Source organism: Azospirillum isscasi, assembly GCF_030849505.1.
GTDB classification, from domain to species: domain Bacteria; phylum Pseudomonadota; class Alphaproteobacteria; order Azospirillales; family Azospirillaceae; genus Azospirillum; species Azospirillum isscasi.
Window position 1 is genome coordinate 1 of sequence record NZ_JAUJFI010000001.1, and the last position, 112,990, is coordinate 112,990.

Annotated in this window: 102 protein-coding genes and 1 riboswitch (1 of these 103 cut by a window edge); of the genes, 51 read left to right on the forward strand and 51 right to left on the reverse strand. The window is 69.2% G+C overall.

The features are described 5' to 3' along the window. Positions 1-267 (reverse strand): hypothetical protein (locus QSG27_RS00005; protein ID WP_306703046.1); only part of this gene is annotated, 267 nt, incomplete at its 3' end. Between the two features lie 258 nt (positions 268-525). Here QSG27_RS00005 and QSG27_RS00010 point away from each other — a divergent pair. Next, a complete protein-coding gene (locus QSG27_RS00010; protein WP_306703047.1) occupies positions 526-1,611 on the forward strand; it encodes a hypothetical protein in 1,086 nt (361 codons plus the stop codon). A 13-nt stretch (positions 1,612-1,624) separates the two neighbouring features. Here QSG27_RS00010 and QSG27_RS00015 read toward each other — a convergent pair whose 3' ends face one another. Together QSG27_RS00015 and QSG27_RS00020 are read right to left on the reverse strand one after the other, a co-directional pair. Beyond that, entirely contained in the window at positions 1,625-2,026 is a 402-nt protein-coding gene (locus tag QSG27_RS00015) for a DUF1398 domain-containing protein (RefSeq protein ID WP_306703048.1), read from the reverse strand. A gap of 34 nt (positions 2,027-2,060) precedes the next feature. Then, positions 2,061-2,519, reverse strand: coding sequence for a MarR family winged helix-turn-helix transcriptional regulator (locus QSG27_RS00020; RefSeq protein ID WP_306703049.1), 459 nt, complete (start codon positions 2,517-2,519; stop codon positions 2,061-2,063). Positions 2,520-2,906: 387 nt separating this feature from the next. Between QSG27_RS00020 and QSG27_RS00025 the strand changes: the two genes are divergently transcribed. Genes QSG27_RS00025 through QSG27_RS00040 form a run of 4 tightly spaced genes read left to right on the forward strand, consistent with a single transcriptional unit; the run spans position 2,907 to position 7,998 of the window. Continuing rightward, positions 2,907-3,683 (forward strand): substrate-binding periplasmic protein, encoded by a 777-nt coding sequence (locus tag QSG27_RS00025; RefSeq protein WP_306703050.1) that lies wholly within the window; start codon positions 2,907-2,909, stop codon positions 3,681-3,683. Positions 3,684-3,690: 7 nt separating this feature from the next. Continuing rightward, entirely contained in the window at positions 3,691-4,512 is an 822-nt protein-coding gene (locus QSG27_RS00030; RefSeq protein WP_306703051.1) for a substrate-binding periplasmic protein, read from the forward strand. 13 nt (positions 4,513-4,525) lie between these two features. After that, the gene (locus tag QSG27_RS00035) at positions 4,526-7,543 is read left to right on the forward strand and encodes a response regulator (RefSeq protein ID WP_306703052.1); all 3,018 of its coding nucleotides are present in this window, start codon (positions 4,526-4,528) and stop codon (positions 7,541-7,543) included. 41 nt (positions 7,544-7,584) lie between these two features. Continuing rightward, positions 7,585-7,998 (forward strand): response regulator, encoded by a 414-nt coding sequence (locus QSG27_RS00040; protein WP_306703053.1) that lies wholly within the window; start codon positions 7,585-7,587, stop codon positions 7,996-7,998. 22 nt (positions 7,999-8,020) lie between these two features. Here QSG27_RS00040 and QSG27_RS00045 read toward each other — a convergent pair whose 3' ends face one another. Continuing rightward, on the reverse strand, positions 8,021-9,250 hold the full coding sequence (locus QSG27_RS00045) for a sensor histidine kinase (RefSeq protein WP_306703054.1): 1,230 nt from the start codon (positions 9,248-9,250) through the stop codon (positions 8,021-8,023). Positions 9,251-9,657: 407 nt separating this feature from the next. Here QSG27_RS00045 and QSG27_RS00050 point away from each other — a divergent pair, with 407 nt between their 5' ends. After that, positions 9,658-9,909 (forward strand): hypothetical protein, encoded by a 252-nt coding sequence (locus QSG27_RS00050; protein WP_306703055.1) that lies wholly within the window; start codon positions 9,658-9,660, stop codon positions 9,907-9,909. Next, positions 9,906-10,334: a hypothetical protein gene (locus QSG27_RS00055; RefSeq protein ID WP_306703056.1), complete on the forward strand. Its 429-nt coding sequence runs from the start codon at positions 9,906-9,908 to the stop codon at positions 10,332-10,334. Before QSG27_RS00050 ends, QSG27_RS00055 begins: the two co-directional genes overlap by 4 nt. Before the next feature lie 27 nt (positions 10,335-10,361). Here the strand turns inward: QSG27_RS00055 and QSG27_RS00060 are convergent, their stop codons facing one another. From QSG27_RS00060 to QSG27_RS00095, 8 genes are all read right to left on the reverse strand, one after another. Then, complete coding sequence (locus QSG27_RS00060) at positions 10,362-11,138, reverse strand: SDR family NAD(P)-dependent oxidoreductase (RefSeq protein WP_306703057.1); 777 nt, start codon at positions 11,136-11,138, stop codon at positions 10,362-10,364. Positions 11,139-11,176: 38 nt separating this feature from the next. Continuing rightward, positions 11,177-12,091 carry an SMP-30/gluconolactonase/LRE family protein gene (locus tag QSG27_RS00065; RefSeq protein ID WP_306703058.1) on the reverse strand — a complete coding sequence of 305 codons (915 nt, stop codon included), beginning with the start codon at positions 12,089-12,091 and terminating at the stop codon, positions 11,177-11,179. Beyond that, positions 12,088-13,629 (reverse strand): tripartite tricarboxylate transporter permease, encoded by a 1,542-nt coding sequence (locus QSG27_RS00070; protein WP_306703059.1) that lies wholly within the window; start codon positions 13,627-13,629, stop codon positions 12,088-12,090. Before QSG27_RS00070 ends, QSG27_RS00065 begins: the two co-directional genes overlap by 4 nt. 48 nt (positions 13,630-13,677) lie before the next feature. After that, positions 13,678-14,190, reverse strand: coding sequence for a tripartite tricarboxylate transporter TctB family protein (locus QSG27_RS00075; RefSeq protein ID WP_306703060.1), 513 nt, complete (start codon positions 14,188-14,190; stop codon positions 13,678-13,680). A gap of 77 nt (positions 14,191-14,267) precedes the next feature. Beyond that, positions 14,268-15,233 (reverse strand): tripartite tricarboxylate transporter substrate binding protein, encoded by a 966-nt coding sequence (locus tag QSG27_RS00080; protein ID WP_306703061.1) that lies wholly within the window; start codon positions 15,231-15,233, stop codon positions 14,268-14,270. 64 nt (positions 15,234-15,297) lie between these two features. Further along, positions 15,298-15,948, reverse strand: a complete 651-nt coding sequence (locus QSG27_RS00085; protein ID WP_306703062.1) for a 2-dehydro-3-deoxy-6-phosphogalactonate aldolase — start codon at positions 15,946-15,948, stop codon at positions 15,298-15,300. Between the two features lie 5 nt (positions 15,949-15,953). Further along, positions 15,954-16,946: a 2-dehydro-3-deoxygalactonokinase gene (locus tag QSG27_RS00090; protein ID WP_306703063.1), complete on the reverse strand. Its 993-nt coding sequence runs from the start codon at positions 16,944-16,946 to the stop codon at positions 15,954-15,956. Beyond that, the gene (locus QSG27_RS00095; RefSeq protein ID WP_306703064.1) at positions 16,910-17,749 is read right to left on the reverse strand and encodes an IclR family transcriptional regulator; all 840 of its coding nucleotides are present in this window, start codon (positions 17,747-17,749) and stop codon (positions 16,910-16,912) included. Before QSG27_RS00095 ends, QSG27_RS00090 begins: the two co-directional genes overlap by 37 nt. A 249-nt stretch (positions 17,750-17,998) precedes the next feature. Between QSG27_RS00095 and clpB the strand changes: the two genes are divergently transcribed. Beyond that, positions 17,999-20,665, forward strand: coding sequence for an ATP-dependent chaperone ClpB (clpB, locus tag QSG27_RS00100; RefSeq protein WP_306703065.1), 2,667 nt, complete (start codon positions 17,999-18,001; stop codon positions 20,663-20,665). A 79-nt stretch (positions 20,666-20,744) separates the two neighbouring features. Here the strand turns inward: clpB and QSG27_RS00105 are convergent, their stop codons facing one another. Both QSG27_RS00105 and QSG27_RS00110 read right to left on the reverse strand, forming a co-directional pair. Next, positions 20,745-21,539, reverse strand: a complete 795-nt coding sequence (locus QSG27_RS00105; RefSeq protein ID WP_306703066.1) for a cytochrome c oxidase assembly protein — start codon at positions 21,537-21,539, stop codon at positions 20,745-20,747. A 60-nt stretch (positions 21,540-21,599) separates the two neighbouring features. Continuing rightward, the gene (locus tag QSG27_RS00110; RefSeq protein ID WP_306703067.1) at positions 21,600-22,367 is read right to left on the reverse strand and encodes an FCD domain-containing protein; all 768 of its coding nucleotides are present in this window, start codon (positions 22,365-22,367) and stop codon (positions 21,600-21,602) included. 414 nt (positions 22,368-22,781) lie between these two features. Between QSG27_RS00110 and lldP the strand changes: the two genes are divergently transcribed. The 5 genes from lldP (at position 22,782) to QSG27_RS00135 (ending at position 30,647) form a co-directional block, all read left to right on the forward strand. After that, positions 22,782-24,470, forward strand: a complete 1,689-nt coding sequence (lldP, locus tag QSG27_RS00115) for an L-lactate permease (protein ID WP_306703068.1) — start codon at positions 22,782-22,784, stop codon at positions 24,468-24,470. Positions 24,471-24,914: 444 nt separating this feature from the next. After that, the gene (locus QSG27_RS00120) at positions 24,915-27,788 is read left to right on the forward strand and encodes an FAD-binding and (Fe-S)-binding domain-containing protein (protein WP_306703069.1); all 2,874 of its coding nucleotides are present in this window, start codon (positions 24,915-24,917) and stop codon (positions 27,786-27,788) included. Between the two features lie 19 nt (positions 27,789-27,807). Further along, positions 27,808-28,563: a (Fe-S)-binding protein gene (locus QSG27_RS00125; protein WP_306703070.1), complete on the forward strand. Its 756-nt coding sequence runs from the start codon at positions 27,808-27,810 to the stop codon at positions 28,561-28,563. After that, the gene (locus QSG27_RS00130; RefSeq protein ID WP_306703071.1) at positions 28,556-29,995 is read left to right on the forward strand and encodes a LutB/LldF family L-lactate oxidation iron-sulfur protein; all 1,440 of its coding nucleotides are present in this window, start codon (positions 28,556-28,558) and stop codon (positions 29,993-29,995) included. Before QSG27_RS00125 ends, QSG27_RS00130 begins: the two co-directional genes overlap by 8 nt. Next, positions 29,988-30,647: a LutC/YkgG family protein gene (locus QSG27_RS00135; protein ID WP_306703073.1), complete on the forward strand. Its 660-nt coding sequence runs from the start codon at positions 29,988-29,990 to the stop codon at positions 30,645-30,647. Before QSG27_RS00130 ends, QSG27_RS00135 begins: the two co-directional genes overlap by 8 nt. Before the next feature lie 195 nt (positions 30,648-30,842). Here the strand turns inward: QSG27_RS00135 and QSG27_RS00140 are convergent, their stop codons facing one another. The 9 genes from QSG27_RS00140 to cyoA form a co-directional block, all read right to left on the reverse strand. Further along, positions 30,843-31,127, reverse strand: coding sequence for an HU family DNA-binding protein (locus QSG27_RS00140; RefSeq protein ID WP_014241890.1), 285 nt, complete (start codon positions 31,125-31,127; stop codon positions 30,843-30,845). 155 nt (positions 31,128-31,282) lie between these two features. Further along, the gene (locus tag QSG27_RS00145; protein WP_306703078.1) at positions 31,283-31,636 is read right to left on the reverse strand and encodes a hypothetical protein; all 354 of its coding nucleotides are present in this window, start codon (positions 31,634-31,636) and stop codon (positions 31,283-31,285) included. A 125-nt stretch (positions 31,637-31,761) separates the two neighbouring features. After that, positions 31,762-32,295, reverse strand: a complete 534-nt coding sequence (locus tag QSG27_RS00150; RefSeq protein WP_306703079.1) for a response regulator transcription factor — start codon at positions 32,293-32,295, stop codon at positions 31,762-31,764. Further along, positions 32,285-33,559: an ATP-binding protein gene (locus QSG27_RS00155; protein ID WP_306703080.1), complete on the reverse strand. Its 1,275-nt coding sequence runs from the start codon at positions 33,557-33,559 to the stop codon at positions 32,285-32,287. Before QSG27_RS00155 ends, QSG27_RS00150 begins: the two co-directional genes overlap by 11 nt. Positions 33,560-33,718: 159 nt before the next feature. Next, positions 33,719-34,453, reverse strand: coding sequence for an SURF1 family protein (locus tag QSG27_RS00160; RefSeq protein ID WP_306703081.1), 735 nt, complete (start codon positions 34,451-34,453; stop codon positions 33,719-33,721). Beyond that, on the reverse strand, positions 34,450-34,836 hold the full coding sequence (gene cyoD / locus QSG27_RS00165; RefSeq protein WP_306703082.1) for a cytochrome o ubiquinol oxidase subunit IV: 387 nt from the start codon (positions 34,834-34,836) through the stop codon (positions 34,450-34,452). The genes QSG27_RS00160 and cyoD overlap by 4 nt, the downstream gene beginning before the upstream one ends. Beyond that, a complete protein-coding gene (gene cyoC, locus QSG27_RS00170) occupies positions 34,833-35,477 on the reverse strand; it encodes a cytochrome o ubiquinol oxidase subunit III (RefSeq protein ID WP_456062058.1) in 645 nt (214 codons plus the stop codon). The genes cyoD and cyoC overlap by 4 nt, the downstream gene beginning before the upstream one ends. A 3-nt stretch (positions 35,478-35,480) precedes the next feature. Beyond that, the gene (gene cyoB, locus QSG27_RS00175; protein WP_306703083.1) at positions 35,481-37,487 is read right to left on the reverse strand and encodes a cytochrome o ubiquinol oxidase subunit I; all 2,007 of its coding nucleotides are present in this window, start codon (positions 37,485-37,487) and stop codon (positions 35,481-35,483) included. A 25-nt stretch (positions 37,488-37,512) separates the two neighbouring features. Beyond that, entirely contained in the window at positions 37,513-38,685 is a 1,173-nt protein-coding gene (gene cyoA / locus QSG27_RS00180; protein WP_306703084.1) for a ubiquinol oxidase subunit II, read from the reverse strand. A gap of 211 nt (positions 38,686-38,896) precedes the next feature. On the opposite strand from cyoA, the gene QSG27_RS00185 reads away from it, so the two are divergent. The 3 genes from QSG27_RS00185 to QSG27_RS00195 all read left to right on the forward strand — a co-directional run bounded on the left by QSG27_RS00185 (position 38,897) and on the right by QSG27_RS00195 (position 41,332). Continuing rightward, a complete protein-coding gene (locus QSG27_RS00185; RefSeq protein ID WP_306703085.1) occupies positions 38,897-40,216 on the forward strand; it encodes an MFS transporter in 1,320 nt (439 codons plus the stop codon). A 296-nt stretch (positions 40,217-40,512) separates the two neighbouring features. After that, a complete protein-coding gene (locus QSG27_RS00190) occupies positions 40,513-40,674 on the forward strand; it encodes a hypothetical protein (RefSeq protein WP_306703086.1) in 162 nt (53 codons plus the stop codon). Between the two features lie 22 nt (positions 40,675-40,696). After that, on the forward strand, positions 40,697-41,332 hold the full coding sequence (locus QSG27_RS00195; RefSeq protein ID WP_306703088.1) for a flavin reductase family protein: 636 nt from the start codon (positions 40,697-40,699) through the stop codon (positions 41,330-41,332). Between the two features lie 7 nt (positions 41,333-41,339). Here the strand turns inward: QSG27_RS00195 and QSG27_RS00200 are convergent, their stop codons facing one another. From QSG27_RS00200 to QSG27_RS00225, 6 genes are all read right to left on the reverse strand, one after another. Then, positions 41,340-42,248 (reverse strand): NAD(P)H-hydrate dehydratase, encoded by a 909-nt coding sequence (locus QSG27_RS00200; RefSeq protein ID WP_306703089.1) that lies wholly within the window; start codon positions 42,246-42,248, stop codon positions 41,340-41,342. After that, the gene (locus QSG27_RS00205; RefSeq protein WP_306703091.1) at positions 42,245-43,009 is read right to left on the reverse strand and encodes a histidine phosphatase family protein; all 765 of its coding nucleotides are present in this window, start codon (positions 43,007-43,009) and stop codon (positions 42,245-42,247) included. The genes QSG27_RS00200 and QSG27_RS00205 overlap by 4 nt, the downstream gene beginning before the upstream one ends. A gap of 57 nt (positions 43,010-43,066) precedes the next feature. Then, on the reverse strand, positions 43,067-43,639 hold the full coding sequence (locus QSG27_RS00210; RefSeq protein WP_306703092.1) for an ureidoglycolate lyase: 573 nt from the start codon (positions 43,637-43,639) through the stop codon (positions 43,067-43,069). Continuing rightward, entirely contained in the window at positions 43,636-44,010 is a 375-nt protein-coding gene (locus QSG27_RS00215; protein ID WP_306703093.1) for a hypothetical protein, read from the reverse strand. The genes QSG27_RS00210 and QSG27_RS00215 overlap by 4 nt, the downstream gene beginning before the upstream one ends. A gap of 86 nt (positions 44,011-44,096) precedes the next feature. Beyond that, positions 44,097-44,393 (reverse strand): DUF1289 domain-containing protein, encoded by a 297-nt coding sequence (locus tag QSG27_RS00220; RefSeq protein ID WP_306703094.1) that lies wholly within the window; start codon positions 44,391-44,393, stop codon positions 44,097-44,099. A gap of 77 nt (positions 44,394-44,470) precedes the next feature. After that, positions 44,471-44,815, reverse strand: coding sequence for a hypothetical protein (locus QSG27_RS00225; protein WP_306703096.1), 345 nt, complete (start codon positions 44,813-44,815; stop codon positions 44,471-44,473). A gap of 205 nt (positions 44,816-45,020) precedes the next feature. Further along, positions 45,021-45,142, forward strand: a riboswitch (yybP-ykoY riboswitch). An 84-nt stretch (positions 45,143-45,226) separates the two neighbouring features. Between QSG27_RS00225 and QSG27_RS00230 the strand changes: the two genes are divergently transcribed. Beyond that, positions 45,227-45,790 (forward strand): manganese efflux pump MntP, encoded by a 564-nt coding sequence (locus tag QSG27_RS00230; protein ID WP_306703097.1) that lies wholly within the window; start codon positions 45,227-45,229, stop codon positions 45,788-45,790. A 9-nt stretch (positions 45,791-45,799) separates the two neighbouring features. Here QSG27_RS00230 and QSG27_RS00235 read toward each other — a convergent pair whose 3' ends face one another. Together QSG27_RS00235 and QSG27_RS00240 are read right to left on the reverse strand one after the other, a co-directional pair. Then, positions 45,800-46,246 (reverse strand): hypothetical protein, encoded by a 447-nt coding sequence (locus tag QSG27_RS00235; RefSeq protein WP_306703098.1) that lies wholly within the window; start codon positions 46,244-46,246, stop codon positions 45,800-45,802. A 33-nt stretch (positions 46,247-46,279) separates the two neighbouring features. Further along, positions 46,280-46,618, reverse strand: a complete 339-nt coding sequence (locus QSG27_RS00240; RefSeq protein WP_306703099.1) for a hypothetical protein — start codon at positions 46,616-46,618, stop codon at positions 46,280-46,282. Positions 46,619-46,912: 294 nt separating this feature from the next. Between QSG27_RS00240 and QSG27_RS00245 the strand changes: the two genes are divergently transcribed. Further along, complete coding sequence (locus tag QSG27_RS00245; RefSeq protein WP_306703100.1) at positions 46,913-47,602, forward strand: alpha/beta fold hydrolase; 690 nt, start codon at positions 46,913-46,915, stop codon at positions 47,600-47,602. Between the two features lie 50 nt (positions 47,603-47,652). On the opposite strand, the gene QSG27_RS00250 is transcribed toward QSG27_RS00245, so the two are convergent. Continuing rightward, a complete protein-coding gene (locus tag QSG27_RS00250) occupies positions 47,653-47,841 on the reverse strand; it encodes a hypothetical protein (protein WP_306703102.1) in 189 nt (62 codons plus the stop codon). Between the two features lie 241 nt (positions 47,842-48,082). On the opposite strand from QSG27_RS00250, the gene QSG27_RS00255 reads away from it, so the two are divergent. Then, a complete protein-coding gene (locus QSG27_RS00255) occupies positions 48,083-48,907 on the forward strand; it encodes a tellurite resistance TerB family protein (protein ID WP_306703103.1) in 825 nt (274 codons plus the stop codon). Positions 48,908-49,028: 121 nt separating this feature from the next. On the opposite strand, the gene QSG27_RS00260 is transcribed toward QSG27_RS00255, so the two are convergent. Genes QSG27_RS00260 through galE form a run of 3 tightly spaced genes read right to left on the reverse strand, consistent with a single transcriptional unit; the run spans position 49,029 to position 51,824 of the window. Then, positions 49,029-50,207 carry a DUF2336 domain-containing protein gene (locus QSG27_RS00260; RefSeq protein WP_306703104.1) on the reverse strand — a complete coding sequence of 393 codons (1,179 nt, stop codon included), beginning with the start codon at positions 50,205-50,207 and terminating at the stop codon, positions 49,029-49,031. 50 nt (positions 50,208-50,257) lie between these two features. Beyond that, positions 50,258-50,779, reverse strand: coding sequence for a MarR family winged helix-turn-helix transcriptional regulator (locus QSG27_RS00265; protein ID WP_306703105.1), 522 nt, complete (start codon positions 50,777-50,779; stop codon positions 50,258-50,260). Positions 50,780-50,804: 25 nt separating this feature from the next. Continuing rightward, entirely contained in the window at positions 50,805-51,824 is a 1,020-nt protein-coding gene (galE, locus tag QSG27_RS00270; protein ID WP_306703106.1) for a UDP-glucose 4-epimerase GalE, read from the reverse strand. Positions 51,825-52,299: 475 nt separating this feature from the next. On the opposite strand from galE, the gene QSG27_RS00275 reads away from it, so the two are divergent. The 18 genes from QSG27_RS00275 (at position 52,300) to QSG27_RS00360 (ending at position 78,161) form a co-directional block, all read left to right on the forward strand. Continuing rightward, on the forward strand, positions 52,300-54,021 hold the full coding sequence (locus tag QSG27_RS00275) for a type I secretion system permease/ATPase (RefSeq protein WP_306703107.1): 1,722 nt from the start codon (positions 52,300-52,302) through the stop codon (positions 54,019-54,021). Next, positions 54,018-55,406 carry an HlyD family type I secretion periplasmic adaptor subunit gene (locus QSG27_RS00280; RefSeq protein ID WP_306703108.1) on the forward strand — a complete coding sequence of 463 codons (1,389 nt, stop codon included), beginning with the start codon at positions 54,018-54,020 and terminating at the stop codon, positions 55,404-55,406. Before QSG27_RS00275 ends, QSG27_RS00280 begins: the two co-directional genes overlap by 4 nt. A 97-nt stretch (positions 55,407-55,503) precedes the next feature. Continuing rightward, the gene (locus QSG27_RS00285; protein ID WP_306703109.1) at positions 55,504-55,719 is read left to right on the forward strand and encodes a hypothetical protein; all 216 of its coding nucleotides are present in this window, start codon (positions 55,504-55,506) and stop codon (positions 55,717-55,719) included. Positions 55,720-56,428: 709 nt separating this feature from the next. Beyond that, positions 56,429-57,250 carry a calcium-binding protein gene (locus QSG27_RS00290; RefSeq protein ID WP_306703110.1) on the forward strand — a complete coding sequence of 274 codons (822 nt, stop codon included), beginning with the start codon at positions 56,429-56,431 and terminating at the stop codon, positions 57,248-57,250. A gap of 73 nt (positions 57,251-57,323) precedes the next feature. Next, entirely contained in the window at positions 57,324-59,675 is a 2,352-nt protein-coding gene (locus QSG27_RS00295) for a glycosyltransferase (RefSeq protein ID WP_306703111.1), read from the forward strand. Positions 59,676-59,679: 4 nt separating this feature from the next. Beyond that, the gene (locus tag QSG27_RS00300; RefSeq protein ID WP_306703112.1) at positions 59,680-60,507 is read left to right on the forward strand and encodes a class I SAM-dependent methyltransferase; all 828 of its coding nucleotides are present in this window, start codon (positions 59,680-59,682) and stop codon (positions 60,505-60,507) included. Continuing rightward, positions 60,504-61,805 (forward strand): glycosyltransferase family 4 protein, encoded by a 1,302-nt coding sequence (locus QSG27_RS00305; RefSeq protein WP_306703113.1) that lies wholly within the window; start codon positions 60,504-60,506, stop codon positions 61,803-61,805. Before QSG27_RS00300 ends, QSG27_RS00305 begins: the two co-directional genes overlap by 4 nt. After that, entirely contained in the window at positions 61,802-63,976 is a 2,175-nt protein-coding gene (locus tag QSG27_RS00310) for a glycosyltransferase family 2 protein (protein ID WP_306703114.1), read from the forward strand. The genes QSG27_RS00305 and QSG27_RS00310 overlap by 4 nt, the downstream gene beginning before the upstream one ends. A gap of 43 nt (positions 63,977-64,019) precedes the next feature. Then, complete coding sequence (locus tag QSG27_RS00315) at positions 64,020-65,333, forward strand: glycosyltransferase family 4 protein (protein WP_306703115.1); 1,314 nt, start codon at positions 64,020-64,022, stop codon at positions 65,331-65,333. An 89-nt stretch (positions 65,334-65,422) separates the two neighbouring features. Then, positions 65,423-66,568: a hypothetical protein gene (locus QSG27_RS00320; protein WP_306703116.1), complete on the forward strand. Its 1,146-nt coding sequence runs from the start codon at positions 65,423-65,425 to the stop codon at positions 66,566-66,568. A gap of 63 nt (positions 66,569-66,631) precedes the next feature. Next, entirely contained in the window at positions 66,632-67,819 is a 1,188-nt protein-coding gene (locus QSG27_RS00325; RefSeq protein WP_306703117.1) for a polysaccharide pyruvyl transferase family protein, read from the forward strand. A gap of 67 nt (positions 67,820-67,886) precedes the next feature. Continuing rightward, entirely contained in the window at positions 67,887-68,642 is a 756-nt protein-coding gene (locus QSG27_RS00330; protein ID WP_306703118.1) for a hypothetical protein, read from the forward strand. A gap of 161 nt (positions 68,643-68,803) precedes the next feature. After that, positions 68,804-71,275, forward strand: coding sequence for a DUF3141 domain-containing protein (locus QSG27_RS00335; RefSeq protein ID WP_306703119.1), 2,472 nt, complete (start codon positions 68,804-68,806; stop codon positions 71,273-71,275). 30 nt (positions 71,276-71,305) lie between these two features. Next, positions 71,306-71,788: a hypothetical protein gene (locus QSG27_RS00340; RefSeq protein ID WP_306703120.1), complete on the forward strand. Its 483-nt coding sequence runs from the start codon at positions 71,306-71,308 to the stop codon at positions 71,786-71,788. 7 nt (positions 71,789-71,795) lie between these two features. After that, positions 71,796-72,767, forward strand: a complete 972-nt coding sequence (locus QSG27_RS00345) for a bifunctional enoyl-CoA hydratase/phosphate acetyltransferase (protein ID WP_407653162.1) — start codon at positions 71,796-71,798, stop codon at positions 72,765-72,767. Between the two features lie 5 nt (positions 72,768-72,772). Then, complete coding sequence (locus QSG27_RS00350) at positions 72,773-73,861, forward strand: efflux RND transporter periplasmic adaptor subunit (protein WP_306703121.1); 1,089 nt, start codon at positions 72,773-72,775, stop codon at positions 73,859-73,861. Next, entirely contained in the window at positions 73,858-75,015 is a 1,158-nt protein-coding gene (locus tag QSG27_RS00355; RefSeq protein WP_306703122.1) for an efflux RND transporter periplasmic adaptor subunit, read from the forward strand. The genes QSG27_RS00350 and QSG27_RS00355 overlap by 4 nt, the downstream gene beginning before the upstream one ends. Next, the gene (locus tag QSG27_RS00360; protein ID WP_306703123.1) at positions 75,012-78,161 is read left to right on the forward strand and encodes an efflux RND transporter permease subunit; all 3,150 of its coding nucleotides are present in this window, start codon (positions 75,012-75,014) and stop codon (positions 78,159-78,161) included. The genes QSG27_RS00355 and QSG27_RS00360 overlap by 4 nt, the downstream gene beginning before the upstream one ends. A gap of 176 nt (positions 78,162-78,337) precedes the next feature. On the opposite strand, the gene QSG27_RS00365 is transcribed toward QSG27_RS00360, so the two are convergent. Then, positions 78,338-80,041, reverse strand: a complete 1,704-nt coding sequence (locus QSG27_RS00365; RefSeq protein WP_407653163.1) for a right-handed parallel beta-helix repeat-containing protein — start codon at positions 80,039-80,041, stop codon at positions 78,338-78,340. 623 nt (positions 80,042-80,664) lie between these two features. Here QSG27_RS00365 and QSG27_RS00370 point away from each other — a divergent pair. From QSG27_RS00370 to QSG27_RS00385, 4 genes are all read left to right on the forward strand, one after another. After that, entirely contained in the window at positions 80,665-81,636 is a 972-nt protein-coding gene (locus QSG27_RS00370; protein WP_306703125.1) for a Bug family tripartite tricarboxylate transporter substrate binding protein, read from the forward strand. Between the two features lie 99 nt (positions 81,637-81,735). After that, positions 81,736-82,242, forward strand: a complete 507-nt coding sequence (locus QSG27_RS00375) for a tripartite tricarboxylate transporter TctB family protein (RefSeq protein ID WP_306703126.1) — start codon at positions 81,736-81,738, stop codon at positions 82,240-82,242. Between the two features lie 188 nt (positions 82,243-82,430). Continuing rightward, positions 82,431-83,921, forward strand: coding sequence for a tripartite tricarboxylate transporter permease (locus tag QSG27_RS00380; protein ID WP_306703127.1), 1,491 nt, complete (start codon positions 82,431-82,433; stop codon positions 83,919-83,921). 85 nt (positions 83,922-84,006) lie between these two features. Further along, positions 84,007-84,711: a TerC family protein gene (locus tag QSG27_RS00385; RefSeq protein WP_306703128.1), complete on the forward strand. Its 705-nt coding sequence runs from the start codon at positions 84,007-84,009 to the stop codon at positions 84,709-84,711. A 7-nt stretch (positions 84,712-84,718) separates the two neighbouring features. Here the strand turns inward: QSG27_RS00385 and QSG27_RS00390 are convergent, their stop codons facing one another. Continuing rightward, the gene (locus QSG27_RS00390) at positions 84,719-84,907 is read right to left on the reverse strand and encodes a hypothetical protein (RefSeq protein ID WP_306703130.1); all 189 of its coding nucleotides are present in this window, start codon (positions 84,905-84,907) and stop codon (positions 84,719-84,721) included. Positions 84,908-85,068: 161 nt separating this feature from the next. On the opposite strand from QSG27_RS00390, the gene QSG27_RS00395 reads away from it, so the two are divergent. Both QSG27_RS00395 and QSG27_RS00400 read left to right on the forward strand, forming a co-directional pair. Next, on the forward strand, positions 85,069-85,755 hold the full coding sequence (locus QSG27_RS00395) for a CBS domain-containing protein (RefSeq protein WP_306703131.1): 687 nt from the start codon (positions 85,069-85,071) through the stop codon (positions 85,753-85,755). Positions 85,756-85,791: 36 nt separating this feature from the next. Next, positions 85,792-86,550 carry a GntR family transcriptional regulator gene (locus QSG27_RS00400; RefSeq protein ID WP_306703133.1) on the forward strand — a complete coding sequence of 253 codons (759 nt, stop codon included), beginning with the start codon at positions 85,792-85,794 and terminating at the stop codon, positions 86,548-86,550. Between the two features lie 105 nt (positions 86,551-86,655). Here the strand turns inward: QSG27_RS00400 and QSG27_RS00405 are convergent, their stop codons facing one another. Together QSG27_RS00405 and QSG27_RS00410 are read right to left on the reverse strand one after the other, a co-directional pair. Continuing rightward, a complete protein-coding gene (locus QSG27_RS00405) occupies positions 86,656-88,155 on the reverse strand; it encodes a CoA-acylating methylmalonate-semialdehyde dehydrogenase (RefSeq protein ID WP_306703135.1) in 1,500 nt (499 codons plus the stop codon). Positions 88,156-88,184: 29 nt separating this feature from the next. Further along, positions 88,185-89,546 (reverse strand): aspartate aminotransferase family protein, encoded by a 1,362-nt coding sequence (locus tag QSG27_RS00410; RefSeq protein ID WP_306703136.1) that lies wholly within the window; start codon positions 89,544-89,546, stop codon positions 88,185-88,187. Between the two features lie 111 nt (positions 89,547-89,657). On the opposite strand from QSG27_RS00410, the gene QSG27_RS00415 reads away from it, so the two are divergent. Further along, positions 89,658-90,581 (forward strand): LysR family transcriptional regulator, encoded by a 924-nt coding sequence (locus QSG27_RS00415; RefSeq protein WP_306703137.1) that lies wholly within the window; start codon positions 89,658-89,660, stop codon positions 90,579-90,581. Positions 90,582-90,605: 24 nt separating this feature from the next. On the opposite strand, the gene QSG27_RS00420 is transcribed toward QSG27_RS00415, so the two are convergent. The 9 genes from QSG27_RS00420 to QSG27_RS00460 form a co-directional block, all read right to left on the reverse strand. Further along, positions 90,606-91,856: a Zn-dependent hydrolase gene (locus tag QSG27_RS00420; RefSeq protein ID WP_306703139.1), complete on the reverse strand. Its 1,251-nt coding sequence runs from the start codon at positions 91,854-91,856 to the stop codon at positions 90,606-90,608. A gap of 104 nt (positions 91,857-91,960) precedes the next feature. Further along, the gene (locus tag QSG27_RS00425) at positions 91,961-92,956 is read right to left on the reverse strand and encodes an ABC transporter ATP-binding protein (RefSeq protein ID WP_306703140.1); all 996 of its coding nucleotides are present in this window, start codon (positions 92,954-92,956) and stop codon (positions 91,961-91,963) included. Next, entirely contained in the window at positions 92,949-93,995 is a 1,047-nt protein-coding gene (locus QSG27_RS00430; protein ID WP_306703141.1) for an ABC transporter ATP-binding protein, read from the reverse strand. The genes QSG27_RS00425 and QSG27_RS00430 overlap by 8 nt, the downstream gene beginning before the upstream one ends. After that, complete coding sequence (locus QSG27_RS00435) at positions 93,992-94,885, reverse strand: ABC transporter permease (protein ID WP_306703142.1); 894 nt, start codon at positions 94,883-94,885, stop codon at positions 93,992-93,994. Before QSG27_RS00435 ends, QSG27_RS00430 begins: the two co-directional genes overlap by 4 nt. Positions 94,886-94,912: 27 nt before the next feature. Then, complete coding sequence (locus QSG27_RS00440; RefSeq protein WP_306703143.1) at positions 94,913-95,866, reverse strand: ABC transporter permease; 954 nt, start codon at positions 95,864-95,866, stop codon at positions 94,913-94,915. A gap of 100 nt (positions 95,867-95,966) precedes the next feature. Continuing rightward, positions 95,967-97,586 carry an ABC transporter substrate-binding protein gene (locus QSG27_RS00445; protein WP_306703144.1) on the reverse strand — a complete coding sequence of 540 codons (1,620 nt, stop codon included), beginning with the start codon at positions 97,584-97,586 and terminating at the stop codon, positions 95,967-95,969. A gap of 36 nt (positions 97,587-97,622) precedes the next feature. Then, positions 97,623-98,837, reverse strand: a complete 1,215-nt coding sequence (locus QSG27_RS00450) for an amidase (protein ID WP_306703145.1) — start codon at positions 98,835-98,837, stop codon at positions 97,623-97,625. A gap of 143 nt (positions 98,838-98,980) precedes the next feature. Then, positions 98,981-100,627, reverse strand: coding sequence for an N-acyl-D-amino-acid deacylase family protein (locus tag QSG27_RS00455; RefSeq protein ID WP_306703147.1), 1,647 nt, complete (start codon positions 100,625-100,627; stop codon positions 98,981-98,983). Next, positions 100,615-101,853: a diaminopropionate ammonia-lyase gene (locus QSG27_RS00460; protein WP_306703148.1), complete on the reverse strand. Its 1,239-nt coding sequence runs from the start codon at positions 101,851-101,853 to the stop codon at positions 100,615-100,617. Before QSG27_RS00460 ends, QSG27_RS00455 begins: the two co-directional genes overlap by 13 nt. A 150-nt stretch (positions 101,854-102,003) precedes the next feature. Here QSG27_RS00460 and QSG27_RS00465 point away from each other — a divergent pair, with 150 nt between their 5' ends. Together QSG27_RS00465 and QSG27_RS00470 are read left to right on the forward strand one after the other, a co-directional pair. Further along, the gene (locus tag QSG27_RS00465) at positions 102,004-102,876 is read left to right on the forward strand and encodes a MurR/RpiR family transcriptional regulator (RefSeq protein WP_306703149.1); all 873 of its coding nucleotides are present in this window, start codon (positions 102,004-102,006) and stop codon (positions 102,874-102,876) included. Positions 102,877-102,989: 113 nt separating this feature from the next. Next, a complete protein-coding gene (locus QSG27_RS00470; protein WP_306703150.1) occupies positions 102,990-103,550 on the forward strand; it encodes a hypothetical protein in 561 nt (186 codons plus the stop codon). Positions 103,551-105,448: 1,898 nt separating this feature from the next. Here QSG27_RS00470 and QSG27_RS00475 read toward each other — a convergent pair. Together QSG27_RS00475 and QSG27_RS00480 are read right to left on the reverse strand one after the other, a co-directional pair. Further along, on the reverse strand, positions 105,449-105,742 hold the full coding sequence (locus tag QSG27_RS00475; RefSeq protein ID WP_306703151.1) for a glycine zipper family protein: 294 nt from the start codon (positions 105,740-105,742) through the stop codon (positions 105,449-105,451). Between the two features lie 50 nt (positions 105,743-105,792). After that, positions 105,793-106,218, reverse strand: a complete 426-nt coding sequence (locus QSG27_RS00480) for a Rap1a/Tai family immunity protein (RefSeq protein ID WP_306703152.1) — start codon at positions 106,216-106,218, stop codon at positions 105,793-105,795. A gap of 244 nt (positions 106,219-106,462) precedes the next feature. Here QSG27_RS00480 and QSG27_RS00485 point away from each other — a divergent pair, with 244 nt between their 5' ends. Further along, positions 106,463-107,590 (forward strand): AI-2E family transporter, encoded by a 1,128-nt coding sequence (locus tag QSG27_RS00485; RefSeq protein WP_306703153.1) that lies wholly within the window; start codon positions 106,463-106,465, stop codon positions 107,588-107,590. 187 nt (positions 107,591-107,777) lie between these two features. Beyond that, a complete protein-coding gene (locus tag QSG27_RS00490) occupies positions 107,778-108,257 on the forward strand; it encodes a DUF4112 domain-containing protein (protein ID WP_306703154.1) in 480 nt (159 codons plus the stop codon). Positions 108,258-108,266: 9 nt separating this feature from the next. Here the strand turns inward: QSG27_RS00490 and QSG27_RS00495 are convergent, their stop codons facing one another. Next, the gene (locus tag QSG27_RS00495; protein WP_306703155.1) at positions 108,267-108,992 is read right to left on the reverse strand and encodes a pyridoxamine 5'-phosphate oxidase family protein; all 726 of its coding nucleotides are present in this window, start codon (positions 108,990-108,992) and stop codon (positions 108,267-108,269) included. Positions 108,993-109,093: 101 nt separating this feature from the next. On the opposite strand from QSG27_RS00495, the gene pdxR reads away from it, so the two are divergent. The 3 genes from pdxR to ngg all read left to right on the forward strand — a co-directional run. Beyond that, positions 109,094-110,536: a MocR-like pyridoxine biosynthesis transcription factor PdxR gene (pdxR, locus tag QSG27_RS00500; RefSeq protein WP_306703156.1), complete on the forward strand. Its 1,443-nt coding sequence runs from the start codon at positions 109,094-109,096 to the stop codon at positions 110,534-110,536. A gap of 336 nt (positions 110,537-110,872) precedes the next feature. Next, the gene (locus QSG27_RS00505; RefSeq protein WP_306703157.1) at positions 110,873-112,648 is read left to right on the forward strand and encodes an N-acetylglutaminylglutamine amidotransferase; all 1,776 of its coding nucleotides are present in this window, start codon (positions 110,873-110,875) and stop codon (positions 112,646-112,648) included. A 10-nt stretch (positions 112,649-112,658) separates the two neighbouring features. Continuing rightward, positions 112,659-112,990, forward strand: partial view of an N-acetylglutaminylglutamine synthetase gene (gene ngg, locus QSG27_RS00510; protein ID WP_306703158.1) — the 5' end (the start) only. The gene runs 1,459 nt beyond the window's last position; only the first 332 of its 1,791 coding nucleotides appear in the window; its start codon is at positions 112,659-112,661; its stop codon lies beyond the right edge, outside the window.

The window sequence follows — 112,990 nt, forward strand, 5'->3', positions numbered from 1 at the left end:
GTCGCGGCGCTGTTGCAGCCGGGCGCGCCGCTCCGCGGGGAGCGGGTCCGGACCGTTCAGCGCGCCGTTGCTGGTGCCCCGCTCCAGGGCAAGCTCGCCGGCGGCCACGACCATCCGGCCGGCCGCCTCGTTGACGCGCCGGTACGCCGAAGCGGCCTCGGCGCCGCGCAGGGAGTCGATGGCGGTGTCGCCCGCGGTGAACAGACCAAGGAGAGCGAGGCCCCCGACAATCACCGGCAGAACGGCCTTGATGGATACGGTTCGCATGGGGTTCGCCTCGAAAAAGGACAGCACTCGCCGAGTCAACGGCAGGCCCGGACGCCTTTCCTTGACCTTTGTCAAAGAGCATTCAAATGGCGGGAGGAGCCCGGCATCCGGTCGGACATCCTGTTTCCGTTCCGGATATTGCCGGCCTGCTTTTGAGAAATTACTTCGGATTGTCGAGACCGGAAACCGGGCAAGCGGCTGCAAAGTTGCCAAGGCTCCGCCCCGCGCTGTGCTACAGTGCCGCCGGAAGGAGCCATCATGCCGTCTGAACGCCCGTCGCCCGAAGCCTCTCAGCCCAGCCAGGACACCCCCGAGCCCCTTTTGAAGCTGGGAGACGGGCCGCGCCCCGCCGCCATGCCCGACAGCCTCGCCGCGGAGGTTGCGGGCTGGCGCTTCGTCCTGTGGAACCCGGCGGCGGCCAGCTTCTATTCCAGGCCCGGAACACCGTGGCAGGCGCCGCCGGAGGGGTGCCTGCGGGCCAGCGACCGCTGGAACCTGGACGGCGCCTTCGCCACCGACCGGCCCGTCGAAAACGGCGCCCAATGGGCCGTCGCGCGGTTCGAGGGCGGCGTGTGGCGCGTCGAATCCTGTGTTCCGGCGGCGCCCCGCCCGGCGGTGCGCGACCTGCTGCGCCTGCGGGTGGAGCGGCTGACCGCCGCCCGCCGCTGGACCCACGGCGACCTGGAGCTTTTGCAGAGCCTGCTGGACGGCGGGACGCTGGCGGAATCCGCCCTGCTGGCCGGCGACGAGGGGCGGGCCCGCTCGCTGCGGTCGCTGAAGGCGCTGCATCTGGCCAGCGCCGCCTCCGGCGCCGATCCCGAGCTTCCCGACGAGGCGAAGGCGGCGCTGGCCGATGGGGCGGAGGCCGTCGTCTGGCTCGGCGCCGACGCGCGGGAGATCGCCGACGGCATCCTGTCCTGGCACACCAAGAAACAGGCGCGCACCGCCGCGCGGCTGAGCCGGGGGGCCGAAGCGAAACGGCGCGGCGACGACATGAAGGACGCGCTGACCAAGGCGGTGCAGCGGGCCTTCCCGCGCATTCCCAGGGAAGCCGCCGCCGCCGCCGCCGCCCGGCTGGCGCCCGGCGTGCAGAAGCTGGGCCGCATGCCCGCGCTCCAGCCCATCGTGGACGCGGTGGCGGAGGTGCGGCTGGAGCGTTGGCGGCAGGCCGTGGCGTCGGAGCCGGAGGTGGCCAAGCGGCTGCAGGCCATGGAGATGCGCGGCGATCCGAACCGCGCGCTCAAGCGCTACCGCGACCAGCGCGCGGTGGAACGGGCGGAGGCCGAGTTGAAGGAATGGCGCGGCGACCTCGGCCCGGTCCTGTCCCGCCGCCTGGGATGGTGACGGCGGGGCGGCGTCAGGCCGCGCCGGGGAACCACTCGGTGTGGCTGTCGCCGCTGCGGCCGTAATAGACGGCCCGCCGCCCGGTGATGCTGACCGTCCAGCCGACGCAGCCGGCGCGCAGCACCTGTTCGCAGAAGCCACGGTAGCGGATCGCTCCGGCCTGGATGGCGCGGACGGCGGATTCGACACCCTTGGCTGTGAAGTCCATGGCCGGCGGAAGGGCGGCGGGGTTGGTTTCCACCCGCTCCGTCGCGCCGTCCGGGAGGTAGTAGGTCGTCTCCCCCCGCACGAGATCGGTGTGGTAGCGCTCCACCCCTGCCGCGGCCAGCGCCGCGACAACCTCGGGGAAGCTGATGCGCTCCTCCCCGGAGGCCCGGCTGCATTCGTGGAGGACGGCTGTGATCCTGGCGTCCATGGTTCTCTCCCTGCGGTGCGTGAGAAAGAGGCGGCTATTCGACGGGGACGGAGCGCAGGCCCATCCGGCGCACGATCTCCTTCAGCGCCTCCTCGATCCGTGCCCGGTCGGCGGTGTCCAGGTGGCCGAAGAACTCGGCGTCGTTGCGGTCCGCCAGGGCCGACAACTCTGGTACCAGCGCCCGTCCCTCCGGGGTGAGCGCCAGCGTCTGGCAACGGCGGTCGTCGGGGGCGGCGGTCTGGATGAGCAACCCCTTGCCGGCCAACCGGTCGGCCAGTTTCGAAATGGCCCCCCGCGTCATGCCGAGCCGGTCGGCCAGCAGGCTGGGCGCCACGCCGTCCCGGTCATAGAGGCCGCGCAGCATGACCCATTCGGCGACGGTCACCCCCCGCCCCGTCAGCTTCACGGCGAAGGCGTGGGACACATGATTCGACACGAAGCGCAGCCAATAGCCGAGATGCGCGTCGAGCGGGCTGACGTCCGGTGGAACCAACGTTTCCTCCCCTGTGTTTCCTAGGAAACTATCATCATTTGGTTTCCTAGTCAACTTCTCATCGGCACGACGGAATCCCCGGCGCCCAAGGCCACCGGCGCGCCGTCCGTCGTGGTGGCGCTTGAACGTCGTAAAAAATCGAACGCGGTTCGGATAAAGGGAAATGACCGCTCTGTTTGTTTCGTGAAATGGTTTATGTCCGCTGCGAAACAACCTATAGGGTAACGATTCCTTGACCTGACGGAACATGGTGGTATTGTTCCGTTGTATCGGGGGATGTCTTCCCAAACGATCCGCCGGAGCACAACCAGGAAGCTGCCCATTCCCCGGTACCGCAATGCAGGGATGGCCGCCGCTCTCCGCCCTTCCGCTCTGCCGAGGCAGCCCATGAACCGTCCGACGCCGTTCCGCCCCTTCGCGATCTTATGGCTTGCCCTCCTGCTCGGCGTCACGGCGGCGGCCCCCGCCCGCGCGGATGAGGTCTACCGGGTGGTGACCTGGAAGATGGCGCCCTACACGATGGTGGACGATCAGGGCAAATTGACCGGCTTCGAGGTGGAGATCGCCCGCGCCCTGTGCGACACGATGGGCATCCGCTGCGAGATCACCGCCCTGCAATTTCCGGAAGTCCTGGACCTGCTGGACCGCAACGCCGCCGATTTCGCGGTCGCCAGCATCCTGAAGACGCCGGAGCGGATGAAGAAATACCTCTTCACCGACCGTCACAAGCGGTCCAGTTCCAGCTACATCGGGCGGGCCGGCGAATGGACGCTGGGCGTGGCCCCGGATCTGGCCGGGAAGCGCGTTTCCGTCACCCGCGGATCGAAACAGTACGACTATCTGACCGCAAAGAAATTCGGCTGCACGGTCGTGATCTACGACGATCAGGCGGAGGCGTTGCGCGCCGTTCTGGACCGGCGGGTCGATCTGGCGCTGGCGCCGACCGCCGTCACCGTCCACCTGCTGACGAGCGCCGAGGGCGAGGCGTTGGAGGTGGTCGGCGACCCGCTCACCGAAAGCGGGCTGGGCGGCGAGTCCGCCATCGCCCTGCCCCTGGGGCGGGAGGAACTGCGCGACCGGGTCAACATGGCCCTGCGCGCCATCCTGGCCGACGGGCGCTACGACGCCATCAGCTCCCGCTTCCTGCCCTTCCGGATGTACTGAGGCGCCGATGGGTTTCCGCACGCGCTTTTCCACCGCACGCGCCATTCTGCTTTCGGCGATCCTGCTGGCCGGTCCCGCGGCGGTCGGACCGGCCCGGGCGGAGGCGCCGCCGCCGGCCGCTAGGCCGCACCTGCGCATCGTGGTCATCGACCATTCCCCCCCCTTCAGCGACCGTAACGCCGAAGGAGCTCTGGTCGGCTTCAACGTCGATTTCGGGCGGGAGCTGTGCCGGTCGCTGCAGGCGGTGTGCAGCTTCGACGCGGCGCCGTTCAAGCAGATCATCGACGACGTCGCCGCGGGCCGCTTCGACATCGGCTTCGGCAACGTGCTGCGCACGCCGGACCGGGAGCAGCGGCTTCTGTTCTCCGTTCCCTACTGGCGGTCCAGCACGAGCCTGGTGGGGCGGCGGGGCACGCCCGAAATGACCCTGGAGGAAGCGGTCCGCGACCGGTCGATCGCGACCATCCGCGGTTCGCGGCAGCACGAGGCGCTGATCCGTCTGGCGAAGGCCGATCCGAAGCTGGAGGCCAATCTGGTGCCCGTCACCACGCTGGAGGATTTGTGGGGCGCCATGCGCAGCGGGCAGAGCGACATGGCCATCGGCCCGACGCTGAACGTCGTTCATTTCCTGCTGTCCGACGCGGGGGACGGCTTCGAGACCATCGGCACGCCGATGTCCGAGAACGGGCTGGGCGGGACCGTGCACATCGTCTTCCCGCCCGGCCAGCACGAGTTGAAGGCATCGGTGGACCGGGCCCTGGCGGCCCTGCGCAGCGACGGCACCTATCAGCGGATCAACCGCGGCTACTTCCCCTTCGACATCTACTGAACCGGAACCGGCCATGGCGTCCGCCCGCGACCGCAGGCATTCCCGCGTACGGCTGCAGCCGGCGATCCTCATCAGCGGCGCGATCCTGCTCGCGCTGATCGGCCTGCTGTTCCTCGGCATCGTCGCGGAACAGGGCAAGATGGAGCGGCTGGCCGCCGACAGCCAGGACCGGATGGTGCCGCTGATCCTGGAACGCCAGCGCGCCGTGGTGAATCTGGAGCGGCTGAAGCAATCGGGCACCGTGGTGATCGTCACCGACGACGCCCGCCGCCGCCGCGAGGCGCTTCTGGCCGCCCAGGCGCTGGCCTTCCACCCGACCTTCCAGTTCGACCCCACCCTGAAGCGGCAGGTGACGGACGCCTACGCCGTCATCCGCCAGGTTTCCGCGGCGAAGGCCGCCGCCCAGAATGCCGAGGAGGAGCGCCTCGCCGAGAAATGGGCGCAGACGCTGGTCGAACTGAACGCGGTCGGCGACCGGCTGCTGGTCGACGTGACCGAGCTGACCGCCGGACGGCTGGGCCAGATCCAGGAGCGCACCCGTCTGGTGTCGCAGGTGATCCAGTTCGCCTTCATCGCGGTGCTGGCGATCTTCATCGCCGCGGGCCTGCTGATCCGCCGCCATGTGGTGCGGCCCCTGCTGTCCGCCGCCGACGGCCTGCGCCGCATCGGCGAGGGCGAACGCGACATCCGGCTCCCCGGTGCCCGCACGCAGGAGCTGGACAGCATCCTGGACGCCGTCGTCCAACTGGGGACACAGACGGAGGAGCTGCGCCTGACCCGCGACCGGGCGGAGGCGGCGTCCCTGGCCAAGGCCAGCTTCCTCGCCAACATGAGCCACGAGATCCGCACCCCGATGAACGCGGTGATCGGCCTGTCGCATCTGGCGCTGAAGACCGACCTGACGCCACGCCAGCGCGACTACGTTCTCAAGATCAGCCAGTCCGGCCAGCATCTGCTCGGAATCATCAACGACATCCTTGATTTCTCCAAGATCGAGGCCGGCAAGCTGAGCGTGGAGCGCACCGGCTTCCATCTCGACAAGGTGCTGGGCACGCTGGCCGACCTGATCGCGGAAAAGGCCGCGGCCAAGGGGCTGGAGCTGATCTTCGACGTCGCCCAGAACGTGCCCAGCGACCTGATCGGCGATCCGCTGCGCATCGGGCAGATCCTGGTCAACTACGCCAACAACGCGGTCAAGTTCACCGAACGCGGCGAAATCGCCATCATCGTCCGGCTGGAAGAGGAGTCCGGGGACAATCTGCTGGTCCGCTTCGAGGTGCGCGACACCGGCATCGGCCTGAACGCGGAACAGAAAAGCCAGCTTTTCCAGAGCTTCCAGCAGGCCGACGCCTCCACCACCCGCAAGTACGGGGGCACCGGCCTGGGGCTGGCCATCTCCAAGCGGCTGGCCGAGCTGATGGGCGGCGCGGTCGGGGTGGAGAGCGCGCCGGGCCGGGGGTCCTGCTTCTGGTTCACCGTGCGGCTGGGCCGCGACAAGCCGCGCCGCGTGCTGCTGCCGCGGCCCGACCTGCGCGGCCTGCGCTGCCTGGTGGTGGACGACAACGAGAACGCCCGCGTCGTGCTGACCGACATGCTGGCGGCCATGTCCTTCACCCCCGAGGCGGTGGCCTCCGGCCCCGCCGCCATCGAGGCGGCGCGGATCGCGGCGCGCGAGGGCCGGCCCTTCCGCGTCGTTCTGCTGGACTGGCAGATGCCGGGCATGGATGGGCTGGAGACCTCCGCCGGCATCGCCGCGCTGGAGCTGGCCCAGACCCCGCACCACATCATGGTCACCTCCTATGGCCGGGAGGAGGTGCTGAGAGGCGCCGAGGGAACGGCCATCGAGGAGGTTCTGTTCAAGCCGGTCAACCCCTCCGCCCTGTTCGACGGCATCATGCGGGTTCTGGGCGCCGACGACGAGCTGCCGGACACCACCCCGGTACAGTCAGCCCCCACCGCGGATCTGTCGCACCTGCGCGGCGCCCGCATCCTGCTGGCCGAGGACAACGACCTGAACCAGCAGGTGGCCTGCGAGTTGCTGGGCGACGCCGGGCTGGTGGTGGAGGTCGCGGAGAACGGCGCCATCGCGGTGGAGATGGTGCAGGCCGCCCATTACGACCTCGTGCTGATGGACATGCAGATGCCGGTGATGGACGGCATCGCCGCGACCCTGGAAATCCGCCGGCTGGGCCTCGCCGGCCTGCCCATCGTCGCGATGACCGCCAACGCCATGCAGACCGACCGGGACCGCTGCCTGGAAGCGGGCATGAACGACTATCTGGCCAAGCCCATCGACCCCGACGCGCTGTGGGCCACGCTGCTGGCCTGGGTGAAGCCCCGTGCCGGGCTCGGTGCCGAGGCGCCTGCCTTCCTCCCCACGGCGGCCGCGGCTACGGCGGAGGATGCGGGCGACCTGCCTTCCGGCGTTCCGGGACTGGACATCGCGGCGGGGCTGTCGCGGGTGCTCGGCAAGAAGCGCCTCTACCTCGACCTGCTGCGCAAGTTCACCGCCGGGCAGCGGGGTGTGGCCGCCGTCATCCGCGCGGCGCTGGACGAGGGCGATCTCGCCGCGGCGGAGCGCCACGCCCACACGCTGAAGGGCACCGCCGGCAACATCGGCGCCCACCCCGTCCAGGACGCCGCCGAACATCTGGAGGCGGCCATCCGCGAAGCCCGCCCACGCCCGGACATCGACGCGCTGCTGGCCGGGCTGGAACCGCCGCTGGGCGCCCTGCTCGCCCATCTGGAGGCGGCACTGGCCCCCGCAAGCGACACCCCGACCGCCGGCGCCGCGCCCGTCGCGGTGGATGCCGACGCCCTGCTCGCCGTCTGCGGCCAGCTCCGCCGGCTTCTGCTGGACAGCGACCCCGACGCGGAGGAGGTGATGACCGCCAACACAGGCCTTCTGCAAGCCGCCTTCCCCGACCAATTCGAGGCCATCGCCGGCCAGATCCGCAATTTCGACTTCGACGAGGCGGCGGCCGCGCTGGACGCCGCGCTGGACGCACGCGGCGCGACCGCCGCAGCCTGAGAAGACGCCCCCCGCCGGTTCTCCCTGATCGGAAAGCTTCCATGGACAACGCATCCCCCGCATCGAAGGCCACCCCACCGAAGGGCACGGTCCTGATCGTGGACGACACGCCGGACAATCTGAAGCTGCTCAGCGGCCTGCTGAAGGAAAGCTACAAGGTGAAGGTCGCCAACAACGGGCGGAAAGCGCTGGAGATCGCCGCCGCCGCACCGGTGCCGGATCTGATCCTGCTGGACGTGGTGATGCCGGAGATGGACGGCTACGAAGTCTGCGCCGCCCTGAAAGGTGCGCCGGAAACCCGGGACATCCCGGTCATCTTCCTGACGGGCCGGGCCGAGGAGTCCGACCGGGAGCGCGGTTTCGCCATGGGGGCGGTGGATTACATCGCCAAGCCGGTCGATCCGCCGGCGGTTCTGCAACGGGTCGCCGCCCGGATGCCCGCCCTTCCCGCCTGACGCCGGGCGGTGGAGGCCACCGTCAGGCCGGCACCTCGGCCACGCTGGACACGCGCCGCGGCATGCGGACGATGAAGGTGGCGCCGCCACCGGGCGGGCTTTCCACCTCGATGGTGCCCAGGAGCACCTGGCTGACGAGGTTGAAGGCGACGTAGAGTCCCAGCCCCGGGAACTCGATGCCCCGGCGGGTGGTGAAGAAGGGATCGAACAGCTTGGGCAGATGGTCCGGGTCGATTCCCTTGCCGTCGTCGGACAGGCGCAGTTCCACCCATTCCTCCTCCCGCAGAGAGACGGACAGGGTGACGCGCCCGTTCTGGCCGGGCCGGAAGGCGTGGGCCGCGGCGTTGCGGATCAGGATGGACAGCACCTCCGACAGCGGGCCGGGATGGCTGTCGATGGTCAGGCCGGCGGGGCAGGAGACGGTGAAGCTGTGCCCGGCCTCCCGCAGATGCGGGTCCAGCCCGAACAGCGCGTCGGACAGGTAGTCCTTCAGGTCGAACACCCGCCGTTCCGATCCGGCGCGGTCCACCACCACCTGCTTGAAGCTCTGGATCAGGTTGGCGGTGCGCACGATGTTGGTGGTGACCAGCAGCGCCCCTTCCCGTGCGTTCTCCAGGAAGCGGGCGAGATCGGACTTGCGGATCGCCCCGTTCTGGAACTGCGAGGCCAGCGACTCGATCAACCCCGAGAGGTGGGAGACGGCGGTCAGGGCCACGCCGATGGGGGTGTTGATCTCGTGCGCGACGCCGGAGACGAGCAGGCCCAGCGCGGCCATCTTCTCCGTCTGGATCAGGTGCTGCTGCGTCTCCTCCAGCCGGTTGTGGGCGGCGCGCACCTCCTCCACGGTCGCCCGCAGCGAATCGGCGGTGGCCTTCAGCGACAGGTGGTTCTTCACCCGTGCCAGCACGATGGGGGGGCTGATCGGCTTGCTGATGTAATCGACGGCCCCCAGGTCCAGGCCGAACTTCTCGTCCTCCACTGAGGTGCGCGCGGTCAGGAAGATCACCGGGACGTCGCAGGTCCGCGGATCGGCCTTCAGACGGCGGCACACCTCATAGCCGTCCATGTTCGGCATCATGACGTCGAGCAGGATCAGGTCCGGCGGATGGTCGGAAAAGGCGATGCGAAGCGCGGCGTCGCCGTTGTTCACGGTCTTGACCGCATAAATGGACTTCAGGTGGCTGCTCAGCAGCGACAGGTTGTCGGCGGTGTCATCCACGATGAGAATCGTCGCCTTCGTCGGTGCTCCCATATCCGCCCCTTCCTCTTGCGGCGAAAAGGGACGATCCGGCACTCCCCCGCTCGGGGCCGCCGGCCAGCACCGGCATCCCATCGGTCTCCAGAAACACCCACATCCGCCAGTTGGGACCTTAGCGCGCGATCTTTGCCCATAAAAGACAATTTATCGGTGCTGTCCGGTTGTTTTTTTCTCCTGTATGCGCATCTGACGCTGGACAGAACAACCCGACCCTGACGCCCGTCCCAAAAGCTGCCGGACGCGGTGCCCCAGCGGCGGAACCGGCGGCGGTCCGGGGGCGTTTCCGTGTCCGCAGACGGCGGGCGGCGCGCGAAAAAGTGGTAGCCCGCCCCCACCCGTCAAACTGTCACAGACCGCCCGTATAGTGCGTCCAACTTTGGAAATGCCCCGTGAATCCAACCATGCCGACGCCGACACACGCCCGTATGACCCAGCCCCGCCCGACCCTGCCCACGCCCAGGCTCCATTGCGCCTGCTGCGGGCGTCCCTTCGTCCGCTCCTCCTCCCGCGGACCGGTCCCGCTCTACTGCTCGGCGGATTGCCGGACGCAAATGCGCATCCGCCAGCGGGTGTGGTCGAACCGGCCCGGCTACGCCGCCGGCAACACGGCCATCCGCCCGGAACCGCGGTTCGGGACGGCGCACGCATCATGATGAAGCTGGTGATTCACGACCGGCATTCCGCCGCCGGGCTGGTGCTGCCCGGTCTCGGCCATATGCGCGACGTCGTGCGCGCCCTGCGCGGGCTGGAGACGGTGGACAGCGCGTCGGTGCTTCTGGAAGCCTTCGCGCAGCGCTGCCTGGCGGCCGGCGTGGCCTTCGATTCGACGGACCCGCTGACCGCCTGCTCCTTCTGCACCCGTCTGGTGGAGGTGGAGGTCCATGCGGAGGACGGGGCCGCCCCGGTCCAGTTCGTCCGGCTTTACGACCGCGACGCCGACGGCATCCTCTGCCGCCGCCATCACGGCACCCTGCACGCCGTGGCCCGGCAGTTGCGGTGCGAGGACGGCCTGCCCTTCCCCGCCCTGCCGGCCATCGCCGCGGCCACGGTCACGGCGCACCCGCTGCGCCCGCTCTGACAAAGCGGACGCAGCCGGAAAGGCTTGTTACGGCATGAACTGGCCGCCGTTCACGTCCAGCACCTGACCGGTGATGTAGCCGCTGCAGGCGTGCGAGGCGAAGAACAGGAAGGTCGGGGCGCATTCCTCCGGACGGCCGAAGCGGCCCATCGGGAAGCCAGCGCCGATGCGGGTCTTGGTGTCCTCGTCCTTGTCGGCGTGGAAGGCGGTGTCGAAGGTGCCCGGCGACACCGTGTTGAAGCGGATGCCGTCCTTGGTGTGGAAGGCCACCCAGTTCTTCTGGATGTTGTGCAGCCACGCCTTCGCCGCACCGTACAGGCCCGCCCCCGGGCCGCCGCCGGTGTAGCCGGCGACCGAGCCGACCAGGATCACCGAGGAGGTGGTGCCGTTCTGCGCCGCCGCGGCCTTCAGGTGCGGCAGGGCGTGCTTGGTGACCATCAGGGCGGAGCGGGCGTTCAGGTCGGTCACCGCGTCGAAGAAGTCGTCGTCGATCTCCGGCAGCGGCTTGCGCCCGACCAGACCGCCCGCGTTGTTGATGAGCACGTCGATGCCGCCGAAACGCTCCACGAAAGCCTCGACGAGCGTGCCGCACTCGGCGCTGTTCGACACATCCGCGGGCAGGAAGACGACCTCGCCGCCCAGCCCGTTCAGGCGGGCCAGCGTGGCCTCCAGGTCCGCCGGGGTGCGGCGCCCGTTCATGGCGACCTTGGCGCCGGCCCGCGCGAACGCCTCCACCGCCGCAAGGCCGATGCCCTGCGTGGAGCCGGTGATGAGAACGCGCTTGCCCTTCAGATCGTCAAACATTCCTTGCCTCTCGTGTCTTTGCATCGTGTTGGCCCGACTCAGGCGGTCAGGCGGGGTTCGGGGAGGCCCTGGGCGCCGGGGTCGAACATCAGGACGCGCCCGCCATGCGGGTCTTCGGCCAGATCCGCCGGCCCGCGGCAGAGCGAGGTGACCAGCATCGTCCGCAGGTCCGGCCCGCCGAAGGCGCACATGGTCGGCTTGCGCATCGGCACTTCGATCCGGCGGTCCAGATCGCCGCGCGGGGTGAAGCGCTTGATGCAGCCCTCGTCCAGGCAGCAGATCCAGTAGCAGCCGTCCGCGTCCACCGCCGCGCCGTCGGGACGCCCGATCATCGCGCGCATGTCGATGAAGGGGCGGCGGTCGCGTGCGGTGCCGGTGTCCGGGTCATAATCCCAGGCCCAGACCATCCGAACGTCGCGGTGGCTGTCGGAGGCGTAGAAGACGCGCCCGTCCGGGCTGAAGGCGGAGCCGTTGGGGATGACGTAGCCGCCGGTCCCGGTCTCCGTCAGTCCCTCCGCGCGGGTGAAGCGGTGCCACAGGCCGGAGGCGTCGCCCTTGCCGATGTCCATGACCATGCTGGACAGCCAGAACCGCCCCTGCCGGTCGCAGCGCCCGTCGTTGAAGCGCATGCCCTCCTTGGGGAAGCGGTGGGTGGCGAGCGCGGTGACCACCGCCTTTCCGCCCTCACCCGGAAGGTCCACGTCGAAGACGCCGGTTTCGCAGGCGCAAACCACGCCGCCGTCCGGACGGAGGACGAGGCAGCCGATCATCTCCGGCAGGGTCCAGCGGCGGTGAACGCCGCTGGCGGGGTCGAGCCGGTGGACGGTCCGCGCCGGGATGTCGATCCAGGTCCACAGGCCCAGTTCGGCATCCCACACCGGATTCTCGCCGGTGCCGTTGCGCAGCTCCGGGTCGATGACGGCCTCCAGACCGATCCGGGTCACCGCGGTCATTTCGAGCCCTCCGCCGCGGACGAGGCGACGGTCGGTCCATTCACCGTCGGCCCGCCGCTCCGGCTGCTCCACAGGCGGCGCAGCAGCGGAAGCATCAGCGTCAGGATCGCCACGGTCAGCAGCGCCGCGGTGATCGGACGGGTGTAGAGGAAATCATAGCTGCCGTTGGACAGCGACAGCGCGCGGCGGAAGTTCGCCTCGGCCATCGGCCCCATGATGAGGGCGAGCACGACGGGCGAGGCCGGGAAGTCCCACTTCTGCATGAAATAGCCGGCGACGCCGGCGGCCAGCATGATCCAGATGTCGAACATGCTGTTGTTGATGGCGTAGGTGCCGACGATGCACAGCGCCAGGATCGTCGGGGTCAGCACCGACTTGGGCATCTGCAGGATGCGGCCCATGAAGCGCAGCGAGCCGAGGCCCACCACCAGCATCATGACGTAGCAGACCAGCATGCCGGCAAACAGCGTGAAGACCAGATCGGCGTGGTCCTTGAACAGCAGCGGACCGGGCTGGAGACCCTGGAGGGTCAGGGCGCCCAGCATCACCGCGGTCACCGCGTCGCCGGGGATGCCCAGCGTCAGCATGGTCAGCAGCGCGCCGCCGGTGCAGCCGTTGGCGCCGGATTCGCAGGCGGCGACCGCGCCCAGTTCGCCCTTGCCGTAATTCTCCGGCGTCTTGCTGAAGCGCTTGGCCTCGTTGTAGGCGACGAAGGCGGCGATGTCGGCACCGGCGCCGGGAATGATGCCGATGACGATGCCCAGGCCCGACGAACGCGCGATGTTGCCCAACTGGCGGCGGAAGACGTGCCAGGGCGGGATGATGCGGTCCAGCGCCGCGGCCATGCCCGCGCGGACCTGCGGGTCCTCCAGCGACTTGAAGGCTTCGGCGGCGGCGAACAGGCCGATCATCACCGGGATGAAGGGCACGTTGAACAGTTCGGTGTAGCCGCCCGTGTAGCGCGGGAAGCCGGCCATCGGATCGAGCCCGACGGTCGCCAGCAGCAGGCCGAGGAAGCCGGCGATCAGGCCCTTGATGACCGACACGCCGGAAATGCTGGCGATGATCGACAGGCCGAAGACGGCCAGCGCGAAGGACTCCGACGCGCTGAACTCCAGCGCGAAGCGGGCCAGCACCGGGGCCAGGAAGATCAGCACGAACACGCTGGCCGTGCCGCCCAGGAAGGACGAGAAGGTGGCGGTGCCCAGGGCGATGCCGGCCTGCCCCTTCTTGGTCAGCTCGAACCCGTCGATGGCGGTGGCCGCGGCGGCGGGGGTGCCGGGGATCTTCAGCAGGATGGCGGTGACCGAACCGCCGTAGATGCCGCCGAAGAAGACGCCGGAGATCATCAGCAGGCCGGACAGCGGGTCCATGCCGAAGGTGAAGGGCAGCAGGATGGCCACGCCCATCGTCGCCGTCAGGCCGGGCAGCGCGCCGATGATGATGCCCAGCGTCACGCCGAACAGGGCCAGCAGCAGCGCCATGGGCTGGTTGAACAGCGCCTGCGCGCCGTGAAGAAGCATGTCGAGTTCGTACATCTCACCCCTCCGTCAGCGGAGTGTTGCAACCGGTCGGATCGGTCCGTGTCATTCGAACAGGCTCCCGACCGGCAGCGGGACGCTGAGCGCGTAGGCGAAGGCGGCGTAGATGAGAGCGGTCAACACGGCGGCGATGACGGCGTTCGCGATCACGTTGCGCCGCCCCATCAGCCACATCAGGCCGAACAGATACACGGGCGTCGCGACAGCGTAGCCGACGAATTCCATGGCGTAGAGACAGGCCGCGGTCGCAACGATGCCGATGGCGACGGTGCCGTAGCTGGCCCGCGGCCCGGCTTGCGCCGGATCGTCCGGCGGAGCGGCGGGCGCCCGCAGCGTGTTGACGATCAGGATCGCGCACAGCACCAGCAGGGCCACGGCGAAGATGATGGGGAAGCGGGCGGGACCGACGTCGGTTTCCAGCATGGTCGGCGGGAAGTCCCCCGCGGCGACGATGGCGGCCACCGCGACCGCCATGACCAGAACGGCGATGATCAGCGTGGCGAGGCGGTCCTGCGGGCGCAGGCCGGACTTGCCGCCCGGGGCGGGAGCGTGACTCATGATTGGATCTCCTTCGGACGCCCGGCGACCCGAAGGCCGCCGGGGACACGCCGAGGATGCGGCTCAGGTGAAATGGTTTACTTGGCGAGGCCGATCTGCTTCATCAGCGCCTTGAACATCTCGGCGTCCTTCTCCATCGCGACCTTGTAGTCCGGGCCGTCGAGATAGGCGTAGCTGAGGTTCATCTTGTTGAGCTGGTCGCGGAAGCCCTGCTCCTCGACCGCCTTCTTGGACGCGGCGCGCAGCGTGTTGACGACGTTCTCCGGGGTCTTCTTCGGAACGACGATGCCGCGCCAGGTGGCGACCGTCACGTCGATGCCCTTCTCCTTCAGCGTCGGAGCGTCCGGGAACGCCTTCGAGCGCTGGTCGTCCATCACCGCGAGGATGCGCAGGGTGCCGGCGGCGACGTGGCTGGACACCTCCGCCGGGCTGACGCTGACGGCCTCGATGTGGTTGCCGAGCAGGGCGGTGACCGCCGGGTTGGCGCCGTCATAGGGAACGTGGTTGAACTTCAGCCCGGTCTTGGAGGCCAGGGCTTCGGCGGCGAGGTGCCAGATGGCGCCGGTGCCGGAGTTGCCGATGCGGGCCTTGCCCGGATTCTCCTTGGCGTAGGCCAGGAACTCCTCGATGGTCTTCCAGGGCGCGCTGGCGTTGACCGTGATGGCGCTCGGCTCCGCGTTCAGGCGGGCGATCGGGGTGAAGTCCGCAACCGTGAAGCGGGCGACGCCCAGGTTCGGCAGGGTCGTGATCTCCACGGTGCCCATGCCGATCTTGTAGCCGTCCGGACGGGCGGCCATGATCTCCGACAGGCCGACGGCACCGCCGCCGCCGGTCTTGTTCACCACGCCCACCGACTGCGGCAGGTGGCGGTTCACGGCGTCCGCATAGGCGCGGGCCACCAGATCGGTGCCGCCGCCGGCGGCATACGGGACGATCAGCTCGATCGACTTGGCCGGGTACTCGGCGGCCTGCGCGGCCATCATCATGGTGGCGGAGGTCAGCACGCCGACGACGGCGCCGGTGACGAAACGATAGCTCTTCATGAGCGTTCTCCCTGGGTCTTTGCTTGTGGTGGACAGGAGGTGGGGGGAAAGACGAGGACCGCGGTCAGCGCGGGTTGAGGCGCCGCCATGCGGCGACGAAGGCGTCCGCCCGCTCGCCGACCTCGGCGGCGGACAGGCCCGGCGCATAGAGCGCCGAACCCAGCCCGAAGCCGGCGACGCCGGCCTCCAGGAACGGCGCCATGGTGTCCGGGGCGATGCCGCCCACGGGCAACAGGCGGCTGCCGGGGGGCAGCACGGCGCGCATCGCCTTGACGACGCGCGGGCCGATCAGCTCCGCCGGGAAGATCTTCAGGGCGTCGGCCCCGGCTGACAGCGCTGCGAACGCTTCCGTCGGAGTGGCGATTCCGGGCAGGCTGACCATCCCCGCGGCCTTGGCGGCGCGGATCACCGCGGTGTCGGCGTGCGGCATGACGACCAGATCGGCGCCGATCTCCTTCAGCCGCGCCACCTGCTCCACCGCCAGGACCGTGCCGGCGCCGACCAGCGCGTCCCGCGGCAGCAGGCGGCGGATGGCGGCGATGCTGTCGAACGGATCGGGCGAGTTCAGCGGCACCTCGATCAGGCGGAAGCCCCGGTCGTAGAGGGTCTGCGCGACGTCCTCCGCCTCCGCGGGCTTCAGGCCGCGCAGGATGGCGACCAGCGGCAGGGCGGAAAAGGCGGCGTCGAAGCGGGCGTTCAGGGTATCGTCGGACATGCTCGTTACTCCCCCGCCGGCGCGATCAGGCCGGCGGCGACGGCGAACTGGAAAAGCCCACGCGGGGCGGTGTTCTCAAGCCGGTCCGTGGGCTCCACGCCCAGCAGCTCCAGGCCGCGGACGTAGCGGCGGCACAGCGCGCCCTCGCCGATCAGCAGCAGCGGGCGGCCCTCGTGCAGATCGTTCCGCAGGTGGGCGAGACCGGAGGTCAGCTCATGCCCGATCAGCAGGCCGGACAGGTAATCCTTCAAAAGCTCCGCCGTCATGCGGCGGGTGATGCCCAGCGTGCGCGCGGCGAAGAGCTGGTGCGTCAGGTCGCCCGGCCCGCTGGCCTGCGCCGCCCGCACGCCCTCGGCAAAGGCGGCGTCGGACTCGGCGGCGTCCGGGGCGGCGTCCGCCGGCATCAGCCGGCCCAGGATGGAGTGCTTGCACAGCACGGCGAAAACCTCGCCGGTCATGTAGGTGGAGAAGCGGGTCATCCGCCCGCCCACGATCTCCACCCATTTCGAATGGGTGCCGGGCAGCACCATGCAGGCGTCGCGGCCCCAGTCGGGACGGTCGGCCAGCACGCCGGCGATCTGGATCTCCTCGCCGCGCAGGATGTCCGGCGGGCCGCTCGGCGGGTCGTAGAGAACGCCCGGAGCGATCAGGATGCGCGCCCCCGACGCGCTGTCCACCGCGATGGCCTGGGACGCCAGCGTGGCCGTGTCGGCGGGACAGCGGACATAGGGCGCCTCGCGCCAGCCCTGGGCGCTGCCGACCATGCCGCCGGCCACCACCGGCAGGCCCGGGTGGGCGGACAGCCAGCCGCCGCACAGGTCGGTGAAGGCCTGCTCGAAGCCGGAAATGCCCGGCATCGGCAGGTTCTGGATGCCGTGCGCGTTGGCGCGCTGGTCCAGCACGCGCCCGGCGCGGTCCATCAGGAAGCCGCGCAGGCTGGAGGTTCCCCAGTCGAGGGCGATCAGCGATGCCCCGACGCCCGTTCGTCCCGTTTCCATCCCAAATCCTTTGAAATCGCGTCGGCGACCGCCCGGACGACCGGTCCAAGCTCCTCCATCCGTTCGTCCGGCATGTAGGGCACGGCGCTCGCCACGCTGATGGCGGCGACCACCTGATTGCGGACGTCACGGATCGGCGCGCCGACGCAGCGGATGCCGATTTCGTTTTCTTCGAGGTCGAAGGACCAGCCGCGCTCCACATAGGCGGCCAGCCGGAATTCAAACTCCGGCCAGGGCGCCAGCGGGGGCCGCTCCGGCGCCGCCGCGGTCAGCCGCAGCGCGTGGTCGTAGAGCTCCCGCCAGCGCTCGCGCGGCAGGCCGAGGAGAAGCGCCTTGCCCAGCCCCGTGGAGGCCAGCGGCATGCGCAGGCCGATGCGCGACCGCATCTCCAGCCCGCGCGTGTTCGGAATCTTGTCGAGGTAAAAGACCTCCACCCCCTCGACCACGCCGAGATGGACGGTGTCGCCGGTGCGGCGGGCCAACTCCTCGATGTGCGGGCGGGCGATGGCAACCAGCGGGCGCTGTTCCAGCGCGCGCATGCCGAGCGCGATCAGCTTCGGCCCCAGCAGATAGCCCTTGTAGGGAACGTGATGCAGGTAGCCGTCCTGCGTCAGGCTGTTGAGCATCCGGTGGGTGGTGCTGCGCGGGGTGCCCAGCCGGGCGGCGATGCCCTTCACGTCGCCGACGCCCGCCGCCACGCATTCCAGGAGGGCGAGGCCGCGCATCAGCGTTTGGGTTCCGGACGCCTGCGGCTTCTCCGGAGACTCCTGTGCATCGAGCGGATTTGCTCCGATGCCGGCCATATTCTCCCCCCTGCGTTTTTGCCCGGTATCTGGCATATCAGTTTCCACCACTTTATGAATACGCCCGTAGTGTGTCAAATAAATTTCTTGTTGTCCATATAGTGAGACAGTTGCCCGTCATCTTGATCGGCGTGGTGCCATTACCCATCTGATCCTGTGAGGCGACCGGGGCCGCGCATGGTGCGGGCCACGCAGGCCGTCTTCCCGCGCCTTCGGAAAGGGCGGGAACCATTACGAACGGAGTGCCTGATGGACTTCGGTCTGTTCACCGACCGTGCGCGCGGCGTCATCCAGGCTGCGCAACTGGCGGCTCTCGCCGGACGCCACCAACAGCTCGTCCCCGAACATCTCGTGAAGGCCCTGGTCGAAGACGCCGACAGCGTGCCCGCCAAGCTGATCCGCGATGCCGGCGGCGACCCCGAGCTGTTGAAGACCGCCGCCGAGGAAACCCTGAATCGCCAGCCCCGCGTGGACGGCGAAGGGCCGCACCCGATCTTCATGTCCCCGGCGCTCGCCGGCGTGCTCCAGGGCGCCGTCGAATCGGCGCGCGGGGCCGGCGACAGGTTCGTCACGCCGGAACGGCTTCTGGAATCGCTGGCCGCCCAGGACGGTTCCATGCGCGCGCTGTTCCACCGCGCCGGAATCGATCCCGCGGTGCTGGCCGAGGGCGTCGAGTCGCTGCACCGCAAGCGCCCCGCCGACCGGCAGGAGGATTCCCAGATGGGCGAGGCGCTCGCCAAATACGCCCGCGACCTGACGGAGGAAGCGCGGCAGGGCCGTCTCGATCCGGTGATCGGGCGCGACGACGAGATCCGGCGGACCATCCAGGTCCTCGCCCGGCGCACCAAGAACAACCCCGTCCTGATCGGCGAGCCCGGCGTCGGCAAGACCGCCGTGGTCGAGGGGCTGGCCCAGCGGCTGGCGTCCGGCGACGTTCCGGAGGGGCTGAAGGACCGCCGCGTCCTGGCGCTCGACCTCACCGCGCTGCTGGCCGGCGCCAAGTTCCGCGGCGACTTCGAGGAGCGGCTGAAGGCCGTCCTGGCGGAGGTGCAGCAGGCCGCGGGCCGCATCATCCTGTTCATCGACGAGTTGCACTCGCTGATCGGCGCCGGCCGCACGGACGGCGCGATGGACGCCGCCAACATGCTGAAACCCGCGCTGGCGCGCGGCGAGCTGCGCTGCGTCGGCGCCACCACGCCGGACGAGTACCGCAAATACATCGAAAAGGACGCGGCGCTCGCCCGCCGCTTCCAGCCGGTGAACGTGGACGAGCCGTCGGACGAGGACGCCGTGTCGATCCTGCGCGGCATCAAGGGCAAGTACGAGGTGCACCACGGCGTGCGCATCGCCGACGCGGCGGTGGTCGCGGCGGTGCAGCTCTCCGCCCGCTACATCGCCGACCGCCGCCTGCCCGACAAGGCCATCGACCTCGTGGACGAGGCGGCCAGCCGCCTGCGCATGGCCATCGACAGCAAGCCGGAGGCGCTCGACGCCGTCGGGCGCCGCGTCGCCCAGCTCAAGATCGAGCGTGAGGCCCTGAAGGCGGAACCCGATACCGCGTCCCAGGAGCGGCTGCACAAGCTGGAGGCCGAACTTGCGGTGGACGAGGCGAAACTGACCGCCATGGAGGAGGACTGGCGCGTCGGCCAGTCCCGCCGCACCGAGGGCCGCCGTCTGAAGGAGGAACTGGACCAGGCCCGCACGAAGCTGGAGCACGCGCAGCGCGACGGCGACTGGGCCAAGGCCGGCGAGTTGGCCTACGGCGTCATCCCCGACCTGGAGAAGCGCCTGGCCGAGGCCGAATCCCGCGCCAACGCGGAGCGGGAGGAGGTGACGGCGAAGGACATCGCCGCCGTCGTCACCCGCTGGACCGGCATCCCGGTGGACCGCATGCTGGACAGCGAGCGGCAGCGGCTGAAGGGCATGGAGGACCGGCTGGCCGAGCGCGTCGTCGGTCAGGCGGAGGCGGTGCGCGCCGTGTCGAAGGCGGTGCGCCGGGCGCGGGCCGGGCTGAAGGACCCGAACCGTCCCACCGGCTCCTTCCTGTTCCTCGGGCCGACCGGCGTCGGCAAGACGGAGCTGGCGAAGGCGCTCGCCGCCTTCCTGTTCGACGATGAGAACGCGGTCACCCGCGTCGACATGTCGGAGTATATGGAGAAGCACTCCGTCGCCCGCATGATCGGCTCGCCTCCGGGTTATGTCGGCTATGACGACGGCGGCACGCTGGCCGAGAAGATCCGGCGCCGGCCCTATCAGGTCGTCCTGCTGGACGAGGTGGAGAAGGCCCACCCGGACGTGCTGAACGTGCTGCTCCAGGCGCTCGACGACGGGCGGCTGACCGATGGGCAGGGCCGCACGGCGGACTTCCGCCACGCGATCCTGATCATGACGTCGAACCTGGGGGCGGACGCCCTGACGGCGCTCGGCGAGGACGACAGCCTGGAGGGGGCGCGGATCGAGGTGATGGACGCGGTGCGCCGCGCCTTCCGGCCCGAGTTCCTGAACCGGCTGGACGACGTGCTGATCTTCCGCCGGCTGGGGCGCGAGCAGATGGCCCACATCGTGGACATCCAGCTTGCCCGCGTCGCGGACCGTCTGGCGGAGCGCGGCCTGTCCCTGACCGCCGACGACGCGGCCCGCGCCCGGCTGGCCGACCTCGGCTGGGACCCGGCCTTCGGCGCCCGTCCATTGAAGCGGGCGGTGCAGAGTCTGGTGGAGGACCCCATCGCCGAGCGTCTGCTCGACGGCGAGGTGGACGAACGCTCGACCCTGCACCTGTCGGCGCGGGATGGCCGGCTGACGCTGGACGGCGTTTCGGTCGAGGAGGACCGCGCCACCGGCTTCAAGGCCCCCGAACGCCCGCCGCTGGGCTTCGCCCTGACGGGCGGCGGCGGGCGCAGCGCCGCGGTTCACTGAGCGGCCAGCCTTTGCCCCCTCCCTAACCCTCTCCTGCGCAGCGGGGGAGGGCGGGAGTGGGGACGAAGGCAGCGTCGCGTCAGGTGCGCTGACGCTCCGGCACCATCAGCCAGCGCGCCAGGGCGTAGAGGTTCAGCACCACATAGACCGCGGCCCCGACCACCCCCATGATCAGCCCGCCAAGCTGCTGGTCGGCCAGGGCGGACAGGCCCCAGGGCGCGGTCGTCACCAGATGGTGGACGAACAGCGGTTGCGGCGCGAAGATCAGCAGCGCCGCCAGAATGGCAAGATGCACCGAGGTGCCGAAGGCCGACAGCAGCCCCCGCGCCCGCATCGCCGCCCCCTCCGGCACCAAAACCGCCCGCCACGCGGCGACGGCGCCGATCAGCAGGCTGCCGTGCATGACCCACAGCACCGCGTCGGAGCGGAGAGCCGCCATGTAGGGTCCCGGCAGGTGCCACACCCACAGGAACAGGCCGAACAGCCCCCAGGCGATCTCCGGAATCCCCAGGGATTTCCGCAACCATGCCGGCCAGCGCACCGCCCCCGCCGGCCAGGACAGGACCAGCAGAGGCGCGGCCACCTGGATCGTCAGGAGATGCTGGACGACCCGCGCCGAGAACAGGGCGGAGGTCAGGTTGCACAGCGGCGACACGAAGGCGGCGAACAGCACCAGCCACCCCGCGGCGAAGCACCAGGGCTGGTGACGCTCCATCCCTGCCCTACGCCGATGCACCACCGTGGCGTATCCGGCAGCGGCCAGGGCGAAGACGGCGAGCAAAACCGGATCGCCGTTCCAGGCGCTCCAGAATTCCTCCGGCACCGGCGGAGGACCGCAATAGGGGATGACGGATGGCGGCGTTTCGAAGGGCACGGCTGGACCTCCCTCGGTCGATGCCGTGTAAAACCGGAAAAGCCGCTGGTGTTCCCGGCCTCAGGCCCGCTCGGCGCTTTCGATCAGGTCGGTGCGCCCGATGCGGCGCAGCGAGGCTTCCAGCCGCGTGTCGTCCTCGCGGATTTCCCGCAGGGTGCGCAGCGTGAAGACGACATGCGCCTCCGCCGCCGCCCGCGCGCCTTCGGCGTCGCCCGCCACCACCGCGTCGGCGATGGCCAGATGCTGGTTCAGCAGCAGGTCGCGCACGCCGGGCCGCGTGTAGAGCCGGTCGCGGTTGTAGAACACGTCGTTGCGCAGCATTTCCGACAGGGCGCCCATGATGTGCAGCATCACCGTGTTGTGCGCCGCCTCGTAGATGGCGAGGTGCAGTTGCGCATCGACGTCCGCCTCCTCCGTGGGATCGTCCTGCCCGTGGGTCGCCTTCATCCGGTCGGCCAGCCCGCGGATGGCCGTGCGGTCGAGGTCGGTCGCCCGTTGCGCGGCCAGCCCGGCGGCGGTCGCCTCGATGGAACTGCGGAACTCCAGATAATGAAAGGCCGTCTCGGGATCGGCCTGCAGCAGCGCCGCCAGCGGGGCGGCGATGGGAGCCAGGAATTGGGCGATGTGGGTGCCGTTGCGTCCGGAGACAAGCAGTCCGCGCTCCTCCAGCTTTTCCAGGGCGTCGCGCAGCGACGGGCGCGAGACGTCCAGCTTCAGCGCCAGATCCCGTTCCGGCAGCAGCTTTTCCCCCGGACGCAGAACGCCCTCGCGGATGAGCGTTTCCAGATGATCCGCGATGGCGTCCGCCAGTTTGGCCGGCTTTATCATTCCCTTGCCCTGCATCCGCAGCAATCCCGCCTGATTCCGCCCGCCTGATCCTGAAAGCTAGATATCGTCACGGCTTTCGCACGTCCAGCCCCACCAGACCCCGCGACACTGTTTCCAAGCCGCTCCGCCGCCGAACTGGTCAGGTGGTAATACCACGAGCAACAAAAAGTCCCTGGCCCCGCTGACGGTAAATTGAATTTTCCCTATTGCCAACCATGGCGACCCAATGTATCCGTGCTGAGCCTTTGGTCACTTTTTTTGACCGGAGCCCAACCCAACAAAAAACTGATCTCCACAGTCCACGGGCTGCGGAACGAAAATCGGCGCGCGTCCGGATAAGACGCGCGGGTCCGGGTTCCATTCACGGTCGCTGGCCAAAAAGCAGTACCGAGAATCGCGGCATAGGAAGGAAACATGCAGCCCTGGACACAAGTCTACGATCCCGCGGGTAACCTTTGGCTTTCGGCACTTGTGGCCGCGTTGCCGATCATTTTCTTCTTCATCGCGCTGACGGCCCTGCGCATGAAGGGCCACGTCGCGGGCACCATCACCGTCGCCATTTCGCTGGCCGTCGCCATCCTGTTCTACCAGATGCCGGTCGGCATGGCCCTGGCATCCGCCGGCTACGGCTTCCTGTATGGTCTGTGGCCCATCGCCTGGATCATCGTGGCCGCCGTGTTCCTCTACAAGATCACGGTCAAGACCGGCCAGTTCGAGATCATCCGCTCGTCGGTGGTGTCGATCACCGAGGACCAGCGTCTTCAGATGCTGATGGTCGGCTTCTCCTTCGGCGCCTTTCTGGAAGGGGCCGCGGGCTTCGGCGCGCCGGTCGCCATCACGGCGGCGCTGCTGGTCGGGCTGGGCTTCAACCCGCTCTACGCCGCGGGTCTCTGCCTGATCGCCAACACCGCCCCGGTGGCCTTCGGCGCCATGGGCATTCCGATCATCGTCGCCGGTCAGGTCACCTCGCTCGACCCGTTCAAGATCGGCGCGATGGCCGGCCGCCAGCTTCCGCTGCTGTCCGTCTTCGTGCCCTTCTGGATCATCATGATCATGGACGGCTGGAAGGGCGTGCGCGAGACCTGGCCCGCCATCCTGGTCGCCGGCGGCACCTTTGCCGTCACCCAGTACTTCACCGCCAACTTCATCGGGCCCGAGCTGCCGGACATCACCTCCGCTCTGGTCAGCCTCGTCAGCATCACCGTCTTCCTGAAGTTCTGGAAGCCGAAGGCCATCTTCCGCTTCGCCAACTCCCCGCTGGCCGGCGCTCCGGTGCCGCAGTCGGTCGGCGCCATGGCGACCAGCGAGTTCAACGCCTCGCGCAGCTACAGCGCCGGCGAGATCGCCAAGGCGTGGTCGCCCTTCCTGATCCTGACCGTGATCGTCACGATCTGGAGCCTGAAGCCCTTCAAGGCCCTGTTCGCCAAGGGCGGCGCGCTGGCCGACACCGTGCTGTACTTCCCGATCGCCGGGCTGGACAAGCTGGTGCTGAAGGCCGCCCCGATCGTCGCCTCGCCGAAGCCCATCGACGCCGTGTACAAGCTGGACCTGCTGTCGGCCACCGGCACGGCCATCCTGATCTCCGCGATCGTCACGATGGTCATGCTGAAGATGCGCCCCGCCGACGGCGTGAAGACCTTCGTCGAGACGGTCAGCGAGCTGAAGCGCCCGATCTACTCGATCGGCATGGTTCTGGCCTTCGCCTTCATCGCCAACTACTCGGGCCTGTCCTCCACGCTGGCGCTTCTGCTGGCCGGCACGGGCTTCCTGTTCCCGTTCTTCTCGCCGATCCTGGGCTGGCTGGGCGTGTTCCTGACCGGGTCCGACACGTCGAGCAACGCGCTGTTCTGCGGCCTCCAGGCCACCACGGCGCAGCAGGTGGGCGTGTCCGACGTGCTGATGGTCGCGGCCAACACGACCGGCGGCGTCACCGGCAAGATGATCTCCCCGCAGTCGATCGCCGTGGCCTGCGCCGCGGTGGGTCTGGTGGGCCGCGAGTCCGAGCTGTTCCGCTTCACCGTGAAGCACAGCCTGTTCTTCGTCGCGATCATCGGCGTCATCACCATGATCCAGGCCTACATCCTGCCCTGGATGATCCCGTAAGCGGTCACATGAATCCCCTCTCCCGTCCCGGGAGAGGGTGCCCGCGAAGCGGGCGGGTGAGGGTACAGCCAAGGATCAGGCGCTTGATTCTTGGACGCACCCTCACCCTCCCCGCGCGTCGCGCGGGTCCCTTCCCTCTCCCGGGACGGGAGAGGGACGTTTACTCCTGCCGAGCTTTATTCCCTACGGCGCCGCTCGGCCTTCCATCCGGCCGGGTGGCGCCGTTTTCTTTTGCATTGCCCCACCGCACTGCGGGGGCGTTTGGTCAATTGATTTTACCATTGCGGTCCTCAAGCAAATCGATTATCCGACCTGTAGGCTGCGGCAGATAAGAAGCGGTCCACCAGACCGGCGGAAACAAAATTTCCCCAGCCACGCGCAACCCGGACCGGCGATCACGGAGGAGTCGTCGCGCGGTCCCAGATCCGGAGGCCCCGAGAACCGATGCTGCCCGCGCCCTATGACCGCCTGCACGCGGCCCTCCGGGAGTTCATGCCGGACGAACGCCTCGTCACCGACCCGCTGCGCACGCTGGCCTACGGCACGGACGGCAGCTTCTACCGCCTGATCCCGAAGATCGTCGCCATCGTCGAGGCGGAGGGCGAGGTGGTGCGGCTGCTGAACCTCTGCCGGGAGCTGAAGACCCCGGTGACCTTCCGCGCCGCCGGCACCAGCCTGTCCGGTCAGGCGGTGACGGACTCCGTCCTGGTCCTGCTGGGCGACGGCTGGCGCGGCTGCACCATCCCGCCGGGGGCGGCGACGGTCACGCTCCAGCCCGGCGTCATCGGGGCGGAGGCGAACCGCAAGCTGGCCCCCTTCGGGCGCAAGATCGGGCCGGACCCGGCCTCCATCGCCACCGCCAAGATCGGCGGCATCGCGGCGAACAACGCCAGCGGCATGTGCTGCGGCACCGCGCAGAACAGCTACCGCACGCTGGCCTCCATGCGGCTGGTGCTGGCCGACGGCACGCTGCTGGACACCGGCGACGCGGCCAGCCGCGCGGCCTTCGCGGCCAGCCACGGCGCCCTGCTGTCCGGCCTGTCGGATCTGGCCGCCCGCACCCGCGCGGATGAAAAGCTGGCCGAGCGCATCCGCAACAAGTTCCGCATCAAGAACACCACCGGCTACAGCCTGAACGCCCTGGTGGACTTCGAGGAACCCGTCGAGATCCTCCAGCACCTGATGATCGGGTCGGAGGGCACGCTCGGCTTCCTGTCCGAGATCACCTACAACACGGTGCCGGAGCACGCCCACAAGGCGAACGCCCTGCTGATGTACCCGGACATCGGGGAAGCCTGCCGCGCCGTCGCGCTGATGAAGCCGACGCCGGTCTCGGCGGTGGAGCTGATGGACCGCGCGTCGCTCCGCTCCGTCGAGGGCAAGCCGGGCATGCCGGACTTCATCGGCGGTCTGGGGCCGGACGCCTCCGCCCTGCTGGTGGAGATCCGCGGCGAGGACGCGGCGGCGCTCGACGCCAACATCGCCGCGGTCAGCGCGGTGATCGCCCAGACCCGCACCCTGTTCGAGCCGGCCTTCACCACCGACGCCAAGCTGGGCGAGAGCTACTGGAAGATCCGCAAGGGCCTGTTCCCGGCGGTCGGCGCCATGCGCAAGGTCGGCACCACGGTCATCATCGAGGACGTGGCCTACCCGCTCGACCGGCTGGCCGAGGCGACGGTGGAACTCCAGGAGATGTTCCTGACGTTCGGCTACACCGAGGCGATCATCTTCGGCCACGCGCTGGAAGGGAACCTGCATTTCGTCTTCACCCAGGCTTTCGACACCGACGAGGAGGTGGACCGCTACCGCCGCTTCATGGACGCGGTGTGCGATCAGGTGGTGCGCAAGTACGACGGCTCGCTGAAGGCGGAGCACGGCACGGGCCGCAACATGGCCCCCTTCGTGGAGATGGAGTGGGGTCCGCAAGCCTACGGCCTGATGAAGGAGATCAAGGCGCTGCTCGACCCGCAGGGCCTGCTGAACCCCGGCGTCATCCTGAACGACGACCCCGAGGCGCATCTCAAGAACCTGAAGGCGATGCCCGCCGCCCACCCGCTGGTAGACACCTGCATCGAGTGCGGCTTCTGCGAGCCGACCTGCCCGTCGCACAAGCTGACGCTTTCCCCCCGCCAGCGCATCGTCGGCTGGCGCGAGATCTCCCGGCTGGAGGCCACGGGAGCCGACGCGGCACGGCTCAATGCGCTGCACGACGCCTACGATTACCAGGGCATCGACACCTGCGCGGCCTGCGGGCTCTGTTCCACCGCCTGCCCGGTGGGGATCGAGACGGGGCTGCTCATCAAGGCGCTGCGCGGCGACCGCCGCGGCGCGGTGGCCCAGGGCTTCGGCAATTACGTCGCCGGCCACACCGCCGGGGCGCTGTCGGTTGCCCGCGCCGGCCTGAAGCTGGCCGATCTGGCCAAGCGGACGCTGGGCAACGACACGGCGAATTCCCTGTTCGAGGGGCTGCGCAACGTGACCGGGCAACGCCTGCCGCACCTGCCCCGCGCCCTGCCCACCCCGACCAATTTCACCCCGCTGCCTCAGCCCAAGGCGTCCGCCGACGCCCCGACCGTGGTCTATGTGCCGAGCTGCACCAGCCGCAGCATGGGCCCCGCCGCCGACGATCCGGAAAAGACCCCGCTGCCGGTGAAGGTGGAGGCCCTGTTCCAGAAGGCCGGCTACCGCGTCGTCTATCCGGAGCAGCTGTCCTCGCTGTGCTGCGGCATGCCGCTGGAGAGCAAGGGCCTCGCCGCACAGGCCGACGCCAAGGCGGAGGAGATGGTGCGCGCCATCTGGGCGGCCAGCGCCAACGGCACCGCCCCGGTGGTCCTGGACACCAGCCCCTGCTCCTTCCGGCTGAAGAAGCATCTGAAGGACGCCGGGCTCCAGGTCCTGGATCTGGTGGAGTTCATCCACGACCACCTGCTCGACCGGCTGACCTTCACCAGGCAGACGGAACCGGTGGTCCTGCACCTGACCTGCTCGACCCGCCGCATGGGGCTGGACGGCAAGATGAAGGCGGTGGCCGCGGCCTGCGCCACCCAGGTGGTGGTGCCGGAGGACGTCGGCTGCTGCGGTTTCGCGGGCGACAAGGGCTTCACCACGCCGGAACTCAACGCCCACGCCCTGCGCCACCTGTCCAAGGACATCCCCGCGGGGGCCAAGGCCGGCTATTCGAACAGCCGGACCTGCGAGATCGGGCTGTCCGATCACTCCGGCTTGCCGTACCGTTCCATCGTCTATCTGGTCGATGCCTGCACGACGCCGAAGGCTCCCGCCCCGGCATCCTCGCGCGCGTCGGAACCCGCGTTCTGACGCGGGAGGGAGGAAAAACATGACCCACGACGGCACCATAAGCCGCCCCGAAAGCGTGTACTTCTTCGGCACCTGTCTGGTGGACCTGTTCTATCCGGAGGCCGGCATGGCCGGCATGGAGCTGCTGAAGGCGCAAGGCATCCGCGTCGTCTTCCCGCAGGGGCAGAGCTGCTGCGGCCAGCCCGCCTACAATTCCGGCTACCGGGAGGAGGCGCTGAAGGTCGCCCGCGCGCAGCTCGACTATTTCCCCGGCGACTGGCCCATCGTCGTGCCGTCGGGCTCCTGCGCCGGCATGATGAAGAAGCACTGGCCCGACCTGTTCAAGGGCGAGCCGGACGAGGCCCGCGCCTGTCAGGTGGCGTCCCGCGTGTGGGAGCTGACCCAGTTCCTCGTCCAGGTCCTGAACGTGACGTTCGAGGACCAGGGACCGCCGGTGAAGATCACTTGGCACGCCTCCTGCCACGCCCAGCGCGAAATGGGCGTGACCGACGAGCCCAAGGCCCTGCTGCGCCAGCTCGCCAACGTTGAGTTGGTCGAGTTGCAGCGGGAGAAGGAATGCTGCGGCTTCGGCGGCACCTTCGCCGTCCGCCATCCGGAGATCTCCGCCGCCATGGTCGGCGACAAGGTGGCGGACATCGAGAACACCGGGGCCAAGGCCGTGGTGTCCGGCGACTGCGGCTGCCTGATGAACATCTCCGGCGCGCTGGAAGGCGGCAAGAAGCCCGTCCGCGGCGTCCACATCGCCCAGTTCCTGAAGGAGCGCACCCATGGGTGAGACCGCCTTGAAAACCAATGGCGTGAACTTCGCCAAGGCATCCAGCGCGGCGCTTCAGGACCAGCAGCTCCGCGGCAACTTCCGCCGCGCCATGGACGGGCTGATGTCCAAGCGCGCGGTGCAGTTCGCCGACACCGCCGAGTGGAACGGGGTCCGCGCGCTCGGCACCTCGGTCCGCCTGCGCGCCCTGTCCAAGCTGCCGGAATTGCTGGAGAAGCTGGAAGCCAACTGCACCCGCAACGGCATCCAGGTCCATTGGGCCTCCACCACCGACGAGGCCAACGCCATCGTCCTGTCCATCATGCAGCGCGTGAACGCCAAGCTGGTGGTCAAGGGCAAGTCGATGGTGTCGGAGGAGATGCACCTCAACGCCTTCCTGGAAAAGCACGGCATCGAAAGCCTGGAAAGCGACCTCGGCGAATACATCGTTCAGCTTGATGAGGCGATGCCCTCGCACATCATCATGCCGGCGATCCACATGAACACCAAGCAGATCGCCCATCTGTTCAAGCAGAAGATCAAGGAGGCGGAATACACGGAGGACGTGGCCCAGCTCACCGACCTCGCCCGCCGCGTCCTGCGCAAGAAGTTCGCGACCGCCGATGTCGGCATCTCCGGCGTCAACATGGCGGTGGCGGAAACGGGCACGCTCTGCCTGGTGGAGAACGAGGGCAACGGGCGCATGAGCACCACCGTGCCGCCCGTTCACATCGCCGTCATGGGCCTGGAAAAGGTCGTGGAGAAGCTGGAGGACGTGCCGCCGGTCATCAGCCTGCTGACCCGCTCCGCCACCGCCCAGCCGATCACCACCTACGTCAACATGATCTCCAGCCCCCGCAAGGAGGGCGAGAAGGACGGCCCGAACGAGATCCATCTGGTGATCCTCGACAACGGGCGGTCCGGCATCTACGCCGACGAGGAGCTGCGCAACACGCTGCGCTGCATCCGCTGCGGCGCCTGCATGAATCACTGCCCGGTCTACACCAAGGTCGGCGGCCACGCCTATCAGGCGCCCTACCCCGGCCCCATCGGCTCGATCCTGATGCCGCAGGTGGAAGGGCTGGAGAAGCGGGGCGAGTTGCCGCACGCCTGCACCATGTGCAACGCCTGCGTCGAGATCTGCCCGGTCAAGATCCCCATCGTGGAGATCATGGGCCGCCTGCGCTCGGAAGCCGTCCACCCCGGCGATGCCGTTAAGGGTGCCGGGTCGCACGCCAGCAAGGCGGAAGCCATGGTATGGAAGGGCTGGTCGATGACCTACGCCTCCCCGCTGGCCTACCAGTTCGCCACGGCGCTCCTGGCGAAGCTGGGCAACGCCGCTCCGACCAGCCTGCCGCTGCTGAAGGAGTGGACGAACGTGCGGTCCAAGCCGCGCTTCGCCACCCGCACGCTCCACGCCCTCGCCCGCGAGAAGGGAATTCCCGATGTCTGAGTCGAGAAACGCGATCCTGGGCAAGCTGCGCGCCGGGCGCGACGCCCATCCTCTGACCCCGCCGGAGTCCGACTTCGCCGTCCTGCGCAACAAGCGCTGGGAAGGTGCGGAACGGCTGGAGCGCATCAAGCGCATGATGGAGGCCGTGCACACGGAATTCCTGGAGACGACGGAGGCCGACTGGCCCGCCGACGTCCAGGCGTTCCTGACGGCGCAGGGCACCCGCAACCTGCTGTTCGGACCGGCGACCGGGGCCGGTGCGCGCCTGTCGTCCGAATGGACGGCGGGCGGGCCGGAACTGGTCCCCTACGCCGACCGGGTGGAGACCTTCAAGGAACGGCTGTTCGACGGCATCGACGCCGGCATCACCACGACGTTGGGGGCCATCGCCGACACCGGCAGCCTGATCGTCTGGCCGACGCCGGAGGAACCGCGGCTGATGTCGCTGGTGCCGCACATGCATCTGGCGCTGCTGCGCGCCGACGCGCTGTACGACACCTTCTGGCAGGCGATGACCGAGAACCGCTGGGCGGACGGCATGCCGACCAACGCCCTGCTGATTTCCGGCCCGTCGAAGACGGCGGACATCGAGCAGACGCTGGCCTATGGCGTTCACGGGCCGAAGCGGCTGGTGGTCGTCATCGTCCGGTAGGTTTTAAAGGCCGACCATCGGCTTAGCCCTCACCTAACCTCCCCCGCCGGGCGGGGGAGGGACTGCCGTCGCCTTTGCGAACAAGCACCTGCTCCCTCCCCCGCCCGGCTCTCGCGCAAACCGGAGGTTTGCGCTGACGCGGCAGGCGGACCTTCGGTCCGCCGAGAGCGGGAAAGGGTTGGGGCGGAAGCCCTCTTACTCGGCCTTGCCGTTGACGGCGTCCTTGAGGGCCTTGCCGGCGGAGAACTTCGGCGCCTTGGAGGCGGCGATCTTGATCTCCGCACCGGTCTGCGGGTTGCGGCCCGTGCGCTCGCCGCGCTCGGCGATCTCGAACTGGCCGAAGCCCGGCAGCTTGACCGTCTCCCCCTTGACCAGCGCGTCCTGCAGGCTTTCCAGAACCGCGTCCAGCGCCTTGCCGGCGTCGGCCTTGGTGCCGCCCAGCTTGCCGGCGATCGCGTCGATGAGATCGGCCTTCGTCATTCCCAGTTCCCCTTGTTCGTGGCGGAACCCCAGCATCTTCCAGGGCTCCAGGCGCCTCTGACCTACCCTGACGGGCGTCCGCGCGCAAGATGCTCCCGCCCGGAATCGACCGGGCGCGACGCTGTGACCCGCAAATTTCCCGATGGACGCCGGTATCAGGCGACCAGAGCGGCCTTGACCAGCACGGCGGCGCTTTCCGTGGTGTCGCGCTTGTCCAGCTTCTTGGCGACTTCCTCGATCTCGGCCACCGGCATGACGCGGCGGGCCTGCTTGGCCGCGGTGACGAGACGGCGCTGCGCCAGACGGACCTGATCGCCCAGCTCGGTCAGCGTCTGGTAGGCCTTGCGGCGAGCCTGGGTGTCGATGCTGCCGCTCGTCTCGGTCGCGCGTTCGGTCGCAGCAGCCAGATCCTTGCACGACTGGAGGTACGTGGAGATGGCGTCCGTCAGAAGACGGCGGGCCTCGGTCCGGGGATCGGCGGGGCTGCTGCTCGACGTGGAAAGAGACACTTCACTCTGCTCCTTGATGCTGCGTGTGACACACGACTGTAACAGGCCGTGAAAAATGGGCGGAGTGGCCGCCATTGTCCAGCGGACTTGCGCATCCCCTGACCGCCTGGACAGGATAATCCGGTTCAGGGCACCTGCTTCTTCTCCAGCTTGCGCGCCAGCGTCCGCCGGTGCATGCCCAGGCGGCGGGCCGTTTCGGAGATGTTGAAGCCGGTTTCCGCCAGGGTTTCGTGGATGCGCTCCCATTCCAGCGTCTTCAGCGAGGTCGCCCGCGCGGCCAGCGCGATGGACGGATCGCCCTCCGTCCGTTCGAAGGCGGCCTCGATGTCGTCGGTGTTGGACGGCTTGGCGAGGTAATGGCAGGCGCCCAGCTTGATCGCCTCGACCGCCGTGGCGATGCTGGCGAAGCCGGTCAGCACGACGATCCGCGTCTCCGGGTCGTGGGCGTGCAGCTCCCTCACGCATTCCAGGCCGGAGCCGCTGCCCAGCTTCAGATCCACCACCGCGTAGGCCGGCGGCACCGCCTCCAGCAGCGCCCGCAGCCCGTCCAGGCTGTCGCACCAGTGCACGCGGTAGCCCCGGCGCTCGAAGGAGCGGCGCAGGACCTTGGCGAAGGCGGCGTCGTCCTCCACCAGGACGAGGGAACGGTCAGTCTCCATGGATCTCTCCCGCGGACAGGGCGGCCAGCGGCAGGGTCATGGTGACGGAGGCGCCGCCCCCGGCGCGGTTGCGCGCGGCGACCGTGCCGCCCAGCTTGCGCACCACGTTGACCACCAGGAACAGCCCCAGCCCGCCGCCGGGCCGCCCCTTGCTCGACCGGTAGGGTTTGCCGAATTCCGCCAGCATGCTGTCCTCGAAACCGGGGCCGGCGTCGTTGACCGTCAGGACGAGGCTGTCCCCCTGCCGCCCGGCGGCGACGCCGACCCAGCCGGGGGAAACCTCCAGCGCGTTGTCCAGCACGTTGAAGATCACCTGCTTCAGGGCGAGGTCGGAGACGATCCCCTCCCGCGAGCGGACGCTGTTGTCGTAATCGACGCAGGCGGGGGAGCGGCTGGCCTTCCACTCCTCCACCAGATCGTCGAGGAAGGCGGTCACGGTGGTGCGCAGCGTCCCCTCCCCCCGCGCCTCGCCGGAGGACAGCAGGATGCCGGAGACGATGGCCTTGCAACGGTCGATCTGGTTCTGCATCTCCGCGATGTCCTCGGCCATGTCGGGATCGGCCTTGATGGCGGGCATCCGCCGCCAGTCGTTCACGATCACCGACAGGGTGGCGAGCGGCGTCCCCAGCTCGTGCGCGGCGCCGGAGGCCAGAAGACCCAGCCGCACGACGTGGTCCTCCTCCATGGAGCGCTGGCGCAGGTCGGCCAGATGGGCGTCGCGGGCGCGCAGGTTGCGGGTGATCCGGGTGATGAAGGGGACGATCAGGCTGGCCGTCAGCACGAAGCAGAGGAACATGCCCTGGATGTGCAGGCCCAGCAGAAGCCCCTCCTGCCCCGGCGGCAGTTCCAGCGGGCGGTAGGCGCCGATCAGCCAGGTGAAGCAGGCGGTGGCGACCAGGACCAGCGCCCAGGCCGACCACGCCTCCAGCAGCACCGCCCCCAGCGTGATCTGAAGAAGGTAAAGCGAGATGAAGGGGTTCGACGCGCCGCCGCTGAGGTAGAGCTGCACCGTCAGGGCCGACACGTCGATCAGCAGCTCCAGGAAAAGCTGCGTGTTGGACACCGAGGTCTGCCGGCGCAGGTGGAGCATGCTGACGATGTTCAGCCCGACCAGGAACAGGATCACCGCGCCCATCTGATCGAGCGGCAGGGCGATGCCCATCTGGTAATGCACGATCAGGATCGTCACCACCTGCCCGGCGACGGCGAGCCAGCGCAACTGCACCAGCAGGAACAGGTTCTTCTTGTCGGTGGTGTCGCGCACGGGAAACGTCTGGCCCTTCGCCGGCTTCGTTCGGTCCCACCCTATATGGGCACAAGGCCGCCGCTTGGCAGCCTTAGCACAAAAGAAGCCGGATGGAAGCACCGGCAAACAGCGGCCTCCACCCGACGAAAAACCATGAAGAAAAAACGAGTATCCGGTTCAGCGCCGGCGCCGCCATTCACTGCGCGCGACATAGAGCGCGGCGGCGATCAGCATCAGATCCAGCGCGAACCACGTCAGCGCATACACGAGGTGGTTGTTCGGGAACTTCAGGACGGTCAGCCCGCCGACCGGGTAGCCGCCCTCCGGGCTGGCCTCCGCGTCGATGAAGTAGGGGGCCGCCTCCGTCACGCCGCGGGCGGCGGCGATGGCCGCGACGTCCCGCGAATACCAGCGGTCCTGCGCGGGGTCGTTGGAGCGCAGGAAGCCGCCTCCCGGCTCCGTCACCCGCAGCAGGCCGATGACGGTGGTGTCTTCGGCGATCAGCCCGGCGGCGCGGCTGTCGGTGCTGCGCCGTTCGGGCGGCACGAAGCCGCGGTTGACCAGGACAGTGAATCCCTGGTCGGTGCGGAAGGGGGTCAGCACCCAGAATCCGCCGCCCCGCCCGGTCACCGCCTGGACCAGCGTTTCCCCGTCGTTCAGGAAACGCCCGGTCACGCTGACCCGCCGGTATTCCTGGCTGGCCGCGGTGACGGCGGGCCAGGCGTCCGGGCCGGGGGCCGGAACGGGGGCGGCCTGCGCCCGTTCCTCCACCCGCCGGATGAGGTCCTGCTTCCAGGCCAGCCGCTCGACCTGCCAGACGCCGAGCGACGTGAGGACGGCGACGCCCGCCAGCGCCAGGACGCCGAGCAGGACGAGCCCCCGGCGCGGACGGAGCGTCGCCGGGCCGGTCACGGCAACTGGCTCGGGTCGTGCATCGGCATCATGTTGGTGTTCAGGTGGTACATCACCCACAGCGAACCGGCCAGCATGATGACCACGACGATGATCGTGAAGATCAGCGACAGCATGGTCCAGCCGCCTTCCGCCCGCCCGTTCATATGCAGGAAGAAGATCATGTGCACGACGACCTGGACCGCGGCCAGCGCCATGATCGCGATCGCGGTCATGTTCTTGTCCAGGATCGTCCCGTCCATGACCAGCCAGAAGGGAATGACCGTCAGGATCACCGACAGGACGAATCCGATCATGTAGCTGCCGAGCGTGCCGTGGGCGTGCCCGTCATCGGCGTGCCCATGATGCGCGTCGTGACCGTGATGTTCGGCGTGAGGGGTCATCGCAGCATTCCCATCAGATAGACGAAGGTGAAGACGCCGATCCAGATGACGTCCAGGAAGTGCCAGAACAGGCTGAGGCACATCAGGCGCCGCCGGTTGGCCGGGATCAGGCCGCGCTTGTTGACCTGCACCATCAGCGTCACCAGCCAGACGAGGCCGAAGGTGACGTGCAGCCCGTGGGTGCCGACCAGCGTGAAGAAGGACGACAGGAAGGCGCTGCGCTGCGGGGTCGCCCCGAGGTGGATGAAGTGGGCGAATTCGTACAGCTCGATCGCCAGGAAGGCGGCGCCGAACAGGCCGGTCACCGCCAGCCAGAGCTGCGTCTGCGACACCCGCCCCTTCTCCATCGCCAGCATGGCGAAGCCGTAGGTGATGGAGGAGAACAGCAGCATGGCGGTGTTCAGCGCCACCAGCGGCAGGTCGAACAGATCCTTGGGCGCCGGCCCGGCGGCGTAGTTGCCGCCGAGCACGCCGTAGGTCGCGAACAGCACCGCGAAGATGAGGCAGTCGCTCATCAGGTAGATCCAGAAGCCCAGCATGGTGCTGGAGCCTTCGGGATGCGCGTGCTCGTCCGCCACATGGAAGACCGGAGCCTGTTGGGCGCGGCTCCGTTCGGCTGTCAGGGTCGTGGTCATGGTCATGCCTTACACCTGCCCGGAGAGGAGCCGGGTCCGCTCGTTCTCGGTCCGCACGACCACATCCGCCGGGATGTGGAAGTCGCGGTGATAGTTGAAGGTGTGGTGGATGGCCGCCGCCAGCAGGGCGACGAAGCTCACCGCGGCCAGCCACCAGATGTACCAGACCAGCGCAAAGCCCAGGACCACGCTGATCCCGGCCAGGATCACGCCCGTGCCGCTGTTGCTCGGCATGTGGATCGCCCTGAAGCCGCCCAGCGGACGCTTGTAGCCGCGCTTCTTCATGTCCCACCAGGCGTCGTTGTCGTGGATCATCGGCGTGAAGGCGAAGTTGTAGTCCGGCGGCGGCGAGGAGGTCGCCCATTCCAGCGTGCGCCCGTCCCACGGGTCGCCGGTGCGGTCCACCAGTTCCCGGCGCTTCCAGACGCTGACGGCGATCTGGACCAGGAAGGCGCCGATGCCCGCCGCGATCAGGACAGCGCCGAAGGCCGCGATCTGGAACCAGATCTGGAGCGACGGGTCCTCGAACACGCGCAGGCGGCGGGTGACGCCCATCAGACCCAGGACGTAGAGCGGCATGAAGGCGAAGTAGAAGCCGATCACCCAGCACCAGAAGGACACCTTGCCCCAGAAGGGCTCCAGCCGGAAGCCGAAGGCCTTGGGCCACCAGTAGTAGATGCCGGCGAACAGGCCGAACAGCACGCCGCCGATGATGACGTTGTGGAAGTGGGCGATCAGGAACAGGCTGTTGTGCAGCACGAAGTCCGCCGGCGGAACGGCCAGCAGAACGCCCGTCATGCCGCCGATCACGAAGGTCAGCATGAAGGCGACGGTCCACATCATCGGCAGCTCGTACCGGATGCGCCCGCGGTACATGGTGAACAGCCAGTTGAAGATCTTCGCACCCGTCGGGATCGAGATGATCATCGTCGTGATGCCGAAGAACGAGTTCACGCTGGCGCCCGACCCCATGGTGAAGAAGTGGTGCAGCCACACCAGGTAGGACAGGATCGTGATGACCACCGTCGCATAGACCATGGAGGTGTAGCCGAACAGCTTCTTGCCCGAGAAGGTCGAGGTGACTTCCGAGAAGATGCCGAAGACCGGCAGGATCAGGATGTAGACCTCCGGATGGCCCCAGATCCAGATCAGGTTCACGTACATCATCGGGCTGCCGCCGAGATCGTTCGTGAAGAAGTTCGTGCCGACATAGCGGTCCAGCGACAGCAGGACCAGCGTGGCGGTCAGGATCGGGAAGGAGGCAACGATCAGCACGTTGGTGCAGAGCGACGTCCAGGTGAAGACCGGCATCTTCATCATGGTCATGCCGGGGGCGCGCATCTTGACGATGGTGCAGATCAGGTTGATGCCGGACAATGTCGTTCCGACACCGGCGATCTGCAACGCCCAGATGTAATAGTCCACACCCGTCTCGGGGCTGTAGGCGATGTTGGACAGCGGCGGATAGGCCAGCCAGCCGGTGCGCGCGAACTCGCCGACGAACAACGAGACCATGATCAGCACCGCACCGCCCACCGTCATCCAGAAACTGAAATTGTTCAGGAACGGGAAGGACACGTCGCGGGCGCCGATCTGCAGCGGCACCACGTAGTTCATCAGGCCCGTGACGAAGGGCATCGCCACGAAGAAGATCATGATGACGCCGTGGGCGGTGAAGATCTGGTCGTAATGGTGCGCGTTGAGGTAGCCCTCGCTGCCGCCGAAGGCGATGGCCTGCTGGAGGCGCATCATGATCGCGTCGGCGAAGCCGCGCAGCAGCATGATCAGGCCCAGCACCATGTACATGATGCCGATGCGCTTGTGATCGACGGTGGTGAACCACTCCTTCCAGAGATAGCCCCACAGCCGGAAATAGCTCAGCGCCGCGACCAGCGCGATGCCGCCCAGCACGACCGCGACGAAGGTCGCGACCACGATGGGCTCGTGATAGGGGAAGGACTCCAGGGTCAGGCGCCCGAAGAGCGGATGGGTAGCGACGGTCGATGTGTCGATCATGGCAGTTGGCATGGCGGTTGGCCGCTCACGGATTGGCCGTCGTCCGCGGCCCGAACACGGGGGCGGGCGCGGAGATCGGCGTGAAGGAGGAGCGCGGCAGACCCGCGCCGGAAATCGGGGACGACTCGATGGGAGCGTTCGGGCCGCCCACGGACTCGACGACGCGGCCGGTCAGCTCTTCGGTCGAGCAGATGCCCGCCACATAGACCGGCGCCGGGCCGAGCACGGCGGTGCCGCGGCGGACCCGCTTGTCGTGCATCAGCGGCATCACGTTGTCGATGCCCGCCAGACCGAGACCGCCCTTGGCGTCGATGGCCGCCATGTCGTGCATGCACATCTTGCCCGGCTCCACGCACATGCCGACGATGGCCTTGAACAGGCCCGGATCGACGGAACCGTAACGGCGCACCGGCTCGTTCTCGCTGGGGCGTTCAAGCTGGAGGTAGCCGTTGCGGTCCAGCGTGCCGCCGCCCGCCCTGATGTCCGCCACCCACTTGTCGAAGCCGTCGCCGGCCAGACCGTGGAAGGTGAAGCGCATGTGCGAGAAGCCGGCGCCGCTGTAGTTGGCGGAGAAGCCCTTGAAGCTGCCCGGCTCGTTGATGACGGCGTGCAGCTTCGTCTCCATGCCGGCCATGGCGTAGATCTGCCCGGCCAGAGCGGGGATGTAGAAGGAGTTCATCACCGTGGAGGAGGTGATGCTGAAGCGGATCGGGCGGTCCACCGGGGCGGCCACCTCGTTCACCGTGGCGATGCCGTATTCCGGGTAGATGAACAGCCACTTCCAGTCCAGCGCCACCACGTTGACGTCCAGCGTCTTCGCGTCGGCGGGAACCGGACGCCCGGCGGCGATGCGGTCCAGCGGGCGGTAGGGGTCGAGCAGGTGGGTCGCCATCCAGGTGAGGGCGCCCAGGCAGATGATGATGAGCAGCGGGGCCGCCCAGATGACCAGTTCGAGCTGCGTCGAATGGTCCCAGTCCGGATCGTACTTGGCCGTGCTATTCGACTGGCGGTAGCGCCACGCGAACAGCACCGTCAGCACCATCACCGGCACGATGATGAGAAGCATCAGCAGGGTGGAAATGGTGATGAGGTTGGCCTGTTGGCTCGCCACGTCGCCGGACGGGCTCATCACCACGAGGTTGCAGCCACTCAGCGCCGCCATCAGCGGCAGCAGGGCCAGGGTGCGGAAACGGGTCAAGGCAGGACCTGTCGGCAGGGGTTCGCTTCGGATTTGGGGGAAGAGCTAACCCCCACGGCGCAGGTCGGACATTGGACAATTTGTCCAATGCGCCGTGATTCCGCGCGCCCGGTTGACGCACATCAAGGCAGGTCGTCCGCGGATGTGGCAGGATGCCGTTGCGGTGCCTATTTAATTCCTCCTGTCGCAATTGCCAGACGGTGGGGGGATCATGGGATCATCGACCACGGCGACGTCCTCGGCGGCCGAACGGGACGCAAGGCTGGTCAATGCCCGCGAACACCGGGTGAACCCGGGTGAGATCGCGATCGGCGTCATCATCGGACGGACGTCCGAATTCTTCGATTTTTTCGTTTATGCCATCGCTTCGGTGATCGTCTTCCCGAAGCTCGTCTTCCCTTATCTTGACCCGCTGACCGGAACGCTCTGGTCCTTCGCCATCTTCGCGCTGGCCTTCGTCGCGCGCCCGCTGGGCAGCGTGCTGTTCATGGCCATCGACCGCGCCCACGGACGCGGCGCGAAGCTGACCCTGTCGCTGTTCCTGCTGGGCACCTCCACGGTCGCCATCGCCTTCCTGCCGGGGTACGAGCAGATCGGCGCCGCGTCCATCTGGCTGCTGGCGCTGGCCCGGATCGGCCAGGGTCTGGCGCTGGGCGGCGCCTGGGACGGGCTGGCCTCCCTGCTGGCGCTGAACGCGCCGGAGAACCGGCGCGGCTGGTACGCGATGATCCCGCAGCTCGGCGCCCCCATCGGGCTGATCGTGGCGAGCGGCCTCTTCGCCTATTTCGCCGGCAACCTGTCAGCGGAGGATTTCTTCAGCTGGGGCTGGCGTTATCCCTTCTTCGTCGCCTTCGCGATCAACGTGGTGGCGCTGTTCGCGCGGCTGCGCATCGTGGTGACGCCGGAATACACCCACCTGTTCGAAAGCCGGGAGCTTCAGCCGGTCCCGGTGACCGAGATGCTGCGCAACGAGGGCATGCGCGTGGTTCTGGGCGCCTTCGCGCCGCTGGCCAGCTTCGCGCTGTTCCACATGGTCACCGTCTTCCCGCTGTCCTGGATCTTCCTCTACACGCAGGACACCCCGGCGGACTTCCTGGTGATCGAGGCGGTCGCCGCCGTCTTCGGCCTCGGCGCCATTGTCGCCTCGGGCTGGATCGCCGACCGGATCGGGCGCCGCACCCTGCTGGGAAGCTGCGCCGCCGCCATCGCCGTGTTCAGCGGCGTGGCGCCCCTGCTGCTGAACGGCGGGCCGCTGGGCGAGCTGGTCTTCATGATCGTCGGCTTCGTGATCCTGGGCCTGTCCTTCGGCCAGTCGTCGGGCGTGGTGACGTCGGGCTTCACACAGCGCTACCGCTACACCGGGGCGGCGATCACCTCCGACCTCGCCTGGCTGTTCGGGGCGGGCTTCGCGCCGCTGGTGGCGCTGGTGCTGTCCAGCAACTTCGGCCTGTTCTCGGCGGGGGCCTATCTGCTGTCGGGCGCGGTGTGCACGCTGCTCGCCCTGAAGATCAACAAGACGCTGGCGGGCTGAACACAGTGAATTGAACCGGCGGGAGGCCGCCTTGCCTCCCTATGGTCTGCTCCCTTCCTTTTTGAACCACAGAGACACGGAGACACGGAGGGCGCCCGACAGCGCGTCGGTCTCCCGTGCTTCCGTGTCCCTATGGTAAAAATCCGCTTGCACAGAGACGCCCTTGGTTTTCATCCGAACGCGCCGGCACCCCCGCGGCGGTACGCCGGAATCCCGCGCGGCGGCTACCCCCGACTTTAATCGTCGTTAAGGGATCGGCGCGCATCCTGCCCTCACACACAGATCGGCAGGTCATCATGTCCCCGTACAATCCCGCTGTCGTCTCCACCGAAACCGTTGTTTTCCCCACCCCGGCCCCGGCCCGGAAGCTGCGCGGCCTTCCTCTGGTCGCCCTGTGGAGCGGGCTGATCGCCGCCCCCTGGATCGTCCTTTACCAAGCCGCCAAACTGGTGTTCTGAGCACCGGAACCGGAGAGGCGGGATGGACATCAATTTTTCGACGCTGACCGAGCACGAGCGCTACAAGCTGATGGCGAGCCTGATCGTGCCGCGGCCCATCGCGCTCGTCACCACGGTCAACGACGACGGGGTGGTCAACGCCGCCCCCTTCAGCATGTTCAATATGCTGGGGGAGGAGCCGCCGATCCTGATGCTCAGCATCAACCGCGGCAAGGACGGCAGTCTGAAGGACACCGCCGCCAACATCGTCCGCTCCCGCGAGTTCGTCGTGCAGATCGCCGACGAAGCCATCGCGGAGAAGATGCACCGCTGCGGCGAGCGCCTGCCGCCGCACGTCAGCGAACTGGAGGTCTTTGGCCTGACCGCCGCCCCCTCCATGTCGGTGAAACCGCCGCGCATCGCGGAGGCGCCCGTGGCCTTCGAATGCGTGCTGTGGGAGCTGCTGGAGACCGAAAGCCGCCAGATCTTCATCGGCAAGATCCAGTGGATGCACGCCCGCGACGAGCTGATCGACACGGAGCGCTGGCGGGTGCGGCTTCAGAACTATTTCCCGGTGGGCCGCTTCGGCGCCAGCTTCTACGTCGATTCGCGCGGGCGCTTCACGCTGGACGGCACCGCCGACGCGCCGCAGCGCTCCACCGCCATCGACGAGATGTGACCCGAAATCACGCCGACAGCTCGGCCATGATCTCCGGCACCTGGGCCAGCAGTTCGCGGGCCAGGAAGCCCAGCGGGCCGCGGCGGGCCAGACGGTTGCCGGCCTCGCCGTGCAGATGGACCCCCCATATGGCGGCCTGCGCCGGGTCGGCGCCCCGCGCGGCCAGCCCGGCGATGACGCCCGCCAGCGTGTCGCCGGACCCCGAGGTGGCAAGCCCGACATTGCCGCCGTCGTAGGCCCACATCCGCCCGTCCGGCGTGACGATGTGGGTGCAGGCGCCCTTCAGCACGACGATCACCCGGTGAAGCTCCGCGACGTGGCGGGCCGCGGCGGGCGGGTCGGCCTCGACCTCCTCCCGGCTGATTCCGGACAGACCGGCCATTTCCCCGGCGTGCGGGGTGATGATTGTCCGCCCGCCGCGCCGGCACAGCGCCTCGTTGGCGCCGTTCAACCCCATCAGCGCCTCCGCGTCGATGACCAGCGCCGGGCCGCCCTCCCCGTCCAGCCCGGCGACCAGGGCGGCGGTCAGGTCGGCGACGGCCTGCTTGTCCATCATGCCGGGGCCGATCAGCACCGCGTCGCAGCGGGACGCCCGCCCGCACAGCATGTCCACGCAGTCGGCAGCGATGCCCCCTTCCGCCGTCTCGCGCAGGCCGAGCACCAGCGCTTCCGGCACGGCCAGCCCGAGATGCGGCGCCACGCTGCGGCAGGTCGCCATCTGGAGCTTGCCCGCCCCGGCGCGCAGCGCCGCGGTGCCCGCCAGCAGCAGGGCGCCCGGCACCTCCACACTGCCGCCGATGACCAGCACCCGGCCCCGCCCGTCCTTGTCGGCCTCCTCGCCCGGATGGGGAAGCGGCATGCCGCGCAGCAGGTCGCGCGTGACGGGGACCGCGTCGTTCTTGCGAATGTCCGTCATCGGGCGGCCACATTGGCGTCGGGTTCGGAGGTCAGCGGCGCCCCGGCCACCTCCAGCGGAGCGACGAAGTTGTAACGGCGGAGTTGCATCCGCCCGCTGTGGCCCTGTGCGGGATCGAAGGCGTATTCGGTGAGGCCGCAGTTGGCCACGTCGCCCTCCCGGTCGATGGCGAGGATCTGCTCCTCCGTCATGCCTTCCAGCAGATAGCGCAGGCAGAGCACGACGACCTGATGGCTGACCACCAGCACGCGCTGCCCGCCATGGTGCAGGCTGATGGTGTCGAGCGCGCTGCGCAGCCGCAGGATCACGTCGCACCAGCTCTCCCCGGCGGGCGGGCGGAAGTAGAATTTGCCGAGGACGCGGCGGAATTCCGCCTGATCGGGATGCTCCTGCGCGATGCCGACGGCGGTCAGCCGGTCGAGGATGCCGAACTCCTTCTCCCGCAGCCGCTCGTCCACCACGAACTCCGCGGGACCGACCGGCAGGCCGCCCCCGGCGTGGATGATCTCCGCCGTGCGCCGGGCGCGCAGATAGGGGGAGGTCAGCACCACGTCGGGCCGCTCCCCCGGCGGCAGGGAGGCGAACCAGCGCGCCAGCGCTTCGGACTGCTGTTCCCCCTGCCGGCTGAGCGGCACGTCCACATCGCGCTCGGCGATCTCGATCCGCCCCAGCCCCGCGGCGTAGGCGGCGTCGCGCGCGACGTTCCCGGCGCTTTCCCCGTGACGGACGACCCAAAGCCTCTGCGGCCAGCGCTGCTGCATGGTGAACGACCCCTTCCCGGCTCAACCAAGCCTTTCAACGGCGGAGGGGCCGTTCCGTCACGCGGCGGGATCGGTGACCAGCAGCGGAACGGACAGGCGGGCGATCCGGCAGTCGTCCCCGGGGTCCGGGGCCTGCCACATCATCATGGCGAAGTCGGCGGCCTCGCCCAGCGCCGCCAGCGGGCAATGCCAGACCCCGGCGGCGTAGGTGATGGCCTGTCCCGGCCCGGCGGCGTAGGCCCGCGCGCCGGCCGGATCGGGCGCGCCGGACGCATCGGCCGGCGCGGCGACGACCAGATAGCGCCCGCCGGTCATCGGGACGAAGGTCTGGCTGCTGAAGGGGTGCCGCTCCATCGCCTCCACCGCGAAGGGCAGGCGCGACGGCGCGATCCGGTAGATGGACAGCACCGGCGGCAGCGGCCCGCCCGTGCCGCCGCCCATGCCGCCGCCCGTACAGCCCAGGCCATGGCCGGCGTCGTAACGGACGCCGCGCCCGTCGTTGACGCTGGTCGCCCGCCCGGTCCCGGCGGCGGCCACCGACCCGAAGGGCGCGAATCCGGCTTCCGTCAAGGGTACGGCAGGCAGGATGAGCGGTGCGGCGTTCAGCGTCATCGGGGGCCGACCGCTCACGCCGTGCGGCGTTCGAAGATGCGTTCGGCGGTGGATTTGCCGGGGCGCCAGGGCACGATGCTGATGGGCGCCGCGGGGTCGAGGCTGCCGTTGGCCCGCAGAAGGTCGATGGCGGCCAGCGGCTCGTCGCCCTGGGGCAGGCCGGGCTGTTCGAGCAGATACTGGCGGCGGTTGTCCGTCACCGCCCAGCCCGGCGGACGGCCCAGCGGGCTGGTGGCGACCACCCCGATGGGTTCGGAAACAAGCCACGCCTCGTCCGTCACGCTCCAGCCGACGAGGCGGCGCTCGCCTAGCCCCTCTGCGGAACCGATGTCGAGCCAAGCCCACTGGCGCAGGCGGGTGGTGCGCTCCCCATCGACGCATACGAACATGGTCCCATCCTCTCCCGTCGTTTCGCGGCAGATGGGCATTGTTCTCTCTTTGTTCGTTTGCCGCAAGCGGATTCGGCGCCGGACGGTCAATCGGCGGCCTTCAGGCCCGGCCCCTCCAATTCGGCCCGGCGCAGCCGCAGGGTGGCGAGCTTCGCCTCCAGCTTGCGGATCTTCTTGTCGAGCTTCCGTGCGCGTTTGCCGTCCTTCCTGGAGACGGTGCCGCCGCCAGCGGCGATGCGCGCGTTGATCGCCGCCTTCGTCTCGTCCGGCAGGCGCTTCCAGTGCTTCACCTCCGCGCGGGTGCGGAAGCAGCCGATGCAGCGGTCCGCCGCGTCGTAGCGGCAGAGCTTCGTGCAGGGATTGCGGGTGTCGTGCGTGCCCATAGCGTCCATAGGATGGGTGCGGCGGCGGCGAAGGAAAAGCCCCTTGCCGCCGCTTCCAGCGGACCCCCGGCAGATAATCAGTGCGGGACCCGCCCGGACAGGCAGGCCGCCCGCGCCCGCGCATCCACCGCCGCCGCCGCGGAACCGGCGGCCCCTTCCCCGCCATACAGCGAGGCCGGCAAGGGCTGGCCGGCGGTCCCGCCTTCCTTCCGGTGCCAGGACAGGATGCAGGAACAGACCCGCACCGCCGCCTCGGTGGAGCCGGTGCTGCCCGCCGCGAAGGGGCTGGCTTCGCAGGCCGCCAGGAAGTCCCGGTTCGCGTCGGTCCGCCCGCCGTCCGGCGGATCGCCGCTGAACACCAGAAGCGCCGCCAGGGATGCGAAGAAGAACACGAACAGCAGCGAGCGCGGATTGCGGAACACGGACGGGGACCTCCGGAACGGTGACTGCAAGCCCCTCTGCCCAGCCTGGGAGAAGGGGATGGAGTTTCGTTTACGCCGAACGCAGGCGCCGAAGGAAGCGGTGGCCTGTTCCCGCACCCCACGGAGCGCGCTCTTTAGAGTCGTTCAAAAATATATGAACAGCTGTTCATATAGATTGACGCCCAGGCCCCGCGGCGTTAGGGTCCGCCTTGTCATTGGGGAGTAGCCACCCTCCTGAGAGAGGGGCGCGCGCCAACAGACTCGGAGCGATCCTGGAACAGGGCGTCCCGTGGCGCGTGCGGCAGCCGGACGAGGTCCGGCCGGTTCGGCAAGACCGATGGTGCGGACGCTCCCGAAGGCCAACCGGGTGCAGCCGTGCTGTCGCGTCCGTTTGGCCGGAGCCTGTTTGCCATGTTCGGTGCAACCTCCCTCGCCCTTGCCGTCAGCCTGTCCATGGACAGCTTCGCCGCCGCGCTGGGCCGCGGCGCGGTTCAGAAGCGCCCCGGCGTGTCCGAGGCGCTGCGCGTGGGCTTCGCCTTCGGCGCCTGCCAGTTGTCGATGGCCTCCATCGGCTGGGCGGTGGGTTCGGCCTTCTCCGGCTTCGTCCAGGCGGTGGATCACTGGATCGCCTTCGGCCTGCTTCTGCTCATCGGCGGCTCGATGATCCGCAACGCGCTGGCCGGGGAAGGCGACGACGACGCGGCGGCCACGCGGTCGGGCTGGCTGGCCCTGCTGACCGTGGCGGTGGCGACCAGCATCGACGCCAGCGCGGTGGGGGTGGGCCTCGCCATGGCGGACGTGGACATCGCGGTGACCGCCAGCCTGATCGGCGCCGTCACCTTCCTGATGGGCTTCGGCGGCGTCCTTCTGGGCCGGGCCGCCGGCCCCCTGCTGGGCCGCCGGGCGGAGCTGATCGGCGGCCTGGGCCTGCTCGCCATCGGCACCAAGATCCTGGTCGAGCACACGCTTCTTTAGCCGGGCCGCTCAGGCGGCGGCCTGGACCGCGGCCCGGGCGCCTTGGCCGGCGGCGACGGCGGCCACCGTCTGGGCGAGCAGGCCCGGACGGTCCTGAACCAGATCGCAGACCGCGCTGAAGTCGATGGACAGCGCCCGCTGCCCGTGGGTGCGCAGCTCTCCGCAGCGCCGCCCGGCATGCTCCAGGGTCGCCGCGGCGGCCCGGATGACGCCGGCCCCGATCTTCAGCCGGCTGGCCCGCGAGGCGGCGGCGAGATCGCGGTCGTTCTGGGCCAGCCAATGGGACAGCCCCTGGCTCGCCAGCGAGAATTCCCGCTCCAGCACCGCCGGATCGCACAGCACGGCGCCGTTGGGCAGGCGCAGCCGGCCATCGGCGGACGGGCGCGACAGCGCCGTCGCGATGATCGCAGAGGCCAGCTCCAGCCCGGAAAAAGGCGTCGTCACGGATTCGCTCATCGGTTCGCTCTCCAGCCAGGGCGTTGCGCCGGATCAGGGGACGGACAGTTGCGCGCGGGCCATTCCGCCATGCAGCGTGTCGAAACAGACCACGCAATCCGGCGAATCGGCGATGTAGGCCAGAACGTCCGCATAGGGGCCGTCGATGTGGATGATGTCCGCCCCGCGGCCCTCCGGCTCTCCCCGGCTGTGGGTGATCGTCAGCATGTCCATGCGCGGCCCGCGTCCGCCGGTGGTCGCCGCCAGCACCGCGGCCCGCTGCCGGTGATCCGGACGCAGCGGGATCACCACACCGGCGGAAGCGGCCTCGCCGGCGCCGCGGACGGCGTTCGGGCGGGTTCCCGGACGGACGGCGGAAAGGGTCTTGACCATGGCTCACCTCAACGGTTCGGGCTGAAACGGTTCGGGTTGACGTTACGGACGGTCCGGCGTCGGCGGGATTGGCGGACAATCGCCCCGCCGCACTGTTGGTATACCGTATCCCAGAATAATCTTAGCCTCAATAGCGATTTCGCGAAATTTTCATCCCGCTCCGCAGCAAGCCGGACTTCGCCCCCGGCGGGCGCCGCCTTTTCCGCAGGGAGGAAAAGCGGAGGCTCCACGCTGGACAGGCGGAGCCCGCCGTGCTCAGACGGCAGGGTCGGTCACTGTCACGGGAATCGGTCCATGGCCCCGGTCGCCACCTCCGTCATCCTCGTCCACGGCGCCTTTGCGGACGGCTCCGCCTGGAGCCGCGTGATTCCTCTTCTCCAGGCCCAGGGGCTGGAAGCGATCGCCGTCCAGAATCCGCTGACTTCGCTGGAGGAGGATGTGGCCCATGTCCAGCGCGCCATCGACCGCGCGAAGGGGCCGGTGGTGCTGGTCGGGCATTCCTGGGGCGGGGCGGTCATCACCCAGGCCGGCAACCAGGAGAAGGTGAAGGCGCTGGTCTATGTGGCGGCCTTCGCGCCGGGCGTCGGGCAGTCGCCGAACGACACGCTGAAGCCCTTCCCGCCCTCGCCCGGCCTGTCGAGCGTGTCCATGGACCGCTCGGGCTATCTTCATTTGCCGGTGGAAAGCCTGTCGGCGAACTTCGCCCAGGATCTGCCGGCGGCGGAGGCCGCGCTGCTGGCCGCGACGCAGGGGCCGGTCCATGCCGGCTGCTTCCGCACGCGGGTGACCGCGGCGGCGTGGGAGCACAAGCCGTCCTGGTACATCGTCGCCGGCGAGGACCGGATGCTTCCCCCGGCCTTCCTGAAGGCGACCGCCGAGCGCATCGGCGCGCGGACGGTCGAGGTCGGGACCAGCCACATCCCGCACGCCTCCCGGCCCGACGCGGTGGCAGCGGTCATCATCGAGGCCGCGGGCGCCCGCTGACGGGTGCCCACCCGCGGCCCCGGGCCATTCCCCGTCACGGAGTCACGGCATCAGCCGACGGCGCAGCAGCAGGCCGGCTCCGGGTCGGAATCGTCGTCGTTCGCGGGAGCGCCGCCGGCCACGCAGCCGTGAGCGGCGCCGAGGAGCCGGTTGAGATAGTCGTTCCACAGCGATCCGCCGGCCGGAGCCGGCAGGGGTGGCGACAGCGGCGGCGGCTCCGCGCTCCAGTCGATGGTCATGGGCGTCTCCTCCAAGATGCCGCCCGCCGCACGGCGGACGCTGGCGCTTGATGCGCTCTATGCCCGCGACGATAGCGGAAGGCGGCGCCCAATACAGCCTGTACCAATGCCACACCACCTCCGGCATAGATGCGTGGTCGGCTGGTCAGGCCCATCATCGGCACCCTCAGCTGTGCCGTGACGCCCGTCCGCCTCGCCTGTTGATGGAGCGCAAGGCTGCATCGACAGAGAAAGGCGCGTCATGGCAAACCTGCAGAACATCCTCGGCACCCTTCTGGCGACCGGCATGGGGGGCCACAGCGGCAAGAGCGCCCAGAATCTGGGCTCGATCCTGAACCGGTCCGGCCTGGCCCAATCCGGGATGGGAAGCGGACCGGCGATGCACGCCCGCGGCGGCATGGGCGTCGGTCCCATGGCCGGGCTGGGCGCGCTGGCCTACCTCGCCTATCGGGCCTATCAGGAGCGGCAACAGAACCTTCCGCAATCCGGGCAGGCCCCGGACCGGACCGGCCAGCCGGGATCCAGCCCGTGGGGCACCCCGCCGGGCGGCTCGGGCAACACGCCGGGCGGCATTCTGGGCGGCATCCTCGGCGGGGTGGGGGCTGGCGGCGGCGGAACGCTGGGAGAGCGGCTGTCCCAGGTCTTCCAGACGCGCACCGCTTCCCCATCCGGCGGCGCCCCATCCGACAACGACGACGACAGCGCCTATCCCCCGCTCGCCATGGAGGACCAGCATGCCCTGTTGCTGATCCGGGCCATGATCGCCGCCGCCAACGCCGATGGCGAGATCTCCGCGGCGGAGCGCCAGCGCGTCCTGTCCGCCCTGGACGAGGCCGGCGGCGGGCCGGAGGAGCGGCGGATCGTGGAGCGGGAGCTGTCCCAGCCCCAATCGCTCGACGCGCTGGTCCGCTCCGTCACCGATCCGGACATGGCCGAACAGGTCTATCTGGCGTCGCTGATGGCGGTGGACCGCGACCATGAGGCGGAACGGGCCTATCTCGCCTATCTCGCCACCCGGCTGCGGATCGCCCCCCAGCGGGCCGAGCAGTTGAACCAAGCCGCATGAGAATCCCTCTCCCGTCTCGGGAGAGGGTGCCCGCGCAGCGGGCGGGTGAGGGTAGGATCAAGGATCGAAGCGCTGATTCGCGGCGGTACCCTCACCCTCCCACCGCTTCGCGGCGGGCCCCTCAGGTTCCCGTGCCGCGGACCGGCGCGAAGGGCAGTCCCGCCTGATCCAGCGCCCGGTCGATCACCTCGTCCGACGCGCCGTCGAACAGTTGCAGCAGCAACTCGTCCACCGCCCAGTCGTTGGTCGGGGTCAGGGCGGCGAACAGGTCGGCCATCACCTCCGCCTGGAAATCGTCGCGGCGGTTGTCGCTCCCTTCATAGCCCATGCGCTTGGCGGTGCCGATCGCCACCTGGAAGGGCGGCACCAGGACCGGCGCGACGGATGCCTTCTTCAGCACCGCCCGCAGCCCCAGCGCCCCGTCGTCCCAGGCCAGCCTGCGGGCGTTCTCCGCCGGGATGCCGGCCTTCGCCCCCAGCCCCGCCGCGAACAGCGCCATGTCCCCCGCGCACAGCACGCGGAACAGCAGTGCCGCCGTGAAGCGCCCGTTGGCGTGCAGCCAGCGGGCCGCCGCCTCCGCGTCCTCCGCGTTGCGCAGCGCCGGACGCAGCAGGCGCAGGGTTGCCGACTCGCGCCCGCGGTTGGCCAGCCGGTCCACCAGATCCTTGGACAGGCCATGGGTGTGGGCCAGCGTGGCGCGCACCGCGTCGGACACGAAGGCGACCAGCCGTTCCACCACGGCCAGCGGCAGGCCGGGGCGGGTCGCCGCGGCCTCGCTGACCATGCGCACCCGCCCGAAACGGTCCAGCGCCCGGTGCAGCGCCGGCTCGGCCAGTTCCGCGCCGGGGTTGCGCAGCAGGGCGGTCACCACCGCGACGTTCCCGGTCTCCACGATGGCCCCGGCCACCCGCGCCGACACGGTGTGGCGGCTGGCGACGGCCATGTGCTTGCCGGCGTCCGGGTCCGCCAGCACGCCGAGCAGAAAGTCGTCGCCGAGGCTCCCGGCGTCGCGCAGGATCGGGAAGGCCACGCGGGCCACGTCCTTCACCAGCCGCTCCGCCAGTTCCGCCGTCAGCATCGCGTTGTTGCGGATCTGCCAAGCCACCGCCTCGCGCACCGCCACCTGGGCGTCGGCGGCGAAGCAATGCATGACCTCCAGGGCCAGCGACCGTTCGGCGTCGGTCAGCCCGCCCTTCTCCAGATCGCCGGCCAGCTTCCGCATCGTGTCGATGCGGGCCTCCGCCGAGGAGGATTCGAGCAGACGCTCGACATCGCGGATGGACAGGGAGGTGTCGGTCATGTGCGGTTGCCTGCGGATGGAAGATGCGTAAGGCGGTTCAATCGAGCCACTCAATCGAGGCCCTGGCCGGCGTAGCGGACCATGTCGCCCCAGATGCGGTCGAGCCGGCGCAGGGTGCGGTAGGCGGCCTTCAGGTCCGCCGCCTCCGCCTCGTTGCGGACCAGCGCGCCGGCCTGGACCTGCTCCAGCCGGAACAGCTCGTCGCGCAGCGTCCGTCCCTTGTCGGTCAGGCGCAGGCGGGCCGTGCGGCGGTCGCGCTGGCTGGCGCCGCGGTCGATGTAGCCGGCCTCCACCAGAATCTTCAGGCTGTAGGAGGCGTTGGACCCCAGGTAATAGCCGCGCTCCATCAGGTCGCGGACCGACGGTTCGTCGTCGCCGATCAGCATGACCATCAGTGCCTGCACCGGCCCGATGTCGTCGATCCCCTGCCTCAGCAGGCCGGCCCGCACGACGTCCAGGAACCGGCGGTGCATCCGCTCGATCAGCCGGGCGAGCCCGTGATACTCGGCCAGTTCCGCCGCATCCACGGCGTCCGGCTTGGCTTCGGCGCCCGCCCGGCGCTGCGTGTTCATCCTCGTCTCTCCGTCACTCGGCCCGTCATTCGGCGGCCTGCGCCAGGGCCGGACCGCGGTAACCGCCGGGATGGCGGCGGCGCCAGTCCCACGCGCCGCCGATGATGCTGTCCAGGTCGGGGAAGCGCGGGGTCCAGCCCAGCTCGCTCCGGATGCGCTCCGACGAGGCGATCAGCACCGCCGGGTCACCGGCGCGGCGCGGCCCGACCTTCACCGGCACCGTCAGGCCGGTGACGCGCTCCGTCGCCTCGATCACCTCGCGGACGCTGTAGCCCTTGCCGTTGCCCAGGTTGAAGCGGACGCTCCGCGTCTCCAGCGCCGGCAGCACCCGCAGATGCGCGTCGGCGAGGTCGCACACATGGATATAGTCGCGCACGCAGGTGCCGTCGGGCGTCGGGTAGTCGTCGCCGAAGATTTCGATGTGCGGCCGCCGGCCGCTCGCCGCGTCCAGCACCAGCGGGATCAGGTGGGTTTCCGGATGATGGTCCTCGCCCAGACGACCGTTCGGGTGCGCGCCCGCCGCGTTGAAGTAGCGCAGGCAGGCGGAGCGCAGCCCGTGGCAGCGGCCCGCCCAGTGCAGGGCGCGCTCGATGAAGAACTTGGATTCGCCATAGGGGCTGCCGGGGTCGATGGCCGTCTCCTCGTCGATCGGCAGGCGCTCCGGCGTGCCGAACAGGTTGGCGGTGGAGGAGAAGACCATCTTGCGCACGCCGGCCACGGTCGCCGCGCGGATCAGGTTCAGCGAGTTGACCGTGTTGCCGTGCAGGTAGAGGTGCGGGTCGCGCATCGACTCGCCGACCAGCGACAGGGCGGCGAAGTGGAACACCGCGTCGAAACGCCATTCCGCGAAGACGCGGGCCAGCGCGTCGGCGTCGGCAAGGTCGGCCTCCACGAAGGCCGCATCGGACGGCACGGCGGCGCGGTGCCCCTGGCGCAGGTTGTCGAGCACGACGACCCGGAAGCCGCGGTCGAGCAGTTCGGCCACGCAGTGACTGCCGACATAGCCGGCACCGCCGGTCACGAGAACGGTCTGGGGCGTGTTCATCGTAAATATTCCTTGGATTTGAGAAATATTCGTCAGTCCAGGCACCCGCCGGCATCAAAGGATCGTACATCCCCTGGTGGCAAGTGCAAGAGTTCCGCGGCGCAGCATGCCGTCAATTCAGACGGAAGGCCAGTTGACGAAAAAGAGACATGGCGGTCCGGAACAGCTCCCGGCGTCTTCGGAAAAATGTTTTGAAACAATATTTTACAGCGCTGCAAATACCCCTTTCGACGTTCCTCGGACGGGGTACGGGCTCAAACTTGTCACACGCCGCGCTGCGGCGGCGGACGTAAGCGGAAATGGCGCGGGCCGAGCTTTCCCGCAACGGGCGGTCTTTATCCGGACTTCGTCTCAAAAGGGATTCAGGCGGCCCGGCCGCGCCGCAACATTTCGTTAACCATGGAGCCCTTTGCATGACCGGCTTCATGGCCCGGCCCCAAACGTGAAAACGCGGGACGCAAGAAAAGGAACTGGCATGAGCGGTATGGATCGGACCCTGCTGACCCAAGCCTACCGGAAGATCGGACGCGGCCTGCTGCTGGCCGGCACCCTCACCTTCTTCGTCAACATCCTGATGCTGGTGGTGCCGCTCTACACCATGCAGGTCTACGACCGGGTGATGAGCAGCCGCAGCCTGGAGACGCTGACGATGCTCGCGGTGATCTCCGTGGGCGGGCTGGTCCTGTATGGCGTGCTGGACTTCATCCGGGCGCGCGCCTTCCTGGTCTGCGGGGCGGTGATCGCGCACCGCTTCAACGTGCCGGCGCTCCAGGCGGCCATCGTGGACGCGCTGGGCGGCGGCACGCGCAACGCCGGCCAGACCATGCGCGACCTGAACGACCTGCGCAACTTCATGACCAGCAACGCCGTGGTGGTGCCGCTGGACCTGCTGTGGACGCCGATCTTCCTGGTCATCCTGTTCCTTCTGCACCCGATCTACGGCTGGATCGCCGTGGGGTCGGCGCTGCTTCTGCTGACCATGAACGCGCTGACCGACGCGCTGACCCGCCGCCCCGTCGCCGAGGCGAACGAAGCATCCGCCAAGGTCTTCGCCGACGTGGCCAGCACCGTCCGCCACGCCGAGGCCATCGAGGCCATGGGCATGCTGCCGCCGCTGGCCCGCCGCTGGCAGTTGGCGCAGATCGGCTCCGCCTCGCTCATCGACCGCGGCGTGGTGGTGTCGCGCGGCATGGCCTCGGCCTCGCGCTCGCTGCGGCTGATCCTCCAGATCGCCACCATTTCCGCGGGTGCGGCCCTGGTCATCCGGAACGAGGCGTCGCCGGGCAGCATGATCGCCACCGGCATCATCATGGCCCGCCTGCTCCAGCCCTTCGAGCATCTGGTGGAGAACTGGCGCCAGTGGATCGTCGCCCAGACCGCCCACAAGCGCATCCGCGAGCTTCTGAACGGCGAGGGCGCGCGGCGCAGCACCATGCCGCTGCCGCGGCCCGACGGGCGCCTGAGCGTGGACCGCGTCAGCCATGTGCCCAAGGGCCTGCAACGCCCGGTGCTGCGCGGCGTCTCCTTCGCGCTGGAACCGGGGGAGGTGCTGGGCATCATCGGCCCGTCCGGGGCCGGCAAATCGACGCTGGCCCGCCTGCTGGTCGGCATCTGGGAGCCCACCGCCGGGGGCATCTACCTGGACGGCACCAGCACCTTCCTGTGGGAGCGCGAGAGCTTCGGCCAGTATGTCGGCTACGTGCCGCAGTCGGTCGCCCTGCTCGACGGCACCATCGGCGAGAACATCGCCCGCATGGCCCAGGCCGACCCGGCGGAGATTGTGCGCGCCGCCCGGCTGGCCGGCGTCCACGACATGATCGGGCGCCTGCCCTTCGGCTACGACACGCCGGTCGGCGAGAACGCCTTCGCCCTGTCCGGCGGCCAGCGGCAGCGCATCGCGCTGGCCCGCGCGCTGTTCGGCAAGCCCCGCCTGATCGTGCTGGACGAACCGAACTCCAACCTCGACCACGAGGGCGAACAGGCGCTGCTGCACGCAATCAACCACGCGCGCCGCGACGGCGCCACCGTCGTGATGGTCGCCCACCGCCCCTCCATCGTGTCGGTCGCCGACAAGCTGCTGGTCCTGAAGGACGGCATGGTCGAGCATTTCGGCGAGCGCACCGACGTGCTGAAGATGGTCCAGCCCGGCGGCGCCGTGAAGGTGGCCCGGCTGGTCCGGACGGGAGAATCCGCATGACCGACACGACGATCCCCCAGCCGACGATCCCGAATCCCGCGAACGCGCATTCCCCGCTCACCGCCGGCTGGTCGCCGGTCATCGACGTGACGCCGCACGAACCCACGCTGCGCGGGACCGCGCTGGCCGGTGCCCTGGCCGTCGCCATCGGCTTCGGCGGCTTCTTCGGCTGGGCCTTCACCGCCAGCCTGGACAGCGCGGCCATCGCGCCCGGCACCATCGCGGTGGAAAGCCACCGCAAGACCGTCTCCCACCTGGAGGGCGGCATCCTCAGCGAACTGCTGGTCAAGGACGGCGATCTGGTGGTGGCCGGGCAGGTCCTGCTGCGGCTGGACACCACGCAGAGCGGTGCGGTGGTCGCCCAGCTTCACGGCCAGTACTGGACCTCGCTGGCGCGGCTGGCCCGGCTGCGCGCCGAACAGACCGACGCGAAGGCCCCCGTCTACGCCGAGGAGCTGGTGACCGCCGCCAAGACCAGCTCCGTCGCCGCGGAGGCCCTGGCCGCCGAACAGCGCCTGTTCGAATCGCGGCGCGACGCCTACGAAGGGCAGATCTCCATCCAGCGCAAGCGCATCGGGCAGCTCCGCGACGAGCTGGTGGCGCTGGACGCGCAGCGCGTCGCCGCCAACGACCGGCTGCGCTACACCCAGGACGAGCTGCGGATCGTCGAGACCCTTCTCGCCAAGGGCTACGAGCGCAAGCCGCGCATGCTGGAGCTTCAGCGCAACGTCGCCGACACCAAGGGCCGGCTGGGCGAGATCCAGGCCGACAAGTCGAAGGCCGAACAGGGCATCGCCGCGGCGGAGCTGGAGATCATCAACCTCGGCAACAACCGCCGGTCGGAGGTCGGGAACGAGCTTCAGACCATTCAGGCAACCGTGTCCGACCTGTCGGAACGGCTGCGCAGCGCGGGCGACGTGCTGAAGCGCCAGGAGCTCGTCGCGCCCCAGGCGGGCCGGGTCACCAACCTGCGCTTCTACACGCCGGGCGGCGTCATCCCGGCGGGCCAGGGCATCCTCGACATCGTTCCGCAGGACGACGGGCTGATCGTGGAAGCCCGCGTGTCGCCCGCCGACGTGCAGAACATCGACGTGGGCGGCAGCGCCATGGTGCGGCTGGTCGGCTACCGCCAGCGGCTGGTCCCGCCGGTCCAGGGAAAGGTCCTGACCCTCTCCGCCGACCAGTTGGAGGACGAGCGCACCGGCCAGGGCTATTTCATCGCGCGGATCAGCCTGGACGCCGCGGCGCTGAAGGCCCTGCCGAACGTGGACCTGCATCCCGGCATGCCGACCGAGGTGATGATCCACGGCCACACCCGCAAGGCCATCGAGTATTTCCTGACCCCGCTGACCGACGGCATGAACCGCGCCTTCCGCGAGAACTGATCGCGGCAACCGATCACGGCAACCGATCACGGCGGCCCGCAGGATCATTTCGCGCGCTCCCCCGTTGCCCAGCAGGCAGGAATGGGAGCGCGCGGACATGACCGCATCGTGGGACCGGAACACCCTGAAGCGCGTCGCCGACGCCATCGGCGACGTGCATCTCTACGACAAGCACCACACCGGCGAATTCGTCGCCATGCGCCTGCGCGATTCGCTGGCCGACAGTCCCGGCTATGACCGGGCGGCGGTCGAGGACAAGCTGATGGAGCTGGCGCGGGCCGCGCTGGAGGCCGCGGAGGCCGGAAGGACCTGATCCGGACACGCCTTCGACAAAAAACATCGCCTTGCGTTCCATCGGTCACCGCCGTCCGGCGGCCTCCGGAACGCCGCCGGGGCGGGGCGGTTTCGGGGTGTTTTCCGCCCCGGCAGGCCGGCAGGACGCCTTGCGGATGCGGCGCGTCCTGCCCGGCGCACGCGGCCCCGCTTGGGCTTTCAAAATCCGGATTTTAAAAACCCTGCCCTCTTCGCCGGCCTTCTTTCAAAGATCCGGTCCGCCAAACGCGCCGCAGCCTTGCGGATATCCTCCGAACGGCAGTGATCGACGGCATAATCCTATGCCGAATGCATAGTCCTTACGGATCTTTTCAAAGCATTTCGTGGAGAATCGACGAAACGTCTTCCGGACATCTTTAAAAGTATTATGCGCAAACAATCTCGCTTCTTGCTTTGAACGCAAGTCACCATCCGGAAAGTTGGCATCCAAAACGCCAACTCACCGTTTTTAACAAGACAAGATGTTTAGATTTTCGAAGGGCTTTGAAGCCAAGGTGGCGGTAATGACGTAACGAACGTTGATGATTATTGTGTTTGGACTCTGCGAACTCAAGTTTTCCCTGGGTTTGACCTTATGTTTGTCACAGCCATGCGCCGCGGTATTTGGGTAAAGGCTTAGGGGTACCTCGCCATTTCGGGGTAGACAAAATCCCTGCCCCACCGAATCCAATCGTTAAGGAGTATGATTCATGGCCACCCTTCCTGGCGGCAACTACGACGACGTCATCACCGGCACCAACGGCGGCGACTTCATCGACGGCGGCAACGGTGACGACATCGTGATGGGCGGCAATGGCGCCGACACGGTCCTCGGCGGCGAAGGACGTGACGCCCTGTTCGGCGGCAACGGCAGCGATCTTCTGTCCGGCGGCAACGGGGCCGACATCCTGGACGGCGGCAACGGCAACGACACCCTGGACGGTGGCGACGGCGACGATTACCTGTCCGGCGGCAACGGCGACGACGTGCTGATCGGCGGCCGCGGCAAGGACGTTCTCGACGGCGGCAAGGGCGACGACGTCCTGTCCGGGGGCGACGGGGACGACATCCTGAAGGGCGGCGACGGCAACGACGTGCTGCAGGGCGGCGGCCACAACGATTACCTCGACGGCGGCAAGGGTGACGACATCCTGCAGGGCGGCACCGGCGACGACATCCTGAAGGGTGGCGAGGGCGACGACTTCCTGTCCGGTGGCGACGGCAACGACATCCTGGACGGCGGCGCCGGCAACGACCTGCTGGTGGGCGGCGCCGGCAACGACGTCTTCGTCTTCTCCGGCGGCGGCGGCCAGGACGTGGTGCTCGACTTCCGCGCGGGCGAGGACGTCCTCCAGATCGAGCGCAACATCAATGGCCTGGAGATCAACGACGCCTCCGATCTGGCGGCCCGCGTCACCGACATGGGCGGCAACGCCGTCATCGACCTCGGCAACGGCGACAGCATCATGCTGAAGGGCGTTTCGGCCGACGAAGTTCACAACAACCCGAACGACTTCTTCGTCATTCACTAAGCCGTAACCCACCCAGGGACCGGACCGGCGGCGTGCCCCCCGCACGCCGCCGCTGAGTCCGGCTAAGGAGCGCATGACCGTACTCGCCGTCCTGCCGGCCTCGGCCTCCATCGCGTCCGCCCAGCTCCACGCGCTCGGCGACGATTTCGTGCTCGCCTCGTGGGAGAGCGACGGACCGGAGCCCTCCGGCCGGGTCGTTCCCACCCTCGACGGCGAGGAGGTCCGCCCCCCCTACACCACCTTGTCCGTCCGGACGAGCTGGGGTGGGCAGCGGGTGCTGTCGATCCTGCGGGCGCCCCGGACCTCCGGTGCGCCCGTCCGTTTCGTCGCCCAGAGCCGCGTCGTCGCGGAGGTTCTGGCCGAACCGCAGGTCCCCGATCCCGATCCCGCCTTCCTGCTGGGCAGCCTCGACGCGCCCTCGCGGCTGCGCGTGGTCCGCTTCCTGTTCGATTTCGCGCGCTCCACCCCGGCGCTGCGCAGCGACGCCGGCTTCGCGACGGTCTGCCGCCGCATGGTGCTGGAGCTGTCGCCCACCCCGTCCCCGATCACCGCCCGCGCCCTGGCGACCGGCGACCTTCTGCTCTGCGCCGGGTCGCTGTCGTCGGGCTTCGGCGAGGTGACCGGGGCGGTCATCATCACCACGGGCGCCGTCGGCCCCTCCCCCTTCGACGTCTGCGTCGGCTCCGCGCTGGACCGGCGCGGGCGCGCGGCGATGTCGCTGCTGGTGGACAAGGCGCTGTGCGCGCCGGGCAACCTGCTGGTGGTCCTGGGCCGCAACGGGCTGGCCTGCCGCGCCTTCTCCGCCGTCGCCGCCACCCTGCCGAGCCTGACCGAGCATCTGTCCACCCGCCGCGACACGCCGCTGGCGCTGCGCCAGTACATCCTGAGCGCCCTCGCCCAGCGCGGACGCTCGGACGCCACGGCGGCGGCGGCGGTGCGCGAACTCCAGGTGCTCGCCCCGCTGCCCAAGCGGCAGGTGGCCGACGCCAAGCGCTCCATCGGCGCCGCGCTCGACCTCGCCGTTCCCACGGGCGACGGCGGGCTGTTCCTGGCCGGCTGGGTGCACGACCCGCACGGCCTGTCCGGCGGCCTCACCGTGCAGACGCCCTTCGGCGGCGAGCGGCGGCTGGAGGTGCTGGAGCACCGCTTCCCGCGCGAGGACGTGGCGAAGCTGTTCGGCACCGCCCCGTCCACCGACCGCAGCGGCTTCGTCGCCTATCTGCCCGGCGCGCCCGAGCCCGCCGCGGCGCTTCAGGTCCATGCGGAGCTTCGGCTCGGTTCCGGCGGGTCGATCCGGCTGGTGCCGCCGCTGCGCCCGCTGTCGCCCGCCGACGCGCGCTCCGCCGTGCTGGGCAGCCTGCCGCCGCAGCACGCGACGCCGCTGGTGCTGGAAACGGTGATCGCCCCGGCGGTGGCGCCGCTCCACGCCGCCCACACGGCGACCCGCAAGGACCCGGAAATCCTCACCTTCGGGCGCGTGCCGGACAAGCCCTTCGTCTCGGTCATCATCCCGCTTTACCGGGCGCTGGAGTTCCTGCGCTTCCAGCTCTCCAGCTTCGCCACCGATCCCGGCATGGCCGGGGCCGAACTGGTCTTCGTGCTCGACAGCCCGGAGCAGCGCGACGAGCTGGTGCACATGCTGCACGGCTTCCACGCGCTCTACGGCCTGCCGATGCGGCTGCTGGTGCAGTCCGCCAACCACGGCTATTCGGCGGCCAACAACGCCGGGGTCGCCGCCTCCACCGGGCGGACGCTGCTGTTCCTGAATTCCGACGTGATCCCCGACCAGCCCGGCTGGCTGCCCGCCCTGCTCGACGCGCTGGAGCGCACGCCCGGCACCGGAGCGGTGGGGCCGAAGCTGCTGTTCGACGACGACAGCCTCCAGCACGCCGGCCTCTATTTCGACCGCGACGTCCGCGGGCGCTGGTACAACCACCACTTCTTCAAGGGCCTGCCGCGCGATTTCCTGCCCGCCCGGCGGGAGCGCAGCGTGCCCGGCGTCACCGGCGCCTGCCTGATGATGACCCGCGGGACCTTCGATGCCGTGGGCGGCTTCTGCGAGGATTACGTCATCGGCGACTATGAGGACTCCGACCTCTGCCTGCGCGTCCGCAAGGCGGGGCTGGACATCCGCTACGTCCCCTCGGTGGAGCTGTATCATCTGGAGCGCCGCTCGATCAGCCGGCACCAGGGCTACACCCGCGGCGTCGCCTCCGAATACAACGGCTGGCTCCACGCCCGCCGCTGGGACGCGATGATGGAGGAGCTGTCCGCCCGCGACTGGGACCGGCTGCCCCCGCCCCCCGCCCTGGAGGAGAGCCTGATGCGGCCCCTGACGGCGGGCGTTCCCGCGGACGCCGCCATCCCCGTTGCCGCCCCGGCCAAATCCCGCCTGTTCGGGCGCGCGAACCGGAACCGGAGCTGACCCCATGAACGAGATCCTGACCGGGCGCCGCCTCGCCATCCTGCGCCGCAACACCGACCCGCGGCTGGAGTGGCTGTGCGCGCAGGTAACGCGCAACCGCTTCCTGCCGGTGCCGCCGCCGGACCGCGTGTTCATCGGCGACGGCGATTTCCGGGCCATCGGGGCGGAGTTCCTGCGCCATTTCGTCCGCGTCGGCGGGCTGAAGCCGAAGCACCGCGTGCTGGAGATCGGCTGCGGCATCGGGCGCATGGCGGTGCCTCTGACCCAGTATCTCGACTCCAGCTACGACGGCGTGGACATCGTCGAGGACGGCATCCGCTGGTGCGCGGAGACGATCACCCCGGCCTATCCGGAATTCCGCTTCCAGCGGCTGGACGTGGCGAACGCCCTCTACAACCCCGGTGGGGCGGAGGACGCGGCGCAAACCCGCCTGCCTTTCCCGGACGGCGGGCATGACTTCGTGATCCTGACCTCGGTCATCACCCATCTGCGGACGGCGGAGACGGTGCGCTACGCCGCGGAGATCGCCCGCGTGCTGAAGCCGGGCGGACGCTGCTTCCTCAGCCTGTTCCTGGTGGACGCCCGCGCGCGGGACGGCATCGCGAAGAAGACCGCCCGCCCGGCCTTCCTCGACGCCCCCGGACCGGAGTTCATCGCCGACGAGGCCAACCCGAACGCCGCCGTCGCCTATGGCGAATCCTTCCTGCTCGGCACCTTCGCGGAACAAGGACTGCGCCCGGCGCGCCCGGTGCTGCGCGGCCACTGGAGCGGGCAGCGCAACGCCGAGAATTTCCAGGATCTCCTGGTGCTGGAAAAGGAGAGCGCGCGATGAGCCTGCCCCGCGTCCTGATCGTCGCCCACAACCACCCCAGCCTGCACCCCGGCGGCACGGAAATCTTCGCGCACGAGCTGTTCGGCAGCCTGAAGGCCAAGGGGGCGGAGGCCCTGTTCCTCGCCTGCACCAACGGCGTCCACCGCGACCGCAAGCCCGGCACCAACCTCCAGACGTTGGGCCGCAGCGCCGACGAGGTGGTGCTGTGGGCCGGCCATTTCGACCACTTCTTCCAGAGCCAGATCGACCTGCACGGCATCGTGCCGGACCTGTCGAACCTGCTGCGCGCCTTCCAGCCGGACATCGTGCACATCCACCACACCCTGCTGCTGGGCGTGGAGATGCTGTTCCTGATCCGCCGCGTCTGCCCGCGGGCGAAGATCGTCTACACGCTGCACGACTATTACCCGATCTGCGCCAACGACGGGCAGATGGTCACCACGACCGGGCACGCCCTTTGCCGCATGGCCTCGCCCGACGCCTGCCACCGCTGCTTCCCGGAGCGGCCCGCCGACCAGTTCGTCCTGCGCGAGAAGCACATCAAGGCGATGTTCGGGCTGGTGGACCACTTCCTGGCGCCCAGCGCCTTCCTGCGCGACCGCTACATCGCCTGGGGCATCGCCCCGGACAGCATCTCCGTCATGGAGAACGGGCGCCCCGCGGTCCGGCCGGCGCCGCACCGTCCGCTGACCGCGGGCGCGTCGCGCAACGCCTTCGCGTATTTCGGCAACCTGAACCCCTTCAAGGGGATCACGGTCGCGCTGGACGCCGCCGCCCGGCTGGAGAAGCAGGGGCGGGACCTGACGCTGGCCGTCCATGGCGGCGCGCCCTTCCAGACCGACGCCTTCAAGGAGAAGGTCGAGCAGGGTTTCAAAGGTGCCCGCGGCACCGCCGTCCGCCACGGCCCCTACCGGCGCGAGGAAATGCCCGAGCTGATGGCCGCCGCCGACTGGGTGGTGATGCCGTCGATCTGGTGGGAGAACGCGCCGCTGGTCATCCGCGAAGCCTTCCAGCACCGCCGTCCGGTGATCTGCAGCGGCATCGGCGGCATGGCGGAATCGGTGACGGACGGCGTGGACGGGCTGCATTTCCGGGCGGGGGACGCCGCGGATCTGGCCCGCGTGATGACACGCGCGATGACCGAGCCGGGCCTGTGGGACCGGCTCGTCTCCAACATACCGGCGGTCCCGACGACCGAGGAGGCCGCCGAAAATCACGTCATTCTCTATGACGACATAATCAACGGTCCGGGAGGAAGGCATGCGCAGGGCTCGATTGCGGGGAGCATCGCGGGATGAAGGAACCGATCACCAAGGCCGACATCACGGCGGCCATTCTTCTTGACGACGACACGCTGGTTCTGTTCGGCGCCATCGACCGGTCCTTGCCGGTGCAGGGCGCCGTGCATCTCGACGGGTCGGTGGAGGGCCGCTACGCCGGGCGCTCCTGGGCCGATGCGGAGGGCGAGCGCTGGTTCCTGGGCGGCATCCGCGTGCCGGGGCTGGCCCAGATGCGCCCCTCGCGCGTCGAACTGGCGGACGAGAACGGGGAACGCCTCGTCCTGCCGCGCCTGTCCAACGTCCGCACCAACCCGTCGCACCTCGTCTCGGCGCTGAAGGGCTTCCAGCCCGGCGCCCTGGCGCTGGCGCTGGATTTCACGATCCAGCTCGCCGCCGCATCGAAGGATGGGGCCGAGGGCGGGTCGGACCGCATTGGGCGCCTGCTGTCGGGCCTCGCCCAGGAGGTGTCGCAGCCGGACGGCTTCGCCGAGGTGTTCGGGCGCTTCCGCGACGGCAGCCTGATGCTCCAGGGCTGGGCACGCAGCTTCCGCAGCGGCGCCCAGAAGATCCTGATCGAGGCGGAGGAGACCGCCGCCTACCGCACCACCGCCGGCTCCTTCGCGCGCCCGGACCTGCCGCCGGACGCGGCGGGCGTGATGGCGGTGCTGACCGACCAGACCCCGCTCCCCACCTCCATCCGCCGCATCCACTACCGCGCCGCCGAGGGCTGGCGGCATCTGGAGATCTTCGAGCACCGCACCATCCTGCCCGACGGCGTGGCCTCCGCCCATGTGCGCGACATGCTGGGCAACATCCGGGACACCGAGACGCGCCAGACCATGGCCCGCATCGCCGCGTCGCGCTACGACGGGGCGGAAACGGTGTCGCGGCTCGACATCCCGGTGCGGACCGGGCTGGACATGGCGCTGCGCGTGCCGGGGGCCGGGCTGTTCGTCGCCGGCTGGCTGCTCGACCCGACGCGGCAGGTCCGCGCCGTCACGCTGAAGGGTCCGGGGGTCGCCGTCCGGCTGGACGAGGGCTGGTCGCGGCTGGCCCGCCGCGACGTGACGGAAGCCTTCCAGAACGACGGGCTGTTCGCCGGGCGCCTGATCCCCGGCCAGGACCAGCACGGTTTCACCGCCTTCGCCGCGGAGCCGTCCGGCCTGCCCCAGGGAGCCGAGTTCCACCTCGAACTGGAGCTGGCCGGCGACCGCTTCGCCTTCCTGCCGCTGAGCTGCCTGCCGCCCGCGCCGGAAGCGCTGCGCCGGATGCTGTCGCTGGTCAATCTGGACAGCCCGTCCATCGACACGCTGATCGCCCGCCATGTCGGCCCGATGCTGCGCACCGCCCGTTCCCGCTCCGCCACGCCGCCGGCGGCGGGCGTGCACCCGATGGGGCGCCCGGTGAAGGCGCCGCGCGTCTCGGTGATCCTGCCGGTGACCGATGGGCGGGAGGATGTTGACCTCAACATCGCGCGCCTCGCCATCGACCCGGACTTCGCGGAGACCGAACTGCTGGTGGTCGCCGCCGCCGGCACGCACGAGCGGCTGGGCGGTGCGGTCCGTCAGGCCGCCGCCTTCTACCGCATGGCCGTCTCCTTCGTGGCCGCGCCCGACGCCACCGACCCGTTCGAGGCGGTGGCCGCCGCCCTGCCCCACGCCCGCGGCGAGCGGGTGCTGCTGCTCTCCCCCTCGGTCCTGCCGACCGAGAAGGGTTGGCTGTCGGCGCTGGAGCGGGTGTCGCGCAAGTCCGGCGGGCCGGTGATGGTCAGCCCGACGCTTCTGTATGAGGACCACTCCATCCGCTTCGCCGGCATCATGGCGGTGGAGGGTCCGGACGGCGCCAAGACCTTCGAGCGCCGCTTCGCCGGCTACCCGCGCGACTGGCTGAAGGAGCAGGACGCGGCGACGGTGGACGCCGCCGCCCCGGAATGCGCGTTGCTGCCCAAGGACGCTCTGATCCGCGCGCTCGCCACCATGGGCTCCTACATGGGGGCCGACCACAAGGGTCTGGATCTCTGCCTGCGCCTACGCGCGCTGGGGGGGGCCTGCGTCTGGTTGCCCCGCGTCACTCTGGTGGCGCTGGACGAGCAGCCGCGCGACGCGCACGCCGACCGCTGGCGCCGGGCGGGCGCCATGGTGGACCGCTGGAGCTTCGAGGACATCTGGTCCGCCCGCGCCGCCGCCTGAGCCCTCTGAAAGCTCCCCAGCCCTATTCGAGATCGGCCCGACCATGAGCAACAAGCGCGTCCTGATCATCAGCCACGGCCATCCCGCCTTTTCGCTGGGCGGCGCGGAGGTGGCCTCCTACAACCTGCACCAGGGGCTGCACGACCTGCCGGGCTGGGAGAGCCATTACCTGGCCCGCACCTCCCCGCCGGTGACTCCGCACGGCAGCTCCGCCCTGATGGCGCTTCGCCAGAAGGAGCGGGAGGTCCTCTATTACGCCAACGACTACGACCATTTCCGGCTGTCGAACCGCAACCTGCCGGGGCTGGAGAAGGATTTCGTCCGCTACGTCCGCGACCTCCAGCCGGACGTGGTGAACTTCCACCATTTCCTGGGGCTGGGGATCGAGACCATCCAGGCGATCCGGCAGGCGCTGCCCCGCGTGCCGATCGTGGTGACCTTCCACGAGTATCTGTCCATCTGCCACCACCACGGCCAGATGGTGAAGACCAGCCGCAACACGCTGTGCTACCGCGCCAGCCCGGCGGACTGCGCCGGCTGCTTCCCGCACATCGGCGAGGCGCAGTTCTTCAAGCGCGAGTTGTTCCTGAAGACCTTCCTGGAGCAGGCCGATTTCTACGTCAGCCCGTCGAACTTCCTGATCGACCGCTATGTGGACTGGGGCCTGCCCCGCGAGAAGTTCCGCATGATCGAGAACGGCCTGACCATCGAGGGCATCGCCCCGCCCCGTCCGCTGGCCCGCGGCGGCAAGCGCAACCGCTTCGCCTTCTTCGGCCAATTGACGGAGTTCAAGGGCGCCCATGTGCTGGTCGAGGCGATCGGGCGCGTCTCCGAAAAGGCGTGGGGCGAGGACGGCGCGCTGATGATCTTCGGCGGCAACCTGGAGCGCCAGCCCGAAGCCTACCAGAAGACGTTCAACGCGGCGGTGGAGCGGGCCGGCGACCGTGTGCGCTTCTACGGCAGCTACCGTTCCGCCGAACTGCCGGGCCTGATGAAGGATGTGGATTGGGTGGTTATGCCCTCCATCTGGTGGGAGAACTCGCCGGTGGTGATCCAGGAGGCGTTCCTGCACGGGCGTCCGATCATCTCCAGCAACATCGGCGGCATGGGCGAGAAGGTCACCCACGGCGTGGACGGCCTGCATTTCCGCAACGCCAGCGTCGAGGATCTGGTGGACCGGCTGACCGATGCGTTGACCACGCCGGACCTGTGGGACCGTCTGCGCATGCGCATCCGCCGCCCCATCGACCGCGCGGAATGCGCCCGCCGCCACGCCGACGTGTTCGACGCGCTGATCGCCAACGCGGGCGGCGGGGCGGTGTCGATGCCCGAGCGGGCGGTGGCGCAGAAGCCGTGATGGGGATGTCCGGGAAACGGGCCCCCACCCTGCGCAGCGGGGGAGGGAGGGAACCCACGAAGTGGGGAGGGTGGGGGCAATACGCCCTCATGGCCTGCACGCTCCTCACCACCCCCGTCCACGCCGCGGACCTCCGCGTCACCGTCCCGGCGGGCGCCGCGCTGGAAACCGTCTACGACCACCGCACGCAAGCCTGCGAGGACTGGGACGTGCCCGACGCCCCGGCACGCGCCTGGAAGGCCGCGGACGGCAGCGTCCGGCTGCTCGCCGCGCACACCCGCGCCCGCACGCTGAGCGGCCCGTCGCTGAACGACCTGCACCACGCCTGCCGCATCGTCTTCCAGTCGGCCAAGCGCGACGACCCGGCGCGGTTCGACGACATGGGCTGGCTGACCTCGCCCTACACGCTGGACGGGACGACCGTCTACGGCCTGGTCCACAACGAATATCACGGCCACAAGCGCCGCGACCTCTGCCCCACCGGCGACTACATGGCCTGCTGGTGGAACGCGCTGACCCTCACCGTCTCGCACGACGGCGGGCAGAGCTTCGGGCCGGCGCGCTACGTCGCCGGGGTGCCCTACCGCTTCCGCGGCGATCTCGGCCGCCGCGCCGGGCTGTTCGCACCGAGCAACATCGTCGAGCGCGGCGGCTGGTACTACGCCATGGCCTTCGCCGAGGGCATCGGCGCGCAGAAGCGCGGCGTCTGCCTGATGCGCACCCGCGATCTCGCCGACCCCGCCTCCTGGCGGGCGTGGGACGGGCGGGACTTCACCGTCCGCTTCCGCGATCCCTACGCGCAGGGCGAGGCCGACCCCGAGGCGTCGGTCTGCACACCGCTGCCGCCCGACCGGCTGCCCTTCACCGTCACCAGCCTCGTCCGCCACGCGCCGAGCGGCCTCTACGCCGCGGTGATGGCCGGGCGGCGGGCCGAGCGCAAAGGGGCCGAGCCGGTGTCCGGCGTGTGGGTGTCCACCTCCGCCGACCTGATCGGCTGGTCCGCCCCCCGCCTCGCCTGGGCGGCCCCGCTGCTCACCGACAAGAATTGCGGCGTGGCCGAGACCTTCTATTACCCCGCCATTCTCGATCCGGACGCCAGAAGCCGGAATTTCGAGGACACGGATGGAAACGCCCAGCTCTACCTGACCCGGCTTGCCCAGAAAGACTGCAAGCCGACCCGGGAACGCGATCTGGTCCGAATAATGATCCGGGTTGAGCCGTCCGAAGGCGACTAAAATTAACCAATATAAAACCCGGCTTCCGCAACCTTCCACCACCCCGACCCCAGGAGAATTAAATTGGCTAACATCCTAGTCATGATTCCCTCCGGCGAAGTCTACGATCATGACTGCGTGCGGTGGTACAGCTACCAGAACATTCAACGCAGCATTAACCATTACCACAACATCGGCGACGCCTTCGTCTACGATTCCTCGCTGAAGCTGCTGACCTTCGACCGCCTGGATGTCGTGGAGATCCGCGAATTCAAGCAGGAGGTGGTGGACAAGGCCAACGCCGAATACGATTACGTGTTCCTGCGCGGGTCGAACTACATCCACGACCACATGACCTGGCCGGAAGGCACCGAGCAGGTGCTGTCCAAGCTGCGCATCCCGGTCATCGCCTTCGGCGTCGGCGCCCAGGCCCCGGCCACCGGCAAGCTGACGCTGTCGGACGAGAGCAAGCGCATCTGGCAGATGTTTGCCGACAAATCGACGACGCTGGGCGTGCGCGGCACCTACACCGCCGAAGTGCTGTGGGACCTCGGCATCAAGAACGTGCGCATCGTCGGCTGCCCGACCGCCTTCCGCAACCGCGATCCGGAGCTGCGCATCGACCTGCCGTCGCTGGACAGCGTGCGCAACGTCGGCATCACCATGCGCCGCGAGGTGTCCAGCCACTATTCGCCGGACGTGAAGACCTATCTCGCCCGCCATCGCGACTTCGTGAAGGACATGAGCCGCCGCTTCGACACCGTCCTGATGATGCAGGGCGAGGTCGAGGAGAAGAAGCTGCTCTGGGGCACCGACGAGCAGAAGGCCGAGGCCTGGGAGGAGCTGCACAAGAACCCCTGGCTGAAGACCGGCTACTTCGACGAGGAGCTGGACGAGCTGTACCGCACCCGCCTGTGGTATTCGGACGTCGTTGCCGACTACGAGAACCTCGTGCGGTCGAAGGATCTCGTGCTGGGCTACCGCCTGCACGGCAACCTGATGGCCCTGTCGAACGGCACGCCGTCCGTCTATTTCAGCTACGACAGCCGCACGGCGGAGTTCGCGGAAACCTTCGCGATCCCCTGCTACGACGTCTATTCGGAGAAGCCCTTCGTCCTGGAGGAATACTGGGACCAGAGCCTGTTCGAGAAGTTCAACCGCACCTTCTACCAGCGCTACCGCGACATGCGGGAGTTCCTGGACGAGAACTACATCCCGCACCGCATGCCCAGCCCGACCGCGCGCAAGTCTCCGCAGCGCAAGGCGGCCTGACGCTGCGGCGTCTTAACCCTCTCCCCCCTGGGGAGAGGGGACTTCAACCATTCCGTGAGTACCCGCCATGCCCGACACCGTTGCAGCAACCCCGGTCGCTGCGGAACCCGCGGCGTCCGTCATCGAAGGCCGCGTGGACGCCGTCCAGGCCGGACGGATCTACGGCTGGGCCTGGGACCGCTCCTACCCCACCGACCGCCTGCCGGTCGAATTCCGCGCCGAGACGCCGGACGGGCGCAGTGTGGTTCTGGGGCGCACGCTGGCCGACCGTCCGCGTGAGGATCTGGTGGGCGGCAACTTCGGCGACGGGCACCACGCCTTCGAGGCCGAGCTTGAGCTTCCGGCGGGGCTCGATCCGGCGCGCGTCGTCGCGGTGGTCGCCGCCCCGAGCACCGGCACCATCGCGACCTTCGCCCAGCCGAGTGCGGAGGAAAAGCTGCTGGAGCGCACGCTCGCGCCGCATCTGGTGCGCATCGGCGCCGGGCTGGATGCCGCCCGCCGCGACCACCAGCAGATCGCCGCCGCCCAGCAGGGCATCGCCCGAATCCTGCGCGAGATGCAGGACCGCGCCGCCGCCGGTCAGGCCGCCGCCGGCACGGCCACGGCGCAGCAGGCCGCCCTGTCGGACACGCTGCACGGCCTTCAGGAGCGGGTGGCCGGGCTGGAGGTCTTCCTGGTCCGCATGGACACGACCCTGCGCGGTTTCGACGACGCGCTGAAGGTGAAGACCGCCAAATCGCACGCCCCCACCATCATCGCCGCCTTGGCCTCGGGCGTGGGCGCCTTTGCCGCGACGGTGATCGGGCTGGCGATTTTCGGGTAGCCCTCTCGTCCCGCCCGGCCGGTGCGCTACGGTAACAGGCCGCCGTACGCCTGAACATTCCGGGGGTACGAAACCGTTCCGTACCTCTGCGCCGCCCGCCATTCGCCGACACTCGTGAGCAAGCGCCCCCGAAGGCGCAAAGACACACGAGAGGACCGGCGATGACGACCCTGCGGCACCATTCCCAGGCGCCCCAGCCGCTGCCAAACCCGGCGGCGGCGTGGCTGGCCGCCTGGAATCCGTCCGCCTGGACGGCAAATCTGCCCACACTGTTTCCCTTGGCCCTGTTTCCCGCGGCTCTGTTTCCCACCCTGCCCCCCGCCGCCGGCCCGGCGAAAGGCCCGGCAAAGGAAACATTCCCGAACCCGGTGCTGGACGCCTTCGAGTACGGCATCGACGCGATGCAGCGCTGGGTGCTGTATCTGGACGTGATGCGGCGGCGGGGCGACCAGTTCCTCGAACACGCCCAGCACGGCAAGCCTCCCGTCCTGGATTTCGCGCACGAGGTGGTGATGGACGGGCGCCGGCTGCCGCGCCCCAGCAATTACCTGCTGCTGCGCATCCGTCCCGACCCGGAGGCCGGGACCGACCCGGCGAAGCGCCCCTTCGTCATCGTCGATCCGCGCGCCGGCCACGGGCCGGGCATCGGCGGCTTCAAGCCGGACAGCCAGATCGGCGCGGCGCTGCGGGCGGGCCATCCCTGCTATTTCATCGGCTTCACCCCCGACCCGGTGCCCGGCCAGACCCTGGCCGACGTGGGCGCCGCGGAGGCCGCCTTCATCGAGCATGTCGGCAAGCTGCACGCCCAGGCGGACGGCAAGCCCTGCGTCATCGGCAACTGCCAGGCCGGCTGGGCGATCATGGCGCTGAGCGCCGTCCGCCCCGACCTGATGGGGCCGCTGATCATCGCCGGTTCGCCGCTGTCCTACTGGGCCGGGGTGAAGGGGCGCAACCCGATGCGCTATCTGGGCGGGCTGTACGGCGGCGCGTGGCTGTCCGCGCTCGCCGCCGACCTCGGCAACGGGCATTTCGACGGCGCCCATCTGGTCGGCAACTTCGAGAAGCTCGACCCGGCCAACACCTACTGGAAGAAGGCGTACAATCTGTACGCCTCCATCGACACGGAAGCGCCGCGCTATCTCGACTTCGAAAAATGGTGGAGCGGTTTCTTCCTGCTGAACGGGGAGGAGATCGAGACCATCACCGAGGAGCTGTTCGTCGGCAACAAGCTGACCAGCGGCGGCCTCGTGGGCAAGGACGGTCGGCGGCTCGACCTGCGGAACATCCGCTCGCCCATCCTGGTCTTCGCCTCCTGGGGCGACAACATCACGCCGCCGCAGCAGGCGCTGGGCTGGATTCTCGACCTGTACGGCAGCGTGGACGACATCCGCTCCCGCGAGCAGACCATCGTCTACAACCTGCACCAGAACATCGGCCACCTCGGCATCTTCGTGTCGGGGCGCGTGGCGCGGCGGGAGACCGCGGAGTTCGTCGAGAACATCGACCTGATCGACCTGCTTCCCCCCGGCCTCTATGAAATGGTGATCGAGCCGAAGGACCCCGACGCCCCCGGCGCCGATCTGGTGGCCGGCGATTATGTGACCCGGTTCGAGCCGCGGACGCTGGACGACATCCGCGCCTTCGGCGTCAACACGCCGGAGGACGACCGCCGCTTCGCCACCGTCGCCCGCATCTCCGACATCAACACCGGCCTCTACACCGCCTTCGCCCGGCCCGTCGTCCGCGCCGCCGTCACCGAAGGGACCGCGGAATGGCTGCGCCAGACCAACCCGGCGCGGGTGCAGTACACCCTCTTCTCGCACCTCAACCCCTTCATGGCGCCGGTGGAGGCGCTGGCCGAACAGGTGCGGGAGAACCGCCACCCCGTCCGGCCCGGCAACCCGTACCTGAAGGCGCAGGCGATGCTGTCCGACGCCATGGTCCAGGCGCTCGACCATTGGCGGGACGCGCGGGACGGGGCGGTGGAGCGGCTGTTCATGACGCTCTACAACGCGCCGCTGCTCCAGGCGCTGGTCGGGCTGGCCGCCCCCGGCGCCGAGGCCCGCCCGCCGCGCGTCCGCGACGAGGCGTTCGAGGCGCTGGTCGCCAGGAAGACGGACGAGATCCTGGCCCGCATCGACCAGGGCGGCCTGCGCGAGGCGCTGTTCCGCGTCCTGATCTACGCCGGGCGGGGCGAAGGCGCCTTCGACGAGCGCGCCTTCCAGACGCTGCGCCGGGTGCGCGACGAGCATGCCTCCCTGGAGCGCCTGCCCCTGCAACGGGTGCGCGCGATCTTCCGCGAGCAGGTCTTCCTGATGCTGCTGGACGAGGTGGCGGCCATGGCGGCGCTGCCCACGCTCGTCCCGGACGCGCAGGACCGCAAGGAGATCGTCGCCGCGGCGGAACGGGTTCTGTCCGCCGCCGGCCCGCTCGACGCCGCCCAGCGGCGCCGGCTGCGCCATGCCGAGGCGATCATGGCCGGAAAGGCCGAACCCGGCGAGGAACCGGCGCTGAGCGCCGCTCCGCTGGGCGACGGCTCCTCCATCGCGCAGGCCGGCGCCGAGATCGGCCGGGTGGCGGCACCGCGGCGGCCCGCCGCCTCTGAAAGTCCGAAGGCCGAAAAAGCGAAGTGACCGGCACCCTCCATCCGGGAGACACGTGACATGGCGACCAACACCCCCACCGGCGCCCCCGCCGGCCCCTCCACCCAGCCGCTCGGCGGCGACCTGATCACGCCGAACGACCTCCGCAAGATCGCCGAGGACCGCGAGATGGCGCTCCTCAAGGAGGCGCAGGAACTCGAAAAGAAGAAGCATGAGGAGCAGAGCGCGATCCACGAAGCCTTCATGCAGCAGCATGTCCGCCCCGACGCCAAGGAACGCTTCACCCGCGCCGTGCGCGCCGCGGCGGAGCGCGGGGTCAAGGAGCTCCAGATCGTCCGCTTCCCCAGCAGCTATTGCAACGACGGCGGACGGGCGATCAACAATTTCGAGCCGGACTGGCCGGACAGCCTCACCGGCTTCGCGCGGGAGGTCTACGACAATTACGACAAGTATCTGAGACCCGCGGGCTACAAGCTGCGCGCCCAGGTTCTGGACTATCCCGGCGGCATGCCGGGCGACATCGGCCTCTTCCTGCACTGGTGACGGACCGATGAACGAGGCACCCACCCCGGGAGGCGGCCCGCCCGCCCGCCGGCACGAGAAGTACGAACGGCTCGTCGCGGCCTGCCGGTCGATCGCGCCGGTGCCGACGGCGGTCGTCCATCCCTGCGACGCCACCTCGCTCGGCGGGGCGGTGGACGCGGCGAAGGAGGGCTTCATCACCCCGATCCTGGTCGGCCCCGCGGCGCGCATCCGCGCCGTGGCGCAGGCCGAGGGGATCGACATCGCCCCATACGAGATCGTGGACGCGCCGCACAGCCACGCCGCCGCCGCCCAGGCGGTCGGTCTGGTGCGGGAGGGGCGCGCCGGGCTGCTGATGAAGGGCAGCCTGCACACCGACGAACTGCTGCACGCCGTGGCGCGGCGGGAAAGCGGGCTGCGGACGGAGCGGCGCATCAGCCACGTCTTCATCATGGACGTGCCGACCTACCCGAAGCCCCTCTTCATCACCGACGCCGCGGTGAACATCGCGCCGACGCTGGAGGACAAGCGGGACATCATCCAGAACGCCATCGACCTCGCCCGCGCGCTGGGGATCGCGCTGCCCAAGGTGGCGATCCTGTCGGCGGTGGAGACGATCACCCCCAGGATCCCCTCGACGGTGGAGGCCGGGGCGCTCTGCAAGATGGCCGACCGCGGGCAGATCACCGGCGGGCTGCTGGACGGCCCGCTGGCGCTCGACAACGCGATCAGCCCGGAGGCGGTGAAGATCAAGGGCATCCAGTCCCCCGTGGCCGGGCAGGCGGACATCCTCGTCGTGCCGGATCTGGAGGCGGGAAACATGCTCGCCAAGAACCTGACCTTCCTCGCCAACGCCGACGCGGCGGGCGTCGTGCTGGGCGCGCGGGTGCCCATCGTGCTGACCAGCCGGGCCGACAGCGTGATGACCCGCATGGCTTCCAGCGCGGTGGCGGCGCTCTACGCCCACCGCACACGCATCGCCGAACCGGTGAAGGGGTGACCGCCATGCCCACGCCGACGACACGAGTTTCCGGGGTCCTTCTCGCCGCCCTGGCTCTGGCGGGATGCGAGCAGCCGGTGCCGCCGCCGGCGTCGGCCACCCCGGTCCGCGCCATAGCCGTGCAGGTCAGCACGCTGGACCACACCGCCGCCCTGACCGGCGCCGTCCAGGCGCGGCACGAGAGCAACCTGGGTTTCCGCGTCGGCGGCAAGGTGACCGAACGGCTGGTCGAGGTCGGGCAGGCGGTGTCCGCCGGGGACCTTCTGGCCCGGCTGGACAGCCAGGACCAGCAGAACGCCGTCCAGTCGGCGCAATCCGACGTGGCGGCAGCGCAAGCCTTCGTCGAACAGAGCCGCACGCAGGAGGAGCGCCAGCGCACCCTCCTCGCCCAGGGCTTCACCACCCGCGTGCAGTACGACAACGCCCAGAAACGCTACGCCCAGGCCCAGGCGGAGCTGAACTCCGCCCAGGCGAACCTCGCCTCCGCCAAGGACACGCTGTCCTACACGGAGTTGCGGGCCGACCGCGACGGCGTCATCACCGCCAAGGCGGCGGAGCCCGGCCAGGTCGTCGCCGCCGGCCAGATGGTCCTGCGGCTGGCCGATCCGGGCGAGCGGGAGGCCGTCTTCCAGGTTCCCGGAACCGCCATCCAGTTGGAAGGCCGGTCGGAATTGCCCAAGGTGGACGTGCGGCTGGTCAGCGACCCGTCGATCCAGACCGAGGGCACGATCCGGGAGGTTTCTCCCGGCGTCGATCCGGTCACCCGGACCTACACCGTCAAGGTTTCCCTGCCCGACGCCCCCAAGGCGTTCCTGCTGGGGGCGGCGGTGAGCGGACGGGCCAAGCTGCCGGCGCGCCCGGTGATCGACCTGCCCTCCTCCGCCCTGTTCCAGACCGACAAGGGCCAGCCGGCGGTCTGGGTGGTCGCCCGCCCGGCGGACACGGTCAGCCTGCGCCCGGTCTCCGTCCTGCAATACGACACCGGCACCGTCACGCTGGAAAGCGGCCTGAAGGACGGGGAGATGGTGGTGATCGGCGGCATCCAGAAACTGCGGCCCGGCCAGACCGTGGCCGTGAAAGGGGGCGGCGCATGACGCATGGGTCCTTAAGACCGGTCCATGGTGCCCTTCTTCTTGCCCTCCTCGCCACGACGCTTGCCGGCTGCAAGGAGACCGGGCATCAGGCCACCTCCGAAACCGCCCCCCCGGCGGTCCGCCCGGTGCGGGCGATGACCGTCGAGCCGATGAGCTTCCGGATGGGCAACAGCGTCACCGGCACCATCGAGGCACGGGCCGACGCCGATCTGGGCTTCCGCATCGCCGGCAAGCTGATCGAACGCAAGGTCGATGTGGGCGACCGCGTGAAGGCCGGCGACCGGCTGGCCCGGCTGGACGACCAGGACCAGCGCAACGCGCTGCGCTCCGCCGAAGCCACGCTGGCCTCCGCCCGCGCCGATCTGGTGCAGGCCCGCAACGAGGAGGCCCGCAAGAAGGAGCTTCTCGCCAACGGCAACACCTCCCAGGCGCTGTACGACGCGGCGCTGCTGGAGCTGCGCACCGCCGACGCCAAGCGCGTGGCGGCGGAGGCGGCGCTCCAGTCGGCGCGCGACCGCGTGGGCTACACGGAACTGCTCGCCGACCGCGACGGGGTGGTCACCGCCACCGGCGCGGAGCCGGGGCAGGTGGTGGAGGCCGGCAGCATGGTCGTGCGCGTCGCCCAGCCGCAGGAGCGCGAGGCCGTTTTCAACATTCCCGAAACCGGCATCCGCGCCGCGCCGCGCGACCCGGTGATCGAGGTCGCGCTGGCCGGCGCGCCCGACGTCGTGGCGACCGGCCATGTGCGGGAGGTGTCGCCCCAGGCCGATCCGGTCACCCGCACCCACACGGTGCGCATCGCCCTGAACGACCCGCCCGACGCGCTGCGGCTCGGCGCCACCGTGACCGGGCGCCTGAAGCAGCCGCCCGCCCCGGTGGTCGAGGTGCCGGAAACGGCGCTGCTGACCATGACGGGACAGGACGGGGTGAAACGGACGGCGGTCTGGACCGTCGATCCCAAGGACCGCACCGTCCGGCGCCGGCCCGTGACGGTCCGCGGCACCGTTCCGGATGGTCCCGTCCCGGATGGCTCCGTCATCGTGACCGAAGGACTGTCCCAGGGCGACATCGTGGTGACGGCGGGCGTGCACAGCCTGTCGGACGGCCAGCGCGTCCGGCTTCCCCAGACCATCGAAACGGCGGCGGCACAATGACCGGCTTCAATCTCTCCGAATGGGCGCTGCGGCACCGGTCCTTCGTCTGGTACCTGATGATCTCGCTGACGCTGGCGGGCGCCCTGTCCTACGTCCGCCTGGGGCGGGAGGAGGACCCCGCCTTCACCATCAAGACCATGGTGGTCCAGACCAACTGGCCCGGCGCGACCATCGACGACACCATGAATCTGGTGACCGACCCCATCGAGAAGAAGCTGGAGGAGCTTCCCTACCTCGACTACGTGAAGAGCTACACCAAGCCCGGAATCTCGGTCGTCTACGTCAACCTGAAGGACTACACGCCCGCCAAGGACGTGCCCGACCTGTGGTACCAGACCCGCAAAAAGATCGCCGACATGAAGCAGACCCTGCCGGCGGGCACACAGGGTCCCTTCTTCAACGACGAGTTCGGCGACACCTTCGGCACCATCTTCGCCTTCACGGCGGACGGCTTCAGCTACCGCGAACTGAAGGACTATGCGGAAACCGCGCGGGCGGAGCTGATGCGCGTTCCCAACGTCGGCAAGGTGCAGTTCGTCGGCGTCCAGAACGAGAAGATCTATCTGGATTTCTCCACGCGCCAGCTCGCCGCCATGGGGATCGACCGCGATCAGGTCATCGCCGACCTCCAGGCGCAGAACGCGGTGGCCCCCGCGGGCGTGGTCCAGGCCGGCGACGAGAAGGTGACGGTGCGCGTCAGCGGCGCCTTCGCGTCGGAGGACAGCCTGCGCGCCATCAGCCTGCGCGCCAACGACCGTTTCTACCGGCTGGCCGACGTGGCGCAGGTGCGGCGCGGCTACGCCGACCCGCCGACGCCGATGTTCCGCTACAACGGCGAACCGGCCATCGGCATCACCATCTCCATGGCCGCCGGCGGCAACATCCTGGCCTTCGGCGAGGGCATCCGCGAGAAGATGCGGCAGGTCGAGGCCAACCTTCCCATCGGGATCAACACCCACCTCGTCGCCAACCAGTCCGTGGTGGTCGAGGATTCCATCGCCGGCTTCACCAAGGCGCTGAAGGAGGCGGTCGTCATCGTCCTGGCCGTCAGCTTCGTCAGCCTGGGGCTGCGCGCGGGCATGGTGGTGGCGACCTCCATCCCGCTGGTGCTGGCGATGACCTTCATGGGGATGGAGTTCTTCGGCATCGAGCTTCAGCGCATCTCGCTGGGCGCCCTCATCATCGCGCTGGGCCTGCTGGTGGACGACGCGATGATCACCGTGGAGATGATGATCACCAAGCTGGAGGAGGGCTTCACGCTGGATAAGGCGGCGACCTTCGCCTACACCTCCACCGCCTTTCCCATGCTGACCGGCACGCTGGTGACGGTGGCGGGCTTCATCCCCATCGGCTTCGCCCAGGGCGGCGCGGCGGAATACTGCTTCTCGCTGTTCGCCGTGGTGGCGATGGCGCTGCTGTTCTCCTGGATCGTGGCGGTGCTGTTCGCCCCGCTGATCGGCGTCAACGTGCTGCGCCAGAACAAGGCCAAACAAGAAGGGCATGGCGGGCACGGGCACGAACCGGGGCGGCTGATGCGGATGTTCCGCGGCACGCTGCGCTGGGCCATGCGGGCGCGCTGGCTGGTGATCGCGGCGACGGTGGCGCTGTTCGCCCTGTCGGTCTTCGGCATGAAGTTTGTGCAGCAGCAGTTCTTCCCCGCCTCCGACCGTCCGGAGCTTCTCGTCAACCTCACGCTGCCGCAGACCGCCTCCATCCGCGCGACGGAGGGGGTGGTGGACCGGCTGGAAAAGGTGCTGGCCGCCGACCCGGAGGTCGAGCGCTGGAGCTTCTACGTCGGCCAGGGGGCGATCCGCTTCTACCTGCCGCTCGACGTGCAGCTCGCCAACGACTACTTCGCGCAGGCGGTGGTGGTGACCAAGGGCTACGACGTGCGCGAGGCCGTGCGGGCGCGGCTGGAGAAGGTGCTGAACGAGAATTTCTCGGACCTGAACAGCCGCGTCAGCCCGCTGGAGATGGGGCCGCCGGTCGGCTGGCCGATCCAGTACCGGGTGTCCGGCCCCGACGTGGGCGAGGTGCGCGCCATCGCCGCCCGCATGGCCGAGACCATCGGCACCAACCCCTACACGCTGCTGACCAACTACGACTGGAACGAGCCGTCGAAGGTGGTGCGGGTGAATGTCGATCAGGACAAGGCCCGCCTGCTCGGCGTCAGCTCCAAATCGCTGGAGGAGGCGCTGAACGCCACCGTGTCGGGGGCGGCCATCACCCAGGTGCGCGACAGCATCTATCTGATCGACGTGGTGGCCCAGGCGACGAACGCGGAGCGCAGCTCCATCGAGACGCTGCGCAACCTCCAGGTCGCCATCCCGGACGGGCGCACCGTGCCGCTCCGGGAACTGGCGACCCTGCGCTACGATCTGGAACAGCCGCTGGTCTGGCGGCGCTCCCGCCTGCCGACGATCACCGTGCAGGCCGATCTGGTGCCGCCGCTCCAGGCCGCGACGGTGGTGCAGCAGCTTGCCCCCGCGGTGGACGAGTTGCGGCGCAGCCTGCCGCCGGGGTACCTGATCGAGGTCGGCGGCACCGTGGAGAACAGCGCCAAGGGCATGGCGTCGATCACCGCGGTCTTCCCGGTCATGGTCTTCGTCATGCTGACCGTGCTGATGATCCAGCTTCAAAGCTTCCAGAAGCTGCTTCTGGTCATGTCCGTCGCCCCGCTCGGCCTGATCGGGGTGGTGGCGGCGCTGGTGCCGACCGGCACGCCGCTGGGCTTCGTCGCCATCCTGGGCGTGGTCGCGCTGATCGGGATGATCGTGCGCAACTCGGTCATCCTGATCGCCCAGATCGACGAACATCTGGCGGCGGGCGAGCATCCCTGGGACGCCGTGATCAACGCCACCATGCACCGGGTGCGCCCGATCCTGCTGACGGCCGCCGCGGCCAGTCTGGGCATGATCCCGATCGCTCCCGAGGTGTTCTGGGGACCCATGGCCTACGCGATCATCGGTGGCCTGATCGTGGCGACGTTGCTGACGCTGCTGTTCCTGCCGGCGCTTTACGTCGCGTGGTTCCGCATCCGGGAACCGGTGGCCGCCGAGACCGGGGAAGCACCGCGGCGGCGCCCGGACGGGACCCGCCCCCCACGCGATCCGGCCCCCACGGAGGGAGCGGCCCACGGGGCATAAACGGCGAAACGGCCAAAAAAGCCCTCTCCCGCCCCGGGAGAGGGTGCCCGCGAAAGCGGGCGGGTGAGGGGCGCGCGGGGATCAAGGCGGTTGATTCCCGGCAGTACCCTCACCCTTCCCACGCTTCGCGCGGGCCCCTTCCCTCTCCCGGGACGGGAGAGGGAACGTCAACGTCGTTACGCGGTCGGGTTGGCCTTGTTGGCCGAGGAGATGGTGTTGTTGACGACGTTCTGGGTGACGCTGTCGGCGATGGAGATCGCCGAACGGCCGTTGTTGTTGTTGAAAACGTTGTCGTGCACGTCCAGCGTGATCGACCCGGCGCCCTTCAGGTGCTCCATGATGCCGCCGTTGTTGTTGAAGATCTCGTTGCCGTAGATCTTGTAGGTCACGCTGGTACCCTGGTTCTGGCCGACCGAGATGCCGACGTTGGCGTTGCCGTAGATCGTGTTGTCGTAGATCTCGGTGCTCGACTTGGCCAGGATGCCGGCGCCGCGCGGGTTGTCGTAGATCGTGTTGCCGTGGATCTTCAGGGTGCTGTTGGCCTGGCTGTGGTCGTGGTACAGCCCGTGCGACCGGCCGTCGCCGCCGCCGCTGCCGTTGTTGAAGATCGTGTTGCCGGCGATCTCGCCGCTCAGGATACGCCCGTTCCAACCCGAATAGACGGCGTCGGTCTTCCAGCCGTTGTCGCTGATGACGCTGTTGGTGATGTACTGGTCGGCGTTGTCGGCGGAGTAGTGGACGATGCCGTAGCCGCCGTTGCCGTCGATCGTGGAATGGTCGATCCGCAGCCCGTGCGAGGTGCCGCTGATCACGATGCCGGAACCCTGGCTGTCCAGGATCTGGGAGTTGGTGACCTTCACGTTGTCGGCCCCGCCGTTCAGCAGCAGGCCGGTGTCGCCGGACCCCTTCATGGTCAGGCTGTCGAAGGTGATGTTGTCCTTGTTGTTCAGGCTGACCGTGTAGCTGGAGCCGCTGGCGGCCTCGATCACCGGGTTGGCGCCGGTGCCGTAGGCGCCGTAGATGACCGGCTTGTCGGAGGTGCCGGAGGTGGAGGCCAGCAGGCTGTCGTGCCAGGTCTCGCCACGCTCGAACAGGATCTGCGAGCCGGCGGCGAAGGTCGTGGAGTTGACCTTGTCCAGCGACTTCCAAGCCTGGCTCGGGTCATGGCCGGAGTTGCCGTCGTTGCCGTTCGTCGCGTCCACATAGTAGATCTGCGAGGCCGGGGCGGACGGATAGTCCGAGGTGCCGGAGGCCGGCGCCGAGGGGGCCGCCGGAGCCGCGGCGGACGTGGCCGTGAAGAATTCCTTCGGGGCGCTGACCGCCAGCGTGCCGTTCCACCACAGGTTCGCCTGCCCCGGAACGACGTCCTTGCCGTCAAGCGCGCCCTTGTCGTAGGCGGCGGCGGCGTCGGTCGGGGCGACCTTGTGGCCGTTGATGGTGACGGCGTTGACGGTCAGGTTGCGGTCCTGCCCATCGACGGCGCCGTCGTTGTCATACTGGATCTGAATCTTGTGCGCCTGATCGGCGGTCACGCTGGCGTCGAAGGAGAAGTCCTTGGCATCGCCGCCCGCGGTGCCTTCGCCGACCACGGCGCCGTCCACCAGCACCTTGAAATGGGGCGACACGCCGCCCGCGGCGCTGCCGGCGGCGTTCACGACGATCTTGGCCGCGGTGGCCGCGGTGGCGGTGGCGTCGGCCAGCGCCAAAGGCTGCGCGGTGGTCTGGAGTGCCTGGAGCTGGAGAATTGAGGCAGGCGTCGCGGCGCTGTCGGCGGTCACCGGGGTGATGCTGTCGACAACAGCCTGAAACGGATCGGCACCAGAATCGCTGACAAAACCGGTCGTGTCGGCGTGGTTCTGATGATCAAGCTCAATAGCCATATGTTCCATGGTCTTTCACTCTTTCCTTTTTTACAGCGCCACGTTTGTGGCGGTGGGCGGGAATGTGCGCGGATCGCGCCGTCCCGCTTGCAGTGCGTTCAATCGTTTTCGACAGGACCGGAGCCTAGCCAGCCCCGTGTGGCCTTAAATGGTTCGATTTTAGGATAATTAGTTTTTGAAGTGCGCCAAATCCGTCACAGAAATTCCTATGACGAACGGGGCCGCCCACAACATTTCAGGGCTAACGCAAAAGAGGTAACCCGATCGGCAATTTCTTGAAATTGCTGCGAATCACAAGAATTTAGCCGCGAATTCCGATGGAATGACGCGCCGCAGCCAATGAACAGGCCCGGTCGTCTTGTGACATTCCTGTTGAAGAAAGCTGGGATGCCACATACCATACGCCACACGGACAGTTTGCTGAACAAACAATCCGTCTCGCCAGAAAATCCAAAAATGATGAGCCGCGCCGACGGAAGCCCGGCCACCCAAAAGGGAAGGAATGAGGCATGAAGGACGTACAGCGCCCGCGCTGCGCGCGGAAGACCCCTTTTGACTCCTTCACTTTTAAAAAGACCCACGGAAGAAGGCCCCACAGAGGAAGCATCGCCGGCGGAACGGCGTTGGCCGGCGCGCTCGGCCTCCTGCTGCTCCCCAACGCGGCGAACGCCTGGGAACCGACCAAGTCGGTCGAATTCGTCGTCCCGGCGGGAACCGGCGGCGGCGCCGACCAGATGGCGCGGATGATCCAGGGCATCATTCAGAAGAACAATCTGATGGCCCAGCCCATCGTCGTCATCAACAAGTCGGGCGGCGCGGGGGCGGAAGGCTTTCTCGACGTCAAGTCGTCGAACCGCAACCCGCACAAGATCATCATCACCCTGTCCAACCTGTTCACCACGCCTCTGGCGACCGGCGTTCCCTTCTCCTGGAAGGACATGACTCCGGTGGCGATGCTGGCGCTGGACAACTTCGTCCTGTGGGTCAACACCGAAGCCCCGCAGAAGTCCGCCAAGGAGTTCGTCGAAGCCGCCAAGGAAGGCGGCGCCAACCGCTTCAAGATGGGCGGCACCGGTTCCAAGCAGGAGGACCAGATCATCACCGCCGCCATCGAGCAGTCGGCGGGCGTCACCTTCACCTATGTCCCCTACAAGGGCGGCGGCGACGTGGCGGCCCAGCTCGTCGGCAACCACATCAATTCCAGCGTCAACAACCCCATCGAGGCGGTGTCGCAATGGCGGGCCGGCGCGCTTCGCCCGCTCTGCGTCTTCGACAAGGAGCGCATCCCCCTGAAGGAGCCGGTGGCCGACGGCAAATCGTGGAACAGCATCCCGACCTGCAAGGAATCCGGGCTGGACGTGGAATACACCATGCTGCGCGGCATCTTCATGGGGCCGGGCGTCACGCCGGACCAGATCGCCTATTACGTGGACCTCTTCAAGAAGGTCCGCGAGACGGACGAGTGGAAGGACTTCATGGCGAAGGGAGCCTTCAACGTCAGCTTCAAGACCGGCGACGAGTTCAAGACCTGGCTCGCCGCAGCGGAAACCCAGCACAAGACCCTGATGGACAAGGCGGGCTTCACCAAACAATAGCCCCTCTCGTCTGAAGCGCGGCCCCCGGGGCATCGCGCCCCGGGCGCCCTCCCCCACCCTCGGGTTCTTCTGTGGGCGGTTTTCCTGTGGGAGTGAGCCATGGAGCATGGAACGCAGAACAACGATCCGGTCGTGTCGAACCGGACCATGGAAATCGTCGTCGCCGGATTGTTCGCCCTGGTGGCGCTGGTCGTGATGGCGGACAGCATCCGCGTCGGCAACGGCTGGGGGGCCGACGGGCCGAAGGCCGGCTATTTCCCCTTCTATGTCGGCCTGATCATGCTGGTCAGCAGTCTGGCCACGCTGGCCGTCAACATCCTGCGCCACAGCGGCGAACGCACTGCCTTCGTCGAGAAGCAGCAGCTCGGGCTGGTTCTCCAGGTGCTGGTCCCCAGCGTGGTCTTCGTGATCCTGACCGGCTTTCTGGGCATCTACCTGTCGGCGGTGCTGTTCATCGCCTTCTTCATGCACTGGGTCGGCAAATACCCCGTCCGGACGATCCTGCCGGTCGCCATCCTGGTGCCCGCGGTCCTCTTCGTGATGTTTGAAATCTGGTTCCTGGTTCCGCTTCCCAAGGGACCGGTGGAAGCGATGTTCGGGTTCTGAGGATTTTCAAAGTCTGAAGCCGGGGCGGCCACGGGAACGGCCGCACACACCGAAGCAGCGGCAGGCATCCGCGACGAACCAGCCCATGCGGCGGGGACGAACCCCGCCTTGCAAACCCAAAACGGGCGCGGATGCCGGAAAGGGAGGGAAACTTGGAAGCGCTCGGGTCACTCATACACGGATTCGGCGTGCTCGCCGATCCCATGAACATCGCCTACATGTTCATCGGCATCACGCTGGGCGTCCTGATCGGCGTGCTGCCGGGGCTGGGCGGGGCGAACGGGGTGGCGATCCTGCTGCCCCTGACCTTCAGCATGTCGCCGACATCCGCCATCATCATGCTCTCCTGCATCTATTGGGGGGCGCTGTTCGGCGGGGCCATCACCTCGGTCCTGTTCAACATACCCGGCGAGCCATGGTCGGTAGCGACCACCTTCGACGGGCATCCCATGGCACAGAAGGGCCACGCGGGCGAGGCGCTGACGGCGGCCTTCACCTCGTCCTTCTTCGGGGCGTTCGTGGCGGTCCTGCTCATCACCTTCCTGGCCCCGGTGATCGCCGGCTTCGCGCTGCGCTTCGGCCCGGCGGAGTTCTTCGCGGTCCAGCTTCTGACCTTCTGCAGTTTCGTCGGCATGGGCAGCGAATCCCCCTTCAAGGTGCTGAGCGCCATGATGCTGGGCTTCGCGCTGGCGGCGGTCGGTCTGGACAGCGTGACCGGCGAGCTGCGCATGACCTTCGGCTCGGTCGAGCTGCTGCGCGGCTTCGACTTCCTGATCGCCGTCATCGGCCTGTTCGGCATCGGCGAGATCCTGCTGACCATGGAGGAGGGGCTCGCCTTCAAGGGCAAGAGCGCCAAGATCAACGCCAAGGTCGTATGGGAAACCTGGAAGAGCCTGCCCCGCTACTGGGTGACCGCCATCCGCGGTTCCATCGTCGGCTGCTGGATGGGCATCACGCCCGGCGGCGCCACCCCGGCCTCCTTCATGAGCTACGGCCTCGCCAAGCGCTTCTCCCGCAACCGCCAGAATTTCGGCAACGGCGAGGTGGAGGGCGTGGTCGCTCCGGAAACCGCAGCCCACGCCGCCGGCACCAGCGCGCTGCTGCCCATGCTGACTCTGGGCATCCCCGGCTCGCCCACCGCGGCGGTGCTGCTGGGCGGCCTGCTGATCTGGGGGCTCCAGCCCGGCCCGCTGCTGTTCGTGGAGCAGAAGGAGTTCGTCTGGGGCCTGATCGCCAGCATGTATCTGGGCAACATCGCCGGGCTGATCGTGGTGCTGACCACGGTTCCGGTCTTCGCCTCGATCCTGCGCATCCCCTTCAGCATCATCGCGCCGGTCATCGTGGTGATCTGCGCCGTCGGCGCCTACACGGTGCACAACGCCTTCCTCGACATCGTGATGATGCTGGTGTTCGGCGTCGTCGGCTACGTCTTCAAGAAGCTGTCCTACCCGCTGGCCCCGCTGGTTCTGGCGCTGGTGCTGGGCGACATGGCGGAAAGCTCCTTCCGGCAGGCCATGCTGGTGTCGCAGGGCGATCTGGCGATCTTCTGGTCCAACCCGCTGGTCGGCGGCATCGTCACGCTGGCGCTGGCCATGCTGTTCTGGCCGCTGATCTCCACCCTGCTGCGCAAGCGCCAATCCCGGCAGGACGGCGGCACCCACGCCATCCCCGTGAAGTAGCTCCACCCACTCCCTCCGCCGCGGTCCGGGACGGGACCGGACGGCGGAGGGGCCTTCTTCTCCTCACACCGGGGGGTTCGGGACGATGGACACGTCCGATTTCATGATCGCTCTGCTCCAGATCATCTGGATCGACATCCTGCTGAGCGGCGACAACGCGCTGGTCATCGCGCTCGCCTGCCGCTCGCTGCCGCCGAAGCAGCAGAAGATCGGCATCTTCCTCGGCACGGGTGCCGCCATCGGGCTGCGCGTGCTGTTCGCCGTCGTCATCGCCTCTCTGCTGGCCATCCCCTACCTGAAGATCGTCGGCGGGGTGCTGCTGTTCTGGATCGCCATCAAGCTGATGCTCCCCACCGAGGAGGAGGAGCAGGCGGCCCACGCCGGCACCGCCGCCGGGCTGTGGGGGGTGGTCCGCACCATCGTGATCGCCGACGCGGTGATGAGCCTGGACAACGTCATCGCCATCGCCGCCGCGTCGCACGGCAACACGGTCCTGCTGGTCCTGGGGCTGGCCATCAGCATCCCGCTGATCGTGTTCGGCAGCACCCTGATCCTGAAGGCCATCGAACGGCTTCCGGCCCTGGTCTATGCGGGCGCCGGGCTGCTCGGCTACATCGCGGCGGAGGTGATCCTCACCGACCCGAGCATCCATTCCCACGTCGTCGAGAGCCTGCCGGTGCTGACCGGAACGGCGCCCTTCGTCGCGGCGCTGGGGGTGATGACGGCCGGCTTCCTGATGGCCCGCAGCATCAACCGCCGCCGCGCCGTGGCGGAGACCGACCCGGCCTGACGGGGAATCAGCAGGAGGACGGGCGGCGGGGCTCGCGGCAGCGGCCGCCCCGGACCGCCCGGAACCGGCCCGGCAGGGCCATGGCGCGCACGTCGGTGGTGATTTCAGAGATCAGTCCCGGATCGTTCCGCAGGATCTCCGTCACCACGGCGGCCAGCCCGGCCAGGGCGAAGACGAAGGCAAGGCTTTCCAACATGCGGGGCTCCAGGCGCTGACCAAGCTTATGCTGCGATGCAGCACATTTGACCCAAAGCCCGCCGGAGGGCAAGGGATAAGAAACATAGAATTTCGTATACCAGATACGCAGCAGGAGCCGGACACAGGCTCCGCACCGCCAGTTCAGGGAGGAACGTCGAGATGCAAGCCAAGGATGTCATGACATCGCCGGTCATCACGGTGGCGCTGGACACCCCCGTGCCGGACATCGCAGAACTTCTTTTAACGCATCGGATCAGCGGCTTGCCGGTCGTGGACCAGGATGGCCGCGCGGTCGGGATCATCAGCGAGGGGGATCTTCTGCGCCGGGTGGAGACCGGCACCGACCGCCCGCGCGCCCGCTGGCTGGAGATGCTGGTGGGCCGCAACGTGCAGGCGGCGGACTTCCTGAAGACGCACGGGCGCTGCGCCCGCGACGTCATGTCGCGCCCGGTCCACGCCGTCACCCCCGTCACGCCGATCGCGGAGATCGCCGACCTGATGGAGGACAAACGCATCAAACGCACCCCCGTGCTGGTGGACGGGCGCCCGGTCGGCATCATCAGCCGGGCCAACCTGCTGCACGGGCTGCTCGGCAACCGGCGGAGCGCCACGACCTTCGGCACGCCCGGCGACGCGGCCATCCGCGCCGCCCTGCTGGAGGAGCTGGGCAACCAGCCCTGGGTGGATCTCAACCAGCTCAACATCGTCGTCAACGACGGGGTGGTGCAGCTCTGGGGCATGGTGGACAGCGAGGAGCAGCGCCGCGCCCTGTGCACCGCGGCGGGCGGCGTGCGCGGCGTGAAGCGCGTGGAGGAGCATCTGAACCGGAACCGCTTCGTCGGGTGATCCCCCGGCCATGCGCCCCATCGAAGGAGCAGCCCGATGCCGCCACCCGAACTGTCCGTCCAACCCCTGGACGCCGGAGCCACCTTCCGCAACCAGGTCTACCGAAGACTGAAGCAGGCCATCATCCAGATGGACATCTACGACCACCCCGGCGACGTCCGGCTGGACGAACGCCAGCTCAGCGGCCTGCTGGGCGTCAGCCGCACCCCGATCCGCGAGGCCCTGACCCTGCTGGAGCAGGAAGGGCTGGTGCGGCTGGAGCCGCGGCGGGGAATCTTCGTCGTCCGCAAGACCAAGGCCGAGATCATCGAGATGATCATCGCCTGGGCGGCGCTGGAAAGCATGGCGACCCGCCTCGCCGCCGAACGCGCCACCGCGGAGGACATCGGCACGCTGTGGGACATCTTCCGCAGCTTCGAGGAGCAGGCCCCCTCCGACAACATTCAGGAATATTCCGACGCCAACATCGAGTTCCACAAGGCGATCATCCGCCTCAGCCGGGCGCGGATCCTGGAGACCCTGACCGACAACCTGTTCATCCACATGCGGGCGATCCGCAAGCTGTCGATCCGGCAGGACAACCGGGCCGAACAGTCGATGCACGAGCACCGCGACATCATCCGGGCGCTGGAGCGGCGCGACGGCGAGCTGGCCGAGCGCCTGGCCCGCGAACACACGCTGGGGCTGGCCGCCCATGTGGAGCGGCACGGCGACTTCCTCGACTGGCTGCGGCTGGCCGATGTCCGGGGGGCCGACGTGAAGGCCGCGTTCAAGGACGGTCTGCCGCTGATGTAGGCTTGGTTGGGCACCCGAAGCCCTCGCGCCGGGCCCCCACCCTGCCCCTGCCCCGCGAAGTGGGGAGGGGCAGGGTGGGGGCCCAACGCGACGACCCGCCAAACCTCACTTCATCGACGGGAAGGAGAACTGCGCCCCTTCGCGCACGCCGCCCGCCGGCCAGCGCTGGGTGATGGTCTTGCGCCGGGTGTAGAAGCGCACGCCGTCCGGCCCGTAGGCCGCCAGATCGCCGAACAGCGACCGCTTCCAGCCCCCGAAGCTGTGGTAGGACACCGGCACCGGAAGCGGAACGTTCACCCCGACCATGCCGACCTTGATCGCGTCGGTGAAGTAGCGCGCGGCCTCGCCGTCGCGGGTGAACAGGCAGGTGCCGTTGCCGTACTCGTGGGCGTCGATCAGGTCCATGCCCTCCTGCATCGTCGCCACGCGCACGACGCAGAGGACCGGGCCGAAGATCTCCTCCCGGTAGACGGTCATGTCCGGGGTCACCCGGTCGAACAGGCAACCGCCCAGGAAGAAGCCGCCCTCGTGCCCCGGCACCACCAGCCCGCGGCCATCGACCACCAGTTCCGCCCCTTCGGCGACGCCCTGGTCCACATACCCCTTCACCTTCTCGAAATGGGCGCGGGTGACCAGCGGACCCATGTCACAGCCGGCACCGGTCCCCGCCCCCACCGTCAGGGCGCGGACCTGCTCCGCCAGCTTCGCCACCACGCGGTCGGCGGTCTCCCCGCCCACCGCGACGACCACGGAGATCGCCATGCAGCGCTCCCCGCAGGAGCCGTAGGCCGCGCCCATGATCGCGCTGACCGCGTTGTCCAGGTCGGCGTCGGGCATCACGATGGCGTGGTTCTTGGCCCCGCCCAGCGCCTGCACCCGCTTTCCATGCGCCGTGCCGGTGGCGTAGACATACTCCGCGACCGGGGTGGAGCCGACGAAGCTGACCGCCTGGACGCGCGGGTCGGTCAGCAGCGTGTCCACCGCCTCCTTGTCGCCGTGGACGACGTTCAGCACGCCCGGCGGCAGCCCCGCCTCCTGCGCGAGCTGCGCGACGAGCAGGGAGGCGCTCGGGTCGCGCTCCGACGGCTTCAGGATGAAGCTGTTGCCGCAGGCCACGGCGACCGGGAACATCCACAGCGGGACCATCGCCGGGAAGTTGAAGGGCGTGATCCCCGCCACGACGCCCAGCGGCTGGAACTCCGACCAGCTGTCGATGCCCGGCCCGACATTCTTGGAATGCTCGCCCTTCAGCAGGTCGGCGATGCCGCAGGCGTATTCGACGTTCTCGATGCCGCGGGTCAGCTCGCCGCGCGCATCCTCCAGCGTCTTGCCGTGCTCCCGCGTGATCGCCTCGCAGATGCGGTCGGCGTTGTCCTCCAGCAATTGCCGGAAGCGGAACATCACCCGCGCCCGCCGGGCCGGCGGCGTCGCCCGCCACGCCGGGAAGGCGGCTTCGGCGGCGGCGATGGCCTCCTCCACGGTGGCGCGGCCGGCCAGGGGCACGCGGCCCACGGTCTCGCCGGTGGCGGGGTTCACGATGTCGGCGCTGCGGGTCCCGGCGGGGGCGTCGGCCTTGCCGCCGATGAGGTGGGGAAGAAGGGTCATGGCGTTTCCCATTGTCCTCAGGCGGTGGCTCAGGCGGTGGCCTGGATGGCGTCGGCGACCACGTTCATCAGCCGGTCGAGGTCCTCGCGCTCGCTGATGAAATGCGGCCCGAACTGCAGCGTGTCGCCGCCGAAGCGGACGTAGTAGCCCGCCTTCCAGCAATGCATGGCGATCTCATAGGGGCGGCGCGCCGGTTCGCCCGGCAGGGCCGCGATCTGCACCGCACCGCAAAGCCCGTAGTTGCGGATGTCGGTGACGTGTTTCAGCCCCTTCAGCCCGTGCAGCACCGTCTCGAAATGGGGGGCAAGATCCGCCGCCTTTTCGGCCAGCTTCTCCCGCTCGAACAGATCCAGCGCGGCGAGGCCGGCGGCGCAGGCGACGGGGTGGGCGGAGTAGGTGTAGCCGTGCGGGAACTCCACCATGTAGCCGGCGCCGCCGTTGTCCATGAAGGTCTGGTAGATCTCATGGCTGGCGACCACGGCGCCCATCGGCACCGCGCCGTTGGTCAGGCCCTTGGCGACGTTCATGATGTCGGGCACCACGCCGAAGGCGTCGGCGCCGAAGGCGGTGCCCATGCGCCCGAAGCCGGTGATGACCTCGTCGAAGATCAGCAGGATGTTGTGCTTGTCGCACAGCTCGCGCAGCCGCTTCAGATAGCCCTTGGGCGGCGGCAGCACACCCGCCGAACCGGCCAGCGGCTCCACGATCACCGCGGCGATGTTGGAGGCGTCGTGCAGGGCGACCAGTTCCTCCAGCGCGTCGGCCAGTTCGGCGCCCTGCTCCGGCAGGCCCTTGGTGAAGGCGTTCTGCGGCAGCAGCGTGTGCGGCAGATGGTCGGCCTCGACGCCCGAGCCGAACAGCTTGCGGTTGCCGCCGATGCCGCCCAGGCTGATGCCGCCGAAATTGACGCCGTGATAGCCCTTGGACCGCCCGATCAGCTTGGTCTTCGTCGGCTGGCCCTTCAGGCGCCAATAGGCACGGGCCATCTTCAGCGAGGTGTCGGTGGCCTCCGACCCCGAATTGACGAAGAACACATGGTCCAGCCCGGCGGGCGTCATGGAGGCCAGCTTGTGCGCCAGCTTGAAGGCGGCGGGATGGCCGAACTGGAAGGCCGGGCTGTAGTCCAGCTCGGCGATCTGGCGGGCGACGGCCTCGCTGATTTCGCGGCGGCTGTGCCCGGCGCCGCAGCACCACAGGCCGGACAGGCTGTCATAGATCTTCCGCCCCTCGGCGTCCCAGTACCAGGCGCCTTCCGCGCGGGCGATCAGGCGCGGGTTGCCCTTGAACTCCCGGTTCGCCGTGAAGGGCATCCAGTGGGCGTCCAGCTCCTCGCGCGTCAGTCCGGCGGTCGGGGCGGCTCCGGTCTTCTGGTTCTCGTCCAGCGGCGGCATCGGGCAATTCCTGCTGAGTGGGGTCGTCGTCGGAAAACAGTGTGCGCGGAGCCTTGGTTGCGGTTAAATCCAAACCATTCAAACTTTACGCAAGCGCCCGCTTACCTATCCATGAGCAAGCAAGCCCGTCCCCTCAGCGGCCTCAACGACGCCGACCTGCGCCTGCTGCGCGTCTTCAAGACGGTGGTGGAATGCGGCGGCTTTTCCGCGGCGGAGGTGGAGCTGAACATCAGCCGCGCCGCGATCAGCCTGCACATGGCGGATCTGGAACGGCGGCTGGGGTTGCGCCTGTGCCGGCGCGGGCGGGCAGGATTCCTGCTGACCGACGAGGGGCGGCTGGCCTACGAGGCGGCGCTGCGCCTGTTCGCCGGGCTGGAGAGCTTCCGCAGCGAGATCAACGCCGCTCACGGGCGGCTGCGCGGGGAATTGAACATCGGCATCACCGACAACCTTGTCACGATGCCGAAGATGCGCGTGACCGACGCCCTGCGCGGCCTGAAGCAGCAGGGGCCGGAGGTGCGGGTGAACATCCGCATGATCCCGCCCAACGAGATCGAACGCGGCGTGCTGGACGGGCGGCTGCATGTCGGCGTGGTGCCGGCGCGGCGCGCCCTGCCCGGCCTGGACCGCTACCCGCTGTACCAGGAGGAATCACGCCTCTATTGCGGGCGCGGCCACCCGCTGTTCGACCGGGACGGGGTGTCCGACGAGGCCGTGGAAACCGCCGACGCGGTGGCCCCGACCGAAGCGCAGCAGGTGCCGGAGGCGGCGGGGGTGCAGCAGGCGCTGACCACCACCGCCACCGCGACCGACCGCGAGGGCGTGGCCTTCCTGATCCTGACCGGCTGCTACGTCGGGTTCCTGCCGACGCATTACGCGCGGCAATGGGTGGAGCGCGGGGCGATGCGCGCCCTGCTGCCCGACCGCTTCCGCTACGCCCAGGCGTTCCAGGCGGTCACCAAGAAGGGCGCCCAGCCGAATCTGGTGCTGGAGCGGTTTCTCGAATTGTTGAGGCGGACGGGGGTGGAGGGGTGAAGCCGCTTGCCCCCTCCCTAACCCTCACCCCTTCCTCACCGCCTTCTCCAGCACGGCGAGCAGCAGCACCTCGCAGCCGGCGGCGCACCATTCCGGGGTGGCGTCCTCCACCTCGTTGTGGCTGATGCCGTCCACGCAGGGGATGAACACCATCGCCGTCGGCGCCACGCGGGCGACGTAGCAGGCGTCGTGCCCCGCGCCCGACACCATGTCGCGCCAGGAATGGCCGGTGCGCTCCACGCCCTTGCGGACCGCGGCGACGCAGGACTCCTCGAAGCGGACCGGGGCGTAGTAGAAGATCTGCTCCATCTCCGCGTCCAGCATCGTCTCCGCCGCGATGCGCGCCACCTCGGCCCGCAGTTCGGCATCCATCCGCGCCAGAACGGCGTCGTCGGGATGGCGGAAGTCCACCGTGAAGAAGACGCGCCCCGGAATGACGTTGCGCGAGTTCGGGTGGATCTGCATCAGCCCCACCGTGGCGCAGGCGCCGGGCTGGTGCGTGAAGCCGATGCGGTTCACCGCCTCGACCACGCGGGCGGCACCGACCAGGGCGTCCTTGCGGCGCGCCATCGGGGTGGGGCCGGCGTGGGCCTCCTGCCCGGTCAGGGTGATCTCGTACCAGCGCTGGCCCTGGGCGTCGGTGACCACGCCGATGGTCTTGCCCTCGGCCTCCAGGATCGGTCCCTGCTCGATGTGGGCCTCGAAATAGGCGGTCAGCGGACGGTTGCCGACGGGGGCGTCGCCGGCGTAGCCGATGCGGGCAAGCTCCTCGCCCACGGTCCTGCCGTCCATGTCGGCGCGCGACAGGCCGTATTCCAGATCGAATTCCCCGGCGAAGACGCCGGACGCGACCATGGACGGGGCGAAGCGGGTGCCCTCCTCGTTGGTCCAGACGGCGACCTCGACCGGCGCGTCGGTCTCGTAATTCAGGTCGTTCAGGCTGCGGATGACCTCAAGGCCGGCGAGCACGCCGTACACGCCGTCGAACCGCCCGCCGGTCGGCTGGGTGTCGAGATGGCTGCCCATCAGCACCGGCGGCAGGTCGGGATCGCGGCCCGGACGGCGGGCGAAGATGTTGCCGATCCGGTCGACGGTGACGGTGCAGCCGGCCTCCTCGCACCAGCGCACGAACAGGTCGCGGCCTTCCTTGTCCAGGTCGGTCAGGGCGAGGCGGCAGACGCCGCCCTTCGGCGTCGCGCCGATCGTCGCCATGTCCATCAGGCTCTGCCACAGGCGGGAGCCGTTGATCGTCAGGTTCGGCGGTAGGCTGTCCATGATGTCGGTTCGTCCCTTGGGAGCGTTTCAGACGGAGATCGGCGATGGCAATCGCGTGTGAGATCCCCTCTCCCCCCTGGGGAGAGGGTTGTCCGGCGAACGGGTCAGACGGCGGCGGGAACGGCGGCACAGGCGCGCACGCAGCGGGCCATGCGGCCCGGCTCCAGCCAGGTTTCGGGGGGCGGTGCCGCGGTGCAGGCGGCCTCCGCGTAGGCGCAGCGCGGGGCGTAGGCGCAGCCCGGCGGCAGCGCCGTCAGGTCGGGCGGCGCGCCGGGAATGGCCTCCAGCGCATGGCCGCGCATGTTGCCGTGCACGGTGGAGGACATCAGCCCCGCGGTGTAGGGATGCTGCGGCGTCTTCAACACCTGCCGGGCGGTGCCCAGTTCGACGAAGCGGCCCGCGTACATCACGGCGATGCGGTCGGCGGTCTCCGCCGCCACGCCCATGTCGTGGGTCACCATGATGACGGCCATGTTCAGTTCGGCCTGAAGCTGGCGCAGCAGCAGAAGGATCTGCATCTGCACCGTGGCGTCCAGCGCCGTGGTCGGCTCGTCGGCCAGCAGCAGGGCCGGGTTGCAGCTCAGCGCGAGCGCGATCATCGCGCGCTGGCGCATGCCGCCGGACATCTCGTGAGGGTAGGCTTTCAGGCGGCGCTTGGCAGAGGGGATCTGCACCCGCTCCAGCAGGTCGAGCGCACGGCGCTCCGCGTCGGCGAAGCTCACGCCCTCGTGGCGGACGATGGTTTCGGCGATCTGGTGGCCGATGGTGTAGACAGGGTCCAGCGCCAGCATCGGTTCCTGGAAGACCATGGAGATGGCCTTGCCGCGCAGCCGCTCCATGCGGCGTTCCGGCAGGGTGTAGACATCCTCCCCGTTCAGCAGGACCGTGCCGCCGATGCGGCTGCGCCGTTCGGGAAGCAGCCGCATCAGGGCGCGCAGGGTCACGCTCTTGCCCGATCCGGACTCGCCCAGCAGGCACAGCACCTCGCCGCGCTTCAGGGTGAAATCAACGCCGTTGATGGCGCTGGCGGTGCCGCGCTCCGTCCGGAATGAGACGGTCAGGCCGGAGACGGACAGGAGCGGCGTGTTGTCGTCAGGCATAGGCGTGGGCCTCCGGATGGCCGGATGCGGAATCGTGCAGATGGCAGGCGACGATGTGGCCGCCGCCCAGATCCATCGGGACCGGCTCCCGCTCCGCGCAGACGCCGGTGGCGTGCGGGCAGCGCGTGCGGAAACGGCAGCCGGACGGCGGGTTGATCGGGTTGGGCGGGTCGCCCTGGAGCGGGGCCGCCGCGGTGCGCTCGTCCGGGTCCATGGACAGCCGGGCGGAGAACAGCGCCCGTGTGTAGGGGTGCGCCGGACGGCCGTAGATGGCCTCCACCGGCCCGACCTCCGCCACCTTGCCCAGATACATCACCAGCACGCGGTCGGAGATGTAGTGGACCACGTTCAGGTCGTGCGAGATGAAGATGTAGGTGAGGTCGAGCTGGCGCTTCAGCTCCACCAGCAGGTTGAGGACCTGCGCCTCCACCGACTTGTCGAGCGCCGACACCGCCTCGTCCAGGATGACGAGGCGCGGGCGCAGCGCCAGCGCGCGGGCGATGTTCACCCGCTGGCGCTGGCCGCCCGACAGCTCGTGCGGGTAGCGGCCCATGAAGGTGCCGGGGTCCAGCCCGACGCGGCCCAGCAGGTCGCCGGCCACCGCCGTCGCGTCGCGCCGCGACACGCCGTGCACCATCGGGGCGAAGGCCAGGCTGTCAGCGATGGTCAGGCGCGGGTTCAGCGAGGCGTAGCTGTCCTGGAAGACCATCTGCATGCGGCGGCGCAGCTCGCGCAAGCTGAGGCCGCTGCGGGTGCCGACCGTCTCGCCGTCGAAGACGATGTCGCCGCCGTCGGGTTCGATCAGGCGCATCAGCAGGCGCGCGGTGGTGGACTTGCCGCAGCCGGACTCGCCGACCACGCCCAGGGTTTCCCCCTTGGCGACGGAAAAGCTCACGCCGTCCACCGCGCGGGCCACCGGCTTCGGCCCGGTCAGGCCGCCGCGCACCGGGAAATGCTTGGTCAGGTTTCCCACCGACAGGAGCGGCTGTTGCGGCCCGCCGATGTCGGGAACGGGGTCGAGACGGTGCAGGGACGTCACAGCTTCACCTCCATGGCGGTGCGCAGCCCGTCGCTGGCGAGGTTGCAGCAGATCGAGGTCAGGAAGATCAGCGCGCCGGGCAGCACCGCCACCCAGGGCTGGACATAGATGGCTTGGCGCAGCGTGTTCAGCATCAGGCCCCATTCCGCCTGCGGCGGCTCCACCCCCAGCCCGAGGAAGCTGAGTCCGGAGGCCAGGATGATGCTGACGCTGATCAGGCTGGAGGCGTAGACGAAGATCGGCCCCAGCACGTTGGGCAGCAGATGCACACGGATGATGGTCAGGCTTCCCGCCCCCGACGCGCGGGCGGCGTCCACAAAGTCGAGGCCGCGCACCTGGGTCGTCACCGTCTCGGCGATGCGGGCCAGCGGCGGGATGAAGACGATGGTCAGCGCCACGATGGCGTTGGTCAGGCCGGAACCGAGCGCGCCGGAGATGGCGACGGCCAGCAGCACGGACGGGAAGGCGTAGAGCACGTCCATGGTGCGCATGATCGCCATGTTCAGCCGCCCGCCGAAGAAGCCGGCGACGATGCCCAGCAGCCCGCCGATGGCAAGCGCGTTCAGCACCGGTGTGATGCCCATGACCAGCGACATCCGCCCGCCGTAAAGCAGGCGCGAGAGCATGTCGCGGCCCAGCTCGTCCGTGCCCAGCGGGTGGTTCGGCGTGCCGATGGGCTTCAGCCGGCGGATCATGCTGGTCTTGTAGGGATCGGCGGGGGCCAGCAGGTCGGCGAAGACCGCGGACAGCACGATCGCCAGCAGCAGCGCGAGGCAGGCCATGGTGACGGGATCGCGGCGCAGGCGCCGGCCCACCATGGTCCAGTAGCCGGGCGAGCGCGCCGCCTTCGGCTTGGCGGGAAAGGAAGGTTTGGCGGCCGTTGCTTCCAAGAGAATTCTCCGTCGGTCGGGCCGGGATCAGGAGCGGCGCATGCGCGGGTCGAGCGCCGCCTGCGCAATGTCCACCAGGAGGTTCAGCAGCACGAAGAAGAGGCCGAGCATCAGGATGGTGCCCTGAAGCAGCGGGATGTCGCGCTTGAAGATCGCCTCGTTCAGCAGGAAGCCGGTGCCGGGCCAGGAGAACACCGTTTCGATCAGGATCGAGCCGCCCAGCAGGTAGCCGAACTGGAGGCCGAGCACCGAGACCACCGTCGGCGCCACGTTGCGCACGACATGGCGCAGCACCGGGCCGCGGCCCAGCCCCTTGGCGCGCAGCGCCTGGACGAACTCCTGGTGCAGCACGTCGGCCACCGTGGCGCGGACGGAGCGGGCGACGATGCCCATGGGGATCACCGACATGGTGATGACCGGCAGCACCGCGTGGGCCAGATGCTCCCCGGTGAAGCCCCAGCCGGCGGCCCCGCCGGGGGCCATGCCCATGGCCGGCAGCAGGTTCAGCTCCACCGACAGGACGATGACCAGCACCATGCCCAGCCAGTAATGCGGCACGCTGACGCCGATCAGCGTCAGGATGGTGGCGAAGCGGTCCACGAGGCCGCCGCGGTGCCAGCCGGCCAGCGCCCCCAGCAGCGTGCCGCTGGTGAAGCCGACGAGCGCCGCGCCGATGGACAGCACCAGCGTGTTGGCCAGCGCGCGACCCAGATCCGCCGCGACGGGCCGCCCGGTCGCCACCGACTGGCCGAGGTCGCCGGTCAGCACATGGCCGAGATAGATCAGGTATTGGATCGGCAGGGGCTGGTCGAAGCCGTAGGCGCGGCGGAGCTGTTCCACCACCTCCGCCGGTGCGTCGGGGCCGACGACGGCGTTCAGCGGGTCGCCCGGCGCGATGTGCACCAGCCCGAACACCAGCAGCGTCACGCCGAGCGCGATCGGCACGATGTAGAGGATGCGGCGCAGGATGTACGTGAACATGGCGGGTCTCCGCGTTGCGGGGGTGCGCATTGCCCCCACCCCGGCCCTCCCCCGCTGACGCAGGGGAGGGTTAGGGAGAGGGCAAAACGCCGCCGGCGCCTTACTGCACCGTGACCGGCGACAGGTCGAGGAACCAGTTCTGCGCCTGGACGAAGCCCTTGACCTTCGGCGACAGGGCGCGCGGCGCCACGTCGTGGACGACCCAGACGAACAGGGCGTCGTCCACCATCTTCGCGTGGATCTGGCCCAGGATCTCGTCCTGCGCGGCCTTGTCGAAGGTGTTCTGGGCCTTGGCGGCCAGCGCGTCCATCGCCGGGTCGGCGTAGAAGCCCCAGTTCACGCCGTTCGGGGCGTGCAGGTCGCTCTTCACGAAGCGGACGAAGGCGTTGAACGGATCGACCGTGGCGTAGCTGAAGTTGATGATGGAGGCCCCGGCGTTCTGCTCCGCCTTGGCACCGGCGCGCCAGCGGTTGATGAGCGAGGTGATCTCCATGACCTCGAACTCAAGCTCGATGCCGATCTCCTTCAGGTTCTGCTGGATGAACTCGTTCATCGGCAGCGGCAGCATCTGGCCCGACCCGCTGGGGGAGATGATCGCCTTCGCCTTGACCGGCTTGCCTGGGCCGTAGCCGGCTTCGGCCATCAGCTTCTTGGCGGCGGCGAGGTCGTACTTGATGTCGAAGCTCGGCTTGCCGTACCACGCGCTGCCCGGCACCACATGGCCCTTGGCCGGAACGGCGTAGCCGCCGAGAAGCTCGGTCAGCCCCTCGCGGTCGATGGCGAGGTTGGCGGCCTTGCGGACGCGGACGTCGTTCCACGGGCTGTCCGGCAGGCGGCTGAGGTGGTACGGCCAGATGTGCGGGTAGGGGTTGGAGGAGATCTGCATCCCCGACGACTTCAGGCGCGGGATGGTGTCGGGCGGCGGCGCCTCGACCACGTCCACCTGACCGGACAGCAGGGCGGCGGTGCGGGTGTTGGCCTCCGGCATCGGGATCAGCACCAGCTTGTCCAGCTTCGGCACGCGGGCGGTGTCCCAATACGCCTTGTTCGCTGCCAGCTCGGCGCGTTCGCGCGGCACCAGCTTCTCCAGCTTGAACGGGCCGGTGCCTGAGGGCTGGGCGGCGAACTTCGCCCAATCCTTGCCCACCGCCTCATACTGGGCCGGGCTGGCCATCAGGATGAAGGAGAGCTGGTAGGGCAGGAAGCTGTCCGGCGTCTTGGTCGTGAACTCGATGGTCAGGTCGTCCACCACCTTGTAGGAGGCGATGGAGGCGGCGCGGAAGCCGACCAGCGACGCCTGCCGCGCGTCGAAATGCGGCGCGTCCTTGTTCAGCAGCTTGTCGAAGTTCCAGGCCACCGCCTTGGCGTCGAAGGCCGAGCCGTCGTGGAACTTGACGCCGGGGCGCAGCTTGAAGGTCCACTTGGTGGTGTCCTTCGGGTCGGCCTCCCAGCTCAGCGCGAGGCCCGGCTTGATGGCCGACGGCTTGTCCGCCGTGGACAGGTCCCAATTCACCAGACCGTCGTACATGGTGTAGCCGGCGAAGCGGAAACCTTCGAAGCCGTTGTCCGGCGAGCCGTGGGTCAGCGGGATGTCGGCGGCGGTCATGCCGATGCGCAGGGTGCCCTGCGCCTGGGCGGTGGCCGGGGCGAAGGCGGCGGCGGACAAGGCGATGGCGGCGGCGCCGGCCAGAACGAGGCGCCGTGAGAAGGTGAACGTCATGTCGAGCGTCTCCCTGAGGGGGCGATGGGCTGGGCGTCAGGAAATGGCGGAACCCGGTGCGGTGATGGTCGCGATGGCCTCCGCGGCCTTGGCCGCGGCGGCGAGGAGGAGCCGGTCCGACCCCGCCGCCCCAACGAGCGACAGGCCGACCGGCGCGCCGCCGATGCGGACGGCGGGAATGCTCACTTGCGGCACCCCGGCCAGACCCGCCGGGCAGGTCAGCCGCTGCGCGCGGAAACGGTAGGCTTCCAGCGTCTCCTGCGGGTCGTCGCGGAAGGGCGGCGGGGCCGGCACGGTGGGCAGGACGGCCAGGACACCGCCGGCCAGGGTGCCGCGCAGATGCGCCGTGACCGCCGTGCGGACGGCCTGGGCCGGAACCGTGGCGTGCTCCGGCAGGTCCAGCGCGGCCTGGAAGCGCGCGGCGAGGCCGGGGCCGAAGGCCGGGCGGGTGGTGCGCATCCAGTCGCCGTGGACGCGCTTCAGCTCGGCCATGGTCAGCAGGCGGGTGGCCTCGAAGGCGTCGGCCAGCGGCAGCGGCGCCAGCGCGCCGTCCCGCGCGATCAGGCCGAAGGCCGTCTCCAGAGCGGCGAGCAGCGGCACGAAGGCGTCCCGGATCTCCGGGTCGGCCTCCGCGAAGGCGTCCCCGGCGACGATCAGGCCGGTCACCGTTTCCGGCGTCCCCGCCGCGTCCGGCGGCAGGAGCACGTCGCCCAGCGCCGCCAGCGTCGCCGCGTCGCGGGCGAACCAGCCCACCGCGTCGAAGCTGGGGGCCAGGGGAACGATGCCCTCGCCGGAGATGACGCCATGGGTCGGGCGGATGCCGAACAGGCCGCAATGGCTGGCCGGGACGCGCACCGACCCACCCGTGTCGGTGCCCAGCGCCACATCCACCGCCCCGCCGGCCACCGCCGACGCCGAGCCGTTGGAGGAGCCGCCCGGCACGCGGTCGGGGGCGGCGCTGTTCAGCGGAGTCCCGTAATGGAAATTCCGCCCGTTCAGGCTGAAGGCCAGCTCGTCCGTGTGGACGATGCCGCGCACCGAGGCCCCGGCGCCGAGCAGAGCCTGCACCGCGGCGGCGTGGCGCGGCTCCGGCGCGTGGGTGCGCTTCCAGTCTGGGTTTCCGGCGCCGGTCACGCGCCCGGCGGTGGCGTAGAGATCCTTCACCGCAAAGGTCAGCCCGGCGAGCGGGCCGTCCGGGGCGCCGTCGATCCGCAGATCCGGTTCGATGAAGGCGTTGAGGGCATCGGTCATGGACTTCCCCTCGGGACAAAAGGCGGTGGGTGACGCGCTCCGGCGCTGTCTCCCGTGCCCTTACGAGACCAGCGGCAACGGGTCCGCGTCAACAGAAATCTGAAACGTCTGTTTCAGATTTTTCCTTGAAAGGACCGCCTGTTTCATTGGCGGCTTGCCTGTGAAATAAGCAGACGCCCCCCGAAGGGGTGCGGCGGAAGGAATGCGCCATGGTCCAGCACCCGCAAACCATGCACCCACACGGCGTCGATGCCCTGCGGCGGGACCAGCGGATTGAAATAATCATTCATTTCCCGCACCCGATCCCAATCGATCAGTACAAGGGAGGCGTCCGCCCCCTCTCTCAGCACCGGGTCGGGCAGGCGCAGGAAGCGGCAGGGCATGGTGGCCATGCGGTAGACGATCTCCTGCATGGGTATGCCCATTTCACGGGCAAGGCGCAGCGCCTTGGGAAAAGCGCCGATGGAGCGCGGGTGCGGTTTCTGCCCCGGTCCGGGCATCAGGCCGTCGGTGCAGATCGCCATGGTCGGGCGGCGGAAGAAGCGTTCCACCGTCAGGTCGTTGCCGTAATGGGTGATGATCCCGATCTCGGCCTCGTTGTCGGTGTAGAAATCGAACACGGCGTCGAAGGCGGCGCGCGACTCCAGATCGGCGGCTCCCCGTGCGCGGGCCACGTCGCCCAGACGCTTGCCCAGGAAGGCGTCGCCCACCCCCTCCTTCACCCCGGCGATCTGGATGCCCTCCAGCCCGCCGCAGAAATCGACGAAATTGTCCCAGCCGGTGGTGTCGCCGCGCATGCGCTGGAACAGCGCGCCGCGCACCGAACGGTCGCGCAGCCGCGCCACGAACTCCGCCCGCGTCCCGGCCCGGATCTCCGGCGGGAAGATGGCGTCCCCGGTCGTGGAGCCGGCGGTGTAGGGGTACATGTTCTCGATGGTCGGCACGCTGGACGCGGCGTCGGCCAGCATGCCCTCCAGCGCGCCGATCTTCTCGTAGTTGCGCCGCCCGGCGATTTTGGAATGCTCGTTGCCGTAGCCGCCGCCGCCGTCCACCGCGGCCTCCAGCACCTCGCGCAGCGATTCCAGGATCATGTCGCTTTCGGAGCGCAGATGCGGAAACAGCGCGCCCGGCTTCACCTCGTTGAAGGCGCGGACCAGCGCGGTGATCTCCCGCTGGTCGGAATAGACCGCCGGGTTGTAGACCAGCCCGGTGGACAGGCCGAGCGTCCAGGGCGCCTCCCGCCGCACCACCGCGGCCATGGCCTCGACCTCGGAATCGGTGGCGACGCGGGCGAGGTTGCTCATCACCACCCGGCGCACCGCGCTGTGCCCCAGATAGAGCCCCATGTCGGTGACCGAGCGCCCCTGGTGCCAGGCGAAGAACTCCGCGACGGAGGACCAGCACCACTCGCCGTCCACCGCGCCGTCCAGCGGCTTGAGCTGGGCGGCGTACTCGCTGCGCTGGGCCTCCGCCACCGGGGCGGGCGACAGGCCGTCCACGCCGCAGATGCGCTTGGTCACCCCGCCAAGCAGGGCCATCTCGCAGGACAGCGGCATCCCCTGCGCGCCGACCCGCGTGCCGCCCAACGCCCCGTGGTTGTGCATGTCCACGAAGCCGGGGGCCAGCGCCCTCCCCTCCGCCTCCAGCACATGGTCGGCGGTCTGGGCATCGGTCAGCGGGACGGCGCCCAGCCGGACGATGCGGTCGTCCTCGATCAGCACATCCCCGGCGAAGGGCTCGGTCAGCCCGTCGCCGTTGACGATCAGGGCGTCGCGGATCAGTTCGCGCATGCGGCGGCCCTCACCTCATCGGCGCTCCGCCCGACGATGGCGGCGTAGAGATCCGGATCGGTGTCGCCCTCGCTGCCGAACAGCAGGATGCGGGAATCCGGCCCCAACCCCAGTTCCTTCCCCGCCCCGGCGCCCAGCGCGCAGAGCAGGCCCGCCAGCCCGGCCACGGCGGACTCCCCCGCCACCAGCGGGCGGTCGCCGCCGGTGCCCGCCGCCAGCAGGCGCATGGCCTCGCGGGCCGCGTCGTCGGTGACGGTCTGGAAGGCGTCGGCCCCGGCCTCCAGGATCGTCCAGGCCAGCAGGGAGACCTCGCCGCAGGCCAGACCGGCCATGATGGTGCCCAGATCGCCCGTCACCGTGGCGGGGCGCCCGGCCCTGGCGCTCTCGTACAGGCAGGCGGCCTTGTCCGGCTCCACCACGATCAGGCGCGGGCGGTCCGGCCCCCAGCGCTCCCACAGATGGCCGCAGACGGCGGCGGCCAGCCCGCCGACACCCGCCTGGATGAAGACGTGGGTCGGGCGCTCCCCGGCGGGAAGCTGCTCCACCACCTCCTGCACCATGACGGTGTAGCCCTGCATCACGTCACGGGGCACGTCCATGTAGCCGTCGTAGGAGGTGTCGGAGACGACCAGCCAGCCGTTCGCCGCGGCGTCCGCCCCGGCCCGCCGCACCGCGTCGTCGTAATTGCCTTCGGTGCGCACCACCTCCGCCCCGAAGGCGGCGATGGCGTCGCGGCGCCCGTCGCTGACCGTGGCGTGGATGTAGATGACGCAGCCGCAGCCGAAGGTCTTCGCTCCCCAGGCGACGGAGCGCCCATGGTTGCCGTCGGTGGCGCAGGTGACGGTGATCGCCGACACCACGCTGCGGTGACGGCCCGCCAGCAGGTCCGCGGCGCTGGGTTCCGGCCCGCCGGTGCGCGCCGCCACCTCCGCCGCCAGCAGGCGGAACACCGCGTAGGCCCCGCCCAGCGCCTTGAAGCTGCCGAGCCCGAAGCGCCCGCCCTCGTCCTTGTACCACAGGCGCCCGACCCCCGCCGCCGCCGCCAGCCCCGGCAGGGCGGCCAGCGGGGTCGGGGCGTAGCCGGGCCACGCGGCGATGGCGCGCCGTGCGGTGGCGTGCGCCTCCAGGCTCAGCACCCGCCGCCGCTCCGCCCCGTAGGAGGCTTGGCGGTCGGCGCGCGGGTTGTGGTAAAGGGCGGTCGGGTGGAGCAGCGGTGATCCGGGCATCGGGAATTCTGCCTTGTTGGCCTGCGGTTCGCCGTTAAGGCAAACCCCCGCCGGCCCCGCCGTCAACAGAAATATGAACCATGCGTTTCTTGCGTATCAAAATTCGCAACGACTGTTTCATAGTGAGGATGCATGACCGGAACGGAGCCCATGGACGGAGCCACGCCCAGCATCGAGCGGCGCATCCTCGACCTGCATGACCAGTTCACCGCCAGCGAGAAGAAGCTCGCCAAGGTGGTTCTGGAATGCCAGGACAACCTCGCCGGCTATTCCGCGACGGAGTTGGCCGACCGGGCCGGCGTGTCCAAGGCGACCGCCGTCCGCTTCTTCCGCCGCCTCGGCTACGAGAGCTACAACGCGGCCCGCGTGCAGGCGCGCGACGGCGGTGACGGCGGCTCGCCGCTCAGCGATTTCCTGGAATCGGAGCCGGCCCGCGCCGCGGCGGGGAACATCGGGGCGCATCTCGGCCAGGATTTGCAGAACCTGACGCGGACGCTGGAGGGCATGCGCTCCGACACGCTGAACGAGGCGGTGACGGCGCTGGCCGAGGCGGAGCGGATCTGGGTGATCGGCTTCCGCAATTCCCGCACGCTGGCGGTGTACGCCCATGCCCTGCTGTCGCAACTGAAGCCGGACGTACGGCTGGCCCCCGGCGGCGCCCTGTCGCTGGCCGAGGAGATGGTGGACGTCGGCCCCCGCGACGTGGTGCTGGCCATCGGTTTCCGGCGGCGGTTGCAGGCCCTGCTGGACGCGCTGGCCATCGCGCGGGAGGGCGGAGCGCGCTCCATCCTGCTGACCGACCCGACCGCGGTGCGCAGCGCCGGCATGGCCGACATCGTTCTGCGCTGCTACACCCGCAGCGTGACGCTGTTCGATTCCTACGTCGCCCCGATGAGCCTGCTGAACCACCTGTTCAGCCGCGTGGTCACCACCATGGGCGATCCGGCGGTGGAGCGGATGGACCGCGTCGAGCGGATGCACGGGCGCCTGATGACCTTCGCCCTGCGCGACGAGGAGGAGTAAGGGTGGGGTGGGAGGCCCCCGAAAATCGGGGGGATTTCCATTGACGCCGGGCCATCCGCGCGCCACCGTAATTGGGGGGAACACGAACAAAGAACAGGCGGGAGAACGCGGCCATGGTGATGCTGACCGAACAGTTCGTCATCGACTATCTGCTGTTCGCCGCCGTCCTGCTCACCGTCACCTGCTCGCTGCTCGGCAGCCTGTTCCTCAGCGCGCTCAGCCGTCAGGCGGGCGCGTTGCCGCGCCTGCTGCTGTGGGGCGTCCCGGCGACGCTGCTCAGCACCGCCCTGTGGTCGCTGGCGATGCCGCCGGACCGGGCGCTGATCGTCGGAGCGGCGACCGCCGGGGCGACTCTCGCCGGGCAGCATCTCCTGCCCTTCGGGCCGGTCGGCGAGGCCGGCCGCTGGTCATGGGACGCGCTGCTGTTCCGCGGCCTGTCCTGGACCGGACGGACCGCCCTGATGCTGACCCCCGCCGTGTGGCTCGGCGGCATGCCGCCCTGGATTTTGTGGTTCGCCCTGGCTGGGGCCGTCAACGCGGCCATCTTCGCCCTGTGCCAGTTGCGCGGCACCGACCCGGCGCTTCGCCGGTCGGTGGAGCAGGGCGACGTTCTGTGGGGCGGTTCCCAGGGCGCCGTTCTGGGCGGCCTTCCGGCCTTTCTGATGCTGCTGTGAGGCCACGACCCCGCAATCGCCGCGGCGCACGCAGGACTCTTCCCAGTGCAGCAGGAGTATCCGCCGGACCTCCCCGATGGTGTGCGGATCGGCCTGGGTCGAATGGCCGGAACGGACGATGAACTCGGATTCCACCCCGGCGATGTGGGCGCTGCTGTATTCCACCACCCCGTCGTCGCCGGTTTCCACCGGCCCGTCGCCGCGCACCGCGATGATCGAATGCGCCTTGATGCCCGGAGCGATGGGGGTGCGCGACAGGTTGCGGACCAGCGGGCTGCCCGGCGTCATGGCGTGGACGCTGCCGAACCCCTGCTGGCGGCGCAACCCGGCGGTGACGCCCTCGGCCTTCCCGATTTCCGTGGTCGCCTTCAGGATGTCGATGGGCATCCGCACCAGGCTGGCGACGAAGTGGCTGATCCGGTTGCCGGCGACGTAGCTGCCGCCGTGCGGCGTGGCGATGAAGACCAGCCGCCTGACCGAGGGCACCGGCTTCACGAACAGGGCGCGGGTCAGCAGGCTGCGGGTGTTCGGATCGACGTCCAGCGCGGCGGGCGGCTTGCTGAAGGCCGCGTTCCAGAAGGCCGGGCCGGAATCGACCGCCGTCAGCTTGGTCAGCAGCCCGCCCTGGCTGTGCCCGATCACCACCATGTCGCGCAGCGCCGGCTCCCGCCCCGCCGGGTCCAGCCCGGCCACCGCCTGCTCCAGCGCCTCGCGCAGCAGCAGCGCGGAATAGACCACCGGGTTGCCGGTCTCGTAGCTGAAGAACCAGAATTGGAAATGGTCGCGGATCTGCGGGTCGCTGGCCAGGTCGTTCAGCATCTCCGCCCAGCGGACCGGGCTGGACGCCGTGCCATGGACGAAGACGACGGGAATGCGTCCGGGCCGGTAGGGCTCCAGCGCCACCAGCCGGGACGGCGAGCGGTCCAGCATGTTGCCGCGCAGGAATCCGCCGAATTCGAACTCCCACACCGGCAGGCCGCTCAGCATGTAGGCGAGCGAGGCGGTGGACTCCGTCTCCAGCGGGACCGGCTGCCGGTCGATCAGGACCGTCTCCGTGTCGGAGGACGGGTACAGTTCCAGCCGTGCGTGCACCGCGCCTGCGGCAAGCTGCGTGCGCGGGTCGGGAATCCGCAGCAGCGCCGTGACCGGCGTCTTGACGCGGGCGGCGACCTGGAAACCCCGGATTTCCGGCCCCGGCGAGGTGCCGGCGGCCAGCGGCGCGCCGATCCCCGGCTGGCGGTAACGGGCGTCCAGCCCCTGGATCTCCAGTTCGGCCACGGGAAAGAAACCGGTCAGCGTCCGCCCGCCCCAGGCCAGCTCCTGCGGGTCGAAGGCCACGTCGAGCTGCCCGAAGGGAAGGCGGTAGGTGGCCTCCCGCACGGCGATCTCCCCCTGCCCCCCTTCCGTGGACAGGCCGGAGGTCAGGCCGCGGTTGTAGAGGTCGGCGGCCAGACGGAAGCGCGGGTCGTACGGGCTGGGCGGCGGCCCCGCCGGTCCCGGAAACAGGAAGGCGTAGGCGTACAGGGCGGCGGCGAGGTAATGGGGGCGTCCGCCCAGGTCGCTCGCGTGGAGGAAGGACATCTCGGCCAGCGCGAACAGCTCGTCGGTCCCGCCCCGCCCGGCGGCGGCCCCAGCGGCGACCTTCGCGTGAAGCTCGGCGATGGCGAGGTCCGGCTGGGCCGTGAAGCGGTCCAGCAGGGACCAGCGGCGCAGCACGTTGCGCGACGGGTCGCTGAGCGCGTCGGCGGTCAGGACGTTCCGGGTCAGTTCCCGATGGACCGAGCCATGGTCCAGATGCTCCACCGTCACCGGCGCGGCGCAGCCCGCCGCCAGGAACGGGAGGAGCGCGAGCGCCAGCCATCGCCGCGTCGTCATGGCCTCCTCCCGATCGCCGCGCCCTACTGCTTCTGGCCCTGTTGCCCGGCCTGGACGCCGCGCTGGTAGGCCGACTGCTCCGACCTCTTGTGATAGTCGTAGACCAGCCCGCCGGCGAGGCCGGTGGCCGCACCGATGGCCGCACCCATCCCGGCGTTGCCGGCGATGGCGCCGATGATGGCACCGCCCGCGGCACCGCCGGTGGTGCCGGTCAGCGCGCGCTGCTGGGTCGGGGACATGTCGGAGCAGCCGGCCAGCGGAACGGCCAGCACAGCGGCCCAGAGAGGCAGGAAACGTGGGATCGGATGGCGGAACATGGCTCGTCTCACCCCAAAGGTTCATGGAATCGGATGCAAAGGGGCTGGCATCAGGCGCGGCACGGGTAGCGCTGCGCCAGATAGCGGAACATCCCCTCGACCGGCGGCGTCTCCATCTGGCTGGGATTCTTCTGCGCCCAGCCGATGAAACCGGCTATGGCCTCGTCGCGCGACGGCTGCGGGTTGGGCGGGCAGAACAGCGGGCGCTTGTTCTCCGCCGCGCTGACGATCTGGTGGTACTGGTAGGCGCCGACCGCGAAGCCGTGGCAGAAATGCAGCGCGGCGATGCCGGTGGTGGTGTTCGGCACCGCCTCGCACAGCCGGACCAGATCGCCGGTCGTGCGGACCTGGAACACCGTCTGAGAGGGACCGTCGGGCGGCGCCCCGGTCGTCTGGGCGAAGGCCGCCGTGACGGCCGCCGAGGCCAGACCGGCGGCCAGCAGGGCCGCGAACGGCGCGGCGAGACGCATCGTCATGTTCTGCTCCCGGAATGGTTCGGACGCGGCGAGGATCGAGCCGCAATCCCGCGCAATTGAGCGCCGGAATCCGCGCGTGCGGAAGGGAGATACGGTAACGAGCCACCGCCCGGCGGCGCGCCGAACGGGTACGAAACCGTTCCTTACCTCTGCATGTCCCCCACCATTGCCGAGAGTCCGGACCGGCAGATGGGAAATCGGGCCGGGAAATTGGGCCCGAGAATTGAATCGGCGGGATCGCGCGATGACTCACCTATTCCAGGACGGATTCCAGGGCGGCGCGCTGCGGCAGGACGGATCGCCGGATCGCTACGGCCCCCAGGACATGAGTTATGTCCGCAAGGCGATGGTGCTGTCGCTGATGCTGGGGCTGGTGGCGGGCTGCTTCGTGGTGCTGCGCCCCTTCCTTGCCGCGATCCTCTGGGCGGTGATCCTGACCTTCAGCACATGGCCGCTGCACCGGCGGCTGGAACGCGCGCTGGGCGGACGGACCACCCTGTCGGCGGGCCTGATGACGCTGGCGGTCATGGCCCTCCTGGTCGGGCCGCTGACCCTGCTGGGCGCGGAGATGTCGGAGCATGTGCTGCGCCTGTTCGAAGCCGTGCATTCGGCCATGGACAGCGGATTGCCGCCGCTTCCCGCCTGGCTCGCCGCCCTGCCCGGGGCGGGCGCGCCGCTTCAGGACGCCTGGACCACCTTGTCCGGCGGGGAGGCCAGCCTGCGCACGGTGCTGCGGCCCTATCTGGGGCTGATGCGCGACTGGGTGCTGGCGGCGGGCGGCAATCTGCTGTCCGGCACGTCGCTGATCGCGGTCAGCGTCTTCATCGCCTTCTTTCTGTACCGCGACGGGCAGGCGGGGGTGGAGCGGCTGGGCAACGTCATGGGCCGGATCGCCGGGCGGCGGGCCCGGCGGGCGCTGGACGTCGCGGGCGAGACCATCAACGGCGTGGTGCGCGGGGTGCTGGGCACGGCGCTGGTCCAGGCCATCGCGGCGGCGCTCGGTTACTGGATCGCCGGCCTTCCCGGCGCCTTCTTCCTGGGCTTCCTGACCTTCTTCCTGACGCTGGTGCCGATGGGGCCGGCGCTGATCTGGGTGCCGGCGGTGATCTGGCTGGCTGGCCGCGGGGAGACCGGCATGGCCCTGTTCGTCGCAGTGTGGGTCGGGCTGCTGGTCGGCACGATGGACAACACGCTGCGCCCCATCCTGATCGGGCGGAGCAGCGACCTGCCCTTCATCGTGATCTTCCTCGGCATCGTCGGCGGGCTGCTGGCCTTCGGGCTGATCGGGCTGTTCCTCGGCCCGACCCTGCTGGCGGTCGCCTACAGCCTCGTCCAGGAATGGAGCGGCGGAGGCGACGAAGAGGCGGCCTGATTTTGGGGGAATGATTTCGCCGTACTCATACGAAAATATGAAGACCGGATCTTGCGAAGGGAGAGGGACCGGGCCATCTGTGCGGGACTGGCTCCGGGCCCCTCTGGCGGTCCGCACGGTACGGACCGCGATGTCGGAGCCCTTCACCTGAGTGGACGGAACCGCCGTCCCCATCTGGAGGGTCCGTATGACCGACACGTCCTTTTCCTCTTTCCGGTACGCTTCCGCTTATGGCGATACGGCGCATGGCGCCGCGCGCCAGCGGCTGGAATGGCTGACGCGGCTGATGGACAGCGCGGTCCGCGTTCCGGGCACGAACATCACCTTCGGCGCCGACGCGGTGCTGGGCCTGGTGCCCGGCGTCGGCAACCTCGCCACCACGGCGGTGTCCGGCTATCTGATCCGCGAAGCCTGGAGGCTGGGCGTGCCGCGCGGCAAGCTGATGCGCATGGTCGGCAACGTGGCGATGGACAGCCTGATCAGCGCCGTGCCGGTTCTGGGCAACGTCGCCGACGTGTTCTGGAAGGCCAACCGCAAGAACATGGCGATCCTGGCCGAGCATCTGGACCGCCATCCTCCCCACGGCGGCCACCCTTATGGCCACCGGACCCACCGCCGCCGTTCGGCGCCCTACACCATCGATGGCGAGTGGCGCCGGACGCGGTGACGGCGGGGGTTACTCCCCGCCGAACGTGGCGCGGTGGCTTTCCAGCATCAGTTCGTCCAGCCGGCGCCCGGCGGTGAAGCCCGCCAGCCCCGGCGGGACGGGCATGTCCGCGGGAAGATGCGGGCAGGGCTCCGCCGCGCCGATCACCTGGACCACCGGATAGCGGGCGGCGTAGATGGGCAGGGGCCGGTCCTCCTCGTCATCGGACAGGCCCTTGCTGCGCACCTTGCCGCTCGCCTCCTCGATCTCCATCCCGACGACCATGGTCGCCTTGATCTCCTGCGCCGTGCTGGCCCGCAATTCGGCGCTGCGCCCCGGATAGAAGCGGTCGATCATGGCGTCCAACGCGCGGGCCTTCGCCTCCGGCTCCTCCACGATGCGCGCCGTGCCGAAGCACATGGCGGACCGGTAATCGGTCGAATGGTTGAAGCCGGTGCGGGCCAGCACAAGGCTGTCCAGGTGCGTCACGGTCAGGCAGACCGGCAGGCCGTCGCGCTGCGTGCGCAGCATCCGGCTGGCCGAGGAGCCGTGCCAGTAGAGATGGTCGCCCTCCCGCCAGAAGGCCGTGGGGGTGCAGTAGGGTTGACCGTCGATGACGTAGGCGATGTGCGCGATCATCGCCGCGTCGAGGATGGCGTGGACGGAGGCGCGGTCGTAGCGCCCCCGCTCGTGCAGGCGCTTCACCCGGTTGCGGTCGGTGACGGGGTAGCTGTCGGACGGAACGGCCTCGGACATCGCGGAACTCATTTCGAAGAGGTGGACAACGGCGCCATTAGAGCCTAGCCATTGGTCCGGCGTGAGAGCCAATTCCGACCACAGAGACCGGACCAATCCCGATGGCCGCCGACCTGTCCGACCTTATGCTCCTGCCCATCGACCGGACCGGGACGGAGCCGCTGCTGCGGCAGGTCTACCGGGAGCTGCGCCGCGCCATTCTGTCGGGGGCGCTGCCGCCCGGCGGGAAGCTGCCGCCGACGCGCGCTCTGGCCGAACGGCTCGGCGTCGCGCGCAACACGGTGGTCGCCGCCTATGAACAGCTTCTGGCCGAAGGCTTCATCGAGGGACGTGTCGGGGCGGGCAGCTTCGTGTCCCGCGACCTGCCGGACGGGCTGGAGGTCCCTCCCCCGGAGCCGCCCCGCCACGAAAGGACGACGGCGGCGCCGACCGACCCGTTCGGCACCGCCCCCTTCAGCACCGGGCGCTGCGCGCTGGACGAGCGCAGCCTCCAGATCTGGCGCAGCCTGACCCTGCGGCGGTTGCAGCGGCCCGACCCGGAGATGCTGGGCTATGGCGAGCCCGGCGGGCCGGCGGCGCTGCGCCACGCCATCGCCCGCTATCTCCAGACGGCGCGGGCCGTGCGCTGCGAGCCGGAGCAGGTGGTGATCACCGCGGGCGCCCAACAGGCCATCGACCTCGTGCTGCGGGTGCTGCTGCGGCCCGGCGACCCGGTGTGGCTGGAGGACCCCTGCTACCCCGCGGTGCGCGCGGCGCTGGAGGCGGCGCAGGCCCGCGTCGTGCCGGTGCCGGTCGACGGGCAGGGGATGGAGGTGGCGGCGGGCGTCGCCGCCTCGCCGGACGCGCGGCTGGCCTATGTCACCCCCTCCTCCCACTATCCGCTGGGCGTCGTGCTGTCCATGGCGCGGCGGATGGAGCTTCTGGCCTGGGCGCGGCGGGCCGGGGCCTGGGTGCTGGAGGACGATTACGACAGCGAGTTCCGCTACGCGGGCCGTCCGCTGGCCTCTCTTCAGGGAATCGACGGCGGCGGGCGGGTGATCTATGTCGGCACCTTCAGCAAGGTGCTGTTCCCCGGTCTGCGGCTGGGCTACGCCGTGCTTCCGCCGGAGCTTGTGGGGCCGGTGCTGACCATGCGCCGCCTGACCGACTGGCACCCGGCGACGCTGTACACCGGCGTGGTGACCGATTTCCTGGAGGAAGGCCATTTCGGCCCGCACCTGCGCCGTATGCGCCGCCGCTACATGGCCGCGCGGGACGCGCTGGCCGAGGCCATCGGCGCCCATCTGTCGCCCTGGATGGAGGCGGAGGTGCCGGAGCAGGGCATGAAGCTGATCGCCCGGCTTCGCCCCGGCCTGTCGGACCTCGACGTGGCGGCAGCGGCGGCCCGGCGTGGGATCGCCGCCCGCCCGGTCAGCCCGATGCACATCGCCGCCCCGCCCCTGCAAGGGCTGATGCTGGGCTTCACCGGCCACGAACCGGGCGCCCTGCGCCACGCCGCCCGCGAATTGGCGGCGGCGTTGGCGGCCGCAAAATTAGACGTCTAATTCTTTTTCCCGAGATGACCGCATCGTGGTCGTAATAGCCCCTCCAGGGAGCGGGGAAAAGGGGTTACCGATAAAAAGCGCACCCCCTCCATTGCGCACTCCCCCGCCGCACCCCTTGGCTTTCCCCGGTGGCGGCGCCGTTCCAGCCGGACGGGTTACCCCCGATCACCCATTCCCGGCCCGGCCCTCTCCGGTCTTTGGGCGCCCCCTACCCCGGATACCCCCGGCAAGACAGGCCCAACCTTGCGACGATCAAGCTGCGCGCCTGTTGAAGACGCGCTGCTCTTCAGCCTTTTCCGGCGGCCATCCGATTCAAAGACGGAGATTTTTCTTACAATGTGCGGCATCAGCGGGGAAATCCGCTTCGATTCACGCCCGGCCTCCGCGTCCGCGGTCGGCTCGATGACCGAGGCCCTGGCGTTGCGCGGCCCCGATGGGCAAGGCGTCTTCGCCCATGGCCGGCTGGCCTTCGGCCACCGGCGGCTGAGCATCATCGACCTGTCCGAAGCGGCGCAGCAGCCGATGGTCGATCCAGAGCTCGGCCTCGGCATCGTCTTCAACGGCTGCATCTACAATTATCCGGAGCTGCGGGCGGCGCTGGAGGCCAAGGGCTACCGCTTCTTCTCGCACGGCGACACCGAAGTCCTGCTGAAAGCCTATCACGCCTGGGGCCGCCGCTTCGTCGAGCGGCTCTACGGCATGTTCGCCTTCGCCATCTGGGAACGCGACAGCGGGCGCATCACGCTGGGCCGCGACCGGCTTGGCATCAAGCCGCTCTACCTGTCGGAGACGGCAGGGCGGCTGCGTTTTGCCTCCACCCTGCCCGCCTTGCTGGCCGGCGGCGACCTCGACACCGGCATCGACCCGGTGGCGCTCTACCAGTACATGAGCTTCCACGCCGTCGTCCCGGCGCCGCGGACCATCCTGAAGGGCGTGCGCAAGCTGCCGCCGGCCACGCTGCTGACGCTGGAGCCGGACGGGCGCCGCAGCGAGGAGACCTATTGGGAGCCGGTCTTCGGCCCGCAGCCCGGCGACGACCGGATGTCGGAGCGCGACTGGCAGGACGCCGTGCTGTCCACCCTGCGCAAGGCGGTGGAGCGGCGGCTGGTCGCCGACGTGCCGGTCGGCGTGCTGTTGTCGGGCGGGCTGGACAGCTCCGTCATCGTCGCCCTGTTGGCCGAGGCCGGGCAGACCGGCCTTCAGACCTTCTCCATCGGCTTCGAGACCGTCGGGCAGGAGGCGGGCGACGAGTTCCAGTATTCCGACCTGATCGCCGAGCGCTTCCGCACCGACCACCACAAGCTGTTCATCGACAGCGGGCGCGCCCTGCCCGCCCTTCAGGACTGCGTGCGGGCGATGTCGGAACCGATGGTCAGCCACGACGCCATCGGCTTCTTCCTGCTGTCGCAGGAGGTCTCCAGGCATGTGAAGGTGGTGCAGAGCGGCCAGGGCGCCGACGAGATCTTCGCCGGCTACCACTGGTACCCGCCGATGATGGAGGCGGCGGACCCGCTGTCCGCCTACGCCCGCGTCTTCTTCGACCGCAACCGCGACGAGATGGCCGAGGCGCTGAACCCGCAATATCTGGCTGATGAGGACGCGGCCAGCGCCTTCGTCGCCGCCCATTTCGCCCGGCCCGGTGCCGACCGCCCGGTGGACAAGGCGCTGCGGATCGACACCACGGTCATGCTGGTGGACGACCCGGTGAAGCGGGTGGACAACATGACCATGGCCTGGGGCCTGGAAGGGCGTGTTCCCTTCCTCGATCACGATCTGGTCGAACTCGCCGCCCGCGTCCCGCCGGAGTTGAAGCTGCGCGGCGGCGGCAAACACGTCCTGAAGGAGGCCGCGCGGCAGGTCGTCCCCGCCGCCGTGATCGACCGGCCCAAGGGCTATTTCCCGGTGCCGGCGCTGAAATACCTGCGCGGCCCCTATCTGGAGCTGGTCCGCGACGTGCTGAAGCAGCCCGCCGCGCGGGAGCGCGCGCTGTTCCAACCGGCCTATCTGGACCGCCTGTTCCACGATCCGGAGTCCCATATCACGCCGCTTCGCGGGTCGAAGCTCTGGCAGGCCGCCCTGCTGGAATTCTGGCTGCAAACCCACGGGATCTGAACACCGCAAGATGACGATGATACAGAACCGCAACGAGACGTCCTTCCGCATCGAACGCGCCCTGGTGTCCGCCTTGATGGACGAGGCCGCGCCGCGCCCGAGCCGCCGGACGGGGGCGGGAACCGGGCCGACGCCGCGCGCCGTGGTGAATTGCGGCTGGGGCCGCCTGCTGTTCGCCCACACCTTCCCCGACGTTGGCGAACTGATCGCGGCGATGCGGCAGGAAGGGCCGGGACGGCGCGACATCGCGCTGTATCTGGAGGACCCGCATGTGGCGCTGGCCCAGGCGCCGACCGAGCTGTTCCTCGACCCCTCCCACACCTACCGCCTGCGGCTGGCCGG

Excerpts from the sequence above, each read along its gene's own strand:
- QSG27_RS00010 (WP_306703047.1), top strand. The coding sequence starts at position 526 with ATGCCGTCTGAACGCCCGTCGCCCGAAGCCTCTCAGCCCAGCCAGGAC.
- QSG27_RS00015 (WP_306703048.1), bottom strand. The coding sequence starts at position 2,026 with ATGGACGCCAGGATCACAGCCGTCCTCCACGAATGCAGCCGGGCCTCC.
- QSG27_RS00025 (WP_306703050.1), top strand. The coding sequence starts at position 2,907 with ATGAACCGTCCGACGCCGTTCCGCCCCTTCGCGATCTTATGGCTTGCC.
- QSG27_RS00030 (WP_306703051.1), top strand. The coding sequence starts at position 3,691 with ATGGGTTTCCGCACGCGCTTTTCCACCGCACGCGCCATTCTGCTTTCG.
- QSG27_RS00035 (WP_306703052.1), top strand. The coding sequence starts at position 4,526 with ATGGCGTCCGCCCGCGACCGCAGGCATTCCCGCGTACGGCTGCAGCCG.
- QSG27_RS00040 (WP_306703053.1), top strand. The coding sequence starts at position 7,585 with ATGGACAACGCATCCCCCGCATCGAAGGCCACCCCACCGAAGGGCACG.
- QSG27_RS00045 (WP_306703054.1), bottom strand. The coding sequence starts at position 9,250 with ATGGGAGCACCGACGAAGGCGACGATTCTCATCGTGGATGACACCGCC.
- QSG27_RS00050 (WP_306703055.1), top strand. The coding sequence starts at position 9,658 with ATGCCGACGCCGACACACGCCCGTATGACCCAGCCCCGCCCGACCCTG.
- QSG27_RS00055 (WP_306703056.1), top strand. The coding sequence starts at position 9,906 with ATGATGAAGCTGGTGATTCACGACCGGCATTCCGCCGCCGGGCTGGTG.
- QSG27_RS00060 (WP_306703057.1), bottom strand. The coding sequence starts at position 11,138 with ATGTTTGACGATCTGAAGGGCAAGCGCGTTCTCATCACCGGCTCCACG.
- QSG27_RS00065 (WP_306703058.1), bottom strand. The coding sequence starts at position 12,091 with ATGACCGCGGTGACCCGGATCGGTCTGGAGGCCGTCATCGACCCGGAG.
- QSG27_RS00070 (WP_306703059.1), bottom strand. The coding sequence starts at position 13,629 with ATGTACGAACTCGACATGCTTCTTCACGGCGCGCAGGCGCTGTTCAAC.
- QSG27_RS00075 (WP_306703060.1), bottom strand. The coding sequence starts at position 14,190 with ATGAGTCACGCTCCCGCCCCGGGCGGCAAGTCCGGCCTGCGCCCGCAG.
- QSG27_RS00080 (WP_306703061.1), bottom strand. The coding sequence starts at position 15,233 with ATGAAGAGCTATCGTTTCGTCACCGGCGCCGTCGTCGGCGTGCTGACC.
- QSG27_RS00085 (WP_306703062.1), bottom strand. The coding sequence starts at position 15,948 with ATGTCCGACGATACCCTGAACGCCCGCTTCGACGCCGCCTTTTCCGCC.
- QSG27_RS00090 (WP_306703063.1), bottom strand. The coding sequence starts at position 16,946 with ATGGAAACGGGACGAACGGGCGTCGGGGCATCGCTGATCGCCCTCGAC.
- QSG27_RS00095 (WP_306703064.1), bottom strand. The coding sequence starts at position 17,749 with ATGGCCGGCATCGGAGCAAATCCGCTCGATGCACAGGAGTCTCCGGAG.
- clpB (WP_306703065.1), top strand. The coding sequence starts at position 17,999 with ATGGACTTCGGTCTGTTCACCGACCGTGCGCGCGGCGTCATCCAGGCT.
- QSG27_RS00110 (WP_306703067.1), bottom strand. The coding sequence starts at position 22,367 with ATGATAAAGCCGGCCAAACTGGCGGACGCCATCGCGGATCATCTGGAA.
- lldP (WP_306703068.1), top strand. The coding sequence starts at position 22,782 with ATGCAGCCCTGGACACAAGTCTACGATCCCGCGGGTAACCTTTGGCTT.
- QSG27_RS00120 (WP_306703069.1), top strand. The coding sequence starts at position 24,915 with ATGCTGCCCGCGCCCTATGACCGCCTGCACGCGGCCCTCCGGGAGTTC.
- QSG27_RS00125 (WP_306703070.1), top strand. The coding sequence starts at position 27,808 with ATGACCCACGACGGCACCATAAGCCGCCCCGAAAGCGTGTACTTCTTC.
- QSG27_RS00130 (WP_306703071.1), top strand. The coding sequence starts at position 28,556 with ATGGGTGAGACCGCCTTGAAAACCAATGGCGTGAACTTCGCCAAGGCA.
- QSG27_RS00135 (WP_306703073.1), top strand. The coding sequence starts at position 29,988 with ATGTCTGAGTCGAGAAACGCGATCCTGGGCAAGCTGCGCGCCGGGCGC.
- QSG27_RS00140 (WP_014241890.1), bottom strand. The coding sequence starts at position 31,127 with ATGACGAAGGCCGATCTCATCGACGCGATCGCCGGCAAGCTGGGCGGC.
- QSG27_RS00150 (WP_306703079.1), bottom strand. The coding sequence starts at position 32,295 with ATGGAGACTGACCGTTCCCTCGTCCTGGTGGAGGACGACGCCGCCTTC.
- cyoD (WP_306703082.1), bottom strand. The coding sequence starts at position 34,836 with ATGACCCCTCACGCCGAACATCACGGTCACGACGCGCATCATGGGCAC.
- cyoC (WP_456062058.1), bottom strand. The coding sequence starts at position 35,477 with ATGACCATGACCACGACCCTGACAGCCGAACGGAGCCGCGCCCAACAG.
- cyoB (WP_306703083.1), bottom strand. The coding sequence starts at position 37,487 with ATGATCGACACATCGACCGTCGCTACCCATCCGCTCTTCGGGCGCCTG.
- QSG27_RS00185 (WP_306703085.1), top strand. The coding sequence starts at position 38,897 with ATGGGATCATCGACCACGGCGACGTCCTCGGCGGCCGAACGGGACGCA.
- QSG27_RS00190 (WP_306703086.1), top strand. The coding sequence starts at position 40,513 with ATGTCCCCGTACAATCCCGCTGTCGTCTCCACCGAAACCGTTGTTTTC.
- QSG27_RS00195 (WP_306703088.1), top strand. The coding sequence starts at position 40,697 with ATGGACATCAATTTTTCGACGCTGACCGAGCACGAGCGCTACAAGCTG.
- QSG27_RS00200 (WP_306703089.1), bottom strand. The coding sequence starts at position 42,248 with ATGACGGACATTCGCAAGAACGACGCGGTCCCCGTCACGCGCGACCTG.
- QSG27_RS00205 (WP_306703091.1), bottom strand. The coding sequence starts at position 43,009 with ATGCAGCAGCGCTGGCCGCAGAGGCTTTGGGTCGTCCGTCACGGGGAA.
- QSG27_RS00215 (WP_306703093.1), bottom strand. The coding sequence starts at position 44,010 with ATGTTCGTATGCGTCGATGGGGAGCGCACCACCCGCCTGCGCCAGTGG.
- QSG27_RS00220 (WP_306703094.1), bottom strand. The coding sequence starts at position 44,393 with ATGGGCACGCACGACACCCGCAATCCCTGCACGAAGCTCTGCCGCTAC.
- QSG27_RS00230 (WP_306703097.1), top strand. The coding sequence starts at position 45,227 with ATGTTCGGTGCAACCTCCCTCGCCCTTGCCGTCAGCCTGTCCATGGAC.
- QSG27_RS00235 (WP_306703098.1), bottom strand. The coding sequence starts at position 46,246 with ATGAGCGAATCCGTGACGACGCCTTTTTCCGGGCTGGAGCTGGCCTCT.
- QSG27_RS00240 (WP_306703099.1), bottom strand. The coding sequence starts at position 46,618 with ATGGTCAAGACCCTTTCCGCCGTCCGTCCGGGAACCCGCCCGAACGCC.
- QSG27_RS00245 (WP_306703100.1), top strand. The coding sequence starts at position 46,913 with ATGGCCCCGGTCGCCACCTCCGTCATCCTCGTCCACGGCGCCTTTGCG.
- QSG27_RS00250 (WP_306703102.1), bottom strand. The coding sequence starts at position 47,841 with ATGACCATCGACTGGAGCGCGGAGCCGCCGCCGCTGTCGCCACCCCTG.
- QSG27_RS00255 (WP_306703103.1), top strand. The coding sequence starts at position 48,083 with ATGGCAAACCTGCAGAACATCCTCGGCACCCTTCTGGCGACCGGCATG.
- QSG27_RS00260 (WP_306703104.1), bottom strand. The coding sequence starts at position 50,207 with ATGACCGACACCTCCCTGTCCATCCGCGATGTCGAGCGTCTGCTCGAA.
- QSG27_RS00265 (WP_306703105.1), bottom strand. The coding sequence starts at position 50,779 with ATGAACACGCAGCGCCGGGCGGGCGCCGAAGCCAAGCCGGACGCCGTG.
- galE (WP_306703106.1), bottom strand. The coding sequence starts at position 51,824 with ATGAACACGCCCCAGACCGTTCTCGTGACCGGCGGTGCCGGCTATGTC.
- QSG27_RS00275 (WP_306703107.1), top strand. The coding sequence starts at position 52,300 with ATGAGCGGTATGGATCGGACCCTGCTGACCCAAGCCTACCGGAAGATC.
- QSG27_RS00280 (WP_306703108.1), top strand. The coding sequence starts at position 54,018 with ATGACCGACACGACGATCCCCCAGCCGACGATCCCGAATCCCGCGAAC.
- QSG27_RS00285 (WP_306703109.1), top strand. The coding sequence starts at position 55,504 with ATGACCGCATCGTGGGACCGGAACACCCTGAAGCGCGTCGCCGACGCC.
- QSG27_RS00290 (WP_306703110.1), top strand. The coding sequence starts at position 56,429 with ATGGCCACCCTTCCTGGCGGCAACTACGACGACGTCATCACCGGCACC.
- QSG27_RS00295 (WP_306703111.1), top strand. The coding sequence starts at position 57,324 with ATGACCGTACTCGCCGTCCTGCCGGCCTCGGCCTCCATCGCGTCCGCC.
- QSG27_RS00300 (WP_306703112.1), top strand. The coding sequence starts at position 59,680 with ATGAACGAGATCCTGACCGGGCGCCGCCTCGCCATCCTGCGCCGCAAC.
- QSG27_RS00305 (WP_306703113.1), top strand. The coding sequence starts at position 60,504 with ATGAGCCTGCCCCGCGTCCTGATCGTCGCCCACAACCACCCCAGCCTG.
- QSG27_RS00310 (WP_306703114.1), top strand. The coding sequence starts at position 61,802 with ATGAAGGAACCGATCACCAAGGCCGACATCACGGCGGCCATTCTTCTT.
- QSG27_RS00315 (WP_306703115.1), top strand. The coding sequence starts at position 64,020 with ATGAGCAACAAGCGCGTCCTGATCATCAGCCACGGCCATCCCGCCTTT.
- QSG27_RS00320 (WP_306703116.1), top strand. The coding sequence starts at position 65,423 with ATGGCCTGCACGCTCCTCACCACCCCCGTCCACGCCGCGGACCTCCGC.
- QSG27_RS00330 (WP_306703118.1), top strand. The coding sequence starts at position 67,887 with ATGCCCGACACCGTTGCAGCAACCCCGGTCGCTGCGGAACCCGCGGCG.
- QSG27_RS00335 (WP_306703119.1), top strand. The coding sequence starts at position 68,804 with ATGACGACCCTGCGGCACCATTCCCAGGCGCCCCAGCCGCTGCCAAAC.
- QSG27_RS00340 (WP_306703120.1), top strand. The coding sequence starts at position 71,306 with ATGGCGACCAACACCCCCACCGGCGCCCCCGCCGGCCCCTCCACCCAG.
- QSG27_RS00345 (WP_407653162.1), top strand. The coding sequence starts at position 71,796 with ATGAACGAGGCACCCACCCCGGGAGGCGGCCCGCCCGCCCGCCGGCAC.
- QSG27_RS00350 (WP_306703121.1), top strand. The coding sequence starts at position 72,773 with ATGCCCACGCCGACGACACGAGTTTCCGGGGTCCTTCTCGCCGCCCTG.
- QSG27_RS00355 (WP_306703122.1), top strand. The coding sequence starts at position 73,858 with ATGACGCATGGGTCCTTAAGACCGGTCCATGGTGCCCTTCTTCTTGCC.
- QSG27_RS00360 (WP_306703123.1), top strand. The coding sequence starts at position 75,012 with ATGACCGGCTTCAATCTCTCCGAATGGGCGCTGCGGCACCGGTCCTTC.
- QSG27_RS00365 (WP_407653163.1), bottom strand. The coding sequence starts at position 80,041 with ATGGCTATTGAGCTTGATCATCAGAACCACGCCGACACGACCGGTTTT.
- QSG27_RS00375 (WP_306703126.1), top strand. The coding sequence starts at position 81,736 with ATGGAGCATGGAACGCAGAACAACGATCCGGTCGTGTCGAACCGGACC.
- QSG27_RS00385 (WP_306703128.1), top strand. The coding sequence starts at position 84,007 with ATGGACACGTCCGATTTCATGATCGCTCTGCTCCAGATCATCTGGATC.
- QSG27_RS00390 (WP_306703130.1), bottom strand. The coding sequence starts at position 84,907 with ATGTTGGAAAGCCTTGCCTTCGTCTTCGCCCTGGCCGGGCTGGCCGCC.
- QSG27_RS00395 (WP_306703131.1), top strand. The coding sequence starts at position 85,069 with ATGCAAGCCAAGGATGTCATGACATCGCCGGTCATCACGGTGGCGCTG.
- QSG27_RS00400 (WP_306703133.1), top strand. The coding sequence starts at position 85,792 with ATGCCGCCACCCGAACTGTCCGTCCAACCCCTGGACGCCGGAGCCACC.
- QSG27_RS00405 (WP_306703135.1), bottom strand. The coding sequence starts at position 88,155 with ATGACCCTTCTTCCCCACCTCATCGGCGGCAAGGCCGACGCCCCCGCC.
- QSG27_RS00410 (WP_306703136.1), bottom strand. The coding sequence starts at position 89,546 with ATGCCGCCGCTGGACGAGAACCAGAAGACCGGAGCCGCCCCGACCGCC.
- QSG27_RS00415 (WP_306703137.1), top strand. The coding sequence starts at position 89,658 with ATGAGCAAGCAAGCCCGTCCCCTCAGCGGCCTCAACGACGCCGACCTG.
- QSG27_RS00420 (WP_306703139.1), bottom strand. The coding sequence starts at position 91,856 with ATGGACAGCCTACCGCCGAACCTGACGATCAACGGCTCCCGCCTGTGG.
- QSG27_RS00425 (WP_306703140.1), bottom strand. The coding sequence starts at position 92,956 with ATGCCTGACGACAACACGCCGCTCCTGTCCGTCTCCGGCCTGACCGTC.
- QSG27_RS00440 (WP_306703143.1), bottom strand. The coding sequence starts at position 95,866 with ATGTTCACGTACATCCTGCGCCGCATCCTCTACATCGTGCCGATCGCG.
- QSG27_RS00445 (WP_306703144.1), bottom strand. The coding sequence starts at position 97,586 with ATGACGTTCACCTTCTCACGGCGCCTCGTTCTGGCCGGCGCCGCCGCC.
- QSG27_RS00450 (WP_306703145.1), bottom strand. The coding sequence starts at position 98,837 with ATGACCGATGCCCTCAACGCCTTCATCGAACCGGATCTGCGGATCGAC.
- QSG27_RS00455 (WP_306703147.1), bottom strand. The coding sequence starts at position 100,627 with ATGCGCGAACTGATCCGCGACGCCCTGATCGTCAACGGCGACGGGCTG.
- QSG27_RS00460 (WP_306703148.1), bottom strand. The coding sequence starts at position 101,853 with ATGCCCGGATCACCGCTGCTCCACCCGACCGCCCTTTACCACAACCCG.
- QSG27_RS00465 (WP_306703149.1), top strand. The coding sequence starts at position 102,004 with ATGGACGGAGCCACGCCCAGCATCGAGCGGCGCATCCTCGACCTGCAT.
- QSG27_RS00470 (WP_306703150.1), top strand. The coding sequence starts at position 102,990 with ATGGTGATGCTGACCGAACAGTTCGTCATCGACTATCTGCTGTTCGCC.
- QSG27_RS00475 (WP_306703151.1), bottom strand. The coding sequence starts at position 105,742 with ATGTTCCGCCATCCGATCCCACGTTTCCTGCCTCTCTGGGCCGCTGTG.
- QSG27_RS00480 (WP_306703152.1), bottom strand. The coding sequence starts at position 106,218 with ATGACGATGCGTCTCGCCGCGCCGTTCGCGGCCCTGCTGGCCGCCGGT.
- QSG27_RS00485 (WP_306703153.1), top strand. The coding sequence starts at position 106,463 with ATGACTCACCTATTCCAGGACGGATTCCAGGGCGGCGCGCTGCGGCAG.
- QSG27_RS00490 (WP_306703154.1), top strand. The coding sequence starts at position 107,778 with ATGACCGACACGTCCTTTTCCTCTTTCCGGTACGCTTCCGCTTATGGC.
- QSG27_RS00495 (WP_306703155.1), bottom strand. The coding sequence starts at position 108,992 with ATGTCCGAGGCCGTTCCGTCCGACAGCTACCCCGTCACCGACCGCAAC.
- pdxR (WP_306703156.1), top strand. The coding sequence starts at position 109,094 with ATGGCCGCCGACCTGTCCGACCTTATGCTCCTGCCCATCGACCGGACC.
- QSG27_RS00505 (WP_306703157.1), top strand. The coding sequence starts at position 110,873 with ATGTGCGGCATCAGCGGGGAAATCCGCTTCGATTCACGCCCGGCCTCC.